The organism is Nitrobacter sp. (genome assembly GCF_051535235.1).
Taxonomy (GTDB): domain Bacteria; phylum Pseudomonadota; class Alphaproteobacteria; order Rhizobiales; family Xanthobacteraceae; genus Nitrobacter.
This window is the reverse complement of the sequence record NZ_JBPPLZ010000004.1, coordinates 224025-337910: the sequence shown is the minus strand read 5'-3', so window position 1 is coordinate 337910 and position 113886 is coordinate 224025. Positions and strand designations below refer to the sequence as shown.

107 protein-coding genes and 1 pseudogene (1 of these 108 cut by a window edge) are annotated in these 113886 nt (G+C 62.2%); 23 read left to right on the top strand and 85 right to left on the bottom strand.

The annotated features are described in order from the left end of the window. Positions 1 to 7 precede the first annotated feature (7 nt). The 11 genes from ACS3WA_RS07985 to ACS3WA_RS07935 form a co-directional block, all read right to left on the bottom strand. The gene (locus tag ACS3WA_RS07985; protein WP_438277983.1) at positions 8 to 652 is read right to left on the bottom strand and encodes a hypothetical protein; all 645 of its coding nucleotides are present in this window, start codon (positions 650 to 652) and stop codon (positions 8 to 10) included. Positions 653 to 1056: 404 nt separating this feature from the next. After that, a complete protein-coding gene (locus ACS3WA_RS07980; RefSeq protein WP_438277982.1) occupies positions 1057 to 2946 on the bottom strand; it encodes a primase-helicase family protein in 1890 nt (629 codons plus the stop codon). A gap of 132 nt (positions 2947 to 3078) precedes the next feature. Continuing rightward, positions 3079 to 3249, bottom strand: a complete 171-nt coding sequence (locus tag ACS3WA_RS07975; RefSeq protein ID WP_438277981.1) for a hypothetical protein — start codon at positions 3247 to 3249, stop codon at positions 3079 to 3081. Beyond that, positions 3249 to 4214, bottom strand: coding sequence for a hypothetical protein (locus ACS3WA_RS07970; protein ID WP_438277980.1), 966 nt, complete (start codon positions 4212 to 4214; stop codon positions 3249 to 3251). Before ACS3WA_RS07970 ends, ACS3WA_RS07975 begins: the two co-directional genes overlap by 1 nt. A 2-nt stretch (positions 4215 to 4216) precedes the next feature. Continuing rightward, a complete protein-coding gene (locus tag ACS3WA_RS07965) occupies positions 4217 to 4339 on the bottom strand; it encodes a hypothetical protein (protein WP_438277979.1) in 123 nt (40 codons plus the stop codon). Positions 4340 to 4379: 40 nt separating this feature from the next. Next, positions 4380 to 5177 (bottom strand): hypothetical protein, encoded by a 798-nt coding sequence (locus ACS3WA_RS07960; RefSeq protein ID WP_438277978.1) that lies wholly within the window; start codon positions 5175 to 5177, stop codon positions 4380 to 4382. Between the two features lie 106 nt (positions 5178 to 5283). Next, complete coding sequence (locus tag ACS3WA_RS07955) at positions 5284 to 5937, bottom strand: hypothetical protein (RefSeq protein ID WP_438277977.1); 654 nt, start codon at positions 5935 to 5937, stop codon at positions 5284 to 5286. Positions 5938 to 5948: 11 nt separating this feature from the next. After that, positions 5949 to 6167: a cold-shock protein gene (locus tag ACS3WA_RS07950; RefSeq protein WP_438277976.1), complete on the bottom strand. Its 219-nt coding sequence runs from the start codon at positions 6165 to 6167 to the stop codon at positions 5949 to 5951. Next, the gene (locus tag ACS3WA_RS07945) at positions 6164 to 6379 is read right to left on the bottom strand and encodes a helix-turn-helix transcriptional regulator (protein ID WP_438277975.1); all 216 of its coding nucleotides are present in this window, start codon (positions 6377 to 6379) and stop codon (positions 6164 to 6166) included. Before ACS3WA_RS07945 ends, ACS3WA_RS07950 begins: the two co-directional genes overlap by 4 nt. 76 nt (positions 6380 to 6455) lie before the next feature. Further along, positions 6456 to 6902: a hypothetical protein gene (locus ACS3WA_RS07940; RefSeq protein ID WP_438277974.1), complete on the bottom strand. Its 447-nt coding sequence runs from the start codon at positions 6900 to 6902 to the stop codon at positions 6456 to 6458. A gap of 44 nt (positions 6903 to 6946) precedes the next feature. Then, positions 6947 to 8224: a tyrosine-type recombinase/integrase gene (locus ACS3WA_RS07935; RefSeq protein ID WP_438277973.1), complete on the bottom strand. Its 1278-nt coding sequence runs from the start codon at positions 8222 to 8224 to the stop codon at positions 6947 to 6949. A gap of 380 nt (positions 8225 to 8604) precedes the next feature. Here ACS3WA_RS07935 and ACS3WA_RS07930 point away from each other — a divergent pair, with 380 nt between their 5' ends. From ACS3WA_RS07930 to ACS3WA_RS07915, 4 genes are all read left to right on the top strand, one after another. Beyond that, complete coding sequence (locus ACS3WA_RS07930) at positions 8605 to 8874, top strand: hypothetical protein (protein ID WP_438277972.1); 270 nt, start codon at positions 8605 to 8607, stop codon at positions 8872 to 8874. Positions 8875 to 9242: 368 nt separating this feature from the next. Continuing rightward, on the top strand, positions 9243 to 9485 hold the full coding sequence (locus tag ACS3WA_RS07925) for a hypothetical protein (RefSeq protein WP_438277971.1): 243 nt from the start codon (positions 9243 to 9245) through the stop codon (positions 9483 to 9485). A 160-nt stretch (positions 9486 to 9645) separates the two neighbouring features. Then, positions 9646 to 9996 (top strand): hypothetical protein, encoded by a 351-nt coding sequence (locus tag ACS3WA_RS07920; protein WP_438278039.1) that lies wholly within the window; start codon positions 9646 to 9648, stop codon positions 9994 to 9996. Positions 9997 to 10011: 15 nt separating this feature from the next. After that, entirely contained in the window at positions 10012 to 10509 is a 498-nt protein-coding gene (locus tag ACS3WA_RS07915) for a hypothetical protein (RefSeq protein WP_438277970.1), read from the top strand. A 5-nt stretch (positions 10510 to 10514) separates the two neighbouring features. Here ACS3WA_RS07915 and ACS3WA_RS07910 read toward each other — a convergent pair whose 3' ends face one another. The 3 genes from ACS3WA_RS07910 to cysK form a co-directional block, all read right to left on the bottom strand. Beyond that, positions 10515 to 10712, bottom strand: a complete 198-nt coding sequence (locus ACS3WA_RS07910; RefSeq protein WP_438277969.1) for a hypothetical protein — start codon at positions 10710 to 10712, stop codon at positions 10515 to 10517. Between the two features lie 148 nt (positions 10713 to 10860). Beyond that, positions 10861 to 11103 carry a BrnA antitoxin family protein gene (locus tag ACS3WA_RS07905; protein ID WP_438277968.1) on the bottom strand — a complete coding sequence of 81 codons (243 nt, stop codon included), beginning with the start codon at positions 11101 to 11103 and terminating at the stop codon, positions 10861 to 10863. 33 nt (positions 11104 to 11136) lie between these two features. Beyond that, the gene (gene cysK / locus ACS3WA_RS07900; RefSeq protein ID WP_438277967.1) at positions 11137 to 12114 is read right to left on the bottom strand and encodes a cysteine synthase A; all 978 of its coding nucleotides are present in this window, start codon (positions 12112 to 12114) and stop codon (positions 11137 to 11139) included. 362 nt (positions 12115 to 12476) lie between these two features. Between cysK and ACS3WA_RS07895 the strand changes: the two genes are divergently transcribed. Next, complete coding sequence (locus tag ACS3WA_RS07895; protein WP_438277966.1) at positions 12477 to 12716, top strand: hypothetical protein; 240 nt, start codon at positions 12477 to 12479, stop codon at positions 12714 to 12716. On the opposite strand, the gene tgt is transcribed toward ACS3WA_RS07895, so the two are convergent. The 6 genes from tgt to coaD all read right to left on the bottom strand — a co-directional run bounded on the left by tgt (position 12717) and on the right by coaD (position 17180). Beyond that, complete coding sequence (tgt, locus tag ACS3WA_RS07890; protein WP_438277965.1) at positions 12717 to 13850, bottom strand: tRNA guanosine(34) transglycosylase Tgt; 1134 nt, start codon at positions 13848 to 13850, stop codon at positions 12717 to 12719. Continuing rightward, complete coding sequence (queA, locus tag ACS3WA_RS07885) at positions 13847 to 14929, bottom strand: tRNA preQ1(34) S-adenosylmethionine ribosyltransferase-isomerase QueA (protein WP_438277964.1); 1083 nt, start codon at positions 14927 to 14929, stop codon at positions 13847 to 13849. The genes tgt and queA overlap by 4 nt, the downstream gene beginning before the upstream one ends. A gap of 275 nt (positions 14930 to 15204) precedes the next feature. After that, a complete protein-coding gene (locus ACS3WA_RS07880) occupies positions 15205 to 15669 on the bottom strand; it encodes a peptidylprolyl isomerase (protein WP_438277963.1) in 465 nt (154 codons plus the stop codon). Further along, on the bottom strand, positions 15645 to 15917 hold the full coding sequence (locus tag ACS3WA_RS07875) for a hypothetical protein (protein WP_438277962.1): 273 nt from the start codon (positions 15915 to 15917) through the stop codon (positions 15645 to 15647). Before ACS3WA_RS07875 ends, ACS3WA_RS07880 begins: the two co-directional genes overlap by 25 nt. Positions 15918 to 16088: 171 nt before the next feature. Continuing rightward, a complete protein-coding gene (locus ACS3WA_RS07870) occupies positions 16089 to 16649 on the bottom strand; it encodes a peptidylprolyl isomerase (RefSeq protein WP_438277961.1) in 561 nt (186 codons plus the stop codon). Positions 16650 to 16682: 33 nt separating this feature from the next. Next, the gene (gene coaD, locus ACS3WA_RS07865; RefSeq protein ID WP_438277960.1) at positions 16683 to 17180 is read right to left on the bottom strand and encodes a pantetheine-phosphate adenylyltransferase; all 498 of its coding nucleotides are present in this window, start codon (positions 17178 to 17180) and stop codon (positions 16683 to 16685) included. 474 nt (positions 17181 to 17654) lie between these two features. On the opposite strand from coaD, the gene ACS3WA_RS07860 reads away from it, so the two are divergent. After that, the gene (locus ACS3WA_RS07860) at positions 17655 to 17909 is read left to right on the top strand and encodes a hypothetical protein (RefSeq protein WP_438277959.1); all 255 of its coding nucleotides are present in this window, start codon (positions 17655 to 17657) and stop codon (positions 17907 to 17909) included. Positions 17910 to 18119: 210 nt separating this feature from the next. Here ACS3WA_RS07860 and gyrA read toward each other — a convergent pair whose 3' ends face one another. The 8 genes from gyrA to ACS3WA_RS07820 form a co-directional block, all read right to left on the bottom strand. Continuing rightward, positions 18120 to 20861, bottom strand: a complete 2742-nt coding sequence (gene gyrA / locus ACS3WA_RS07855) for a DNA gyrase subunit A (RefSeq protein WP_438277958.1) — start codon at positions 20859 to 20861, stop codon at positions 18120 to 18122. Between the two features lie 395 nt (positions 20862 to 21256). Further along, positions 21257 to 21742 (bottom strand): GNAT family N-acetyltransferase, encoded by a 486-nt coding sequence (locus tag ACS3WA_RS07850; protein ID WP_438277957.1) that lies wholly within the window; start codon positions 21740 to 21742, stop codon positions 21257 to 21259. Between the two features lie 12 nt (positions 21743 to 21754). Beyond that, positions 21755 to 22543, bottom strand: coding sequence for an SMC-Scp complex subunit ScpB (gene scpB, locus ACS3WA_RS07845; protein ID WP_438277956.1), 789 nt, complete (start codon positions 22541 to 22543; stop codon positions 21755 to 21757). Positions 22544 to 22562: 19 nt separating this feature from the next. Beyond that, positions 22563 to 23399 carry a segregation and condensation protein A gene (locus ACS3WA_RS07840; protein ID WP_438277955.1) on the bottom strand — a complete coding sequence of 279 codons (837 nt, stop codon included), beginning with the start codon at positions 23397 to 23399 and terminating at the stop codon, positions 22563 to 22565. Then, positions 23396 to 24415, bottom strand: a complete 1020-nt coding sequence (gene nagZ, locus ACS3WA_RS07835; protein ID WP_438277954.1) for a beta-N-acetylhexosaminidase — start codon at positions 24413 to 24415, stop codon at positions 23396 to 23398. Before nagZ ends, ACS3WA_RS07840 begins: the two co-directional genes overlap by 4 nt. 46 nt (positions 24416 to 24461) lie before the next feature. After that, the gene (locus tag ACS3WA_RS07830) at positions 24462 to 25925 is read right to left on the bottom strand and encodes an SPOR domain-containing protein (protein ID WP_438277953.1); all 1464 of its coding nucleotides are present in this window, start codon (positions 25923 to 25925) and stop codon (positions 24462 to 24464) included. Positions 25926 to 26028: 103 nt separating this feature from the next. Beyond that, on the bottom strand, positions 26029 to 27822 hold the full coding sequence (argS, locus tag ACS3WA_RS07825) for an arginine--tRNA ligase (protein WP_438277952.1): 1794 nt from the start codon (positions 27820 to 27822) through the stop codon (positions 26029 to 26031). 38 nt (positions 27823 to 27860) lie between these two features. Next, positions 27861 to 29075: a deoxyguanosinetriphosphate triphosphohydrolase gene (locus ACS3WA_RS07820; RefSeq protein WP_438277951.1), complete on the bottom strand. Its 1215-nt coding sequence runs from the start codon at positions 29073 to 29075 to the stop codon at positions 27861 to 27863. Positions 29076 to 29185: 110 nt separating this feature from the next. On the opposite strand from ACS3WA_RS07820, the gene erpA reads away from it, so the two are divergent. Both erpA and xth read left to right on the top strand, forming a co-directional pair. Next, positions 29186 to 29518: an iron-sulfur cluster insertion protein ErpA gene (gene erpA, locus ACS3WA_RS07815; protein WP_438277950.1), complete on the top strand. Its 333-nt coding sequence runs from the start codon at positions 29186 to 29188 to the stop codon at positions 29516 to 29518. 102 nt (positions 29519 to 29620) lie between these two features. Continuing rightward, complete coding sequence (gene xth, locus ACS3WA_RS07810) at positions 29621 to 30412, top strand: exodeoxyribonuclease III (RefSeq protein ID WP_438277949.1); 792 nt, start codon at positions 29621 to 29623, stop codon at positions 30410 to 30412. Between the two features lie 32 nt (positions 30413 to 30444). On the opposite strand, the gene ACS3WA_RS07805 is transcribed toward xth, so the two are convergent. The 10 genes from ACS3WA_RS07805 to ACS3WA_RS07760 all read right to left on the bottom strand — a co-directional run bounded on the left by ACS3WA_RS07805 (position 30445) and on the right by ACS3WA_RS07760 (position 40866). Continuing rightward, on the bottom strand, positions 30445 to 31269 hold the full coding sequence (locus ACS3WA_RS07805) for a tetratricopeptide repeat protein (protein WP_438277948.1): 825 nt from the start codon (positions 31267 to 31269) through the stop codon (positions 30445 to 30447). A 581-nt stretch (positions 31270 to 31850) separates the two neighbouring features. After that, the gene (gene lpdA, locus ACS3WA_RS07800) at positions 31851 to 33272 is read right to left on the bottom strand and encodes a dihydrolipoyl dehydrogenase (protein ID WP_438277947.1); all 1422 of its coding nucleotides are present in this window, start codon (positions 33270 to 33272) and stop codon (positions 31851 to 31853) included. After that, positions 33265 to 33909, bottom strand: coding sequence for a hypothetical protein (locus ACS3WA_RS07795; protein ID WP_438277946.1), 645 nt, complete (start codon positions 33907 to 33909; stop codon positions 33265 to 33267). The genes lpdA and ACS3WA_RS07795 overlap by 8 nt, the downstream gene beginning before the upstream one ends. Continuing rightward, the gene (locus tag ACS3WA_RS07790) at positions 33909 to 35264 is read right to left on the bottom strand and encodes a pyruvate dehydrogenase complex dihydrolipoamide acetyltransferase (RefSeq protein ID WP_438277945.1); all 1356 of its coding nucleotides are present in this window, start codon (positions 35262 to 35264) and stop codon (positions 33909 to 33911) included. The genes ACS3WA_RS07795 and ACS3WA_RS07790 overlap by 1 nt, the downstream gene beginning before the upstream one ends. A 14-nt stretch (positions 35265 to 35278) precedes the next feature. Next, positions 35279 to 36694, bottom strand: coding sequence for a pyruvate dehydrogenase complex E1 component subunit beta (locus ACS3WA_RS07785; protein ID WP_438277944.1), 1416 nt, complete (start codon positions 36692 to 36694; stop codon positions 35279 to 35281). Positions 36695 to 36720: 26 nt separating this feature from the next. Continuing rightward, positions 36721 to 37743 carry a pyruvate dehydrogenase (acetyl-transferring) E1 component subunit alpha gene (gene pdhA / locus ACS3WA_RS07780; protein ID WP_438274627.1) on the bottom strand — a complete coding sequence of 341 codons (1023 nt, stop codon included), beginning with the start codon at positions 37741 to 37743 and terminating at the stop codon, positions 36721 to 36723. Between the two features lie 199 nt (positions 37744 to 37942). Next, positions 37943 to 38260 (bottom strand): FtsB family cell division protein, encoded by a 318-nt coding sequence (locus ACS3WA_RS07775; protein WP_438277943.1) that lies wholly within the window; start codon positions 38258 to 38260, stop codon positions 37943 to 37945. 60 nt (positions 38261 to 38320) lie between these two features. Further along, positions 38321 to 38878: an NADPH-dependent FMN reductase gene (locus ACS3WA_RS07770; protein WP_438277942.1), complete on the bottom strand. Its 558-nt coding sequence runs from the start codon at positions 38876 to 38878 to the stop codon at positions 38321 to 38323. A 135-nt stretch (positions 38879 to 39013) separates the two neighbouring features. Further along, on the bottom strand, positions 39014 to 39601 hold the full coding sequence (locus ACS3WA_RS07765) for a protein-S-isoprenylcysteine O-methyltransferase (RefSeq protein ID WP_438277941.1): 588 nt from the start codon (positions 39599 to 39601) through the stop codon (positions 39014 to 39016). 14 nt (positions 39602 to 39615) lie between these two features. Then, positions 39616 to 40866, bottom strand: a complete 1251-nt coding sequence (locus ACS3WA_RS07760; RefSeq protein ID WP_438277940.1) for a hypothetical protein — start codon at positions 40864 to 40866, stop codon at positions 39616 to 39618. A gap of 234 nt (positions 40867 to 41100) precedes the next feature. On the opposite strand from ACS3WA_RS07760, the gene ACS3WA_RS07755 reads away from it, so the two are divergent. After that, on the top strand, positions 41101 to 41772 hold the full coding sequence (locus ACS3WA_RS07755; RefSeq protein WP_438277939.1) for a hypothetical protein: 672 nt from the start codon (positions 41101 to 41103) through the stop codon (positions 41770 to 41772). Positions 41773 to 41852: 80 nt separating this feature from the next. Here ACS3WA_RS07755 and eno read toward each other — a convergent pair whose 3' ends face one another. Continuing rightward, positions 41853 to 43136, bottom strand: coding sequence for a phosphopyruvate hydratase (eno, locus tag ACS3WA_RS07750; protein WP_438277938.1), 1284 nt, complete (start codon positions 43134 to 43136; stop codon positions 41853 to 41855). 236 nt (positions 43137 to 43372) lie between these two features. Here eno and queF point away from each other — a divergent pair, with 236 nt between their 5' ends. Continuing rightward, positions 43373 to 43849 carry a preQ(1) synthase gene (gene queF / locus ACS3WA_RS07745; RefSeq protein ID WP_438277937.1) on the top strand — a complete coding sequence of 159 codons (477 nt, stop codon included), beginning with the start codon at positions 43373 to 43375 and terminating at the stop codon, positions 43847 to 43849. Between the two features lie 13 nt (positions 43850 to 43862). Here the strand turns inward: queF and ACS3WA_RS07740 are convergent, their stop codons facing one another. Next, entirely contained in the window at positions 43863 to 45074 is a 1212-nt protein-coding gene (locus tag ACS3WA_RS07740) for an MFS transporter (RefSeq protein WP_438277936.1), read from the bottom strand. Continuing rightward, the gene (gene kdsA, locus ACS3WA_RS07735; RefSeq protein ID WP_438277935.1) at positions 45071 to 45934 is read right to left on the bottom strand and encodes a 3-deoxy-8-phosphooctulonate synthase; all 864 of its coding nucleotides are present in this window, start codon (positions 45932 to 45934) and stop codon (positions 45071 to 45073) included. The genes ACS3WA_RS07740 and kdsA overlap by 4 nt, the downstream gene beginning before the upstream one ends. Positions 45935 to 46457: 523 nt before the next feature. Here kdsA and nirB point away from each other — a divergent pair. The 3 genes and pseudogenes from nirB to ACS3WA_RS07720 all read left to right on the top strand — a co-directional run. Beyond that, positions 46458 to 48896, top strand: a complete 2439-nt coding sequence (gene nirB / locus ACS3WA_RS07730) for a nitrite reductase large subunit NirB (RefSeq protein WP_438277934.1) — start codon at positions 46458 to 46460, stop codon at positions 48894 to 48896. A gap of 13 nt (positions 48897 to 48909) precedes the next feature. Continuing rightward, positions 48910 to 49239, top strand: a complete 330-nt coding sequence (gene nirD, locus ACS3WA_RS07725; protein WP_438277933.1) for a nitrite reductase small subunit NirD — start codon at positions 48910 to 48912, stop codon at positions 49237 to 49239. Positions 49240 to 49290: 51 nt separating this feature from the next. After that, a pseudogene (locus ACS3WA_RS07720) lies at positions 49291 to 49428 on the top strand (hypothetical protein); the annotation flags it as partial. Here ACS3WA_RS07720 and ACS3WA_RS07715 read toward each other — a convergent pair. From ACS3WA_RS07715 to tpiA, 3 genes are all read right to left on the bottom strand, one after another. Further along, positions 49395 to 51026, bottom strand: a complete 1632-nt coding sequence (locus ACS3WA_RS07715) for a CTP synthase (RefSeq protein ID WP_438277932.1) — start codon at positions 51024 to 51026, stop codon at positions 49395 to 49397. The pseudogene ACS3WA_RS07720 and the gene ACS3WA_RS07715 sit on opposite strands and share 34 nt — an antisense overlap. A gap of 166 nt (positions 51027 to 51192) precedes the next feature. Then, on the bottom strand, positions 51193 to 51582 hold the full coding sequence (gene secG / locus ACS3WA_RS07710) for a preprotein translocase subunit SecG (RefSeq protein WP_438277931.1): 390 nt from the start codon (positions 51580 to 51582) through the stop codon (positions 51193 to 51195). A gap of 138 nt (positions 51583 to 51720) precedes the next feature. After that, complete coding sequence (tpiA, locus tag ACS3WA_RS07705; protein ID WP_438277930.1) at positions 51721 to 52473, bottom strand: triose-phosphate isomerase; 753 nt, start codon at positions 52471 to 52473, stop codon at positions 51721 to 51723. Between the two features lie 255 nt (positions 52474 to 52728). Between tpiA and ACS3WA_RS07700 the strand changes: the two genes are divergently transcribed. The 4 genes from ACS3WA_RS07700 to moaC all read left to right on the top strand — a co-directional run bounded on the left by ACS3WA_RS07700 (position 52729) and on the right by moaC (position 57145). Continuing rightward, positions 52729 to 54636: a SurA N-terminal domain-containing protein gene (locus tag ACS3WA_RS07700; RefSeq protein WP_438277929.1), complete on the top strand. Its 1908-nt coding sequence runs from the start codon at positions 52729 to 52731 to the stop codon at positions 54634 to 54636. Between the two features lie 38 nt (positions 54637 to 54674). After that, positions 54675 to 55688, top strand: coding sequence for an anthranilate phosphoribosyltransferase (trpD, locus tag ACS3WA_RS07695; protein ID WP_438277928.1), 1014 nt, complete (start codon positions 54675 to 54677; stop codon positions 55686 to 55688). A 116-nt stretch (positions 55689 to 55804) separates the two neighbouring features. After that, the gene (gene trpC, locus ACS3WA_RS07690) at positions 55805 to 56623 is read left to right on the top strand and encodes an indole-3-glycerol phosphate synthase TrpC (RefSeq protein ID WP_438277927.1); all 819 of its coding nucleotides are present in this window, start codon (positions 55805 to 55807) and stop codon (positions 56621 to 56623) included. A gap of 9 nt (positions 56624 to 56632) precedes the next feature. Beyond that, positions 56633 to 57145 carry a cyclic pyranopterin monophosphate synthase MoaC gene (moaC, locus tag ACS3WA_RS07685; protein WP_438277926.1) on the top strand — a complete coding sequence of 171 codons (513 nt, stop codon included), beginning with the start codon at positions 56633 to 56635 and terminating at the stop codon, positions 57143 to 57145. Here moaC and ACS3WA_RS07680 read toward each other — a convergent pair. After that, positions 57134 to 57526: an SPW repeat protein gene (locus ACS3WA_RS07680; RefSeq protein WP_438277925.1), complete on the bottom strand. Its 393-nt coding sequence runs from the start codon at positions 57524 to 57526 to the stop codon at positions 57134 to 57136. The two genes, moaC and ACS3WA_RS07680, sit on opposite strands and share 12 nt — an antisense overlap. Before the next feature lie 553 nt (positions 57527 to 58079). On the opposite strand from ACS3WA_RS07680, the gene ACS3WA_RS07675 reads away from it, so the two are divergent. Next, a complete protein-coding gene (locus tag ACS3WA_RS07675) occupies positions 58080 to 59294 on the top strand; it encodes a molybdopterin molybdotransferase MoeA (protein WP_438277924.1) in 1215 nt (404 codons plus the stop codon). A 156-nt stretch (positions 59295 to 59450) separates the two neighbouring features. Continuing rightward, positions 59451 to 60152, top strand: a complete 702-nt coding sequence (gene lexA / locus ACS3WA_RS07670) for a transcriptional repressor LexA (RefSeq protein ID WP_438277923.1) — start codon at positions 59451 to 59453, stop codon at positions 60150 to 60152. An 11-nt stretch (positions 60153 to 60163) separates the two neighbouring features. Here lexA and ACS3WA_RS07665 read toward each other — a convergent pair whose 3' ends face one another. Further along, the gene (locus ACS3WA_RS07665) at positions 60164 to 62446 is read right to left on the bottom strand and encodes a ComEC/Rec2 family competence protein (protein WP_438277922.1); all 2283 of its coding nucleotides are present in this window, start codon (positions 62444 to 62446) and stop codon (positions 60164 to 60166) included. A 239-nt stretch (positions 62447 to 62685) separates the two neighbouring features. Then, positions 62686 to 64365 (bottom strand): glutamine--tRNA ligase/YqeY domain fusion protein, encoded by a 1680-nt coding sequence (locus ACS3WA_RS07660; protein WP_438277921.1) that lies wholly within the window; start codon positions 64363 to 64365, stop codon positions 62686 to 62688. A 173-nt stretch (positions 64366 to 64538) separates the two neighbouring features. Between ACS3WA_RS07660 and gltX the strand changes: the two genes are divergently transcribed. From gltX to ACS3WA_RS07645, 3 genes are all read left to right on the top strand, one after another. After that, the gene (gene gltX / locus ACS3WA_RS07655; protein WP_438277920.1) at positions 64539 to 65963 is read left to right on the top strand and encodes a glutamate--tRNA ligase; all 1425 of its coding nucleotides are present in this window, start codon (positions 64539 to 64541) and stop codon (positions 65961 to 65963) included. Positions 65964 to 66111: 148 nt separating this feature from the next. Beyond that, positions 66112 to 67413 carry a citrate synthase gene (gene gltA, locus ACS3WA_RS07650; RefSeq protein ID WP_438277919.1) on the top strand — a complete coding sequence of 434 codons (1302 nt, stop codon included), beginning with the start codon at positions 66112 to 66114 and terminating at the stop codon, positions 67411 to 67413. A 96-nt stretch (positions 67414 to 67509) separates the two neighbouring features. Further along, complete coding sequence (locus tag ACS3WA_RS07645; RefSeq protein WP_438277918.1) at positions 67510 to 68733, top strand: amidohydrolase family protein; 1224 nt, start codon at positions 67510 to 67512, stop codon at positions 68731 to 68733. A 92-nt stretch (positions 68734 to 68825) separates the two neighbouring features. Here the strand turns inward: ACS3WA_RS07645 and lpxB are convergent, their stop codons facing one another. The 18 genes from lpxB to pyrF form a co-directional block, all read right to left on the bottom strand. After that, positions 68826 to 70001, bottom strand: a complete 1176-nt coding sequence (gene lpxB / locus ACS3WA_RS07640) for a lipid-A-disaccharide synthase (protein ID WP_438277917.1) — start codon at positions 69999 to 70001, stop codon at positions 68826 to 68828. Continuing rightward, complete coding sequence (locus tag ACS3WA_RS07635; RefSeq protein ID WP_438277916.1) at positions 70001 to 70858, bottom strand: LpxI family protein; 858 nt, start codon at positions 70856 to 70858, stop codon at positions 70001 to 70003. Before ACS3WA_RS07635 ends, lpxB begins: the two co-directional genes overlap by 1 nt. 36 nt (positions 70859 to 70894) lie before the next feature. Next, complete coding sequence (gene lpxA, locus ACS3WA_RS07630) at positions 70895 to 71701, bottom strand: acyl-ACP--UDP-N-acetylglucosamine O-acyltransferase (protein ID WP_438277915.1); 807 nt, start codon at positions 71699 to 71701, stop codon at positions 70895 to 70897. Beyond that, positions 71701 to 72156, bottom strand: a complete 456-nt coding sequence (gene fabZ, locus ACS3WA_RS07625) for a 3-hydroxyacyl-ACP dehydratase FabZ (protein ID WP_438277914.1) — start codon at positions 72154 to 72156, stop codon at positions 71701 to 71703. The genes lpxA and fabZ overlap by 1 nt, the downstream gene beginning before the upstream one ends. A 3-nt stretch (positions 72157 to 72159) precedes the next feature. Next, the gene (lpxD, locus tag ACS3WA_RS07620) at positions 72160 to 73245 is read right to left on the bottom strand and encodes a UDP-3-O-(3-hydroxymyristoyl)glucosamine N-acyltransferase (protein ID WP_438277913.1); all 1086 of its coding nucleotides are present in this window, start codon (positions 73243 to 73245) and stop codon (positions 72160 to 72162) included. A 32-nt stretch (positions 73246 to 73277) separates the two neighbouring features. Beyond that, a complete protein-coding gene (gene bamA, locus ACS3WA_RS07615; protein ID WP_438277912.1) occupies positions 73278 to 75806 on the bottom strand; it encodes an outer membrane protein assembly factor BamA in 2529 nt (842 codons plus the stop codon). A 285-nt stretch (positions 75807 to 76091) separates the two neighbouring features. Beyond that, positions 76092 to 77243, bottom strand: a complete 1152-nt coding sequence (locus tag ACS3WA_RS07610) for a M50 family metallopeptidase (RefSeq protein ID WP_438277911.1) — start codon at positions 77241 to 77243, stop codon at positions 76092 to 76094. A gap of 439 nt (positions 77244 to 77682) precedes the next feature. Then, positions 77683 to 78906, bottom strand: coding sequence for a 1-deoxy-D-xylulose-5-phosphate reductoisomerase (dxr, locus tag ACS3WA_RS07605; RefSeq protein ID WP_438277910.1), 1224 nt, complete (start codon positions 78904 to 78906; stop codon positions 77683 to 77685). A 3-nt stretch (positions 78907 to 78909) separates the two neighbouring features. Then, a complete protein-coding gene (locus ACS3WA_RS07600; RefSeq protein ID WP_438278038.1) occupies positions 78910 to 79752 on the bottom strand; it encodes a phosphatidate cytidylyltransferase in 843 nt (280 codons plus the stop codon). A 5-nt stretch (positions 79753 to 79757) separates the two neighbouring features. Next, entirely contained in the window at positions 79758 to 80516 is a 759-nt protein-coding gene (locus tag ACS3WA_RS07595; RefSeq protein ID WP_438277909.1) for an isoprenyl transferase, read from the bottom strand. Between the two features lie 19 nt (positions 80517 to 80535). Then, entirely contained in the window at positions 80536 to 81099 is a 564-nt protein-coding gene (gene frr / locus ACS3WA_RS07590; protein ID WP_438277908.1) for a ribosome recycling factor, read from the bottom strand. Positions 81100 to 81148: 49 nt separating this feature from the next. Further along, complete coding sequence (gene pyrH / locus ACS3WA_RS07585; protein ID WP_438277907.1) at positions 81149 to 81865, bottom strand: UMP kinase; 717 nt, start codon at positions 81863 to 81865, stop codon at positions 81149 to 81151. Between the two features lie 58 nt (positions 81866 to 81923). Continuing rightward, positions 81924 to 82847: a translation elongation factor Ts gene (gene tsf / locus ACS3WA_RS07580; protein ID WP_438277906.1), complete on the bottom strand. Its 924-nt coding sequence runs from the start codon at positions 82845 to 82847 to the stop codon at positions 81924 to 81926. A 120-nt stretch (positions 82848 to 82967) separates the two neighbouring features. Further along, the gene (locus ACS3WA_RS07575) at positions 82968 to 83966 is read right to left on the bottom strand and encodes a 30S ribosomal protein S2 (protein WP_438277905.1); all 999 of its coding nucleotides are present in this window, start codon (positions 83964 to 83966) and stop codon (positions 82968 to 82970) included. 369 nt (positions 83967 to 84335) lie between these two features. After that, positions 84336 to 86786, bottom strand: coding sequence for a caspase family protein (locus ACS3WA_RS07570; RefSeq protein ID WP_438277904.1), 2451 nt, complete (start codon positions 86784 to 86786; stop codon positions 84336 to 84338). Positions 86787 to 86955: 169 nt separating this feature from the next. Then, a complete protein-coding gene (dnaE, locus tag ACS3WA_RS07565) occupies positions 86956 to 90462 on the bottom strand; it encodes a DNA polymerase III subunit alpha (RefSeq protein WP_438277903.1) in 3507 nt (1168 codons plus the stop codon). A 369-nt stretch (positions 90463 to 90831) separates the two neighbouring features. Then, a complete protein-coding gene (locus tag ACS3WA_RS07560) occupies positions 90832 to 91059 on the bottom strand; it encodes a hypothetical protein (RefSeq protein ID WP_438277902.1) in 228 nt (75 codons plus the stop codon). Positions 91060 to 91181: 122 nt separating this feature from the next. After that, positions 91182 to 91904: an orotidine-5'-phosphate decarboxylase gene (gene pyrF, locus ACS3WA_RS07555; RefSeq protein WP_438277901.1), complete on the bottom strand. Its 723-nt coding sequence runs from the start codon at positions 91902 to 91904 to the stop codon at positions 91182 to 91184. A 267-nt stretch (positions 91905 to 92171) separates the two neighbouring features. Here pyrF and ACS3WA_RS07550 point away from each other — a divergent pair, with 267 nt between their 5' ends. After that, complete coding sequence (locus tag ACS3WA_RS07550; RefSeq protein ID WP_438277900.1) at positions 92172 to 92426, top strand: DUF3551 domain-containing protein; 255 nt, start codon at positions 92172 to 92174, stop codon at positions 92424 to 92426. A gap of 42 nt (positions 92427 to 92468) precedes the next feature. Here ACS3WA_RS07550 and ACS3WA_RS07545 read toward each other — a convergent pair whose 3' ends face one another. From ACS3WA_RS07545 to nuoG, 20 genes are all read right to left on the bottom strand, one after another. Next, entirely contained in the window at positions 92469 to 93167 is a 699-nt protein-coding gene (locus ACS3WA_RS07545) for an ABC transporter ATP-binding protein (protein WP_438277899.1), read from the bottom strand. Between the two features lie 9 nt (positions 93168 to 93176). Then, positions 93177 to 94457, bottom strand: coding sequence for a lipoprotein-releasing ABC transporter permease subunit (locus ACS3WA_RS07540; protein ID WP_438278037.1), 1281 nt, complete (start codon positions 94455 to 94457; stop codon positions 93177 to 93179). A 73-nt stretch (positions 94458 to 94530) separates the two neighbouring features. Next, positions 94531 to 95850 carry a proline--tRNA ligase gene (gene proS, locus ACS3WA_RS07535; RefSeq protein WP_438277898.1) on the bottom strand — a complete coding sequence of 440 codons (1320 nt, stop codon included), beginning with the start codon at positions 95848 to 95850 and terminating at the stop codon, positions 94531 to 94533. Between the two features lie 186 nt (positions 95851 to 96036). Then, complete coding sequence (locus ACS3WA_RS07530; RefSeq protein WP_438277897.1) at positions 96037 to 97617, bottom strand: copper resistance CopC/CopD family protein; 1581 nt, start codon at positions 97615 to 97617, stop codon at positions 96037 to 96039. Positions 97618 to 97628: 11 nt separating this feature from the next. Next, on the bottom strand, positions 97629 to 98159 hold the full coding sequence (locus ACS3WA_RS07525) for a YcnI family protein (protein ID WP_438277896.1): 531 nt from the start codon (positions 98157 to 98159) through the stop codon (positions 97629 to 97631). Then, positions 98159 to 98686: a copper chaperone PCu(A)C gene (locus ACS3WA_RS07520; protein ID WP_438277895.1), complete on the bottom strand. Its 528-nt coding sequence runs from the start codon at positions 98684 to 98686 to the stop codon at positions 98159 to 98161. Before ACS3WA_RS07520 ends, ACS3WA_RS07525 begins: the two co-directional genes overlap by 1 nt. A gap of 95 nt (positions 98687 to 98781) precedes the next feature. Next, the gene (locus tag ACS3WA_RS07515) at positions 98782 to 101001 is read right to left on the bottom strand and encodes a TonB-dependent receptor domain-containing protein (protein ID WP_438277894.1); all 2220 of its coding nucleotides are present in this window, start codon (positions 100999 to 101001) and stop codon (positions 98782 to 98784) included. A gap of 91 nt (positions 101002 to 101092) precedes the next feature. Further along, positions 101093 to 101497 carry a DUF2946 domain-containing protein gene (locus tag ACS3WA_RS07510; RefSeq protein WP_438277893.1) on the bottom strand — a complete coding sequence of 135 codons (405 nt, stop codon included), beginning with the start codon at positions 101495 to 101497 and terminating at the stop codon, positions 101093 to 101095. A gap of 55 nt (positions 101498 to 101552) precedes the next feature. Next, the gene (locus ACS3WA_RS07505; RefSeq protein ID WP_438277892.1) at positions 101553 to 101831 is read right to left on the bottom strand and encodes a DUF1467 family protein; all 279 of its coding nucleotides are present in this window, start codon (positions 101829 to 101831) and stop codon (positions 101553 to 101555) included. Next, positions 101831 to 102235, bottom strand: a complete 405-nt coding sequence (mce, locus tag ACS3WA_RS07500) for a methylmalonyl-CoA epimerase (protein WP_438278036.1) — start codon at positions 102233 to 102235, stop codon at positions 101831 to 101833. The genes ACS3WA_RS07505 and mce overlap by 1 nt, the downstream gene beginning before the upstream one ends. Positions 102236 to 102352: 117 nt before the next feature. Then, a complete protein-coding gene (locus ACS3WA_RS07495; protein ID WP_438278035.1) occupies positions 102353 to 104023 on the bottom strand; it encodes a ribonuclease J in 1671 nt (556 codons plus the stop codon). Further along, the gene (locus ACS3WA_RS07490) at positions 104023 to 104835 is read right to left on the bottom strand and encodes a biotin--[acetyl-CoA-carboxylase] ligase (RefSeq protein ID WP_438277891.1); all 813 of its coding nucleotides are present in this window, start codon (positions 104833 to 104835) and stop codon (positions 104023 to 104025) included. Before ACS3WA_RS07490 ends, ACS3WA_RS07495 begins: the two co-directional genes overlap by 1 nt. 15 nt (positions 104836 to 104850) lie before the next feature. Next, positions 104851 to 106287 carry an NADH-quinone oxidoreductase subunit NuoN gene (gene nuoN / locus ACS3WA_RS07485; protein ID WP_438277890.1) on the bottom strand — a complete coding sequence of 479 codons (1437 nt, stop codon included), beginning with the start codon at positions 106285 to 106287 and terminating at the stop codon, positions 104851 to 104853. Positions 106288 to 106312: 25 nt separating this feature from the next. Beyond that, a complete protein-coding gene (locus ACS3WA_RS07480) occupies positions 106313 to 107821 on the bottom strand; it encodes an NADH-quinone oxidoreductase subunit M (protein ID WP_438277889.1) in 1509 nt (502 codons plus the stop codon). A 1-nt stretch (position 107822) separates the two neighbouring features. Continuing rightward, complete coding sequence (nuoL, locus tag ACS3WA_RS07475) at positions 107823 to 109892, bottom strand: NADH-quinone oxidoreductase subunit L (protein ID WP_438277888.1); 2070 nt, start codon at positions 109890 to 109892, stop codon at positions 107823 to 107825. Positions 109893 to 109975: 83 nt separating this feature from the next. Then, entirely contained in the window at positions 109976 to 110284 is a 309-nt protein-coding gene (nuoK, locus tag ACS3WA_RS07470) for an NADH-quinone oxidoreductase subunit NuoK (protein WP_412772641.1), read from the bottom strand. Next, on the bottom strand, positions 110281 to 110919 hold the full coding sequence (locus ACS3WA_RS07465) for an NADH-quinone oxidoreductase subunit J (protein ID WP_438277887.1): 639 nt from the start codon (positions 110917 to 110919) through the stop codon (positions 110281 to 110283). The genes nuoK and ACS3WA_RS07465 overlap by 4 nt, the downstream gene beginning before the upstream one ends. Before the next feature lie 176 nt (positions 110920 to 111095). Beyond that, entirely contained in the window at positions 111096 to 111584 is a 489-nt protein-coding gene (gene nuoI / locus ACS3WA_RS07460; protein WP_292611435.1) for an NADH-quinone oxidoreductase subunit NuoI, read from the bottom strand. A gap of 7 nt (positions 111585 to 111591) precedes the next feature. Then, entirely contained in the window at positions 111592 to 112662 is a 1071-nt protein-coding gene (nuoH, locus tag ACS3WA_RS07455) for an NADH-quinone oxidoreductase subunit NuoH (protein ID WP_438277886.1), read from the bottom strand. Between the two features lie 5 nt (positions 112663 to 112667). Then, positions 112668 to 113886: the 3' portion of an NADH-quinone oxidoreductase subunit NuoG gene (nuoG, locus tag ACS3WA_RS07450; RefSeq protein ID WP_438277885.1), read on the bottom strand. The gene runs 857 nt beyond the window's last position; only the last 1219 of its 2076 coding nucleotides appear in the window; the start codon falls outside the window, past its right edge — the gene reads right to left on this strand; its stop codon occupies positions 112668 to 112670.

Sequence of the window (113886 nt, the reverse complement as noted above, 5' to 3'; positions counted from 1 at the left end):
CGTGGGGTCAGCATGGCGGTGGCGGCAGTACGGTGACAGGTGGGGCCTGCTCATGCTCAATCAGGACAGGCTCCGCACGGGCCCTACCCTTGCCTGCAGTCGCAGTGATGTCGGTGGCGGCATCGCTTTCCAGCCGGTGCAACGCGGCACCCACAGCCCGCGCTGCGTCAGGGAACGGCCTCAGCGCCGCAATCAGCGTCGATCGTAATCTCAAATAGTCAGGTGACACGAGCAAATTGGTGTGCCGGACGTCGTGAACCTGGACCAATTGGCCCAACATCTTAGCGACCAACGTCAAGTTCGCTGTGATAGCGTTCTCTGCGGCCACACTACCCTTGATGTCGCCGTGCTCGGCAGCGAAGTCTGCCTTGACTAGGAGCCGGGCACGCTGGGCGACGAGGCTGGCGATCAAGCCCTCGCTCTCAGTCGTTCGCAGCGCCTCCAAATCGATCGCAGCGGGTTTCTGTGCCGACAGGATGGCGGCACGCTGCGCCGGCGTCAGATGGTTCCGGGCGTGGCGGAGAATGGCGTCCTTCGATAGTTTGAAGCGATCACCAAGGACGCGGGCAGCGACGCCATGCGTCAGCCCGATCTCAATCTGATGACGATGGTCGTGGTCGCAAACCGTGCAACGGGTGCCTCTCTTACCCAAGATCAAAAACTCGCAAATTTACGGCGCAATCAATAGTCATGTGGCCCCTATGTGGCCCTAATGTACTATGAAATAGAAAATTTGTCAATTTATAGCAATTCTACGAGGATTTTTGAATGTGACCACGTGACTAATTATCACGGGTTTCGTGGTTTTAGGTGCTTTTCGGACCGGATTCAGGGGCGGTTTCGTTTTGTGCGCAGTGAATCCAAATGGTCGACATCATCGAAGGCGTGGCGGTGTTGGCGGTGTTGGCGGTGATTTCTATCCTGCCTATACGTTTTCGATTCCTGTCCTATTCACCTTGTCAACTTGTAATTTCGAGTTTTTGTAAGATGGAGGTCTGGATGTAAATCACCAATGAGCAGGATAGAAATCACCGCCAACACCGCCAACACCGCCAATCAATACGATGGTGGTGACAATGGCCTTGTGGTTAAACGTCGAGCCGCCTCAATCTGATCTTTCGGCGATAGCATCTTACGCACATAGACCGTCTGTCGACCCCAAGCGCCTCGCCACAACCCATCGCGCTTGTCGTCAGGATTGCGCACCGCGACGTAATCGCACGCTTCGAAGCGGTGCTTTATCTTGCGGGCGTTCCTGCGATCGCGCAGCCACTCGCCAAACCCATGGGCAACCCTTGGCATAATCATCGCCAGTGTCACGGCATCGGGCTTGCCGAGCGCGTCGATAGCGTCCGCCATCTCGGCATCTTCCGGTGGCCTGCCAATATCGACCATTGTCCAGAAGGCATCAGTCTTTGGCGGTGGCGCCTTAGGGTTGAAGCCGCTCAGATCGTAGCGGGCCAAGTAGCGGGCCACGATCTCGTTTCCGCCCTTGCCGAACCAACCCCATAATTCGTTCCAATATTCGGCGGCGAAATCCTCTTTGGTCAAATTCGACCAACAGACAAAATGTCGGCGATCGTCGGCAGGCAGATACAGGCCGTCCTTGTGGTTGGTCGTCATTACGACGCCCATGACGTTCTGGACCATGTGCTCTTTCAGGTTCTTCTCGTCGCACCTCAATACGTCGGGCGGCCCGGCGATATAGGTTTTCGTAGCCTCATAGAGTTCGTACTGGTCTGCCTGCTCGCCGCGGTCCCGCGCCTCGCTGATGCGCAGGATCACGCTTTTGACGAAACCATTGAACCGCCCAACGGCCGATCTCGGCGAGATTTCCGAACAGTTCCACGGACCGATCGCTTGCGCCACGGGCTGCAACAGACTGTCTTTGCCGATGCCCTGCGGACCGCCCAGCACGATGGCGTGATTGATTTTCTCTCCGGGTCGTTGCACGCGGTTCGCCAGCCACGCAACGATGTGCTGCCACTCGTTCGGATAGAGGTGCTTGACGTGGTTCAACCACGGTGACGCGTCGCCAACCTTCGGCTTGATCGTCGGCGGGCGATACAGATTGTAAACGCGACTGTCGGGTCGGTCGAACCATCCACCATCACTAATCAGCTTGTCTTTGATGATTTGCGGCATCCCAGGTGCCCATGTTACCTGGTCGACGGCGCGTTGCTGCGTCAGGATCTTGGATGCAGGCCATGGCTTTTTCGCACCCGCAAACGGAAACATCGGCGCCAGGCGTGAATCGATTGTCGCTGCCGTCCACATTTCGCCAGTCGGTGTGAAGATGAATTGATGTGTCGGCGAGTAGCACCAAAATTCATCGTACTGGACCTTGTTTGTGGTATTGTTTTTATCGAACTCCTCCATGGTCTTATTCATACGTTCGGTCGCAGACGGCTTTTCCACGGCGCTTAACTCTTCAATTAATTCATTTTCACAATCTACGAACAGCGCGGACAGAACCTTGCGGTCCGCGTCTTCCAGTTTGAGATTTTCCCAAAAATCATTTTTGGCTGGCCTGCCTGCCTGACCTGGCATCGTCCAGTACCAATGCGCGTCATCGCTGTGATAGATCGAGCAAAGGTCGTTGATGATCAGGCAATCGCTCTCACGTTCCGGCCGATCAGCAGCATCCCACATCGCGTCCCAATCGTGGTCAGGCATCCAGCTTTCCAGTGCCGGGATAATGACGTTCCATGCCTGCTCTTTATCGGGCACAAGCCTGCGAAGGTCCCAAGTGAAGTCTCGAATGTCGAAACTGTTGCAGGTAACCGGGAAGTGCTCGGCAGCATGGTCCGCCCATGCGAACAGAGTGTCGAGCGACAGCGACGTGCTTAGCTGCACGTCATGCGGTGGTAGCGTATATTGGTGCCCCTCCATGATGGCGTGGAGGCAAGGTCGTTTTAGTAGTTCGGCATAACAAGACATAGTCATTCGGGCTCCAGTGATAGGAGCCCGAACCGTAAGCACTTGCGAAAAACAGTGAAGCGTAGTACAAAATGCGTGTCAGGAATTTTGAATTCGCTTCACCGCTCGGGTCGCGCCAACGATCCGGGCGGTTTTATTTCAGACGTGGCGCGTGCGCCATTCGTCGAGCACTTCCCGCAACTCTGTGATGCGCTGGCGCTGTTGCTCAAGCGAATTGGTGATTCGTTGCTGGCTTTCTTCAAGCTCGAACAGAATGGCTGTGACAACCGCGACGTCGGTAGTGCGCAGATCGAGAGGAATATCGCTCATCAATGCACGATTTCTTCAATCGCCAGGAAGCCGAAATTAACGCCTCCCAATAGGCGCCCAACGCTGTTTCCGTTGACGTAGAGCGAACTTCCGCTACCTGTGCCCACGCGAATATGGATAGTTTGGGAAGTTGTGGCGCCCGGAACAAACTCGTGTTCCATATACATCAATTGAGAGAAGTTGGCCGCAGTAGACGAGTAACGAGCGCAGATCGCGCCAGCCCCGGAATTCAAAAACATCGCGACTATGATGTTGTCCTGCGAACCGACCGCCATCGAGATAGAGAATCTGACGCGCAAGGAATTCGTTGTGGTTTTGGGAGTGATCGAAGCCGAAATAATCTCGGTGCCTTCGGTGTTCTGCGGAATCGTGTTGTCAATCGGAATAACGGCACTTGTGGTCGAATACGTCGCAATTTCTGCATACGAAGTATCAATGATGGTGCCGCTTATGGTTAGGCCAATTGCATCCCGCGCAGCTTCTTCATCCGTCGCAGTCAACACAGCAGCACCGACCGCGGTTGCGCCAATTGCATCCTGAGCCGCATCTTCATCTGTCGCAGTAAATAGTGCCTTCCCGACAGTTGTGCCGCCGAGATTGTCCAGTGCGGTGTCAGCGTCGGCGAGGTTTGCAAGGTTGTTAACTGGAATTAAAATATCAGCCGCTGATGCGGTGAAGCCGAACCCCGCCGTCCCGCTCAGATTGATCTTGGACGTTCCAACCGTCCCGCCGATCTTTGACTTTGTGACTGTTGTGCGCTCCATCGCAGCGACACTACTCTTAATTGTCCCAATACCCTCCTCGAAATCGGTACCGTCGACGATGAAATAGCGAGTAGTATCGCCGTCAACGGCGCCAGCTTCTGCCGGCGTCAGGAACGCATTCGATGAAGCCGAACCGAACGTGACGTCTCCAGTCCCGGTCGTTGGGGTATTACCTTTAACGCGATCGAATAGCTTCAGCATCTTTAGATACCCTCTCCCGGAATGAAGCCGCATCCAGATCCAAGCGGATCAACAGGTTCATTTTGCGGTGCTGACTTCGTTTCTTTCTGCGGTTCGTCTTCGTGCTTTTTTGTTTCTTCAGTCATCCTATTCTCTTGCATCTCATCTCCAATCCGGCGCTGCCGTTTAACGAACCACGCGAAGGCCAGCCTTGCGGGCCTTCCGCTCCAGCATTTCCCGCTTGAGTCGATTTGTTTTTGGCTTCGGGTTATTGCGGTGCCACTGTTGCCAATCGATCGGTGCCGGTTTTAACGGCGCACCAGTCTGGTCCTCGGACCATCGATGCAGGATGCGCTGGCTAACCCCCTCCATGCTCACCGTCGAAAGTTGAGCAAAGCCGCCGATTGCACCCATATGGTCTGGCAATTGCGTGTGGCGCTGCATTTCCAGAACCTGCCCAATCGACCAGATAACCACGTCCGGATCCGCGTCGACGTCGATTCCTTGATAATTGGCTGGTACCGACTGATCGTTGGCGACTGCGGCGATGGCACCGGCGCCGATGGCGGCCAATCCGCCGGCGATAACCGTGGCAGGCGTGATAAACGCGCGGAACGAACCGAGCGCATCCGTGAACGCACCTTTCAACCCGCCAGGGCCGGTCGCAGCGTACGTCAAGTGATTGATCTGCGATCCGAGCACCTGGACCGGCGTCGCGCCTAGGATCATCATCTCGATCATAGAACGCATTGAATGCTGTGCCGCCATGGCCTGGGTCGAGAGGCCAACGTGGGCGCGTGTTAAATTGTTCAACTCGCCGCCGAGAAGCTGAGCGGTCAGACTATTTGATCGGCTTGCTTTATTTAGTTCGGCGGTGGCTACGGCCGCTGGTTTCGCGGCGGCTGTCATAGCATTAAGGGCCTTAGAAGCGCCGACAAGCGAAGCAGAATCTACCGCAAAACCCAAGTGTACTAGATCAGCCATGTTCTACGCTCCTATCGATCCATGTGATTGTGCGGGGAGCAGCATCGCCACTCCCCGCGTTGCGCTCAAAGGCGATGAGAAAACGCCCGTTCGCAAACTGAAACAATTAGACTCCCTCACCGTCAGACAGTGGTGCGCTGGTAGCCAACCATTTGTTGAACTCAGGCTCGCTAAGACCCATGGCTTCGCGCAGTTCTTTCCGGCTCGCATCAAGCGCCATTTCGAGAACTTGTAGCGCTTCGGTATCTTCCCGTAGTACCGCGCTCTCGGTCGGAAACTTGGATTCGACAAATGCGCTTTCAGCCTGAGCGCGCAAGCCGGCGTCGACCTCCGTCAAAAAAGAGGGCCCCTCGAAGACAGCAGCTAGGACGGTCGGGTCGGGGTCCACCGTAAGCAACGCCGTTCGCTTAGCGGGGTCGAGCGACAGGACGTATTTTCGAATTTCCTGTTTGAGCAGTGCATCGGCGACGTTGGTTGGATCCGAATTCGGTATCGTCAGCGCCCGCCGGCGGTCTGCAAGACTCTTTCGGCCAGCATCAAGCCGCTTCATCTCGTGGCGCAAGTTAGCCGCAACGTGTTTGCTCGCATATTCCCGAACGGCCTCGATGATTCCGTTCTCGTTCAGTGTGCCTTTGCTTTGCGCTGCTGCTTTTGCCTTACCCAACCCTTCGGGCAGGGATTGCAGCTTATCGAAAGCGATCCGGTGGGCGGTGAAGCGCGGTGCGTCAAGCTGCGACCGGAGAGTGTTCCATATAGCCATATTATTTGTTCCTATTTGACGACGTCGATTGCCTGCAAATGTCCCGGCTTTCGGTCGCTGTCCGCGATCGCGAATTCGACGCGCTGCCCCTGAGCGAGGGAGTCAAAAGCCTCATCAACATCGGAGATGTGCGCAAAAAAGCTTGCTCGATCGCTTGCACGCTGGATGAAGCCGAACCCACGATCCTCGTTCCAAAACGAGACGGTGCCGGTGAATTTGGTGATTATCACGCAGCGACCGGTTTCGTTGTGCGGGCAGGACGAGCGGCGATGCGAGTGGCGATGTGCCGGTCGACTTCATCCTCGACCCAAGCGACCTTGAGGTGTGAGACGCGAACCCGACGCGGAAACTTTCCGGCCTTCTCCCAACGCCACAGGGTCACCATGCTGGCGTTGATGCCTTTGTCGGCAAGATCGGCGTAGTCGATGAGCTTTTGTGACATGCGGTGCTCCTGTAAATTTCAGAAGCACATAGAGACACATGTCGCTTACTTAATCGCCAGCAGATTAATATCGGAATTAAGCGCTGCTACGAGAGCGCACACGAGAGTTAATCGAGCGCCTGCATAGGGTCGCGATAGATTCGATCACTTTTTCCGATTCGGAGTCCATGCCGAAATGTTTGGCTGCAGCTTCATAAACACCATTACCAAGTGACCTGCGGTTTTCACTTACCCATTTCCGCATCTCAAGGACAGTGGCGTCGCGTTTATCAACCCAAACGATCTTTCCGTTCGTATCCATCGCGAACGTACTTTCGGGTCGCTGCGCCGGCTTACCACGAGGCCATTTGAATTTTCCTTCCACCAAATCGGCAAGGAAATCCAGAACCTCACGCTCGCTTAACTGCTGTTCACCACGAAGCAGTGCCACCAATGATCGGCGATCGCCACGCTTTGCCCATTCAAGGGCGTCCTGCCAGGCAAACTGGACACGTGCCTCGTATGCCGCCTGGTCGTGCGCCATCTGCTCGTCATCCGATATATCTGGACCCGGAAGCGGGATCTTGCTCAGTGGACCGCTCCTGCAAATGGCACCACGTTGTCAGTCGGTGGCTTGATGATGATCGTCACAAGGTCCGCCAGCTTTTGAAAGGCGTCGCGTTTTTCCTCCAAGAATGAATAGCGGTCGTAAGTGCCGCGTACGCCGGCAATGACGTGCCCCATGGCACGCTCGGCATGATCCTCTGGCACCTTGGCGCGGCTCATTAGCGTGCGCGCGGTGCGTCTCAGGTCATGCAGCGTCCACCGCGGCATCTTCGCCCTGCCCTCTGCTTTGCGTAGTTTGGCAATCTCGGAATCAAGGCTCACCTTAGCCTTACTGAATCCGCTGAACGGCCGTCTGCCGTCCGTGGTCGAGAACACGAACCAGGTATTGCCCTTGAATCCTTTCGGCTTGGTGCCGATCAGAGCTTTCGCACCTGGTGACAATGGAATTACATGATCCAGTTTGTTCTTGTAGCGCTCGCCAGGAATTGTCCAAAGGTCGCCCTCGATCTCGGCAGCGTTCATGTCTGCGGATTCGTTGCGCCGCGTCATGGTCAACAGCAGCATGGTGACGTAGCGTGGATAGCAGGATGGCACGTCGGCCGTTTCCAGCGCCCGCCAGATATCCCGGATTTCGTCATCAGTCAGGACGCGCTGCCGCGCCCGCTCCTTCGGCTTGGTGCGCGCCATGCCGCGAACGACCGGAGACAAGAAGTCATCATCCCGCGCCGTTTGCCAATTGAACGCCTTGCGGACATGGGCCAGCACCCGATCCGCCATAACCGGCCCGGCCTTGTCCTCCACCGCGTCTAGCATCTCCACGATCTGCCGGCGCTTCAAATCATAGATGGAGGTTCCCCCGATCCAGGGCCGGACGTAGTGATCCAAGGCGGACGTGATCTGATCCTCGCTGCGTAACTTGCTGGCATGGCGCTTCACAAAATGGTCAAGGATAGCGTTGACGGTCGTGGCGTCTCGTTCAATCTGAACGTCGCGTTTCTTTGTCTCTACTTCGGCGGGATTTTTTCCCTCAGCAATTAGCTTGAGCCATCCCCGCGCCTTGTCTCTCGCGTCGGTGAGTTCGATCTCTCCAACTTTCCCGATTTCACGACGACTGGCATTTACCTCACCAGGATAGCGCGTCCGAAGCACGTAGGTTTTCGATCCCTTATCAGTCACGCGAACGCCGAAACCAGGCACAAGCAAATCTGCCACCCATAGGCGCGCTCCCGTTTCAATTGGCGCCTTCAGCTTGCTGACCATGGTGACGGTCAGTTCTTTTCGGTGTTTCTTGGCAGGCATCGTCGAAAATACCTTGGGGCCACATACGGGCCACAAGACACTGAAATAGCATGTGGCCCCGATGAATTTCACTATGTAGCATAAAAGTCATAATATGCAATACATGCAGGATATTATCGAGGCTGACCTTTTTTCATGAAAGGTTATGGAAGGCTCTGAAAGATGTGACTTTATAACTTTTAATCATGGGGTCGAGGGTTCGAGTCCCTCCGCGCTCACCAATCCAACCAATTGAAAAGAAGCTCGGTCGGGACGGCCCTGGTACGCTTTGCGCCGTCGCGGTCACGAGCGATCCCTTGATGGATCGTGGCCTGATGAGGCAAACCCGTTGAACGAAACCTGTTATCGGGCAGATCACTCCGCCGATGGAGACTTTGGAAATGGACTTCGAAATGGTTTTTGCGGCCGCCCTGCTCACCGACGACATCCTCGCCGCGATCCATGACTTGCACGCCTACTCGAATGGTGGCGGGACCTCCATCAGCCGAGACAAGGTCCGCTCAATCGTCGATAAATACGTGGCCTATGACGAAAAGGACTTTCCGTATCTTCGCAGTGATGCGGATTGGAATGCCGTCGTGGCGTATTGGCGCCAGACAGTCGCCGACATGGAAAAAGCGAGCAAGGGGGAAGTTCCCATTTACAAATAAGCCGCGCCCGGCGGTGGCGCGCGTATTCGCCCTTCCACCAGGTGGAAGGCCTCCGGCAGTCTGCCGCCTGCATCCAGAAGTCGCTACGTGGGAGGTCGAAGGCCGGGGCTGTTTGCCCACTTCTCGGCTTCCGATTCCTCGGCTGGCCGTTTCGGAAGTTTTGGCGGTGTTTTCGGAAGCTTGATTTTATCCATTTGAGCCGCCTCCTGGTGCCATGAAAGTACCACCCTTCGCGTCGGCTTGCAACATCTAAGTTATTGGAATATTTCTACATTTTACTCATTTTCAGTCTGTTGTGGCGATGGCGGAACCTGAGGCCGTAGCGCCACGTTGATGACTTACTCATTTTGAGTAATGGCGATTGCGACATGAATGGACGCGAAGAACGACTGCAAATCATGCTCTCCCTTGAGGAGCTCGCGACGGTCGACAATTTCCGTTTTGCCAACCGGATGCCGACGCGAGCGGCTGCGGTGAGAGAGCTCCTCAAGCTCGGTCTGGCCTCGGCGGGGATCACGCCCGGCGACGGCAGCCGGTCCAGGGACTACGGCGTATTCAGTCGCGGCCCCCAGGGTCACACCGACGGCGACGACGACCCGTCGCCATCGTAATACATTGACTTCATTGTTGATTTGCCAGAATCACCATCAAACTCTAAATCACGTGCAGATTAACCCTGCAGCAAGCCTTGGCGGCGGTTCGCCCCTGCCGCTCATTTTGAACACAATCTGCCGGAATAACCGGGGGATCACGAAATCGAGGAATTGGTCCATGCGCGTCGCTTGCGTTCAAGCTGTTTTGTTTTCATGCGCCCTGACTGCGGGCTTCGCGGTTCCGGCTCTTGCCGGAACGGATTACGACGGGCTTTGGAACGTCAAGATTGTCACCAAGACGGGTAGCTGCGACCCGGTCGCGCAATATCCCCTTACCGTCAGCCACGGCAAGGTTTCGGCGGCCGACGCCGACGTCACCGGCAGTGTCGGAAGCCAGGGCTATGTGAAGGTATCGATCCGCGGCGCTTTCGCCAACGGCCAGCTCAGCGGCAATGCGGGGTCCGGCAAATGGAACAGCGCATCCGCCGGGATGCCGTGCAGCGGCCGCTGGGAAGCGTCGCGTCAGTAAAATCGGGATTGGGCAATGGGATTCGGGACGGCGATGTCACGAGGATTAACGGCGACGTGCGCCGTCGGTTTTGCAATGCTGTTGTCGGTGTCCGCGACCTGCGCGGGTCCCGGTCCGTTCGAGGGTCTTGGCGGCGTCTGGACCGGACGCGGCACCATACAACTCGAGGATGGTTCGACCGAAAAAATTCGATGCAAGGCCACCTACGCGGTGAGCGGCGACGCCCAGGGCCTCAATCAGACGCTGCTGTGTGCCAGCGACAGCTACAAATTCGAACTCAAGAGCAATGTGCTTGCGCGCGGCGGAGTTCTGTCCGGCGACTGGCGGGAGACCAGCCGCAATGTTGGCGGAACGCTGGAAGGACGCGCCGGCAACGGCCAGTTCAACGTCGACGTCAGCGCCCCTGCGTTTACGGCGAAACTCAAATTGACCACCACTGGCAATCGGCAGGACGTCGTCATCCGCTCCGACGGACAGTTCAGGGGCGCCAACATCTCGCTGTCGCGCTCCTGATTTTTTCAGCCCTTCATCGGCTTCGTGTTCTTGGCGGTTGCCTTCAGCGTCTTCGCGATCAGCTCCGCATGTTCCTTTGTGATCGCGTAGTCCTTGCGGCCGTTGACGGTCGTCAAGGACAGGATGATCAGATCGGGCTTGTCCTCAGGCCAGCCGGTCGCGAACCCGGTTACAAAATCCGCCGAATGCCTTTGCTGGGTCATTTTGAAATAGCTTTTTCTTTCGAGGCTGCACGCATCAGCCTGGTCGGTTATGGCGTTTTCGAGCGAAGTGGAATCCGGTTCGCGTGAAGAAAACGCGTCCAACCAAAATCCTAGAGTCTTTCATCGGACCGTGAAACGGTGAAAGACTCTAGCGGATGCCCGCCGCTTTGCGCAAAGCGGCGTTGATACGATCCTGCCAGCCCGGACCTCCTTCCCGAAAATATTCCAGGACGTCCTGGTCGATCCGCAGCGACACAAGCTCCTTGACGCCTGGTAGCGCCGTTGTCTTCGGCGGAGCTTCGGCGACCTTCCTTGTCACCTGCTTGAACGCTGCCTCCGCCTCGGTGCGGGCATCGTTCAGCGTCCTTGGCCGTCTGGGTGGTTCTGCCATCGCCTCTTTTCCTCATCGCAAAAAGCGATTCGATCAAATCCCCTCGAACAATGCGGTCGAGAGATAGCGTTCCGAAAACGACGGGACGATGGCAAGGATTGTCCGGCCCGCACTCTCCGGCCGCTTGCCGATGGCAAGCGCAGCCGCGATCGCCGCACCGGACGAAATGCCGCCGGGAATGCCTTCGCTGCGCGCCAGCGCGCGGGCGGTTTCGAGCGCCGTGGCGCTGTCGACCTTGACGATTTCATCGATGACGGAACGATCCAGAATCTCCGGGACGAAACCCGCGCCGATCCCTTGAATCTTGTGTGGCGAATGCCGGCCGCCCGACAGGACCGCACTCTCTTCCGGCTCCACCGCAATGACGCGCAGCGTCGGCTTGCGCGGCTTCAGGGCCTGACCGATCCCCGTGATGGTCCCGCCGGTACCGACGCCCGCGACAATGTAATCGACGTTTCCGCCGGTATCGTTCCAGATCTCCTCCGCCGTGGTGCGCCGGTGAACCTCCGGATTGGCGAGGTTCTTGAACTGCTGCGGCATCACGGCATGCGGCGTGGCGCGCACCAATTCCTCGGCCATGGCGATGGATCCCCTCATGCCTTCCGCCGCCGGCGTCAGAACGATTTCCGCGCCGAGATACGCCAGCATCTTGCAACGCTCGGTCGAAACCGATTCCGGCATCACCAGCTTCAGGCGGTAGCCGCGCGAGGCTGCGACGAAGGCCAGGGCGATGCCGGTGTTGCCCGACGTCGGTTCGATCAGGACGGTATCGGCGTGAATCTTGCCGGCCTTTTCCATCGCGATGACCATCGCGGCGCCGATGCGGTCCTTCACGCTCGCAGCCGGGTTGAAGTATTCCAGTTTGGCTAAAATCGTCGCGTTCACGCCGTGCTGCTGCGGCAATCTGCGCAGCCGGACGATCGGAGTATCGCCGACCGTATCGACGATGCTGTCAAATACGCGGCCACGGCCGGCACGGTGCGACGTATCGGGACTCGACTTCGTATCCATGTCAGCATCCTTGAGTAACGGGTTGAAACAACGCGCACCCTTTCCATAAGGTCAGCCGGCGCCCGGGGGCAAGCGCTGCTCTCGGCAATATCCGTTGCACTGCAAAACCGGCGCTCGCAAAACTAGTGAGTGAATTTCATTCGCAATCCACCTGGCCGTGCACCCGGAAGCGAATGTCAGAGACTCCACTAGCAATTTGTATTTGCTAGTGGTCTTTCAATTCTAACACCCGCAGGAAGGTTTGCGGATCATTAGAATCGTAAAAGAAACGTATTTGTGTTGCGACATCGTCAAACAATGAGAGTATGAAGAGCGCGGGTTGGATCAACCCAAGAGCACCCAAGAGCAAAGAGGAGGTCACGATGCCAGCAATTGCTGAAATCCCGTCGACCGCCCTGACGCACTCCGAGCGGCGCGGAACCGATCGTCCGACCTGCCCGGTTTGTGCTGATACGATGATCGCGGCGGAAGCATCCGCATACATGTCAGACAATGTCATCGGCCACCTGTGGACCTGCGACACCTGCGGTTACGGCTTCGTGACCAAGCATGTCGTCCAGCGCATTTCCTGCAAACAGGATATCGTCCGCCACCACCCGTGATCAGCGCGCGGCAATATCGCCGCGCGCCCAGTCTGCTCGCATCCGTTCGCGCAATTGCTGAAAGCTGCCTTCGGCAATCGCGGTGCGCATGGCCTGCATCAGGCTCTGATAATAGGCGATGTTGATTCCGGACAGCAGCATCGCGCCTAGCGTTTCGCCCGATCGCACCAGATGGTGCAGATAGGCCCGCGAATACGTCCGCGATGCCGGCCATGGACTCTCCTCGTCGAGCGGACGGGGATCGTCAGCGTGACGGGCGTTGCGCAGGTTGATCTGGCCGAAGCGGGTGAACGCCATGCCGTGACGTCCGTTCCGCGTCGGCATGACGCAATCGAACATGTCGATGCCGCGCGCGACGGCTTCCACCAGATCGTCAGGCGTGCCGACACCCATCAGATAGCGCGGCCGGTCCGCGGGCATCGACGGGACCGTCTCCTCGATCATCGCGAGCATGACGGTTTGCGGTTCGCCGACCGCGAGGCCGCCGATTGCGTAGCCGTGGAAACCGATCCCGGTCAGTTCTCGCACGCTCGTGCGGCGCAACTCCGGATTGTCGCCGCCCTGAACGATCCCGAACAGCATGTGCCCATCCGCCGCTCCCTCGAAAGCGCGCTTGCTGCGCTCGGCCCAGCGCAGCGAGAGTTGCATGGCGCGCTCGATGTCGCTGCGCTCGGCCGGCAGACGAACGCATTCGTCGAGCTGCATCGCGATGTCGGAGCCGAGCAGCCGCTGCACTTCGATCGCGCGCTCCGGCGTCAGTTCAATCGCCGTGCCGTCGATATGGGAGCGAAAGGTAACGCCGTGTTCCTTCACCTTTCGCAACTGCGCCAGCGACATCACCTGGAAGCCACCGGAATCCGTCAGCATCGGCCCGTTCCAGGTGGTGAATTTCTGCAAGCCGCCGAGTTCGTCGATCCGCTCGGCACCCGGCCGCAGCATCAGGTGATAGGTGTTGCCGAGCACGATATCGGTCCCGGCGTCGCGCACCTCGCGCCATTGCAGGCCCTTCATGGCGCCCTGCGTCCCGACCGGCATGAACGCCGGCGTTCGCACCGCGCCGTGCGGCGTGGTGAGAAGTCCGGTGCGGGCCTCGCCGTCCCGGCCGAGCAGCTTGAAATGATTGGCGAGGTTCATGCGGCGGACTTGCCCGGAAACAGCAGGCAGGCATCGCCATAGGAATAGAAGCGATAGCCGCCCGCAATCGCGTGAGCATAGGCCTGTTGCATGGTGTCCAGGCCGCTGAAGGCCGACACCAGCATGAACAGCGTCGAGCGCGGCAAATGAAAGTTCGTCATCAGGATATCGGCGGCGCGAAAGCGATAGCCCGGCGTAATGAAGATCGCGGTCTCGCCGGTGAACGGAGTGATCCGGCCGTCCTCCGTCGCCGCGCTCTCCAGAAGCCGCAGCGATGTCGTTCCGACCGCGACGATCCGGCCGCCGTTCGCACGCGCTGCGTTCAGCACCTCGGCGGTCTCCGCGGAGATCGTGCCCCACTCGGAATGCATGCGATGGTCGGCGGTGTCGTCGGTTTTCACCGGCAGAAACGTGCCGGCGCCGACATGCAGGGTGAGACGGTTGATGCCAACGCCGCGGTCGTGCAGCGCTGCTTCCATCGCCGGCGTGAAATGCAGCCCCGCAGTCGGCGCGGCGACCGCGCCTTCATGAGCGGCGAACATGGTCTGATAGTCCGCCGCATCGCGATCGTCCGGTGCGCGTCTTGAGGCGATGTATGGCGGCAGCGGCGGCGAGCCCAGATCGGCGATGGCCTGATCCAGCGTCGGCCCGTGAAACGAGAAAGCGAGCGTGACTTCGCCCTCCTCGCCCTTGCTTTCGACCTCCGCATCCAGATGCCCGAGGAAACACACCCGTCCCTCGTTGCCGAAGCGGACGACGTCTCCCGCGTTGAGTTTCTTTGCCGGTCTCACCAGCGCGTTCCACCGCGAGCCGTCGAGACGCTTGATCAGCGTCGCATCGATTTTCGGCTCGGCTTCGCGGCCGATGCGGCGGCCGTGCAACTGCGCGGCAATGACGCGCGTATCGTTCACCACGAGTTGGTCGCCGGGCTGAAGCCAGTTCGGCAGTTCTCCCACGTGTTGGTCGTGCAAACCTTCTCCCGGCTGCACGACGAGCAGCCGCGCGGAATCGCGCGGGCTCGCCGGACGCAGCGCGATGCTCCCGGACGGCAGTTCGAAATCGAAGAGATCGGTTCGCATCGGATTATCAAGCTGACGGTTCTAGTGGAGTGAATTTGACATTCGCTACCCACTTTGCAGCAAACCCGTCAGGCGAATGTCAAATTCAAACTCCACTAGAAACCTGATAGTTGCCAGTGGTCCTTTAATTCTAACATTTGCATGAACTCCCTGCCGCAACGGGATGCAAATGTTAGAATCGGACCACTAGCCCGTCCCTGAACCTGCACGCCCGAAACGTCAATGGCCGGAATACATCCGGCCATTGCTTGGGTCTGGAATGTTGGAATCGGCGCTCAGGTCGCGTCCGCCGCAATTCTCGCCTTGACGATCTTGTCGGGATTCTGCACCGGCTCGCCGCGCTTGATCTTGTCGACGTTCTCCATGCCTTCGGTCACCTTGCCCCAGACGGTGTATTGCCCGTCCAGGAACGAAGCATCATCGAAGCAGATGAAAAACTGGCTGTCGCCTGAATCGGGGCTTTGCGCCCGTGCCATGGATGCCGTGCCGCGCACGTGGGGCTCCCGGTTGAATTCGGCTTTCAGCTTCTGGCCGGAGCCGCCCATTCCGGTTCCCTGAGGGCATCCGGTTTGCGCCATGAAGCCGTCGATGACGCGATGGAAAACGATGCCGTCGTAGAAGCCTTCACGAACCAGCTCCTTGATCCGCGCAACGTGATTGGGTGCGAGATCGGGACGCATCTCGATCGTGACGGGTCCCTGCGTGGTTTCGAGGATCAAAGTGTTGTCGTTGTCAGCCATACTCTCTTCTCTTTCGGTTTGGGATGGATTCGTCGATCGTCAAATCGGATGGTCAGCGGCCGGCCCGCAATGGCGCCGCCCATGCCCGGGGTAAATGGCATCGGAACACAACGCTGCAATGCTTCCATCACGGCCGTCCGGTAGATGATGCGCTCGTCGTCCGTCGCCTCGCGTGTTTCGTAGGTGATCCGGGGACGCCCCAGCAGATTGCCGTCGCGCTTGAATGTGAACTGCACGGTGATCTCCATGCCGGGATTTCCGCGCGGCAACGCTGGCGGCTGCCAGCATTGCTTCAACCGCGCGGACAAGGCGGCCAGGTTGGGAATTCCATCTTCCTGCGCGACCGCTTGTCCCGATCCGGAGCTTCCGGCGAGGACAAGCAGGATCGCAACGGGGATGGAGCACCGCACGTTACGCCTTCACTTGATGTCGGAGGCGACCTGAACCTTCAGCATCTTGTCCGGATCAGTGACGGTGCCGCTGGCTGAGTTGGCGGGCGCCTTCTTCAGCTTGTCCACCACGTCCATGCCGGACACCACATCGCCGACCACGGTGTATTTGCCGTTGAGAAAAGATGCATCGGCAAAGCAGATGAAGAACTGCGAGTTCGCCGAGTCCGGACTTCCCGCCCGCGCCATGCCGACAACGCCGCGCTTGAACGGCACGTTGGAGAACTCGGCCTTGAGGTCCGGATATTTCGATCCGCCGGTGCCGTTGAAATTCTTGCCGTCGCCGGTCTGCGCCATGAAGCCGTCCATGACGCGATGGAAGGGAACGTTGTTATAGAAGCCGTCACGGGCCAGCTGCTTGATGCGCTCGGCGTGCTTTGGCGCGATGTCGGTCCGCAACGCGATGACGATGCGACCCTTCGTGGTGTCGATTACGATCGCGTTCTGCTTATCGAGGTTGGCAGGCAGCGGTTGGGCGAAAGCGGGGATCGCGAACATCAGCGCGGCAACGAGGCCAAGGATTCTAATCATGACAACTCCGGATCAAAGGAAGGGCTGGTTGATTCAGCCGGCAAATTTGGTCTTGAGACTCGATGCGACTGATTGCGGAACGAAAGCCGACACATCGCCCCCCATGGCCGCGATCTGACGCACCAGTGTGGCGCTGATCGGGCGAACGCCGGGCGAAGCCGGGACGAATACCGTATGCACGCCGCCCGCCATGGCGCCGTTCATGCCGGCGATCTGCATCTCATAATCGAGATCGGTGCCGTCGCGCAGCCCGCGGACCAGGATCGCGGCGCCGGCCTTTTGCGCGGCGGCGACCGTGAGACCCTCGTAAGTGGTGCAGTCGAACGCGCAGCCGGCTTCGGAGGCGACCGGCGCGAAGACCGTACGCGCCATCGCAAGACGCTCCTGCGCCGAGAACAGCGGCGTCTTTCCCGGATGAACGCCGACGGCGACGATCAGCCGGTCGCACAGGACGACAGCGTGCCTGACGACATCGAGATGGCCGTTGGTGACGGGGTCGAACGATCCGGGATAGAGCGCGACGCGGGGCATGGTCTCGTCTGGCGTGGGTGGAGCTGACGTGAAGTGTTCAAAGTGTCACGGCCGGGCACAGGCATGAAGAACGGCGTCGCTTCGCTCGCCTGCGCCGACCATCCACGTCTTTGACCGCCTTCATGCCGCATGATTGATCGAACCTTCGTTTCGCTTTAGCGCGCCTGTTCAGACGCCGCAAGCGAAGCAGGTTCCGCAAATATCGCGGCGAGAGCCGATATTTATTTCCAAAGACCGAGCGAACCAATTCGGGGGCTGGCGCGTCTTATCGTCGTGACAGCAAGATCACTGAAATTGTTGCGATTTTCCGGGGCTCTGTTTCATCCCACCCTCAGGGACGAAACAATTCTTCGACCGATGAAACCACTTTCCCGAGACAGCGAAGACATCGCGAAACAGGAACTGGCTATCAATCCGTCAACCAAACGGGGTCGACAAGCCGCAAACGGCCAGACCCGACAACAGGGGACCGTCATGATCAAGGCTCTTTCCGCCGTAGCGGTTGCAGCGTTCATCGCAGCCGCCCTCACCATTCTCCCGGGTTTCGCTCCGCAGGTTTCGGCAAGCACGCCGAGCGCGCTCGCCAAAGGCGACCGCCTCGACATCCACCCGGCGGCGACGGCCTGCTCGGAGCAGACCTGGCCGAATTTCGCGGCGTCCTGCCTTCGTGCCGCCGATTCCAGGACGACCGTTCGTGAAGCCCGTCTGGTGACGGCAAACAATCGCTGATCCGGATTTTTCCGGATCTTCGAACCTCCAAGGCAAAGCCGCCCGTATGCCCACGGGCGGCTTTTGCGTTGCGGCACAAACGCGGGGGTGGTGTCTGTTTCAACGACGTTGAATCAGCTCGTCGTTTATCTTTTGTTTGAGCATGATCTCTTCCGAAAACCGGTTTCCATCCCGGATCAAGTCCGGAGCAGGCTTGTTCGGGATCATGCTCTAGCCGCCATTGCCGTTCTCGTTTTCCTCGCGGATGTGCTCGACCGACACCACGTGCTCGTCATCGGCCGTATTGAAGACGCGAACGCCCTTGGATGCGCGGCTGGTGATGCGGATGCCCTCCACCGGCACCCGGATCAACTGGCCGCCATCGCTGACCAGCATGATCTGGTCCGACATCTCGACCGGGAACCCGGCCACGAGGTGACCGATCTCGCCGAGCTTGGTCGGATCGGTGGCGCGGATGCCCTTGCCGCCGCGACCCGACACCCTGAACTCGAACGAAGACGACCGCTTGCCATAGCCCTGCGCCGTCACCGTGAGCACGAACTGCTCGGCCGCGCCCATCTCCACATAGCGCCCCTCGGGCAGCGAAAGGTCGGTATGCGCGGCCTCGTCGGCCTCCGGCGTTGCTTCTTCGGGCTCGATATCCTCGCCGGTCGCTGCGCGGCGGATCGCGCCGGACTGCTTGAGGTAGGCGGCGCGTTCGGCCGGCGTCGCCTCGAAGTGGTGCAGGATCGACAGCGAAATCACCCGATCGCCCTTGGCCAGCGCGATACCCCGCACGCCCATCGAGGTCCGCCCCGAAAACACGCGCACGTCGCTCACCGGAAAACGGATGCACTGGCCGCCGGCGGCGGTCAGCAGCACGTCGTCGCGCTCGGTGCAAATCTGCACGTCGACGATCGCCTCGCCCTCGCCGAGCTTCATCGCGATGATGCCCGAGCGGCGGACGTCGACAAAATCGGACAGCTTGTTGCGCCGGACCGTGCCGCTGGTGGTGGCGAACATCACATCCAGATTGGCCCAGGACGATTCGTCCTCCGGCAGCGGCATGATGGTGGTGATGCGCTCGCCCTGTTCGAGCGGCAGGATGTTGATCATCGCCTTGCCGCGCGCGTTCGGCGCCGCCATCGGCAGGCGCCAGACCTTTTCCTTGTAGACCTGGCCGCGCGAGGAGAAGAACAGCACCGGCGTATGCGTGGACGCCACGAACAGGCGGCTGACGAAATCCTCCTCGCGCGTCTGCATTCCGGAGCGGCCCTTGCCGCCGCGCTTCTGCGCGCGATAGGTCGACAGCGGCACCCGCTTGACGTAACCGGCGTGCGAGACGGTCACGACCATGTCCTCGCGCTGGATCAGGTCCTCGTCCTCGACCTCACCTTCCTGCTCGACGATGACGGTCTTGCGCGGGGTGGCGAATTCGGCCTTCACCGCCGAAAGCTCGGTCTTGACGATCGCCTGCACGCGCGCGCGCGAGCGCAGGATGTCCAGATAATCGGCGATCTCGACGGCGAGCTTGTCGAGTTCCTCGGAGATTTCCTCACGGCCGAGCGCGGTCAGGCGCTGCAGGCGCAGATCGAGAATGGCCCTCGCCTGCTCCATCGACAGCCGCGCCGTGCCGTCCGGCGACATGCGGTGGCGCGGATCGTCGATCAGCGTGATCATCGCAGCCACGTCCTTGGCCGGCCAGTCGCGCGACATCAAGGTCTCGCGCGCGGCATTGGGATCCGGCGACTCCCGGATCACGCGGATGATCTCGTCGATGTTGGCGACGGCGATGGCGAGGCCGACCAAAATATGGGCGCGGTCGCGCGCCTTGTTCAGCAGGAACTTGGTGCGGCGGGTGACCACCTGCTCGCGGAACGCGATGAACAGCGTCAGCAGGTCTTTCAGGTTCATGAGTTGCGGACGCCCCGCGTCCAGCGCCACCATGTTGGCGCCGAAGTTGGTTTGCAGCGGCGTGAACCTGTAGAGCTGGTTGAGCACGACCTCGGGGACGGCGTCGCGCTTCAGTTCGACGACGACGCGGAAACCCTCGCGGTCGGACTCGTCGCGCAGGTCGGAAATGCCGTCGATCTTTTTCTCGCGCACCAGGTCGGCGATGCGTTCGACCATGCTGGCCTTGTTGACCTGATACGGGATCTCCGAGACCACGATCGCCTCTCGGTCCTTGCGGATGGTGTCGATCGAGACCTTGCCGCGCATCACGATCGAGCCACGGCCGAGATGGTAGGCCGAACGGACGCCCTGCCGCCCCAGGATGATGCCGCCGGTCGGAAAATCCGGACCGGGAATGATGTTGATGAGGTCGTCGATCCCGAGCGCCGGATTGTCGATCAGCGCCACGCAGGCGTCGATGACTTCGCCGAGATTATGCGGCGGGATGTTGGTGGCCATGCCGACGGCGATGCCGCCGGCGCCGTTGACCAGAAGATTCGGAAATTTCGCCGGAAGAACCGACGGCTCTCTCTCGCTGCTGTCATAGTTCGGCTGAAAATCGACGGTGTCCTTGTCGATGTCGTCGAGCAGCGATTGCGCGATCTTGGTGAGGCGGGATTCGGTGTAGCGCATGGCCGCCGCCATGTCGCCGTCGACCGAGCCGAAATTGCCCTGCCCGTCGATCAGCGGCACGCGCATGGAGAAATCCTGCGCCATGCGCACCAGCGCATCGTAAACCGACTGATCGCCGTGAGGATGATACTTACCGATGACGTCGCCGACGGTGCGCGCCGACTTGCGATAGGGCTTGTTCCACTCGAAACCGTTCTCGTACATCGCGTAGAGAATGCGGCGGTGAACCGGCTTCAGACCGTCGCGCGCATCCGGCAACGCGCGCGCCACGATCACGCTCATGGCGTAATCGAGATAGCTGCGCTTCATCTCCTCGAGAATGGAAACGGGACGAACGCCCGAGGGCGCCGGCGGCTCTCCGGGCTTCGTATCTTCGGTATCTGACAAGAGAGGATTCCGGTCGGTTTCTGTTCGGAATCATATAGCGCATCGGGGCCCTGCAAACCACCCCCGACACCGCCCCAAGCAACGTTTTTCCTGTTGTTTATCCAGATACTTAGAGCCATTCCCGACTTGCCGGAATCAAGGCCGGCTCGAGCCTGTCGTGTTGTTGAGTTCGCTTGCCGCAAACCAGGTCAGGCCGCGCGGATAACGCGCTTTCTTGAAGCAAAATCTGCATCCACCCTGAGAGCGTTTTCAAGCGAAGTGGCTACCGGTTCGCGTAAAGAAAACGCGTCAAATCAAAATGTAGAGCCTTTTCCGCTTCTGATTCCATCAGAAGCGGAAAAGGCTCTGGGGTCAAACAGAGGACAGGATGCGCTCGAAAACGCGACAGTACTTGCTCAGGTCAGATTGCCGAACGCCGGGGCGTAATCGAGCCGTCCCTCAGTTGCGGAAAGCCCGTCAGTCAGCGGCAACACCATGAAATGGACTCCTGCGAAAGCCGATTCAAAGCCGGCGGCAAGATCGCCGCGAAAGCCGAAGCGCCCGTAATAGGCCGGATCACCCAGCACGAAGACGGCATCCCACCCCTCGCGCCGGGCCTGCGTGTTGGCCGCCTTTATCAGCGCCGCGCCGACGCCCTGCTTTTGCCGCTCAGGTGCCACTGCAAGAGGCGCAAGCGCAAGAGCGCGAAACGGCGCCGCCATCGGAGACAACAAGATGTGGCCGATCACCGCCCCGCCCTCGACCGCAACCAGCGAAATCGCCACGTCGCCCGCCTCGCGCAACTGCGCGACCAGCCGCGCTTCGTCGGGCCGGCCAAAGGCCCGGACGATCACATCGCCGATGTCCGCCGCGTCGTCGGCCCGCTCGGGCCGGATGTCCACATCAGGGCCCGTTTACGAGAGATTCTCGTCGACTTCGGTATTCCTGCCATCGTCCGAGGCATCGCTCGCGCCCTCATCGCCGCTGCCTGAGCCGTCGCTGTCCGGCTCCAGCGTCGAGACCAGCGCCAGTTCGAGATCGCCGGCTTCGAGCGGATCCTCATCGTCGCGCAAAGCGGGATCGTCCGATGGCGTTGGAACGCTGAACCCGCCGGGCAGACGGGAGTCCAGCAATCCCGTTCCCTTCAGTTCTTCCAGACCCGGCAGGTCGCCGAGGTTTTCGAGACTGAACTGGGACAGGAACGCCTCCGTGGTTCCAAAGGTGAGCGGGCGCCCCGGCGTCTTGCGACGGCCGCGCGGCTTGATCCAGCCGGTCTCCAGCAACACGTCGAGCGTACCCTTGGAGGTCACGACGCCACGGATTTCCTCGATCTCCGCGCGGGTCACCGGCTGATGATAGGCGATGATCGCCAGCATCTCGATCGCCGCGCGCGACAGGCGCCGCGTCTCGGTGCTCTCGCGCGTCATCAGCCAGGCCAGATCGCCGGCAGTGCGGAACGTCCATTTGTTGGCGACCCGCACCAGATTGACACCGCGCGAGGCATAGTCCGCCTGCAGTTGCGCGAGCGCAGCCTTGATGTCGACGCCGTCGGGCATCCGCTTGGCCAGCGCCGCCTGATCCAGCGGCTCGGACGAGGCGAACAGCAGCGCCTCCAGCAATCGCAGTTCCTCTGGACGCGCCATCGGTAGTTCCGACTCCGGTTCCTCGACATGCGCCACGCGCATTTCCGCCAGGCTTGCCATCGCTCGGTCTCCTTCTTCCCTATTGGGCCGGCGCGTCGGGCACCGTCACCGGAGCGGATGCCGGCGGCACGCGCTTGCGAAAATAGAGCGGCGCGAACGCCTCTTTCTGGTTCAGATCCATGACGCCCTCGCGCACCAGTTCGAGCGCGGCGGCGAAACTCGACGCGAACACGGTGGCCCGCTGCGAGGGATCGACGACATAGGTCATCAGGTATTCATCGAGGCATCCCCAGTCCTCGTCGGCCAGCCCGACAAGACGCTCGAGCGAGGCGCGCGCTTCGCTCAGCGACCAGACCGTGCGCTTGGCGAAATGAACCGTGGTCAGAACACGCTGCTGCCGCTGCGTGGCATAAGCGGTGAGCAGGTCGAACAGCGTCGCGGTGAATCGCGGATGGCGGATTTCTGCGATCGCTTCCGGATTGCCGCGCGGAAAGATGTCGCGCTGGAACTGCGGCCTGTTCATCAGGCGGTTGGCGGCCTCGCGGATCGCCTCGAGGCGGCGCAGGCGGTTGGCGAGCGCCGTGGCCATCTCGCCCGCGCTCGGTCCGTCCGGGGTCGCCGGCTCCGGCAGCAGCAACCGCGATTTCAGGAACGCCAGCCATGCCGCCATCACCAGATAATCGGCAGCCAGTTCGAGACGAATCTTGCGCGCCGCCTCAATGAAAACGAGGTACTGGTCGGCAAGCGCCAGAATGGAGATTTTCGACAGGTCGACCTTCTGTTGTCGGGCCAGCGCCAGCAACAGATCGAGCGGGCCTTCATAACCCTCGACATCGACGACGAGCGCCAGCGCATCGTCGTTACCAATGCGCTCGGCCGGCCTTCCGGTTTCAAACGACAGAATTTCCGCGCTCATGCGCCTACCGCTCCGGTCAACGCATCAAGTTCCGCCCGCGCCGCCTCGCGGTCGAACGGCTCGGGCGGCTTGCGCGAGGCCAAGGCGCGTTGCGCACGCTGCAGCGCCATACCGGACAGTTCCGGCGCTTCGGCGGCCACCTGCCGCATCTCCGCCAGGTCGCCGTTGCAATGCAGAACCATGTCGCAGCCGGCGGAAACGATCGCGCGCGTCCGCTCCGCAATCGATCCCGTCAACGCATTCATGGACACGTCATCACTCATCAACAAACCCTGGAATCCGATACCGCCGCGAATCACCTGTTCAACGATTGTCGCAGAAGTCGTAGCCGGTTGGGTGGCATCAATTGCGCTGAACACAACATGCGCGGTCATCGCCATCGGCAGATCGGCAAGCGCCTTGAATGTAGCGAAATCAACGGCTTCCAGATCGTTCTTCAAGGCATCCACGACCGGAAGCTTGAAATGGGTATCGGCGGTTGCCCGCCCGTGCCCCGGAATGTGCTTGAGAACCGGCAAAACGCCGCCCAGTTCCAGCCCCTCGGTGATCGCGCGCGCGATTGCCACGACCTTGTTCGGCTCAGTACCGTAGGCGCGATCGCCAATGATGGCGTCAGCGCCGGGCGCCGGAACGTCCGCGAGCGGCAGGCAATCGACCGTGATGCCAAGGTCGGCAAGATCGTTTGCGATCAGTTGCGCGCTCAGCCGCGCGGCTTTCAGCCCCAAAGCGCGATCGCAATCATAGAGAGCGCCGAACACCGCGCCCGGCGGATAGACCGGCCAGTGCGGCGGACTCAGACGTTGCACCCGGCCGCCTTCCTGATCGATCAGGACCGGCGCATCGGCATCGCCGACAGTTTCTCTAAAATCTTGAACCAGACGAGCGACCTGCAGGGGATTGTCGACATTCCTCTTGAACAGGATGTAGCCCCAGGGCCGTTCGTCGCGCAGGAACTCGCGCTCCTGCGCCGTCAGGGTCAGCCCCGACGTACCGGTAATAAATGCGCGCACAGCCATGGCGCCGATTAGCTTGCGTCAACGGCGAGCGTCAAGGAAACCGCCGTTAATTCCTTTGGATGACGCACTGTCCGCCGGCCGATTTGAGGCTGCCGCAGAAGCGCGAGGCCTCTTCGGACGAGCCGAACGGCCCGACCATGGCGCGGTAATAGACACCCTTGGCGCCAAGGTCGGCGCGTTTGACCAGTGCACTCCGCGAACCCAGCACCGAGGGGAATTTGTGCTGCAGCGCCCGGAAAGAGGCCTGCGCATCGGCCTCGTTCCGTTGCGAGGAGATCTGGACGAGATAGCCGCCGGTACCGGCTGCGGCCGGAGCGTGCTGGCCCGGATTGGTCGAAGCCACCTGCATCCGCGGTTCGGCCTGCGGCGACAGCGCCAGCGGCACGTTTCCAGCAGGTGCAGTGGTGGCAGGAGGCGCATGTCGGGCGGGCGGCGCGACAGGCGCTGCCGGAGTTTCGGGCCGGGCGACGGCCGCGGCTGCGAGGTCGGACTGATCGCCGCGCACCGTCAACGTCCTGACCCTGCGGGGTTCATCGCCGGCGACAGTCCCGTTCGCAACCGTTGCGGGAGGCCTGACATTCGGCGTCACGCTCGCCGCCGGCGGCGGATTGGTGTTCTGGTTCAGCGGCGGAAAGACCACGCGTGGACCAGAGTTCGTGGCGTCCTTGACGTCGACGGGCTGCTCTTCACGCGACACCATCTGCTCGGTGCCGTCCTCCGTGGACATCCGGTCCTGGATCAACTTGCCGACGGCATCGCCCGAGCCGACCCTTTGCGGAAGAATCTTGTTGGGCTCGGCATCGGCCTTGATGACCGGCGGCGCACCGCTCCGGGCCGTACCGGCATAGTTGCGGTAAGCGTAGGCCGCCCCGGTGCCGATGACCGCGAGCGCCAAAACAGCGACCACCGTCGCCATCCCGCCGCGACGCCGGGGTGCAGGTTCGTCCTCCACCTCTCCGTAACCCTGATAATCGAACGGTGCTTCCGGATAACGCTCGGGAGGAAACTGGTCTTCATACGCATGCGCGTCCCGCCCGTCGGGCAGCCGACCGAACAGCACGTCGTCGTAGCGATCGGCGGCCTCATGATAGGACTCAGGCTCGTGATGCTGAACATGCGGCTCGTTGTCAGGATAGACCGCGGCGCGCCGCAAGACCGGGTGCGGAGCGGTTTCGACCGGCGGAGCAGCTTGAAGCGGCGGATCGGGTTGAACCATCCGTCTTTGAATCCATGACGGCGGGCCGGCTTCGACCGGAGGGTTCGGGTCGAAGTGATCGACCGGATCAAAGTGATCGATGGACTCGAAGTGATCGACCGGATCATCGGCCGGAGCCGGTGGCGCGCCTCGTTTGACATCGTCGAAGTGATCGGTCTGGCCGATCAGCCGGGCGAGTTCTGCAAGCGGATCGGTTTCGGGCTGGCCGCTCGCGCGGCGCTCGTCGCGTCCGTAATCGTCGCGCCCGTACTCGCCGTCGTCCCGGAAAGATCTGTCCTGGTATCGATTAGCCATCGTGATGTCGCGTCCCTTCCGGAAAGGCGCCAACTCGCTCGTTCTAAACGAAACAGCAGCCAATCAAGCCGTCACCAAAGCCCCCTCGTGTCGGCTACACCCATTATCGCATCTCGGCCGGCGCATGAACGCCGAGAACGGCAAGTCCTGATGCGAGAACAGAGACAACGCCCTGAACCAGCGCCAGCCGCGCCATGGTTATTTCTGCATCATTATTGATAATGAAGCGTAAATGAGGCAAATCGCGCCCTTTCGTCCAAAGCGCGTGAAATTCGCTCGCGAGATCATAGAGATAGAACGCGATCCGGTGCGGCTCGTGCGCCACCGCGGCCGCTTCGACAGTCCGGGGATAAAGCGCGAGCCGCCGCAGCAGGCCAAGCTCCGCCGGATCGGTCAGCCGCTCAACGGCGGCATCGCCAAGGAAATTCCTGCGCGCCGCGTCGTCCTCCGGCAAATCGGGGAACGCCTCGCGCGCGTTGCGGAAGATCGAAAAGCCGCGGGCGTGGCCGTACTGGACATAGAACACCGGGTTGTCCTTCGACTGCTCGATCACTTTGGCAAGATCGAAATCCAGCACCGCGTCGTTCTTGCGGAACAGCATCATGAAGCGCACGGCATCTGAGCCGACTTCATCCACCACGTCGCGCAATGTGACGAAATCACCGGCGCGTTTGGACATCTTCACCGGCTCGCCGTTGCGCAACAGCCGCACCAGCTGCACGATCTTGACGTCGAGGCTGGCCCTGCCTGCCGTCACAGCCTTGATCGCGGCCTGCACGCGCTTGATGTAGCCGCCGTGATCGGCGCCCCAGACATCGACCATGTTGAGGAAGCCGCGGTCGAACTTTGTCTTGTGATAGGCGATATCGGACGCGAAATAAGTGTAGCCGCCGTCCGATTTCTTCAGCGGGCGGTCGACATCGTCGCCGTAAGCCGTGGCGCGGAACAAGGTCTGTTCGCGATCTTCATAGTCCTCGACCGGCGCCCCTTTCGGCGGCGGCAACCGTCCCTCATAGACGTCGCCCTTCGCGCGCAGGAAATCGATGGTGGCGGCGACCTGATCGCTGCCACCCTCGATCAGCGAGCGCTCCGAGAAGAACACCTCATGCGTGATGTTGAGAGCGGCAAGGTCGCCCCGGATCATCTCCATCATCATGGCGATGGCCCTGGCGCGCACGACCGGCAGCCATTCGGCTTCAGGAGCGCTCAACAGCCTGTCGCCGAATTGGGCGGCGAGCGCATGCCCAACCGGCTTCAGATAGTCGCCGGGATAAAGCCCTTCCGGAATCTCGCCGATGTCCTCACCCAACGCCTCGCGATAGCGCAGGAACGCCGAGCGCGCGAGCACATCGACCTGCGCGCCCGCGTCGTTGATGTAGTATTCGCGCGTCACCTCGTAGCCCGCGAACGAGAGCAAGCTCGCGAGCGCGTCGCCGAACACCGCGCCGCGGCCATGGCCGACATGCATGGGTCCGGTCGGATTGGCGGAGACGTATTCGACGTTGACCTTCTCGCCCGCGCCGGCTGCGCTGCGGCCATAGCCCTCGCCCTCTCGCAGCACGGCGCGCAGGGCATCCGACCAGGCCTGTGGCTTCAGGGTCAGGTTGATGAAGCCGGGACCGGCGATCTCGGCCTTGTCGATCAGGCCGTCGGCGCGCAGCTGCGTTGCAATCCGGTCCGCGAGATCGCGGGGCTTCGACTTTGCATCCTTCGCCAGCACCATCGCGGCGTTGGTCGCCATGTCGCCGTGCGAGGCATCCCGCGGCGGCTCGACCACGATCCGCGACAGGTCCAGTCCCGCCGGCAGCGCGCCTTCTTCCGCGAGCGCGGCGCATGCCGTATGCACCCGCGCCAGCACGTCTGCGAAAAGGTGCCGGGATGGACTGGAATTGGTCATGATATCTGCGATTTGCGTGGAGACGGACTACGCGCCGCCTAACGCAAATCCGGGGTCGAGTCAAAAAGCCTGCGATGCTCGGTGATGGCGAAGCGATCGGTCATCCCCGCGATGAAATTGCCGATCCTGCGCGCCGTTTCGGCATCGAGCGCGCCGCTGTCGTCGCCCTCCGGCATCCATTGAGGGGGAAGCGCCGCCGGATCGTCGCGGTAGCGCGCGAACAGGTTCCGGACGACGGTTTCAGCCTCGTCCATCACCCGCTTGACGCGAGGATGACGATACATCCGTTGTTTCAGGAATGCCTTGATGAGCGCCTCCGCCTCGGCCATTTCCGGCGGAAAGGCGATCAACGCACGGTCGTGGCGGCGCACCTCCGCAGCCGATTGCGGCTGCGCGTCGGCAAGCCGCCGCTCCGTCTCCGACACGACAGCCGTAATCAGGCAGGAGATCAGTTCGCGCACCAGCGCGGCCCCTCGCCGGTCGTCGTCCAGCAACGGGTGGCCGCGCGCAATATCGGAGACCATCGCCGCGGTCAGCGGCATCGCCTTCAGGTCGTCCACAGCGAACAGCCCGGCCCGCAGGCCGTCGTCGATGTCGTGGGCATCGTAGGCGATGTCGTCGGCGAGCGCCGCGACCTGGGCCTCGAGCGAGGCGAAACTCCATAGCTCCAGATCGCAGGTCCGGTTGAAATCGGCGATGCCGACCGGGATGCCGCGGCGCTGATAGCGCCCGACGGCGTTTCCCTCGCGATCGGTCAGCGGACCGTTGTGCTTGACGACCCCCTCCAGCGTTTCCCAGGTCAGGTTGAGGCCGTCGAAATCCGGATAACGGTGTTCCAGCAGGGTCACGACCCGCAGCGTCTGCGCATTGTGGTCGAAACCGCCGAACGCATCGAGGCAGACGTCCAGCGCCCGCTCGCCAGCGTGGCCGAACGGCGGATGGCCAAGATCGTGCGCCAGCGCCAACGCCTCCGTCAGGTCCTCGTCGAGCCCGAGCTGCCGGGCCAGCGCGCGGGCGATCTGGGCCACCTCGAGGGTATGGGTGAGACGGGTCCGGTAGTGGTCGCCTTCGTGATAGACGAACACCTGGGTCTTGTGCTTCAGCCGCCGGAACGCGGTCGAATGGATCACCCGGTCGCAGTCGCGCCGGAACGCGCTGCGGGTCCTGCTCGGCGGCTCGTCGAACAGGCGGCCGCGGCTGGCGTCCGGATCGCTGGCATAGGGCGCGCGGGGAGCTGCCATTGCGACTGACACGGCGATTTGCCCCTTCCGATCGTTTGATTCTCACGCCCGGGGCACTTAACTATGGCTTGCGGGCATTGCAAAATATTGGAGAATGCCCGCAACCCACACGGAGTCGCCCGATGACCGAACCCAACATCACCGTCAGCGAACGCGCGGCGCGCCGGATCGGGGAAATCCTCAAGTCCGAGGGCGAAGGCGCCATGTTGCGGATCAGCGTCGAAGGCGGCGGCTGCTCGGGGTTCCAGTACAAGTTCGACATCGAACGCGCGAAGGCCGAAGACGATCTGGTGATCGCGCGCGACACCGCCGTGGTTCTCGTCGATCCTGCCTCGGTCCCGTTCCTGACTGGTTCCGAAGTCGATTTCGTCGACGACCTGATCGGCGCCTCGTTCAGGGTGGTCAATCCGAACGCCACCGCGTCCTGCGGCTGCGGCACCAGCTTCTCGATCTAAGTGTTTGATCCCGACAATTGATGGTGCGCGGGCCATCGATAGAAAAGCTTTTGAAGGATGGATTGCCGGATCAGGTCCGGCAATGACGCCCCGGGAACCCTCATGCGCATAGCCACCTGGAACGTCAATTCGATCCGGCAGCGGCTGGATCACCTTCTTGCCTGGCTTGGGGAAACCGCGCCGGATGTCGTCTGCCTTCAGGAGACCAAATGCGTCGATGAGCAGTTTCCGCGCGAGGCCATCGAGGCGCTTGGCTACAACGTGGTGACGCACGGCCAGAAGACCTTCAACGGCGTGGCGCTGCTGTCGAAATTCCCGTTCGACGAGACCCGGCCGCGGCTGGCCGGCGACGAGGACGACGTGCAGTCGCGATTCCTCGAAGGCGTGGTCTCGCTCAAGCATGGCGTGGTGCGGATCGCCTGCCTTTATCTGCCCAACGGCAATCCGCCGAATACCGAGAAGTATCCTTATAAGCTCAGTTGGATATCGCGGCTTATTGAATATTCACGCGAGCGGCTGAAAAGCGAGGAAGCCTTCGTGCTTGCCGGCGACTTCAACGTCATCCCCGCGCCGCGCGACGTCTACAATCCGGCCTCGTGGGTTGACGATGCGTTGTTTCGGCCGCAGACGCGGCAAGCCTTTCAGACACTGCTCGGGCTCGGCCTGACCGATGCGCTGCGCGCGGCCTCTGACGCCGCCGGGGAATATACTTTCTGGGATTATCAGGCCGGCGCCTGGCAGAAGAACAACGGGCTGCGGATCGACCACTTGCTGTTATCGCCGCAGGCCAGCGACCGGCTCAGCGCGGTCGGAATCGATCGCCACGTCCGCGGTTGGGAAAAGGCGTCAGACCATGTCCCGGTCTGGATCGACCTGGATCTGGACGCGGCCTGAACATCAAGCCGCGGGTCTAAAGCGAGAGGGGGTTAATCCCGCCGCCCCTGCACCCAATGCTCCAGCATCTGCAGGGCCATGGCGCGGTCGTCTTCCGAGGCCTTCGCGATCGCCTTGTTGTAGCTTTCGGTGATCCAGGTCTCGTCCGGCTGGGCTGCATCCCGGGCAAGCGTCAGCCACATCAGCCCACGCGCTGCCTGGCGAGGCAACTGATCGCCGTTGAACAGCATCTTGCCCAGCATCGCCTGGGCCTCATGCTGGCCTTTCTGCGCCGCGAGGCCGAGCCAGCGGGCGCCGTACTTGACGTCGTGGGGAGCGCCGATCCCCTTCAGGTAAAGCCGCGCCAGATCGTATTGCGCGTCGGCATCGCCGAAATAGGAGGCCGCATAGGAGAACATCTCGCGGGCGCGCTCGGCGTCGCGCTTGATCGTCGAATTCGGGATACCCTGGAGGTAATAGCGTCCCAGCGCGACGAACGCGTTGGCGACAACAGCAGCCTGCGGCGCCGAAGGGCTGTCCTCGGCATGGGCATTGGCGATGCGGCTGAAGTACTCGAAGGCGCGCTGATCGTCCTGGGTGACGCCGTCGCCATTCGCGTACATTCGCCCCAGCCGCCACTGGGCAATCGGATGCCCGCCTTCGGCGGCATATTGCAGCGCCGTCAGCGAGGTGCTCGGGGGCACCGCCTTCTTCAGCGCCTGACCGCCGGTGAGAGGCGCGGCGGCCACGGGGAGCGCCGCCGCCGTGGTGGAATCCGGCTGCCCGGCTACGGTTCCGTCAAAGGCAGATGCCGGAACGCTGGCGCAAACCGCGCCCAACGCCAACACAACAAGAACTCTGCTCCTAGACGTCCACATGACGCGATTTCTCGTATGCCCCGCCACCGCCGGTTGCCGGTCCGATCCGCTGGGCATTTTTCCTGAGCAAGATGGATGTAGGGTTGGTCGCGCGGCGGTGCCAATTGGTCTTTCGTTCGGTGCGTCCGCCGCCGGTCAAATTTACGTCAAGTGTCCCCGCGATCGCGAAGCCACGGAGTTCGACGGGCCGTCGGAGTTGCCGCCCGCTCGATCCCGCTACATGAAACCAGCGATGGGACGCGCGATCCCGACCTGCCGTCGCATGACGGTTCGCCAGCCTGCTCCTGATCCCCGTCTCGACCATCGCCTACCTGTTTCCCCGGCGGCTTCTTTTTTGATCGGATCGCTCCAGACGAGGGGATTTCCCCAAGCAGGATGAGCGTCCGCCTTCAGCCGACATTGGAATAATTCACGAAGTGGTGTGGCTAAATAGCGGCGTCTGCAAGAGCCACCTGTTGACAGGGTTAAATGTCCCATCGGTGTTGCGCGCTGGCAACAAGGGTTGCCGCCCGGCAACCATCGTCCGGTCGGCCCTTCGATCGCAAACAGGTACCGCCTGACTACGGCACCACCTCCGCCTCTTACATATTGAGCACGCGGCCGTAAGCGTCGAGCACGGCTTCCTTCATCATTTCCGACAGCGTCGGATGCGGGAAGATGGTGTGCATCAGTTCTTCCTCGGTGGTTTCGAGGTTCATCGCCACCACATAGCCCTGGATCAACTCGGTGACTTCCGCGCCGATCATATGCGCGCCCAGAAGCTGGCCGGTTGACTTGTCGAAGATCACCTTCACCAGCCCCTGATCCTCGCCGAGCGCAATCGCCTTGCCGTTGCCGGCGAACGGGAAGCGGCCGACGCGGATGTCCCTACCCGCTTCCTTCGCCTTGGCTTCGGTCAGGCCGACGGATGCGATCTGCGGGTGGCAATAGGTGCAGCCGGGGATCAGCAGCTTGTCCATCGGGTGCGGCTTCAGCCCCTTGATCGCCTCGATGCAGACGACCCCCTCGTGCTCGGCCTTATGCGCCAGCATCGGCGGTCCAGCGACGTCCCCGATCGCGTAAATGCCGGGCACGTTGGTCCTGCCGTAGCCGTCGATCACGATGCAGCCGCGGTCGGTTTTCACGCCTAGCTTCTCAAGCCCAAGGTTCTCGATATTGCCGACCACGCCGACCGCCGAGATCACCCGCTCGAACTCGGCACTGACCGGCTTGCCCTTGCCATCGTCGATGGTGGCGACGACGCTGTCGGCCTTCTTCTCCAGCTTGGTGACCTTGGTTGAGGTCATGATCCTGATGCCCTGCTTCTCGAACTGCTTGCGGGCAAGGCCGGCGATCTCGGCATCCTCGACGGGGAGGATCTGCGGCAGCACCTCCACCACGGTGACCTCCGCTCCCATGGCGCGGAAGAACGAGGCGAATTCGATGCCGATCGCGCCGGAGCCGACGACCAGCAGCGACTTCGGAATGTTCGGCGCGACCATCGCCTCGAAGTAGGTCCAGACCAGCTTCTTGTCGCCCTCCAGCCCCGGCAGCGCGCGCGGTCGCGCGCCGGTCGCGACGATGATGTGCCTGGCCTGATAGCTGCCTGCCCCCAGCACGCCTTTCGGCGCATCGGCGCTGCCCGCCTTCACCGTGATCTTTCCGGGCGCGTCGATCGACGCCTCGCCCCAGATCACGGCGATCTTGTTCTTCTTCATCAGGAAGCCGACGCCCTCGTTGAGGCGCTTCGAAACGCCGCGCGAGCGCTGCACCACGGCCTTCGGGTCGTAGCTCACCTTCTCGGCCGACAGGCCGTAATCCTTGGCGTGCTGCATGTAATGATAGATTTCCGCCGAGCGCAGCAGCGCCTTGGTCGGAATGCAGCCCCAGTTCAGACAGATGCCGCCGAGATGCTGCTTCTCGACGATCGCTGTCTTGAAACCGAGCTGCGCCGCACGGATCGCGGTAACATAGCCGCCCGGGCCGGAGCCGATGATGATAATGTCGAAGGAGGTGTCAGGCATTAATTACCAGTTCGCATTCTTGATCAACGAAATGGGCTTCGGGCACCATGCGCCTGAAGATAGCTTGAAAATTCTCGCCAGCTTCTTTCCGCTTACTCCACGATAAGAAGAATTCATTGGCCCATGGATGCAAGTGCACCAGAATGTCTTTGAGCAGATCGTCTTTTAAAACGAACACCACGGATTGAAATCGCACCGGTATATTTTGTACTGCGCAATCGTTGTTGCCGATTTGAGTTTTTTTCGATTTCAGCCACTCCTCCTGGCAATAAAGACCTAGACGATTTTCTGCAACGTAGCGCGACCGCTTGTCACAGAAATTAGCAAAGGACGAACATGCCTCAATCGCAATGACATCTACGAATTCAATTTCCTGAATGTGATCTGGATTTCTCTCCCGGTCTTTGTTGTCCAGTCCGAAGTGAGCATAAAGTCCGTCGGATATAGCGGGTTGTTTTCGAGATCCGGGGACATAAAGATACGGCATAGCTTTGTCCGAACTTGGTCTGACACGCAGCCATTCTTTCTCAGCGATGAAGAACGATTGTGGCCACTGACCAAAAACCTCTTTGGCCAGCGCATCAGTCATTGCCTTCAGTTCCGGATCATTAGCTTGGCTTGGGGTTATACCAGTCATCACACCATCATCATCACGGGGTTCTCGATCAGCGTCTTGAACGCGCCGATCAGTTCCGCGCCGAGCGCGCCATCGACCGCGCGGTGATCGCAACTCAACGTCACGCTCATGATGTGGGCCGCCTCGATCTTGCCGCCCCGCACGACCGCGCGTTCCTCGCTGGCGCCGACCGCCAGGATCGTGGCGTGCGGCGGATTGATGACGGCGGTGAAATCCTTGATGCCGTACATGCCGAGGTTCGACACGGCCGTGGTGCCGCCCTGATATTCCTCGGGCTTGAGTTTCCGCGCCCGCGCGCGGGCGGCGAAGTCCTTCATCTCTGATGATATCGTCGATAGCGATTTCGTTTCGGCCTTGCGGATGATCGGGGTAATCAAGCCACCCGGCATCGCCACCGCGACCCCGATGTCGGAATGCTTATGTTTAAGCATGCCGCTTTCGGTCCAGCTCACATTGGCATTCGGCACGCGCTGCAACGCAATCGCCATCGCCTTGATGACGAAGTCGTTGACCGACAATTTGTAGAGCGGCTTCTTCTCCTTGTCCTTCGGCGCGGACGCGTTGATGTCCTCGCGCGCGGCAAGCAACCTGCCGATATCGCAGTCCATCGTCAGGTAGAAGTGCGGAATGGTCTGTATCGAGGCGGTCAGGCGCTGCGCGATGGTGCGGCGCATGTTGTCATGCGGCACGATCTCGTAGGAGCCGTCCTCGAACAGCGACAGGATCTGCTTGTCGGACATCGCGGGAGCAATGGTGGACGCGCCTGCGGGCGCAGCCGCCGGAGCCTTCAGTCCCTTGCCGGATTTCGCCTGCTCCACGTCGCGCGCGACGATGCGACCATGCGGGCCGCTGCCATCGATGCGGGCAAGCTCGATGCCAGCTTCCTTCGCCAGCCGCCGCGCCAGCGGAGACGAGAAGATGCGGTCGTGACCGTTGGCCTGAGGCGCTGGCGATTTTCCAGTCGCCTGTGCAGCAGTGCTGCCTGTTCCCTCCCCCCTGTGGGGTCGAGACGAGCCAGGCTCGCTCTTGGAGGGTTGGGAAGAGGGGGTGCTTTTCGCTTCGGCCTTTGGTGGCGATGTCCCGCCGCCGCTCGCCGCCGCCTTCACGTCCTCGCCGTCGCCGGCGAGCACCGCGATCACATTGTTGACCGGCACGTCCTGCGTGCCTTCCGGCACCAGAATCTTCGCGATGGTGCCCTCGTCCACCGCCTCGACCTCCATGGTCGCCTTGTCGGTTTCGATCTCGGCGATGACGTCGCCGGACCTGACCTTGTCGCCCTCCTTCTTGAGCCACTTGGCGAGGTTGCCCTTTTCCATCGTCGGCGACAAAGCAGGCATCAGGATATTGATCGGCATGATGTCAGTCCCGCTCAGCGATAGCAGACGGCCTTCGCCGCCTCGACGACTTCGGCAATCGACGGCAGCGCCAGCTTTTCGAGATTGGCCGCGTACGGCATCGGCACGTCCTTGCCGGAGACGCGCATGACCGGCGCATCGAGATAATCGAACGCATGCTCCATGATGCGCGCGACGATCTCGGCACCCACGCCGGACTGCTGCCAGCCCTCCTCCACGGTCACCGCGCGACCGGTCTTCCGCACCGAGGCCACGATGGTGTCGGTATCCATCGGGCGCAGCGTGCGCAGGTCGATGACCTCGGCCTCGATACCCTCCTTCGCGAGTTCATCGGCCGCCTTCAGCGCATAGGTCATGCCGTTCGACCAAGAGACCAGCGTGACGTGTTGGCCGGCGCGCGCGATCCGCGCCTTGCCGATCGGCAGCACATAGTTGTCGAGCTTCGGCACCGGACCGGTGTGCCCGTAAAGAATTTCGTTCTCGAGGAAGATCACCGGATTGGGATCGCGGATCGCGGCTTTCAAAAGCCCTTTGTAGTCCGCGGCGGAATACGGCGCGATCACTTTCAGCCCCGGAATTTGCGAATACCACGCCGAATAGTCCTGACTGTGTTGGGCGGCGACGCGCGCGGCCGCGCCGTTCGGTCCCCGGAATACAATCGAACAGCCCATCTGCCCGCCGGACATGTAAAGCGTCTTGGCGGCGGAGTTGATGATCTGGTCGATCGCCTGCATCGCGAAGTTGAAGGTCATGAACTCGACGATCGGCTTCAGGCCGGCAAACGCCGCGCCGACGCCGACGCCGGCAAAGCCGTGCTCGGTGATCGGGGTATCGATCACGCGCCGTGCGCCGAACTCCTCCAAAAGGCCCTGCGAGACCTTGTAGGCGCCCTGATATTCGGCCACTTCCTCGCCCATCAGGAAAACGTCGCCGTCGCGGCGCATTTCCTCGGCCATGGCGTCGCGCAATGCCTCGCGGATGGTCATCGTCACCATTTCGGTACCGGCGGGAATGTCGGGATCCTCGGGAATCTCCGCCGCGGTGCCGGCAGGTCGCTTGGGATCCGAGATCATCGGCTTGCCCTCGCCGACCGGCGCGCGGGATTCCGCGACCTCGCTGGACACATCTTGAGCGAGCATCCTGGCGGCCTTGGGCGCCTCCGCCTTGCCGAGATCGGCGGCGCTCTCCCCATCCGCAAGAATGGTCGCTATCGGCGTGTTCACCGCGACATCGTTGGTGCCTTCCGGAATCAGGATCTTGCCGAGCGTGCCCTCGTCGGTCGCCTCGACCTCCATGGTGGCCTTGTCGGTCTCGATCTCGGCGATGACGTCGCCGGACCTCACCGCCTCGCCCTCTTTCTTCAGCCACTTGGCGAGGTTGCCCTTTTCCATCGTCGGCGAAAGCGCGGGCATCAGAACTTGGATTGGCATGATCGCTCCGAAAAAAGCTTGCGCGCTTAGCGGTAAATGTCGGTGTAAAGTTCGGATGCGTCAGGCTCGGGATCGTTCTGCGCGAAGTCCGCAGCCATATTGACGATCTCGCGCACCTTGGCGTCGATCTTCTTCAGCTCGTCCTCGGCGACCTTGTCCGCCAGCAGCCGGTTGCGGACCTGTTCAATCGGGTCCTGATCGTGCCGCACCTTGTCGACTTCCTCGCGCGTGCGGTACTTGGCAGGATCAGACATCGAGTGGCCGCGATAGCGGTAGGTCTGCATCTCCAGGATATAGGGGCCGTTGCCCTCGCGACACCACTTCACCGCCCTGTCGCCCGCCGCCTTCACGGCGCGGACGTCCATGCCGTCGACCTGCTCGCCGGGAATGTTGAAGGACACGCCGCGCTTGGAGAAATCCGTCTGCGCAGACGAGCGCGTCACCGAGGTGCCCATGGCGTAGCGATTGTTCTCGATGATGTAGACCACCGGAAGCTTCCACAGCTCGGCCATGTTGAAGCTCTCATAGACCTGGCCCTGATTGGCCGCCCCGTCTCCGAAGTAAGCGAGGCTGACGCGGTCGTTGCCGCGGTAGCGGTTGGCGAAGGCAAGGCCGGTTCCGAGCGACACCTGCGCGCCAACGATGCCGTGGCCGCCGTAGAAGTGCTTCTCCTTGCTGAACATGTGCATGGAGCCGCCCTTGCCCTTGGAATAGCCGCCGCGACGCCCGGTCAGTTCGGCCATCACGCCCTTGGCATCCATGCCGCAGGCCAGCATGTGGCCATGGTCGCGGTACCCGGTGATGACCTGATCGCCCTTTCCGAGCGTCATCTGCATCCCGACCACGATCGCTTCCTGACCGATGTAGAGATGGCAGAAGCCGCCGATCGCACCCATTCCGTAGAGCTGGCCGGCCTTTTCCTCGAAACGACGGATCAGCAGCATGTCGCGCAAGGCTTGAAGGTCCTGCTCGCGCGTGAACGCGGGGGGCGACCCGCTCTCCGAGCCGTTGTCTGCTGTCTGCGCGACGCTTTTCTTGGATGCGGCCATGTCAAATCCGGATGCGGGAAGGATCACCTTCTCTAGCTCAACTCGCACAACCTTGAAAGCGCGTGATCAAATTGATGCGCGCGGCTTCCGCATTGCAGCGTCAGCGAAATTCCGTGACCGAAAAAGGAACGTTTTTGAAATTAGACGACAGGTTTTCGCGGTTGCACGCAATCACGCGCAAGGGCTTCCCGCTCCCGGGTTATTTCGGGCGGATGACGTGAACGAGATCGCGCGGGTTGGCGTAGTCGAGCTGAAAGCGGACGCGCTCGTCGAGCATGTCGGGGTCGATTCCGCTCGAGCGCAGGAGCGCGACCCGCTTCTCGCCCTCGGCACGCTCTGCCTTCAGCCGCGCCAGTTCTGAGGTCAGCGCGACGATCTCCTGGTCAAGCTCCTGCCGGGCATTCAATCCGTACTTGCCGGTATAGGCGTTGACGCCGAAATAGCCGACGATCATCGCCGCCATCGCATAGAGGGCAAGCCCGGTGAGCAGCGATTTGAGTCGTGAACGCGAGACCATGGCCGGACGATGCGGCCGCCCGGTTAAGGCTTCGCTAACGGCCAGTCCTCGCGCAGGCTCCTATTTCTTCTGCTGGGCGACCCACGCGGCGAAGGCCTTGATGTAGGCTTCGAGAAACTCGCGCAAGGACGCCTTGACCAGTTCGCCGTTCTCGTCGAACGCATCGCCAATGCCGCCGACATAGGCCTCCGGCTGCTGCAACACCGGCACGTTGAGGAATACCAGCGACTGGCGCAGATGATGGTTGGCGCCGAACCCGCCGATGGCGCCCGGCGAATTGCTGATGACGCCGCCGGGCTTGCCGTCGAAGACGCTCTGTCCGTAGGGGCGCGATCCCACATCGATGGCGTTTTTCAGAACGCCGGGAACGGACCGATTGTATTCGGGCGTCACGAACAGGACGGCATCGGCCTTCTTCACGCGCTCGCGAAAACTCACCCAATCGGCTGGCGGCGTGGCCTCGAGATCCTGGTTATAGAACGACAATCCGTTGAGCGTGATGACGTCGAGCTGAAGCGAGGATGGCGCAAGCTTCGTCAAAGCCTTGGCGATTTTCAGGGAAAACGCCTCCTTGCGAAGGCTGCCGACGATAACGGCGACGCTGAATTGAGATGCCATGATCGATCCTGTGGTTGTGCCGATTCAAACCGGGCGGACGCTGAACAATGCAAATGCATCTATTTATCGGAACCCTCATTGCAAGTCGCAAGATTGGATTCGCGCTTCATCTTGACGATGCCAGGCTTGCGCGGATCAATACACGCCGGGAATAATCCGTTTTGTTTCCTGCATGTAGCGACGATAGTCCTCACCGAACATCTCGATCATCATCCGTTCCTCGAAATTCACGCGCGCGAAGAACAACAGCGCCACAGCAACGAGCCCACTCAGCGCGGCGACGAGGTTCGGCAGCAGGCAGGCCTGCGCCGCCCCCCACAGCCAGAACGAGGCATACATCGGATGGCGGATCGATCGGTACACGCCGTTGCGGACGACCCGATGCCCCTCGCGCACCTCCAGCGCCGCCGACCATTGGCGGCCGAGATCCTTGTGCGAACGGCGGAACAGCCAGAGCGAAAACGCGAACAATGCGGCGCCCGCGACGACAAGCCCGTAACCCGGATCATAGGCGAACGCGCGCGGCCATCCCGTCGCAAGATTGAGAGCGGGGATGGCAAACAGGCCAAGAAACGCGACAGCCAGAAGCGCGCGCTCGCGCCAGGCGCCGTCGCGCCGCAAGGTCGCGGTGCGCCGCGCCCGCCGGGCATAGGGATAGCGGATAATGAACCAGGCGACGATGCCGACGATCCAGATCGTCTGTCCGAGCGCGATCGATGACATGACCAACGCTGCGCCTAAACCGCATCGGCGGCGGCATCCGCCGGAATGGCCGCTGCGGTCGTCACAGGCCGGTCTTTCGCAAGAAGAGTGCCGTCCTCTCCGAAACGCTCGACCCCGCCGCGCGGCGCGGTGATCTCGTCGAACGGCAGCGGGCCACAGATGATGAGGCAATGATCGTAATTGGCGCGCACGCTGTTTCCCATCAAGAACTTGTAGTGCATCAGCATGAAGTTGAAGCGGTGTCGCCGGAAGCTGGCCTTGTCCATCATGTCATGCAACTGCACGCGCCGGATGTTCGGCCGCCCGTCGGAGCGCTCGCGGCTGAAGCGCTTCAACGTCACCGGATCGAAGCGGTAGAAACTGATGGCGTCGTCGCGGGCGTGATATTCGGTCCAGCGGATTTGAAGCTCGCCGGCAACCCTTTGCGTGGCCTGACGAATGCGCTCGCCCTGCGAATGCAGCGAGAATTTCGGTATGGTGGCGCCGACGGTCAGGATGCAAAGCGGAGGGCCGCACCTCGCAAGCTCCGGTTCGCGCTCGAGCGCGCGCGCAACCGCATCCATCACCAGCGCCGCGCCGAGACAATGGCCGACAATGACGATCTCGTCGACATCGGCGTTGCGAACCCTGTCGAGGATTCGCTCCGCGAACTGGTCGATCCGCGCGTCCATGCGCGGCCGCTGGCCGTAGACGAACTCACGCGAGAAGATCCAGTCGTCGAATACGTGATTGATCGGCCATCGCCAGCCCAACAGGGACAGCAAACCTGCCGTCACGACGACGGTCGCCACCACGATTAGCAGGATTGCCGCGAACCCGGTGACGCCGGCGAGCCGGACCAGACCGTATCCGATGCCAGCCCCGCAGGCGGCAAAGCCTGCGAGATACAGATACGGAAACAGAAAGAAGCCGGCATATTTCCAGCTCGAATACATGAAGCGAAACAGCGTGCCGGTCAGGACGAAATCAACCAGCGTGACGAAGGCCTCCCGCAGACGCGACCACATGCCACGAGCGTGATCCTCCCGAATCAGGTCATCCCACCGCAGCATTTCGTAGGACGTGCGGGTGTTCCAGTTGGAACCCGAGGCCTCCATCTCCCATGAGGCGCTGACCGGCGTCGCGTCGATTCCGCTCACGATGGCCGCCTTCACGCCCCAGGTTCGCTGAAACAGCGACAGCGACCGGCGGAACCGCTCAAGCTGCTGCTCGGGCGAGATCGGATCGTATCCGCCGATATGAAAGACATGCCGCCGTGCGATCATGCGATCCCGTCACTTCCCTCGCTGTTATCGAATCATGTTTTGCGGGCGGAGACGGCTGAATTCTCTCCGGCCACGATCAGGATACTACAGAATCCGGCTGCGAATACGTGTCCGGAAACAGGAGCAGTTGTGACGTTTCAATCACAACCCACAGGATTTATGGCGGCGCGATTGACGGGAGAACGTGGAGGCGAAATATAGTGCGGTCCCATGTCATTTGAACTGGAACCTTTGATGCTGACCATTTTCCAGCCTGCGCGCCGCGGCCTGCATGCCGCAATGGTAAGTCTGTTCCTGATCGGCGGGATGCTGACGAGTTCGGCCCACGCACAGGCCACCGCGCCGCACCGGCCCGGCCAAGTCTACCTGATGCGCGGCCTTTTTAACGTCTTTTCGCTCGGCATGGATGAGTTGGCTGCGAAACTCGAGAAAGTCGGCGTCAGGGCCGAGGCCGTATCCTATACATCCTGGTCGTCGCTCGGCGACAGCATCACGGCCCAATATCGCGCGGGCAATCGTGAGCCCATCATCCTGATGGGCCATTCCTACGGCGCGGATACGACGATTTCCCTGGCGCGCAAGCTGAACGATAACAGAATTCCTGTGGCGCTGATCGTGAACTTCGATCCAACCGCGCCGGACCGGGTTCCACCCAACGTACGGCGAATCATCAATTTCTACGTGCCCACCGCATGGGGCCGTCCTGTGGAGCCCGGCAAACAGTTCCGCGGCAGCCTCTCCAACCTCAATGAAAGCGGCGCCTACAACCATTTCGTGATCGACAAGGCCGATGCCCTCCATCGCCAGGCGATCGCGGCGGTGCTGCAGGCGGTCGGCGGGGGCACCCATCGTGTCAAACGGCCCGCCAAACACCATGAGGTCTCGGCCGCGCCTGCGGCGCAGTAAGCAAGACACGATCGGCGCTCGGAAGCACGCCGGCACGCGCCTCGCGCACCGGCGACTGTTTTATCCGATTGATAGGAGCGTTACGCCAGCGCCTTCAGCGCCGCGCGTCCACCATACTTCGCCTGAGCGCCAAGCTGCTGCTCGATGCGCAGCAACTGGTTGTATTTGGCGGCGCGGTCCGATCGCGACAGCGAGCCGGTCTTGATCTGCCCGCAATTGGTGGCGACTGCGAGGTCAGCGATGGTGGAATCCTCGGTCTCGCCCGAGCGATGCGACATCACGACGGTGTAGCCGGCCTTGTAGGCCATTTCGACGGCCGCCAGCGTTTCCGTCAACGTGCCGATCTGGTTGACCTTGATAAGGATGGAATTGGCGCGGCCGTTCCTGATGCCGTCCGCGAGCCGCGCCACGTTGGTGACGAACAGGTCGTCGCCAACAAGCTGGCAGGTTTTGCCAATGAGATCGGTGAGGAGCTTCCAGCCGTCGAAGTCGTCCTCGGCCATCCCGTCCTCGATCGAGACGATCGGATAGTCCGCCGCCAGCTTGGCAAGGTATCTCGCCTGCTCCTCGACCGAGCGGGTCTTCCCCTCGCCTGAATAGACATACTTGCCGTCCTTGAAGAACTCGCTCGCGGCCGGATCGAGCGCCAGCACCACGTCGTCGCCTGGCTTGTAACCGGCCTTGACGATCGCGCTCATGATGAAATCGAGCGCCGCGCTGGCTGACGGCAGGTTTGGTGCGAAACCGCCCTCGTCGCCGACGTTGGTATTGTGGCCGGCCTTCTTCAATTCGGCTCTCAGGGTGTGAAAGATTTCCGAGCCGCAGCGCAGGCCTTCCGAGAAGGTTGGAGCGCCGACCGGCATGATCATGAATTCCTGAAAGTCGATCGGGTTGTCGGCGTGCACACCGCCGTTGACGATATTCATCATCGGCACCGGAAGCGTCCGCGCCGAGACGCCGCCGACGTAGCGATACAGCGGCATATCGAGCGAGTCCGCCGCCGCCCTGGCGAGCGCCAGCGACACGCCGAGAATCGCGTTGGCGCCGAGCCGGCTCTTGTTCGCGGTCCCGTCCAGTTCGATCAGGATATCGTCGATCTGCGTTTGCTGCTCGGCGTCCATGCCCCCGATGGCATCGAATATCTCGCCATTTACCGCGTCGACCGCCTTTCGCACACCCTTGCCGAAATAGCGGGTTTCGTCGCCGTCGCGCAGTTCGACCGCCTCATGCGCTCCGGTGGAAGCGCCCGAGGGCACCGCGGCGCGGCCCATCGCGCCGTCTTCGAGCGCCACGTCGACCTCCACGGTCGGATTGCCGCGGCTGTCGAGAATTTCGCGGCCGATGATGTCGACGATGGCGGTCATTAAGAACCTCTTGAATCACTTGAACACTGGATTTTGCGGTGCTTCTACAGCAATGCTCGGGCGCGGGAAAGGCCGTGAATCGTGACGTATTCGTTACGATTGGCTACAGAAGCGCGTGATCCGCCAAAGTGTGAGCGGTTTGGCGAAAAGATCATGCGCGGTTCAAATCAATTCAGAGCGTGACCGGACGCAAACCGGCTTCCGTTGCTGCAGATCGCGCTCCGATGGAGATAATCATGCCACGAAAACTTCCATCCTCGCCAAAATCACCCACGCTGCAGCTTGGCCGCGCGGTGACGTGGCCAGATTCGCCGGAGGCCGCGAAACTGGACCACGTGCCCAATCCGCAGAAGGACACCAATTATGTCGCGCGGTTCACGGCGCCGGAGTTCACCGCGCTGTGCCCGGTCACCGGCCAGCCGGACTTCGCGCATCTCGTGATCGACTATGTGCCGGGGTCGTGGCTGCTGGAGTCGAAATCGCTCAAACTTTATCTGGCGAGTTTCCGCAACCATGGCGCTTTTCACGAGGATTGCACCGTTGCGATCGGCAAGCGCATCGCGGCCGCAGTGAGACCGAAATGGCTGCGCATCGGCGGCTACTGGTATCCGCGTGGCGGCATTCCCATCGACGTGTTCTGGCAGACCGGACGGCTTCCGAAGGGCGTCTGGATTCCCGATCAGGACGTACCGTCGTACCGGGGACGGGGCTGAAGCCGCGGCTGCTCTACCCCTCGCGCATTCCAGCCTTCCCGGCCAGCAGGCGCGCGCAGACCAATCCGAGAATCGCGATGACGATTGCGTTTGCGGCGAGGGTTGGAAACTTCCCCGCCCAGGCAAGGCTCGCGCCATAGGCGATCGGACCGGCCGTCTGTCCCATGTAGAAGAAGAACGAATGCAGCGACAACGCGGTCGCCCGCGCCTGCTCGGACAATTCGCTGGCGAACACCTGCAGGCAGCCGTGCAGCATGTAGAAACCCCAGCCCATCAGGATGAAGCTGAGTGTCTGGATGCGCCAGTCCGGACCGAGAGCGACGGCGACGATCTGCGCCGCCGCCAGCATTGCGCCCGATATCATCATGCCGCGGATGCCGAGCGCCGACAGCAAGCGCGACACCGTCATCGTGTAGAACAGGCCGCCGACGGCAAATCCGGCGATGACGATGCCGGCGACCGAAAGCCGCGTTTCGCCGAGTTCGAACAGAAACGCCGCGACGTAAGGAAATAGTCCAAACACGCAGCAGCCTTCGATGAAGACCGCGGAGTAGCAGACCCTGGCGTTGGGATTGGCGAAGATCTGCCGGTAGCCATGGCGCAGATCCCTGAACTTCATCTGCCGCGAGGCAGCTATCGCATTGCCGCGGCGGAATCCAACGCCGACGGCGGTCGAGGCGGCCAGAACCAGCACGCCGAGGACGACAAGCACACCGCGCCAGCCGACGAGATCGCCGATCACGCCGGAAAAGGACGCGCCGAGCAGATTGCCGCTCACGGTGCCCGCGATCGTCCTGCCGATCGCCACCTGCCGCTGGGAGACCGGCACGAGGTCGCTTGCCATGCCGAGCGCGACCGGAAAAACGCCGCCCGATGCGATGCCTGCGAAGATGCGCGTCACGAACAGCGCGCTGTAGGATGTGCACAGCGCACCAGCGACGTTCGCGATGCCGAGCAGCACCAGGCAAACCAGCATCAGCCGCGCCTTGCCGAACACGTCGGCGGCCGCGCCGATCAGCGGCTGCACGAGCGCGAACGAGAAGGCCGTTATCGCCGACAGGCCGGCGGCGGTCGCAACCGTCACCGACATGTCGTCGGCGACATGCGGCAGCACCGGGTCCAGCGCGCGCGTCGACAGGCTCGCCGCGAAGGTGGCGAGCGCGACAATATTCAGGAGCGGCGGCAATTTGTGCTGTCCGGCCGCGGCCGGGGCGGCCGATGTCATTTCGCAGGGGCCGGATCGGCCGCCTTCGCCAACGCATCGAACGCCATCAACCGCCGCACCAGCGCCTCGAACTCGCGCAGCGGCACCATGTTGGGACCGTCCGAGGGGGCATGATCGGGATCGGGATGGGTCTCGATGAACACGCCGGCGACGCCGACCGCCACGGCCGCACGAGCCAGCACCGGCACGAATTCGCGCTCGCCGCCGGAGGATGTCCCATTGCCACCCGGCTGCTGCACCGAATGGGTGGCATCGAAGATGACAGGCGCGCCGGTGGTGCGCGCGAGGATCGGCAGCGCGCGCATGTCCGAGACCAGCGTGTTGTAGCCGAAGGACGCCCCGCGCTCGGTCACCAGCACGTTGCGGTTGCCGCCGCCCACAATCTTGGCAACCACGTTCGCCATGTCCCAGGGCGCCAGGAATTGCCCCTTCTTGACGTTGATGACCTTGCCGGTCGCCGCCGCCGCCAGCAAAAGGTCGGTCTGCCGGCACAGGAACGCGGGGATCTGCAGCACGTCAACCGCTTGCGCGACCTCGAGGCATTGCACGGCCTCGTGCACGTCGGTCAGCACCGGCAATCCGAGCGAGGCACGGATCTCGGCGAAAACCGGCAGCGCCTGCTTCAGCCCGATCCCCCGCGCGCCCGAGGCGCTGGTGCGGTTGGCCTTGTCGAACGAGGATTTGAAGACGAGGCCGATGTTCAATCGCGCGGCGATTTCCTTCAGCGCGCCGGCGACCTCAAGCGCATGGGCCCGACTTTCCATCTGGCACGGGCCGGCGATGACCGCCAGCGGCCGGTCCTGACCGAAAGTGACTGGGCCAGCGACGACGACGGGTGCGGCGGAGATGGACTGGTTCAAAATGATTCCTTTGCTGGCCGACCTTGTCCGGTGGCCGTGGCTAGATCAACTAACGGCGGCTGACCGTCGAGACGTTCGTGAGCCCTTCGCTATAGCTGTCGCCGTTGCATTGCACAAATTTTTGGCGCGTCTGCTTCTGTAGCAAGCAATCCTTCAGTGCCTTTTGCCATCCGGTCGAGCTCGGCAGCGTTTCGGACGGACATGTATCGCATTTTCAGGGCTGGCACGGGCCTTGCTTGAAATCATCTGCGACGGTTTGCGAGCCATCGATCATGAAACGCGCCTTTCTCTCCTCGGAGCATCTGCCTGTTCTCGCATGTTTCGATGCGAGTTTCGCAGTAAGGGTCTTGCCCGGCCCCCGCAAGACGATTGCCTACCACGCGCCGTGCGGCGAAGGCGACGCCTGGTGGCTGATGGTCTTTTACGGCGCCAGCTTCGGGATTGCCGCTGTACGAATGCTCCGGTGTCAGGACTCTGCATTGCGTTCCGCCGTGCGCATCCGAGGATATGGAGCAACCCGAATATGAAGGAGAAGCTCGTTATCGTCGGTGCCGGCATGGCTTCCGGAAGGATGCTGGAGCATCTGTTCGAGGCCGATCAAGATCGTTTCGACATCACCCTTTTCGGAGCGGAACCGCGCGTCAATTACAACCGCATCATGTTGTCGCCAGTGCTGGCCGGCGAGAAATCGTTTGATCAGATCGTCACGCATGATGCGGCTTGGTATGGCGACCATCGGGTCAAATGCCGGTTCGGCGAAACGGTTACGCGCATCGATCGGGCGGCGAAGACGGTGCGCTCGGTGGGAGGCGAAACTCCTTACGACAGGCTTGTGATTGCGACCGGATCCGCTCCCTTCATGATCCCCATTGCCGGGCGGGACTTGCCGGGGGTCATGGCTTTTCGCGACTACGACGACGTCCAGGCGATGATAACAGCAGCCGAAAAAAAGGACGCCAAGGCTGTCGTCATCGGCGGCGGCTTACTCGGATTGGAGGCTGCAGCGGCGCTCAGGCTGCGCGGCATGGAGGTGGTGGTCCTGCATCTGATGGGCCACCTGATGGAGCGCCAGTTGGACGCGGCGGCCAGCTATCTGTTGCAGAAGGAGCTGGAGGGCCGCGGAATCAAAATCCACTGCAAGGCGCAGACCAGCGCGATCCTCGGCCACGGACGCACCGAAGCGGTGCTGCTCGACGACGGCACCATTTATCCGGCCGACATCGTGGTGATGGCGGTCGGCATCCGCCCGGAGGTGCGGATCGCAACCGATGCAGGCATCCATGTCGAGCGCGGCATCGTCGTGGACGACCGAATGCTGACCTCTGATACGAATATCCTCGCCATCGGCGAATGCTGTGAGCACAACAACATCTGCTACGGCCTCGTCGCGCCGCTCTATGACATGGCCAAGGTCGCCGCGAAGACTCTGATGGGTGTTGAAGCGACGTTCCGTGCCGTTGAAACAGCAACCCAGTTGAAGGTGACCGGCGTGAGCCTTTACTCGGCTGGCGACTTCGCCGACGCGCCTGATCGAGAGGAGATCGTGCTGCGGGATGCCGGCTCGGGAATCTACAAGCGGCTCGTGCTGAAGGACAACCGCATTCTCGGAGCGGTCCTTTATGGCGAGACCGCAGATGGCGCCTGGTACTTCGATATGCTGCGCAGGGGGACGGATGTCTCGGAGATGCGCGAGACGCTGATCTTCGGTCAGTCCTGTCAGGGGAGCACGCCCCTCGACCCTATGGCAGCCGTTGCAGCCTTGCCGGATGATGCGGAGATCTGCGGCTGCAACGGCGTCTGCAAGGGTACGATCATCTCGACCATCATCGCCAGGGATCTGAGATCGCTCGACGACGTGCGTGCCCACACCAAGGCTTCCTCCTCCTGCGGATCCTGTACAGGACTCGTCGAACAACTCATGACACTGACGCTCGGGGACAGATACAATCCCGGCACCGTACAGCCGATGTGTGGCTGCACCACGCTCGGTCATGACGACGTCCGTCGGCTGATCAGGGCCAAGAATTTAAAGACCATTCCCTCGGTCATGCAGGAACTGGAATGGAAGACATCGTGCGGCTGCGCAAAGTGCCGGCCGGCGCTCAACTACTATCTCGTCTGCGATTGGCCGGACGAATATGCCGATGACTACCAGTCACGTTTCGTCAACGAGCGCATCCATGCCAACATTCAGAAGGACGGCACCTACTCGGTCGTGCCGCGCATGTGGGGCGGCGTCACCAGCGCGAAGGAACTGCGCGCCATTGCCGACGTGGTCGATAAATTTCACATTCCGACCGTGAAGGTCACGGGCGGCCAGCGTATCGACATGTTGGGTGTCAGGAAGGAAGACCTGCCTGCGGTGTGGGCCGATCTCGGCAGAGCCGGCTTCGTCTCGGGTCATGCCTATGCCAAAGGCCTGCGCACGGTAAAGACCTGCGTCGGCACCGACTGGTGCCGCTTCGGCACGCAGGATTCGACCGGACTCGGCATCCGTATCGAGAAATTCATGTGGGGCTCGTGGACGCCGGCCAAGGTCAAGATGGCGGTCTCGGGTTGTCCGCGCAACTGCGCCGAGGCGACTTGCAAGGATGTCGGCGTGATTTGCGTCGACTCGGGCTATGAGATCCATTTCGCCGGCGCTGCGGGCCTCGACATCAAGGGCACGGAGGTTCTCGGCCTGGTCAAGACCGAGGACGATGCGCTCGAGCATATCGTGGCGCTCGTCCAGATGTACCGCGAGCAGGCGCGCTATCTTGAGCGTATCTACAAATGGGCCAAGCGCGTTGGCCTCGACGAAGTTCGCCGCCAGATTCTGGAGGATCACCAGAAGCGCAAGGCTTATTTCGAGCGATTCATATTCAGCCAGAGGTTCGCGCAGATCGATCCTTGGTCCGAACGCGTGTCGGGGAAGGACAGACATGAGTTCCAGCCGTTGGCGACTATCGGTTCCCGGTCGTAGCGGAGTGAGCATCATGAACTGGATAGCTATTGGACTGACGGCAGACATCCCTCTTCGCGGGGCACGCTGTGTGGCGACGCCTCAGGGGCAGATCGCGGTGTTTCGCACTATCGAGAATCGCTTCTTCGCTATCGAGGATCGCTGTCCGCACAAGGGCGGCCCGCTTAGCCAGGGGATCGTGCATGGCGCTGAAGTCACCTGCCCGCTGCACAACTGGGTTATCTCGCTCAAGACAGGCATGGCTCTCGGCGCCGATGAGGGCTCGGTACGCACTTTTGCGCTGAAGGTAGAGGGCGGAAAGCTCTTCATCTCCTCGGAAGCGCTCGTCGGCCGCACCGCATGATGTGAAACGACTTGCCGAGCGGCGTCAGGTCCGCAGGACTGTCCCTTATTCCGGGTGGGCTGTAGCTTGGTGGCGGAGGTTGGAACGGCCGGGAAAATCAGCGTGCACGGCGATCCGGGTCATCCATCGAATTTCGGGCGGCTCTGCTCTTACAGTTACACCAGCCGGCTCTGCACCACCGCCGCCTGAATGAACGAGGCGAACAGCGGATGCGGCTCGAACGGGCGCGATTTCAGTTCGGGATGGTACTGCACCCCGATGAACCATGGATGATCCTCGTATTCGACGATCTCCGGCAAGACACCGTCGGGCGACAGGCCCGAAAAGCGCAGGCCGTGCTGCTCCAGCCGATCCTTGTAGGCTGTATTGACCTCATAACGGTGGCGATGCCGCTCCGAAATCTCGAGCGCGCCGCCGTAGATTTCGGAAACGCGGCTGCCGCGCGTGAGCATCGCCGGATAAGCGCCGAGCCGCATGGTGCCGCCGAGATCGCCGGCCCTGGAGCGCTTCTCCAGTTCGTTGCCGCGCAGCCACTCCGTCATCAGGCCGACCAGCGGTTCGCTGGTCGGACCGAATTCAGTCGAGTTGGCGTTCTCGATTCCGACCAGATTGCGGGCCGCCTCGATCACTGCCATCTGCATCCCGAAGCAGATGCCAAAATAAGGCACGTGCCGCTCGCGGGCGAACCGCGCTGCCTTGATCTTGCCTTCGGCGCCGCGCTGACCGAACCCGCCCGGCACCAGAATGCCATCGACATGTTCGAGGAACGGCGCGGCGTCCTCGTTCTCGAACACCTCGCTCTCGATCCAGTCGAGATTGACCTTCACCTTGTTGGCGATGCCGCCATGGGACAATGCCTCGATCAGCGACTTGTAGGCGTCCTTCATGCCGGTGTACTTGCCGACGATCGCAATCGTTACCGCGCCTTCGGGATTGCGGACACGCTCGTTGACCTCGTGCCAGCCTTGCAGCGCCGGCGGCTTCCGCGGTTCGATTCCGAACGCCGCCAGCACCTCGTCGTCGAGGCCCGCGGCGTGATAGACTTCCGGCACGGCATAGATGTTGTCGGCGTCGCGCGCCTCGATCACGGCGCTTTCGCGGACATTGCAGAACAGCCCGAGCTTGCGTCGCTCCTCTTTCGGGATTTCCCGGTCGGTGCGGCATAACAGGATGTCGGGCTGAATGCCGATCGAACGCAGTTCCTTCACCGAATGCTGGGTGGGCTTGGTCTTCAGCTCGCCCGCGCTCGGGATGAACGGAAGCAGCGTGAGGTGGATGTAAACGACGTCGCCGCGCGGCAGGTCGTTCTTGAGCTGGCGGATCGCCTCGAAGAACGGCAGTCCCTCGATGTCGCCCACCGTGCCGCCGATCTCGCACAGCACGAAGTCGTAGCCGTCGTTGCCGTCGAGGATGAACTCCTTGATGGCGTTGGTGACGTGGGGAATCACCTGAATTGTCGCGCCGAGATAGTCGCCGCGGCGCTCCCTGGTCAGGATGTCCTGATAGATGCGGCCGGTGGTAATGTTGTCCTGCCTGGTCGCGGGACGCCCGGTGAAGCGCTCGTAATGACCGAGATCGAGATCGGTCTCGGCGCCGTCGTCGGTGACGAAGACCTCGCCGTGCTGATAGGGCGACATCGTGCCGGGATCGAGGTTGAGGTAGGGGTCGAGCTTGCGCAGGCGGACCTTGTAGCCGCGCGCCTGCAACAGCGCGCCGAGCGCCGCCGATGCCAGACCTTTTCCGAGCGAGGAAACCACGCCGCCGGTAATGAAAATATAGCGCGCCATGGGACTCAACCTTTAAGGCTCCCGTGTCGATTCGCCAAAACCAATCGCAGCCGTCCAGCCGAAACGCGGATGGGCTGTGGGTGACTTCAAAGTTCTAGCGATTGCAGTTTCTTAGGTGAGGCTGCTGATGCAGGACGGCAACCCCGGTCCCGCATGGCGCCCTGCTTTATTGCGAGCGAGGCGCCTGCGGGCCCGCGGGCGCCGGCGCGGCCGGTTGCTCGGATTGTTTCAGCGAATCAAGAAGGCCGCCGCTCGCAGGCGGAGCGACCGGTGTCGCGCCTCCCGCCGGCTGCGACTGCGATGCCGGCGCCGTGTCCAAAATCGAACCCGGTTTGTGCTCGTAGCCGGCAAGCCAGGACAGGAACAGGCTCGTCAGGAAGAAGCCGGCCGCGAGGAAACCGGTGGTGCGCGTCAACAGGTTCGCGGTGCCGCGACTCGACATGAAGCCCGCGCCGCCGCCCATGCCGAGGCCGCCGCCTTCGGACTTCTGCAGCAGAACGACGACGGTCAGCGCCGAAACGATCATCAGGTGGAGAACGATAACTACGGTCTGCATCGAATACCGTCCGTCACAAGCAATCGCGCCGGGTAGGCCGGTCGGGCACGCCTGTGGGGGTTGAAGTTGGCCGCTGTCTACACGATCGCCGGCGGGATTGCCACCCCCGCAATCCTGCGCGGGGCCGCGATTTGACCGTCAGGCAACAGCCTGGGCGATTCCAAGGAAATCCGCCGCCTTGAGGCTCGCGCCACCGATCAGTGCCCCGTTCACATTCGGAACGGCCATTAACTCCGCAGCATTCGACGGCTTCACCGAGCCGCCATAAAGGATGCGGACCTTGTTCCCCTCTCCGCTGAAGCGCTGGTTGAGCTGATCGCGAATAAATCCATGAACCTCCTGCACATCCTGCGGCGTCGGAGTGCGGCCGGTGCCAATGGCCCAGACCGGCTCGTAGGCGACGACGAGATTGGCGGCCGTCGCGCCGTCCGGCAATGAGCCGGCAAGCTGCCGTCCGACCACCTCGAGCGTCTGGCCGGCATCCCGCTGGTCCTGGGTTTCGCCGACGCAGACGATGGCGATCAACGCCGCCCGCCACGCGGCCTCGGCCTTTTGCCGCACCAGCGCATCGGTCTCTCCGTGATCAGCGCGGCGCTCGGAATGACCGACGATGATGGCGGTCGCGCCGGCATCGGCGATCATCTCGGCGGAAATATCGCCGGTGTGGGCCCCGGAGGGCTTGGGGTGACAGTCCTGCGCACCGATCCGCAGCGGCGATCCCTGAACCGCCCCGGCAAAGGCCAACACCAGCGTCGCCGGCGGACAGATCAGCAGATCGGCCTTTTGCGCCGGGCCGTCCGCGCCTGCAATCATCTGGCCGAGTTCGCTGGCCGAAGCCTTGAGGCCGTTCATCTTCCAGTTTCCAGCAATCAGCGGTCGCAGCCCGGTCATGGATCTCTCATGGGTGATTTCGACGGTTCGTCCCTCGGCACGCGCGGTCCCCCGCATCGAAGGTTCGAAAGGTCTTGCTAGCAGAGGTTATCCACCGGGACCAGTCTCCACTATCCGCTGCAACGCGCGACGGTTCGTCCCGTCGAGGTTGCGAGTGCTGGATTGCCACTTTATGATGCGTTATCAAGTCGGTGACGCCCCGCGCGGCTTTTCCGCCGAGGTGCGAACCGCCTCCCTCCTGCAAAAGACGGACTCATGCTTCGAGGAATACGTAACGCCTCATCAAACTGGCTCGGCAAAACCCTCATGACCATCGTGATGGGCCTGCTGATCGTGGCTTTCGGCATCTGGGGCATCGCGGACATCTTTCACGGCTTCGGCCAGTCGACCCTGGCCACGATCGGCGGCACCCAGATTTCGACCGAGCAGTTCCGCGAGATCTACAATGACCGGCTGCAGCAGATTGGGCGCCAGTTCGGGCGTTCGCTGTCTCCCGACCAGGTCAGGGCCCTCGGCCTCGATCGTCAGGTGTTGCAGCAGGTGATTGCGGAAGCCGCGCTCGACGAGGACGCGCGGCGCAAGGGCCTCAACGCGTCGGACGAGGAGATCAAGCGCCAGATCATGAGCGATCCCAACTTCAAGGGCGCCAACAATGCATTCGACCCGGCGCGCTTCGCCGGTCTGATCCGCCAGATGGGATACAGCGAGCAACGTTACGTCGCCGAGCAGCGGCATACGACGCTGCGCCGCGAAATCGCCAACACGGTGGCGGCTGGCGTCGAGCCCTCGAAGACGCTTCTCGATATGCTGAACCGCTTCCAGAACGAGCAGCGCACCATCGATTATGTCAAGCTCGGCGCCGCGCAGGCCGGAAACATCGATCCGCCGACACCGGAGCAGCTTGCGAGCTATTTCGACGCCCACAAGGTGCAGTTCCGCGCGCCTGAATTCCGCAAGATCGCTTTTGTCGTGATGACGCCGGAGTCCATCGCGAAATCGATAACGGTGTCCGACGAGGACGCCAAAAAGGCCTATGAGGAACAGAAGGACAAGCTGTCCACGCCCGAAAAGCGGCAGCTCTGGCAGATGGTGTTCCCGAACCTGGCGGAGGCGCAGGCGGCGCGGAGCAAGATTCAAGCCGGCGCTTCCTTCGACGACATCGCCAAGGAGCGCGGTCTCGCGGCCTCCGACCTCGACCTCGGCACGGTCACCAGGTCGGAGATCATCGACCCGGTCACCGCCGAGGCCGCCTTCTCGCTCAAGACCGACGAGGTCAGCCAGCCGATCCAGGGCAAATTCGGCATCGCGCTCGTCAAGGTCGGCAAGATCGAACCCGGCAACCAGCCGACCTACGACAGTGTCGCCGCGAAACTGAAACACGATATCGCGGTCGATCGCGCGCGCGCCGAGGTCAACGACCTCCACAACAAGATGGAGGACGAGCGCGGCGGCGGCGCGAGCGTTGTCGAGGCAGCCAAGAAACTCGGCCTCACCGCGGTCACCATCGATGCCGTCGACCGTTCCGGACGCGCGCCGGACGGCAAACCGGTCACGGGGCTTCCGCCGGGTGTCGAACTGATCGCGCAGGCGTTCGCCAGCGACGTCGGCGTCGACAACGAGACGCTGCAGATCGGCAATAACGGTTTCGTCTGGTTCGACGTGCTCGGCGTCACGCCCTCGCGCGAGCGCACCCTCGACGAGGTCAAGGACAAGGTCGAGGCCGGATGGCGGGACGAACAGATCGGCAGCCGGCTGATGACCAAGGCGACGGACATGGTCCGCAAGCTCGATCAGGGCGGCAAGCTCGCCGACGAGGCGGCGGGTCTCGGTCTCAAGGTCGAGAGCGCGAGCGGCATCAAGCGCGACGGCACCGCGGCCGGCCTGCCCGGCGCCGTGATCGCCGGCGTCTTCCGCACGGCCAGGGACGGAGCCGGACAGGCGCCGGGCGCGGGGCCCGACGACTGGGTCGTTTTCCGTGTCACCGACGTGAAGGTGCCCCCGCTCGATCTTGCCTCCGATGAGACGAAGAAACTGAAGGACAGCCTGCAGCGCGCCCTGGCCGACGAGGACGTCGGCCAGTACATCGTCAGGCTCGAAACCGAGATCGGCACCACGATCAATCAGGCAGCGGTGGCGCAGATCACCGGCGCCAACGCCAACTGACGGGATCGACGGCGTCCCATAATTCCCGAAAGCATTCGATGGACGATCTCAAGGCCCTGATCGGAAAAGTCGCCACCGGCGCGACGCTGACGCGCGAGGAGGCAGCGTCGGCATTCGACAGCATGATGTCCGGCGAGGCGACGCCTTCGCAGATGGGCGGGCTTCTGATGGCGCTGCGCGTGCGCGGCGAAACCGTCGACGAGATCACCGGCGCGGTCTCGGCGATGCGTGCCAAGATGCTTCGGGTCACCGCCCCTGCCGATGCCGTCGATGTCGTCGGCACCGGCGGCGACGGATCGGGTTCGGTGAATGTCTCGACCTGCGCCTCGTTCATCGTCGCCGGCGCTGGCGTTCCCGTCGCCAAGCACGGCAACCGCGCGCTGTCCTCGAAATCCGGCGCCGCCGATTGCCTCGCCGCGCTCGGCATCAGGATCGACCTCACGCCCGAACAGGTCGGCCGCTGCGTCGGCGAGGCCGGCATTGGCTTCATGTTCGCGCCGGCGCACCATCCGGCGATGAAGAACGTCGGCCCGACCCGCGTCGAACTCGCGACCCGCACCATCTTCAATCTGCTCGGCCCGCTGTCCAATCCCGCCGGCGTCAGGCGGCAGATGGTCGGCGTGTTCTCGCGGAAATGGGTCGAGCCGCTGGCGCAGGTGCTCAAGAACCTCGGCTCGGATTCGGTGTGGGTGGTGCACGGCTCCGACGGGCTCGACGAGATTACCCTCACCGGCCCGACATTCGTGGCCGCGCTCGAAAACGGCAACATCCGCACCTTCGAAGTTTCGCCCGATGATGCCGGTCTGCCGCGCACCGCTGGCGACGCGCTGAAGGGCGGCGACGCCGAGGCGAACGCGGCGTCCTTGTGCGGCGTGCTCGAAGGCAAGCCTGGCGCTTTTCGCGACGTCGCGCTGCTCAATGCGGCCGCGGCCCTGATCGTCGCGGGCAAGGCGAAGAACCTGAAGGACGGCGTCGCGCTCGGCGCGAAATCGCTCGACAGCGGCGCGGCGATGAACAAACTGAAGCAGTTGATTGCGGTTTCGAACCAATGATGTTTTGCGTTTCGTCATTGCGAGCGCAGCGAAGCAATCCAGACAGGTTCCACGGGAAACTGGATTGCTTCGTCGCTTCGCTCCTCGCAATGACAAGGCTTTGAGGACGGAATGGCGTGGCCGACATCCTGACCAAGATCGAAGCCTACAAGCGCGAGGAAATCGCTGCCGCCAAGCGCGCGAGCCCGCTTTCCGAGGTCATGGCCGCCGCCAAAACAGCGTCGCCGCCACGTGGCTTCGTCCAGGCCATCCGCGCAAAACACGCCCGCGGCGAGTATGCGCTGATCGCCGAGATCAAGAAGGCCTCACCCTCGAAAGGGCTGATCCGCGGCGACTTCGATCCGCCGGCACTGGCGCGCGCCTACGAGGCCGGCGGCGCGGCCTGTCTTTCCGTCCTGACAGATACGCCCTCCTTTCAGGGCCGGCTCGATTTCATGACCGCCGCCCGCGCCGCGACCGCGCTGCCGGTGCTGCGCAAGGACTTCATGTTCGACACCTATCAGGTGGCCGAGGCTCGCGCGCATGGAGCCGACTGCATCCTGATCATCATGGCCGCGCTCGACGATGCGACGGCGAAGGACATCGAGGCGGCGGCGTTCGATCTCGGCATGGACGTGCTGCTCGAGGTTCACGACCGCGCCGAACTCGATCGCGCGCTGAAACTCGATTCGCCGATGATCGGCATCAACAACCGCAACCTGCGCACGTTCGAGACGACGCTCGCGACCAGCGAAGCGCTGGCGCCGCTCGTTCCGAAAGACCGCCTGCTGGTCGGCGAAAGCGGCATCTTCGCGCCGGGCGACCTCGCACGGCTCGATCGGGTCGGCATCTCCACCTTCCTCGTCGGCGAAAGCCTGATGCGGCAGGCCGACGTCACCGCCGCGACCCGCACGCTGCTGGCGCGGGAGCGCGCGAATTCCTTAAAGGAAGGGTAAAGGACGCATATGGCCAGCAAGAAAGACGAACCCGCCCTCACCCACATCGACGCCAAAGGCGAAGCGCGGATGGTCGACGTCTCGGCCAAACCCGCCACCGAACGCGTCGCCGTCGCGGAAGGCGTGGTGGTCATGACGAAAGCCACGCTGGCGCTGATCGAAAGCGGCAACGCCAAGAAAGGCGACGTGCTCGGCACCGCCCGCATCGCCGGCATCATGGCGGCCAAGCGAACCTCGGACCTGATTCCACTGTGCCATCCGCTGGCGCTGGCGAAGGTCACGCTCGACATTGAGACCGACAAAAAGATTCCGGGCTGCCGGGTGCAGGCCAGCGTCAAGGTCTCCGGCCCGACCGGCGTGGAGATGGAAGCCTTGACCGCGGTCTCCGTGGCCTGCCTGACGATCTACGACATGATCAAGGCCGTCGAACGCGGGGTGCGCATCGAGGGCATTCACCTCGTCGAGAAGAAGGGCGGCAAATCCGGCCACTATCTCGTGACGGAGGCCCCGTCAGTGAAATAGCGGCCGATCCTGCTCCGTCTGCGCAAGGTGGCGAGTTTCGTCCTCCTTGTCGTAGACCAGCCATATTTCCAGCGCCGACAGGAACGCCACCACGACGCCGATGCCGATGCTGAAGTGCATGGCGCGGGTATGGGCGAAGCCCAGAACCCAGGGCGACGCGATCAGCCAGAATCCGAGCAGCAGGTTGACCCATTCTGTCCACCAGGAAAACGCCAGCAGCGCGATCACGGAGATCGCACCGATCGCGGCGGCGCTGGCCCAGAGATCGAGGTCTGTCGTGGCGGTGGCCCGCGCGAGAAACCACGGCGTCACGAACAGGACCAGAGCCAGCACGAGATTGTAGACATCGAGGATCGATTCCCGTCGCCATTTCCACTTCATGGATGCCTCCTTGGTCTGTGCCCTTGTTCGGCTTGTGCCCTTGGACAATTGTCGTCGCCCGGATCGCTCCTCCCCCTTTCCGGACAACCGGTCCGGGCACCGGGCGGTTCCGTCGTTGCTCCGATTCCGAAAGGTTTGTTTGCCCTCGTTTGTCTGCCCTCGATGTCCGTTTTGGTCTGGAATCAGGAGACGCGGACAACCCGATGATCTCCGGTAGGATTTGGATTCTGGGTTCATCAGACGGTTGAACTCCCGCCTGGGGAGCGGCCACCCGATGCCGCTGGAGCCCTAAGGCCGGCCGAACCGGCCTCCCCAATGTTTCGGCGGACGTTGTCTGCGGATCGCAAGTTCTGTAGATGAGGTCCTGCGCCGGCGAAGTGCACTCCGTTTCTTCGACGATCCAGCCGAACCGGCGGCAGCCTCGCGAGGCGGACGCCAAATCTGAAAAACTCTCTGGCTATCGATGTTTGCCAGTAGTCCTTTGATCGTAACGTTCGCACAGCCTCCCGCCGATGCCGGAAATCGGATCGGTGGGAACCTGGGAGAGAATGTCATGCCCTTGATGGCGGTCGCCGACGCTTTAGCGGCTGTTCTGGCCGGAGTCGAACCGCTGCCGGAAGAAATGGTCGGCCTTGACGACGCTCATCGCCGGGTGCTGGCGCGGGACCTTCCCTCGCTGCGAACCCAGCCGCCGGTTGCGATGTCCGCGATGGACGGCTATGCGGTGCGTGCCGCCGACATCGCGACGATTCCGGCGCGGCTGCATGTGATCGGAGAGATCGCCGCAGGACGGCCTCTCGCGCGGGCGCTACAGACCGGCGAGGCCTTGAGAATTTTCACCGGCGGCGTGGTGCCGGACAGCGCCGACACCGTCGTGATCCAGGAAGACACCGAACGCGACGGCGACCACGTCATCGTCAAGGAAGCCACCGCCGCCGGAAAAAACATCCGCGCCGCCGGCGTCGATTTTCGCGAGGGCGACGTGCTGCTGCGCGCCCATAGCCATCTCACCGACCGCCATCTCTCCCTCGCCGCCGGCATGAACTATCCGGACCTGCCGGTGCATCGCCGTCCGAAAGTCGCCGTGCTCGCCACCGGCGACGAACTGGTTCTGCCGGGCACGACGCCGGGTCCCGGACAGATCATCCTGTCCAACGGCTATGCGCTTCGCGCGCTCGCCCGCAGCGAAGGCGCCGAGGCGCTCGACCTCGGCGTCGTCGCCGACACCATGGACGCGACGAGGACCGCCATCCGCCGCGCCCGCGACAGCGGCGCCGACATTCTCGTCACCACGGGCGGTGCGTCGGTCGGCGACCATGACTTCGTCAAGCGGGCGCTCGAGGCCGAAGGCGTGGAGATCGCGTTCTGGCGGATCGCGCTGCGGCCCGGCAAGCCGATGATGCACGGGCGGCTCGGCCCGATGCGCGTGATCGGCCTGCCCGGCAATCCCGTCTCGTCCTATATCTGCGCGTTCCTGTTCATGGTGCCGTTGATCCGCGCGCTGTCCGGGCGCAAGGACGTCGGCCATCGCGTTGAACGCGCGCTGCTGGGCAAGGACCTGCCTTCCAATCAGGCACGGCAGGATTATCTGCGCGCGCGCCTGGCGCACTCGGCCGAGGGGCTGCCGACCGCGATGCCGGTCGGTCATCAGGACAGTTCGCTGCTGGGCAATCTCGCCGCGGCGGAGGCGCTCGTGGTGCGCGCGCCGTTCGCGCCCGCCGCCCAAAAGGGCGAGCCGTGCGACGTCATCAAACTCGCGCTGTCGTAAAACCTCACGCGTTGACGCTAAATTAAACACTTGCGGAACACATATCGAACATATAGTGTTCGTTCATGATTTGTTTCGAGCGCTCGAGGCGTTGAACGCCGCGAGGCATTTTCGGAATCGGACGGCGGGCACCATCAACCGGGGACTAAAGTCGGCATGCTCACGCGCAAACAGTACGAACTTCTGCGATTCATCAATGAACGGCTAAAGGAATCCGGCGTTCCGCCCTCGTTCGATGAAATGAAGGACGCACTCGATCTGCGCTCCAAGTCGGGCATCCATCGTCTGATTACGGCGCTGGAGGAACGTGGCTTCATCCGCCGCCTGCCCAATCGCGCACGCGCCATCGAGGTCATCAAGCTGCCGGAGCTCGCCGCCGGCGGCGGCGGTGGCCGGCGCGGTTTCACGCCGAGCGTCATCGAAGGCAATCTCGGCAAGGTCCGCCGGCCCAGCGGCAACGACGATGCCGCGGATCGCCCGGTTGCCGTTCCGGTGATGGGACGCATTGCGGCCGGCACACCGATCGAGGCATTGCAGACCTGCAGCCATACCATCAGCGTTCCGCCGGACATGCTCGGCAATGGCGAGCACTATGCGCTTGAAGTGCGCGGCGACTCGATGGTCGAGGCCGGAATCCTCGACGGCGACCTGGCGCTGATCCGGCGCAACGAGTCGGCGGAAACCGGCGACATCGTCGTTGCGCTGATCGACGAAGAAGAAGCGACGTTGAAGCGCTTCCGCCGCCGCGGGGCCTCGATCGCGCTCGAACCCGCGAACACGGCTTACGAGGTTCGTATCCTTCCGCCGAACCGCGTGCAGATCCAGGGCAAGCTGATCGGCATCTACCGCAAGTATTGATCGCAACCTGGTCAATCGTCCATCTGGAGATCGTCGGCCGCGGGCGTGGCATCGATCGGTCGCCCGGACTCCGGTCGATCGCCGATAGGCGGCGGCTTTTTATCCGCGGCGGCTGGCGACCATGGCCGATCGACATGATCGGGCCTGACCGCATCGACGACAAAGTGTTTTGCGCTCCCCGGGGCACGCCGCAACGCCAGGGCGCCTTCCCGGCGCAGCCGCTCCTGATCGACGACCTGCGCGAGACAACCCTCCGGAGCCTGCCATGCCGTCACCATCACCGCTGCCCGCAGGCAGTCGTCCTCCATCGCATCCGGCCGTCGCGCCAGCGCGACGATTCCACCGCCGCTTGCCTTGACCACGCAGCCCGCGTCGTCACAGGAAACGCCCTCCGCGAGCGAAGGATCGGCAGGCCCGCGTCTGTCGGCGTCGGCAGCCAGCCATTCCCTCACCGTGAAGGCGTCCTTGCCCGCGCTGATCACATGCAGCCGGCCGTCCCCGCCCCGAACGCCGACATTGCGGCCGTCGGCGGAGATCAGAATGTCCGGCTGCGCCACGGCAAGCGACCATGCGATCGCCAGTCCGATGATGGCCGCGCCGCTCCAGCGCAGCGGCGTCCTGAGCAGTCCGAGCAAAATGATGCCCGCGGTCGCCGCGATCAGCGGCCCCGTGCCGAACGCCGCCATGCGGCCGATGGCGCCGGGAAGCGCCGCGACCCATTGGGCAACGGCGATCATCCATTCGATGCCGAAGTCCATCAACCGCCAGAACATGCCATCAAAACCAAACGGCATGGCCGCAAGGCCAAGAAGCCCCGCCGGCATCACCAGCGCGGAGACCACCGGCATCGCCAGCAGGTTCGCGACCACGCCATAAGGCGTCACGCGATGGAAGTGGAACGCGGCATACGGCGTTGTCGCAAGCCCGGCGACCAGAGAGGCCAGCGCCAGCGTGACGATTTCCCTTCCGCCCCATAGCGCCGCGCGCGCGGTCGGCGAGTGATCGGGCGTTGCAAACAGTTTCGGCATCCCGACCTGAACCAGCGCCACCAGGCCGAGCGTTGCCGCGAACGACATCTGAAAGCTCGGATGCACCAGCGCCTGCGGCGCAATCGCGAGCACGATCATCGCCGCGACCGCGAGCGTGCGAAACGTGATGGCGCGCCGGTCGACCATGACTGCGATCAGCACCACCGCCGTCATGAAGAACGAGCGCTGGGTCGCGACCTCGGCGCCCGACAGCAGCAGATAAAACGCCGCGGCTGCGAGCGCCGCGGCCGCCGACCATTTCTTGATCGGGAAAGCCGCCGTCAGCGCCGGGATCAGCGCCAGCAGCGCGCGCACCGCGAAGAACACCACGCCGGCGACCACGGCCATGTGATAGCCGGAAATCGAGAGCACATGGCCGAGCCCCGAAATGAACATGGCATCGTTGACCGGCGTCGTGATGGCGTCACGCCGTCCGGTCAGGAGCGCGGTGGCGATTGCCCGTGAATCGCCGTCGAGGACAACGTGGATGCGGGCGTCGATGGCGTCACGAAGCTCCTGCATCAGCGCGGCGTAACGCAGGGCGACCCCGCCGCCGGACGGCGTATCCACGATTTTGATCGCGCCCATGACGAACCCGGAGGCGCCGATGCCCTGGAAATACATGTCGCGGGCGAAATCGTAGCTTCCGGGCCGCACGGGCATAAGCGGCGGCTGCAGCCGCGCTTTCAGTTCCACGAAGCTGCCGACGGCCGGCGCAGCGCCCTTCCTGACCGACAGCCGCACGCGATCCAGTTTGACGTGCCGCCGGTAATCGTCCATCCGCACGACACGCAGAACAAATCTGTCGGTGCGCTCGCGCACCTCGCGGGTTTCGACGAAGCCCTTGAGCATGGGCGAATACATCGACCGCTTCAGGACGACATGCGTCATCCGCGCCGTGTTCATCGTGGCAACGGCAAAACCCGCAGCCATCGCTGCGATCATGACGGCCACAGGAAACAGCCGATGCCGACGCAACAGCAGCGCGGCAAGACAGAGAAAGCCGGCAGTCGGGACAACGACCCAGGCTATCGGTTCATGGTCGGCCGCAAAATAGATCGCGATGCCTACGCCAAACGCCACCGGCACCCAGGGCAACAGCCGTCCCGGTCCGGCTTCGGCGCGCACCCAGTCTCGCAGCCGGGCGGCAAGCGCCGGCAAGGTGCCCGAAGAGACTTGCGAAGGACTGGCAGCGGCAGCCTTCCGCGGCGGCCACGTCCCCGCGTATCCGCCTGTCCGTTCCCGAGCCCCACCCCGCTCCGGCATCCGGTCACCACCCCCTCGCGCCCTTGGAGCAATGCTAGAGCAGGATGCGTTGACGATGAAGCGTTTCAACGCGTCATGGCCGGGCTTGTCCCGGCCATCCACCTCTTTGAACCGGTTCACACTTCAAGACGTGCATGCCCGGCATAAAGCCGGGCATGACAATTCAATCAAACCTCATCACGCTCCAGCCGAAGAGAGCGCGCAGAGAACAGTGGAACGGATACGGAATACCGGTGAATTCAGGAGCCGGCCGCTGCGACCTTGGCCCAAGTGTCGCGCAGGCCGACCGTCCGGTTGAACACGAGACGGCCGGGTGACGAATCCCGGTCGCGACAGAAATAGCCCTGCCGCTCGAACTGCACCGCGCCCTCCGCATTGTCGCCGGCCAGCGCCGGCTCGACCATGCAGCCGGACAGCATCTCAAGCGATTGCGGATTGAGTTCGGAGGCGAAGTTCGCGGCATCCGGCTGCGCAGCCGCGAACAAATGACCGTAGAGTCGGATCTCGGCCGGCACCGCATCGGCTGCACTCACCCAATGCATGGTGGCCTTTACCTTGCGGCCGTCAGGCGCGTTGCCGCCCTTGGTCGCGGGGTCGTAGGTGCAGCGGAGTTCGACGACTTCGCCCGCTACATTCTTGACCACCTCGCGGCAGGTGACGAAATAAGCATAGCGCAGCCGTACCTCGTTGCCAGGCGACAGGCGGAAGAACTTCTTCGGCGGATTTTCCATGAAATCGTCCCGCTCGATATAAAGCTCGCGCCCGAACTTGATCCGCCGCGTTCCCTGCGATGGATCGTCCGGATGATTGACCGCCTCAAGCTCCTCGCTTTCGCCTTCCGGATAGTTCTCGATGACCACCTTGAGCGGACGCAGAACGGCCATGCGGCGCGGCGCGCTCCTGTTCAGCGTCTCGCGGACCGCGAACTCGAACATCCCGATGTCGACGGTGCTGTTGGCCTTGGCGACGCCGATCCGTTTGATGAACTCGCGCAGCGCCTCGGCCGGCACGCCGCGCCGCCGCAGGCCCGCAAGCGTCGGCATGCGGGGATCATCCCAGCCGGAGACATGTCCGCCGCGAACAAGCTCCGTCAGCACGCGCTTGGACAGAAGAGTATGCGTGACGTTGAGCCGGGCGAATTCGTACTGGTGCGGTCGCGATGGCACCGGCAGATTGTCGAGGAACCAGTCATAGAGCGGACGGTGATCCTCGAACTCCAGCGTGCAGATCGAATGCGTAATGTGCTCGATCGAGTCCGATTGCCCGTGAGCGAAATCGTAGCTCGGATAGATGTTCCACGCCGTTCCGGTGCGTGGATGGGAGGCGTGCAGGATGCGATAGAGCACCGGATCGCGCAGGTTGATGTTGCCCGCTGCCATGTCGATCCTGGCGCGCAGAACCCGCGCGCCGTTGGGAAATTCACCGGCCCGCATTCGCGCGAACAAGTCGAGGTTTTCATCGACCGGCCTGTCGCGGAACGGACTGTTCCGACCCGGCTCGGTCAGCGTACCGCGCGCCAGGCGGATTTCCTCCTGCGACTGGTCGTCGACATAGGCCTTGCCCGCGCGAATGAGGTGCTGCGCCCAGGCGTAGAGCTGCTCGAAATAGTCCGAGGCGTAGTGCAAGCCGTCGCCCCAATCGAAGCCCAGCCAGCGCACGTCGCGCTGGATCGCATCGATGTATTCCTGCTCCTCTTTGGCCGGATTGGTGTCGTCGAAGCGAAGATTGCAGCGGCCGCCGAACTCCTCGGCAATACCGAAATTCAGGCAGATGGATTTGGCGTGCCCCAGATGCAGGTAGCCGTTCGGCTCCGGCGGGAACCGGGTGACGATGCTCTTGTGCTTTCCGGACGCGAGGTCGGCCGCCACGATATCGCGTATGAAATCCCGGCCAGCTTCCGCAGTCGATTCGTCGGTCATTGTGTGCCTTTCAAGCTGCGCTTATGTGCCAAATCCGCAAGCGCCCGCCAAGGGCCGAGATGCAGGCAGTTTTGCGGGACCGGCGCGCCCGTATCTGCTCGCAGCCTTTCATGCGATTCCCGGGTGTGATAAAGGCCGCCGATACTGTCTCCCCAAGCCTCAGATCCGTGAAAATGACCGCACCCGTCGTTACCCGCTTCGCTCCGTCGCCGACCGGCTTTCTTCATATCGGAGGCGCCCGAACCGCGCTGTTCAACTGGCTCTATGCGCGCAAGCACGGCGGCAAGATGCTGCTGCGGATCGAGGACACCGATCGCGCGCGCTCCACCACGGCTGCGATCGAGGCTATTCTCGACGGACTCAAATGGCTGGGTATCGCGTGGGACGACGATGTCGTGTACCAGTTTTCCCGTGCCGCACGGCATCGCGATATCGCCGAGCAACTGCTCGCCGCGGGCAAGGCCTACCGATGCTATGCGACGCCGGAGGAACTGACCGAGATGCGGGAGAAGGCGCGCGCCGAGGGTCGCGCCAAGCTTTACGACGGCCGCTGGCGTGACCGCGATCCATCGGAAGCTCCGCCAAAGATCAAGCCGACCATTCGCCTGAAGGCGCCTTTGACCGGCGAAACCGTGATCGAAGACCAGGTTCAAGGACGTGTCGCCTGGCAGAACGAGAACCTCGACGATCTCGTGCTGCTGCGGGGCGACGGCACTCCGACCTACATGCTCGCGGTCGTGGTCGACGATCACGACATGGGAGTGACGCACGTCATTCGCGGCGACGATCACCTTATCAACGCTGCCCGCCAGAAGCAGATCTACGACACGCTTGGATGGGCTCTCCCGGTGATGGCCCATATTCCCCTCATCCACGGTCCTGACGGATCGAAGCTCTCCAAGCGTCATGGTGCGCTGGGCGTGGATGCCTATCGCGCCATGGGCTACCTGCCGGCGGCGCTGCGCAACTACCTGGTCAGACTCGGCTGGAGCCATGGCGATCAGGAGATTTTCTCCACGCAGGAGATGATCGACGCGTTCGACCTCTCCGCGATCGGGCGTTCTGCGGCGCGTTTCGATTTTGCCAAACTTGAAAATCTCAACGGCCACTATATTCGCAATTGCGACGATCGCGTTCTCGTCACCCTGTTCGAAGAAACGCTCGATTACGTTCCCCAGGGAGCCGACATCAAACCGAAACTCAACGATGTCACGCGCGATCAATTGCTGCGCGCGATGCCCGGCCTCAAGGAACGAGCCAAAACTCTCATCGAACTGATCGACAGCGCCGGCTTTATCTTCGCTGACCGTCCGTTGACGCTGGACGCAAAAGCCGTGGCGCTGCTGACACCGGAGACCCGCACGCTGATCGGCAAGCTTCGCGCCACACTGGAGGCGGTGACGTCGTGGAGCGCGGAAACCACCGAAGCCGCGATGCGGCGTTTTGCCGAACAGAACAACCTCAAGCTGGGCGCCATCGCGCAACCGCTTCGCATAGCCTTGACAGGACGAACGACATCTCCCGGCATCTTCGACGTGCTGGCTGTGCTCGGAAGGGAGACCTGCCTGGCTCGGCTCGGCGATCAAAGCTCTCCGTAATGCCGAATCATCCGCTGTTTCCGCGATCTTGCGGTGCACAGTGCAATACGATACCCATTGCGCGGCGCTTTTGGAATGACCGACTAGTCTCACTGTCTCGTCGAGAGAACTAGGCGGCCCGCAACGATCTCATCGGGGGGGCTTCGCGATGAACGCAACAAGCACAAAAACCGCAACTCTGAAGGTCGATGACAAGACCTACGAGCTTCCCGTTCTGAGCGGCACGATTGGACCTGATGTCATCGACATTGCCAAGCTTTACGCGCAGGCAGGTCTGTTCACTTACGATCCGGGATTTACGTCCACCGCCAGTTGCCAATCCAAGATCACCTATATCGATGGCGATGCAGGCGTCCTTGAATACCGCGGCTATCCGATCGAGCAACTCGCTGAAAAAGGCGATTTCCTCGAGACCTGCTATCTTCTGCTTTACGGCGAATTGCCGACCGCGGCGCAGAAGAAGGATTTCAGCAGGCGCGTCACCCACCATACCATGGTGCACGAGCAGATGGCGCGCTTCTTCCAGAGCTTCCGCCGCGACGCTCACCCGATGGCGGTGATGGTAGCCGCGGTCGGTGCGCTCGCCGCGTTCTATCACGACTCGACAGACATCAACGATCCGCAACAGCGCGTGATCGCATCGATGCGCATGATCGCGAAGATTCCGACACTCGCTGCGATGGCCTACAAGTACAATATCGGCCAGCCGTTCATGTATCCGAAAAACTCGCTGAGTTTTGCCGGGAACTTCCTCTACATGTGCTTCGCCGTGCCTTGCGAGGACTACACGATCAATCCCGTTCTGGCGGATGCACTCGACAAGATCTTCATCTTGCATGCCGACCATGAGCAGAACGCCTCGACATCGACGGTGCGTATCGCGGGTTCGTCAGGCGCAAATCCGTTCGCGTGTATCGCCGCCGGCATCGCCTGCCTGTGGGGACCAGCGCACGGCGGCGCCAACGAAGCGGCACTCGCCATGCTGGCCGACATCGGAACTGTGGACAAGATTCCCGATTTCATCAAACGGGTGAAAGACAAGAACAGCGACGTGCGCCTGATGGGCTTTGGCCATCGCGTCTACAAGAATTACGATCCGCGCGCGAAGATCATGCAGAAGATGTGCCACGCGGTTCTCAACGAGACCGGTCACGGCGACGATCCTTTGCTCAAGGTGGCCATCGAGCTCGAGAAGATCGCTCTGAACGACCAGTATTTCATCGATCGCAAGCTCTATCCGAACGTCGATTTCTATTCCGGCATCACGCTGAAGGCGATGGGTTTCCCGACGTCGATGTTCACGGTTTTGTTCGCCGTCGCACGAACCGTCGGCTGGATCAGCCAGTGGAGTGAAATGATCGAGGACCCGCACCAGAAAATCGGGCGCCCACGCCAGCTCTATACCGGCGCCACGCGCCGCGATTACATCGACATGGCCGATCGCAAGTAGCGAGCGGCAGGAACGAGTTATGCGAAACAGCGATGAGGTCTGAATCCGGCTTTTCGCCTGCGGCGCGCAAGACTATTGCAACAAGAGGGGCCGGTTATGTCCCAGAGACCGACGCCAGATATCTTGTTTCGCAACCTCCGGCTGGGTGACGGCACCCCGTCTGCGATCGCTGTTTTCGATGGCCGCATCACGGCAATCGGCGCTGGCGCGGAGGCGTCGCCGGCAACGAACGTGATCGATCTCGGGGGTGCGCTGGCACTGCCCGGTTTCGTGGAAGGTCACATTCATCTCGATACCAGTTTTTATGGAGATGCCTGGCAGCCGCACGTACCCTGCACGGCCGGTTTCGACGTGCGCGAGCGCGTGGCTATTCAGCATCGCAACATGGCCGTCGCTGCGCCGATGGAGCAGCGTGCGCGCAACCAGCTCGAATTGTGCATCACCAACGGCTCCGCTGAAATGCGCAGCCATGTCATGGTCGACGCCAGCGTCGGCCTGAAATCGCTCGATACGATCGCAGCCGTGCGAGAGCAATATCGCGATTTCATCAATATCCAGCTCGTCGCCTTCCCGCAGAGCGGAATTCTAACCTGTCCGGGAACGATGGAACTGCTCGACGCGGCGTTCGATCACGGCGCGGACGTGATCGGCGGTCTCGATCCCGCGTCGTTCGACCGTGATGTGAAGGGCCATCTCGACGTCGTATTCAGGATCGCCGAAAAGCGCGGCGTACCCGTCGATTTTCATCTTCATGAACCCGACATGATGGGCGTTTTCTCGATCGAGGAAATCGCTGCGCGCACCCGCGCTCTCGGCATGCAGGGCAAGGTCGCGATCAGCCATGCCTACAGTCTCGGCGATATTCCCGCCGACACCGTCCGACGCGCCGCCGACATTCTCGCCGAAGCCGGCGTCGCGATCATGACCAACGCACCCGGCGCCCGCGCCTTCCCGCCGGTGCTGGCGCTGCGCGAGGCCGGTGTTACGGTGTTCTCCGGCAGCGACAACATCCGGGATAGCTGGTGGCCCTATGGGGACGGCGACATGCTCGGGCGCGCCACGATGATCGGATACCGTTCCGGTTTGCTCACCGACGATGAGCTGGAAGCAGCGTTCGACATCGTAACGGCCAACGGCGCCAGGGCGCTAGGCGTTACAGATTACGGCCTTGAAATCGGCGCACCCGCCAATTTCGTGGTCGTGAAGGCCGCACACATTCCTGAAGCAGTGGTCGCGGTGCCGAAACCACGGACGGTATACCGCAATGGCAAATGCATCGTACGTGACGGCATATTGCAGCGAGGACCATTGAACCCATAGCGTTTTCGAGCAAAGTGGAATCCGGTTCGCATGAAAACGCGTCGATCGGGAAGCTAGAATCTTTCACCGTTTCCGTGGAAAAGTGACGGACTCTACCGCCGTAGCATCGCCAGCGCCACGTCAGCGGCTCGCGAACTCGGCGGTTGACTATCTGTCGCCATGATCGCATCGAGCCTGGCGAAAGCATCGAGCTGACGATGCCGCAGTGGTGTCTCACCCAAAACCTCACGCAACCCCGCGGCAAGCCTCTCCGGCACGCAATCCTTCTGAAGAAATTCGGAGATGACGTTTTCACCGATCACGAGATTTGCAAGAATGACCGAGGAGACGCGGATCACGCGCTGCGCGATCCAGGCCTCCACCGCGCCTGCCTTGTAGGCGGCGATCATCGGGACGCCGGCAAGCGCCAGTTCCAGCGTGACCGTGCCTGATTTGGCAAGCGCGGCGCGAGCGATGCGGAAAGCGGCGCGCTTGTCATCCTCGCCGACCACGATTTGAGACTGAAGCGGCCAGCCCGCGACGGCTTTTGTTATCTCATCAACGAGATGCGGCATCGTCGGCAAAATCACATCGACGTCGGGAATGCTCTGCTGCAAAATCCGGAGAGTCTCTCCGAAGACGGACATGTGATGGCGGATTTCGCTGCGCCGGCTTCCGGGCAATACAAGAAGCACCGGAGGCGCCGCATCGCGTCGCTCGCGTTCCTGAGCGCCCGGCCGCAGCAGTCCGACCTGTTCGATCAGCGGATGCCCGACATAGGTGCATGGCGGACCTCCGAGCCTGCGATATTCATCGGGCTCGAACGGCAGCAGCGCCAGCACGTGATCGACGTAACTGCGCATCGCCCGCGCGCGGCCCGGCCGCCACGCCCATACCGAAGGCGAGACGTAGTCCACGATCGGCAAGACCGCATTGCGCGCACGCACGCGACGCGCGACGCGATGGGTGAAGTCGGGACTGTCGATGATCACGAGCATGTCGGGCGCGGCTGCGATCACGGCATCGGCGGTTTCGCGAATGCGGCGCAGGATCATGGGAAGCTGTTTGAGCACTGCAGCGAATCCCATGATCGAGAGTTCTTCAATCGGAAACAGCGACGTCAGGCCCTCGCGCGTCATCGTCTGACCGCCGACGCCCTCGAACCGCACGGAGTCACCGAGCCGCTGCCGCAACGCTTTCATCAGGCTGGAGCCGAGGCGATCGCCGGATTCCTCCGTCGCGATCAGAAATATCCTTCGGGAATTATTTGCGGCTGTCTGGTCAGGCATTACGCGGACAGCCCGACAACAAACACGCCGGCCGCATCGGCCGCGCCGACCAGCGCCTGCGGTTCGGCGACGAGCGTATCGCCGGCGACGACGGCGACGCCCGCGAGTCCGGCAGCGGCCGCATTCTCGACGGTGCGCGGACCCAGCGTCGGCAAATCGTAGCGCAGATCCTGCCCTGCCTTCGGCATTTTCACCAGAACGCCGCGTGCGGTTTTGCCACGGATGCGGCCTTCCGCGCGAAGCTGGGCAATGCGAGCCAGCAGCGCGTCCGTTCCCTCGATGCCTTCGACGCCGACCACATGACCATCGATCACCACGACGGCCTGCCCGATATCAAAGGGACTCAACGCGCGCAGCACCTCCTGACCTTTCGCGATATCGGCCAGCGCCGATTGATCCGGCGTTTTTCCGGTGAGGCATCCCGCAGGCATCAGCAAATCCGGCGCGATATCCTTGATGCCGACCATTCGAAAACCGTCACGCTCGAGGATGCGACCGATCCCCGACAGCAAATGATCGTCGCCGCCGCGGAACGCCGCCAGAACATGAGCCAGCACGCGAACGGTGCCCCAGTCCATGCGTATTTCGGAAAGCGCAGGACGAACCAGCGTTCCGATGAAAACCAGATCGCGGCAGTTTTCCGCGCGCAGCAGACGTTCGGCGTTGCCGATCTGGCCGACCGCGATCCAGTGATGCCGGAACCGCGACACTTTCTCCGGATCGCAAATACCCTTCAATGCGAAGAAAACCGGTTCGATGCCTTGCGTCAAAAGTGAATCCGCAACCGCGAACGGCAGCACTCCGCCGCCGGCAATCAAGCCGATCGGCGAGGAGACATCCGGAACGCGATCAATCATGGCTCGATCAGTTTATGGCTCGTCCGACGGCTTCCGCTATGCGGACCTGGTTGCACCATCCTGCGGCAAGCATAGAGGACGGTGCTTGTCCTCGCCAATAAAGGTCAGGATTTCCGCGATCGCGGGATCGTCCGACGCTCGGGACTGAACGCCCTTGAGGCGGTCCGCAAACAGACCCGGTCCGTAGAACAGGTCCTGATAGAAGGATCTGACCCTGGCGAGACGCTCGCGAGTGAACTTGCGCCGCCTCATGCCGACGACGTTGAGACCTTCAAGGTGCCCATGCTGGCCGTTGACGAAGCCATAAGGAATGACATCGCCGCGAATGCCGGTGAGGCCGCCGATCATGGCCTGCCTGCCGATCCGCGCGAACTGGTGCACCGCCGAGAGCCCGCCGATATAGACGAAATCTCCGATCCTGCAGTGGCCGCCCAATGTCGCCGAGTTGGCGAAGATCACGTCATTGCCGATCTGGCAGTCGTGGCCGACATGACTGTAACTCATGAAGAACCCGCGCGCGCCGACGCGGGTCACGCCGACATCCTTGGGGGTGCCGACGTTCATCGTTACGCTCTCGCGGATCGTGCAGTCCTCGCCGATCTCAAGGCGCGTCGGCTCGTTGCGATAGCCGAGGTCTTGCGGCGGCCCGCCGAGCGCCGCGAACGGATAAATCGTGCAGTTCGCTCCGATGGTCGTGTGTCCCGCGATGGACACATGCGAAAGCAGACGGCAGTTCGAGCCGAGAACGACATGAGGACCGACCGCGCAGAAGGGCCCGATCTCGGTCCCCTCCCCTATCACGGCACCATCTTCAATTCGTGCGGTAGGATCGATCTTGCCCATCAGTCGGTCAGCATCGCGCCGACGTCGGCTTCGGCGACGGTGATGCCGTCCACTTTCGCGTCGCCGTGAAACCACCACATCGTTTTGCGCCGCCCAATGCTGCGCATGTGATATTCGACGATATCGCCAGGCATGACGGGCTTGCGGAACTTGCACTTGTCGATCGTCAGAAAGTAAACCGCGCGGGGTTTTTCGGTGCCCTCTACCGACGTGATGCCGATGACACCAGCCGTCTGCGCCATCCCCTCGATCATCAGCACACCCGGATAGACCGGCCGTTCCGGGAAGTGGCCCTGGAATGCAGGCTCATTGATCGTGACGTTCTTCACGCCGATACCGCTGTAGTCGGCGCGAATGTTGATGACACGGTCAATCAGCAGGAATGGATAACGATGAGGGAGGGTTTTGAGGATGGTGGCAATGTCCACCTCCTCGAACTTGATCGGCGACTCCATTACTCATGCACCTCGATCCTTCGGATCGGACGTGGCCGATCCCGCGTTCGGCGCACCATCGCGCACCAGACGTTCCACCGCAATGATCTCGCGGAACCACTGCTTGGTCGGTTTTGCGAAATAACCGCCCCAGCGGCCGTTCGGAGGAATATCGTCCTTGACCGCGCTCATGGCGGTGACCTGCGCGCCATCGCCGATGTGGAGATGGTTATTGATCCCGCATTTGGCGCCTAGCGCGACGTTATCGCCGATGGTCAGGCTGCCCGCCAGGCCGATCTGGGCCGCCAGCAGGCAGCGCCGACCGATTGTCACATTGTGGCCGATCTGGACCTGATTGTCGATTTTCGTCCCTTCCCCGATGACGGTGTCGCGCAGGCTTCCGCGATCGATGGTCGTGCCGGCGCCGATCTCGACGTCGTTCTGGATCAACACACGCCCGGTCTGCGGGACTTTGACATGCCCCTCGGAACTGAAGAAAATGAACCCGTAGCCATCCTGCCCGATGTGACAGCCGGGATGGATCAGCACATTGTTGCCGATGAGAGCGGCCTGGATTGTCGTACCGGCGCCGACGTTGCAATTCCGACCGATCCGCACACCGGGGCCGATCACCGCACCTGAACCGATCACCGAACCGGTTCCGATTTCTGCTCCGGGGCCGATCACCGCCAACGGGTCGACAACGACTGCATCTTCAAGATGCGCGGACGGGTGAATGACGGCGGAGGCGGCGATCGCCTCGTTGTCGAACCACGACTGGGGCCGCAGCGTATCGGCGTGAAATTCGCGCGCGATCTTCACGAACGCACGAAACGGCGACGCCGAGCGCAGGACAGCCACGTGGGTCGGAACGTCGGCCTCGAATCGGGAATTGACGAGACAGGCACCCGCCTTCGTTACCGCCAGTTGCGCGGCATACTTGTGATTGTCGAAGAACGTGAGATGCGCCGGCCCGGCCTGGTCAAGCGAGGCGAGGCCGGCAATCCGCTGGGCACCCCGGGAGGCGTCGATCAACTGCGCTCCCGTCGACGCCGCGATCTCCGCCAGCGTCAACGACGGCGGCGGCTTAAAGAACGCCGGTTGTGCCATTCCATCCGTCGCGGTGCGCGCCGTGATCACCTTCAGAATGTCGTGCCGCCGCCAAACCTGAACTCCTGCACCCGGTCGTACTTGCCCTTCGTGATCGGCACCGCGTAGTCGAAGCGAAGCGGGCCGAACGGAGATTGCCAGATCAGGCCGACACCTGCTGAGGTCCGGATCACGTTGGTGTCGTCATATTGCAGACCGGCGCAAGTGCCGGGATCAGTGCGCGACGTACTTGGCACGCAGCCCGGCGCGTTGAATTCATTGGTCAGCGCGTAAGAGGTCGGCCCCTTGTAATCCCAGAGCGAACCGGCATCCGCATAAACCGCGCCCTTCAACCCGACTTCCTTGGGAAGGAACCAGAACGGCATCTGCAGTTCAACCGAGGCTCCCCAGTACTTTGTGCCGCCCAAAGCGTCCATCGTGCTCAGATAATTGATATCGCGGGGGCCGATACCATTCGGCGCGAAGCCGCGAACCAGATTGGGACCCATCTGGAAATTATCCAGCATGCGAATTCCGTTCTGCCCGGCATAGTTGCCGATGTTGTTCAGAATACCGCCCTGCAGATGGACCAGACCGACGATGTCCGAAACCAGCGGCTGGTAGTACTTCGCATCGATCGCGGTCTTCAGGTATTTGACGTCGCCGCCGACGCCGGCGAAGTCCTGTCTGAAGTCGATCAGCAGACCCTCGGTCGGGTTCTTGTTGTTGTCGAGGGTATTGTAGGTCAGCGTGTAGCCGAGCATCGAGGTCAGCGTGCGACCGCGCTCCAACTCCTGGCGAATAGGCAGAGAAGCCTCGCCATCGGAGTAGCAACCAAGGCTCGAACCATCCCATGTCCCGTTGAGGTTCATAAAGGCCGGCGACGGGTTGTAATTCGGGTCGCCGATGTTGTTGTTACAATTCCGCAGAACATCCGGCAGCCCGATTTCCTGCTGGTAGATCGAATAACGCAGTTGCAGCGTCAGATCTTCACGCAGGCCGAAACCCAGCCTTGGGCTGAATCCAAGCGTCTTGACGTTATAGGAAATGTACTGGTTGGCGAGCTGCTCGCGCTGATAGAGATCGAGCCCGAGCGCGACACGATAGTCCAGCAGGTACGGCTCGACGAACGACAGCGAGTATCCTCGCGCGTACTGGCCGTACTGGACCGAGGCTTTTGCGAACAGGCCGCGGCCAAGCAGATTGCGTTCGGAGACACTGACCTCCGCGAGCGCGCCCTGGGTGGTCGAGTAGCCGCCCGAAACCGAGAAGTCGCCGGTCGACTTGTCTTCGACGTCGACATCGAGGATCACGCGATCGCTGGACGATCCAGGCTCGGTCGTGATCTTGACCGTCTTGAAGAAATCGAGGTTCTTCAGGCGGCGCTCGGCACGATCCACCAGGGATCGATTGTAGGCATCGCCTTCCGAGATATCGAACTCGCGGCGGATCACATAGTCCCGGGTCCGCGTATTGCCCCGGATGTTGATGCGCTCGATGTAGGTTCTCGGACCTTCGTCGATCGCGAATACGATCGAGACGGTATGGGCGTCGAAGTTGCGATCACCTCGGGGGCGCACCACCGCGAATGCAAATCCGCGACGCGACGCTTCGACCTGCATCTCCTCGACGGACTTCTCAAGCGCTTCGGCGTTATAGAGCGCTCCGACGTTGACCCGCGAAAAGCTGCGCAGCGAATTTCCATCGAGCGACGGAATCGACGACTCGAACGTCACCGACCCGACGCGGTATTGCTGGCCCTCGTCGATCTTGAAGGTGACGAGGAACCCGTGGCGCGCAGGGTCGTATTCGGTCAGCGCCGCAACGATCTGAACGTCGGCAAAGCCGTGCTTAAGATAATAGCGGCGCAGCAGGTCGCGATCGGCCTCGACGCGGTCGGGATCATAAACGTCGCCTCCGCCGAGAAAGCTCAGGAAGTTCGACTCGTGCGTCTTGATCACGTCCTTCAGGCGATACGACGAAAAAGCATGATTGCCGATGAATTCGATCGACTTGATACCGGTCTTGCCGCCCTCGTTAATCGTAAAGATCAGATCGACGCGGTTGTTCGGCTGCTCGACGATTTCGGGAGTGACGCGCACATCATAGCGGCCGGAATGGCGATAGATTTCGACGATTCGCTGAACGTCGGACTGGACCATCGGCCGGGAAAACGTGCCGCGCGGCTTGGACTGGATTTCCGCCGTCAGTTGATCGTCCTTGACCTTCTTGTTGCCCTCGAACGCGACCCGGTTGATGACCGGATTTTCCACGACCGAGACCACCAGCCTGCCCCCGACCCGGTTGATCCTGACATCCTGGAACAGACCGGTTTCGATCAGCGCCTTCAACCCGTCATCGATGCTCGCCTGGTCAAGACGCCCGCTGGCATCCGGCTTGAAATACGAACGGATCGTCTCCAGTTCGACCCGACGGTTTCCCTCGACCGAAATCGACGAAAGGGTCTGGGCCGCAGCGGGCGACGACACGAGCGGGACAGCCACGACAGCGGCAACCGGCACGGTCGCGACTACCAGGGCGGCGAGCAGTGTCCCCCGTAACACTCGCATTCCAACATTCATGCGCAATGCGCCCTTATCAATTCTGATGCCGACCCGTTCCCCGCGGGTGCGGCAGATTCCCATTCGCGCTGCTTGTAGCCAATTTTTCGGTAGCGGCAAACGGCCTTTCGCAGTGCAATTCCAATTTAACTCCAAGACGTTGCCCAATAGTCACGCCCGGATCGCGATGATTGTGGATCGAATCGATACAAAATCACGAACGTGATCGATTCCCATATTTGAGAAGCGGGACGCGAAACGAAAACCGCTAGGGCTTTTCCTCTTCCCCCGCTCCCGGCGCGCGACTCACGAGCCGGCCAGATGCAGTATGTCATTGTAGGTCGCGAAGACCATCAACATCAGCACCAGGCCGAGACCGATTCGGAAGCCCATTTCCTGGGCACGCTCGGACATCGGGCGGCCTCGCGCAGCTTCCACCGCATAGAACAAAAGATGCCCGCCATCCAGCAAGGGAACCGGAAACAGGTTCAGCAATCCGATGGACACGGAAAGAATGGCGGCAAGATGGATCAGCGGGCCGAGGCCAATCGTGGCGACCTGCCCGGATATCTGCGCGATGCGAAGCGGGCCGCCCACCTGATCGGCAGCCTCGCGTCCGGTGAATATTCCGCCGATATAAGCCAGCGTGCGGTCGACCACGAACCAGGTCTCCTTCACTCCCAGCCATAGCCCCTCCGCCGGGTTGACCCTTTCGGTGGTGACGTCGCCGGGCGAAGTCGCGCGCGAAATCCCGAGCACGCCGATCCGGTGTTCGTTACCGAACCGGTCCTTGATTTCCCTCAGTTCCGGAGTTCCCCGCAGATCGATGACCGCATCGCCGCGCTTCACCGTGAATGTCAGCGTCTCGCCGGCACTGGTTCCGACGATGCGCTGCATATCCGAAAAGCTGTCGATCGTGCTGCCGTTGATCGCGGTCACGATGTCGCCGAGCTTGAAGCCGGCGGCTTCGGCTGCGCTGCCGGCCAGCACTCCGTCGACGCGCGGCGTCGTGCTGGGCTTGCCCAAAAAGGTGAACAGGCCTGCGAAAATGAAGATCGCGAGGATGAAGTTGGCGATAGGGCCGGCAGCAACGATTGCGGCACGCCGGCCAACATTCTTGTGGTGGAAGCTGCCGGCGCGCTCCTCCGCGGTCATGGATGCAAGGGTCGCGCTGGACGGCGTGCTTGCTTCGGAATCATCGCCCAAAAACTTGACATAGCCCCCGAGCGGGATGGCCGAGACCTTCCAGCGCGTCCCGTGCCTGTCGTTGAAGCCCGCCAGTTCGGGGCCAAAGCCTATCGAGAACGTGAGGATTTTCACGCCGGCCCAGCGCGCAACCAGAAAGTGGCCCAGTTCGTGAAAGAAAACGACGATCGTGAGAACAAACAGGAACGGAACGACGTAGCCTATGACACCTGTGCTTAATGTATGGAAACTATTAAGAAAAAACTCTGCCATTCCGTTTCCCTCGTCCAGCGCCCGGAGGCCCTGGTCCCGAACGCCCTAGAGCCTTTCGGCTTCTGACGGAATCAGAAGCGAACCTCTAAGGTTTGATTGACGCGCTCTCTCCACACGCAGCGTTGTCCCGTACCCTGCTCGGGTCAGGCCGGAGACGCGTCGTCGTTTGATTTCTACCATCCGCATCCGGCTTTAGCGAGCATTCCCGCGAAGATTGGACTCGAAGGAACACTAGCAAATATAAGTTACCAGTGAAGTTTTGAATTTGACATTTGCGTGTAAACCCTCAAGCCGAGCGAAAGGCGCGACGTCAATTCATCACTGGAATATTTCCGCTTCCGATGATTCAGAAGCGAGACTCTATGATCTTGATTTGACTCGTTTTTTAAGAAGCCTGACGGACGCGGGAAAGCGCAGCAAACTTTTCCCCATCCGCTCCCTAGGACGCTTTTGCGGCAATTTGCGGCAAGAGCGAAGCCGCCATGTTTCGCGCGTTATGGTCAACGGCGATGGCGTCGTCAGCGGACGCCAGAGGTGCAAGATTCCCCGCCCGGATCCAGCCGTTCAGGGTCGCTTCGACGAGGCGCGCGATGGCCCCGAACCTGATCTTCTCGGCGATGAACGCCGCAACGGCGATCTCGTTGGCGGCATTGTAGACGGTGGTTGCGCCGTTGCCTGTTCTCAGCGCGTCATAGGCCAGCCGCAACGCCGGAAATCGGGCGAAATCCGGCGCCTCGAACGTCAGTTGCCCGATTTTGGCGAGATCGAGCTTCATCGCCGGGCCGGCGATGCGCTCCGGCCAGCCGAGGCAATGCGCGATCGGAGTCCGCATGTCGGGCGTCCCGAGTTGAGCGACGACGGACCGGTCGGAAAACTCGACCATGCCGTGGACGATCGATTGCGGGTGGACCAGCACGTCGATCTCGTCCGGCGCCAGCGCAAACAGGCAGGCGGCCTCGATCACTTCGAGTCCCTTGTTCATCATCGACGCCGAGTCGATGGTGATCTTTCGACCCATGCTCCAGTTCGGATGTTTCAGCGCCTGCGCCAGCGTCGCGTTCTCGATGTCGGCAGGCGCCCAGGTGCGAAACGGCCCCCCCGACGCGGTAATGATCACGCGCGTAAGTTCGTCGCGGTTTCCCGAACTCAGGGCCTGAAACAGCGCATTGTGTTCGGAGTCGGCCGGCAGGATGCAGGCCCCGGCCTTGGCGGCGCGCTGCATGAAGAAATCGCCGGCGCAGACCAGACACTCCTTGTTCGCAAGCGCGATCGTCGTCCCGCGATCGACGGCGGCAAGCGCGGGCTTCAGCCCGGCCGCCCCGCTCACAGCAGCCATCAGCCAGTCGGTCGGACGCGAGGCTGCCTCGATGATCGCGCTTTCTCCGACGCCACACTCGATGCCGCTGCCGGCGAGCGCTTCCTTCAACTCGCCAAAACACGAGGTATCGGCCACCGCGACAAACCGCGCGTCGAATTCTCGCGCGAGCTTGGCAAGCATCTTGGCGTTGGAATTCGCCGTCAGCGCTTCGACGCGATAACGGCCGCGCGCGCTTCGCAACAAATCCATCGTGCTGTCGCCGATCGAACCGGTGGCTCCCAGAACCGTTACGGTCCTGACGCCCGCCTGAACCGGCTTGTCATTTTTCAACGGAACAGCACTCATACCTCACCAAACCATAAGAGCATGACCGATGCCATTCGCATCGCCCCGCAGAAATCCGAAAAGCGCGGCAGCAATAATCGCCGCAACAAAGCCGTCGAGGCGGTCGAGCAGACCGCCATGCCCGGGAATGATCTGACTGGAGTCCTTGACCCCGAAACGTCTCTTGACCGCCGATTCAAACAGGTCGCCCGATTGCGACACGACGGACAGGAAAGCGGCGAGCAAAAGCAGCGGTGTCAGTTTTCCAAGACCGAAGGCGGCAAATCCCGCCGCAACAGCGAGCCCGCCTGCGAACCCGCCGATCGCGCCGGCCCACGTTTTCTTCGGGCTGACGCGAGGCCACAATTTGGGTCCGCCGATGCCGCGGCCGGCGAAATATCCTCCGATATCGGCCGCCCACACCACCAGCATGACGAATATCAACGCGGCGAACCCGTAGGCATCGTCGAGGCGAACCTGAGCCGACGCAAATGCGGCCGCCGCCGCGTAACAGAATCCGGCCACCGACCAAAGCTGCAACCGCCGCGACACCGCTGCGACCGCTGCAATGCCGATCACGAGAACAACCAGCGAGAACGCGCCGTATCCAAGCGCCAGACTCAGACCGGACAGGACGAGCGCCGCGATCCCTGCGGCGACGGTCTGTTTTTCCCGCGCGGCGCCGACGATCGTCAGCCATTCGACGTACATGCCGATGGCCGCGAGCGTTACAAGTCCGATCCATAGCGGCCCGCCGGCCCATGCGATCCCGATCGCAGCAGGGGCGAGCACAAGCGCGGCAAGGATGCGCGTGCGGAGATTCCGCGATTCTCCTGCAGCGGCCGGCGCTACCTGTTCCTGATTCACGCCCGTCACGACCCGGTCTTCGCAGCCAGCCCGCCGAAACGGCGCTCGCGTCTGGCATATTCGGCGATGGCGCCTTCGAGCGCGGTCTTGTCGAAGTCCGGCCAGTGAATCGGGACGAACACAAACTCGCTATAGGCCGCCTGCCACATCAGGAAATTCGACAGCCGCTGCTCGCCGCTGGTGCGGATGATCAGATCGGGGTCGGGAATATCCGGCGCATCCAGATATCGACCAAGCATGTCGGCGTCGATCGTGGCCGGATCGCGCTTGCCGTCCGCAACCTCACGCGCAAGCCGCTGTGCGGCGTTCGCGATTTCCTGCCGCGAACCGTAGTTGAACGCGACCACGAGATTGAGGCGGGTGTTGTCCTTGGTCAGCTCCTCCGCCTCGCTCAGCAGCGCGCTGATATCCGGCTCCAACCCTGCACGTTCGCCGATAACCCGCACGCGCACCCCGTCGCGGTGCAACGTCGCGAGGTCGTTGCGGACGAACCTTCGCAGCAAGCCGAAGAGATCGTTGATCTCGCTCGGAGGCCGCGACCAGTTCTCGGAGCTGAAAGAAAAAATCGTCAGATAAAGAATGTTCAGTTCGCTTGCGGCACGAACCACGCGTCTCAGCGCCTCGACCCCGCGACGATGACCTTCCGCACGCGGCAGCCCTCTTGCGGCCGCCCATCGGCCGTTGCCATCCATGATGATCGCAACGTGCAGCGGCGCATCGGCTTGGTCCGATCCCTCGATTGCAGGCGCTACAGCGTTCGACATCAGGTCAGTCCAGTCCCGGCTAAACGGTGAGGATTTCCTTTTCCTTGCCCGCCAGCAATTGATCGATTTCGGAGATTACCCCGTCCGTCGCCTTCTGAACATCGTTCGCCAGGCGCTTCTCATCATCCTCGGAAATCTCGTGATTCTTCTCGAGCTTCTTGATCGCATCGAGTCCGTCGCGCCGGACGTGGCGAACCGCCACCTTGGCCGCCTCGGCATATTTATGCGCGATCTTCACCAGTTCCTTGCGGCGCTCTTCGTTGAGTTCGGGGATGCGCAGGCGAAGCACCTGTCCTTCGGTGGCCGGGCTCAACCCGAGGTTGGAGTCGACGATCGCCTTCTCCACCGCCTTGACCATCGATTTATCCCAGACCTGCACCGACAGAAGGCGCGGCTCGGGAACGCTGACCGTCGCCACCTGGTTCAACGGCATGTGGCTGCCATAGGCCTCGACCTGCACCGGATCGAGCATCGACGATGCCGCCCGCCCGGTCCGCAAACTGCCCAGCTCATGCTTGAGGGACTGTGTCGCTCCCTGCATCCGGCGTTTCAGCTCGCCGATATCGAAATTCCCCGACGCCATGCCGCTCTCCAATACCAAACCTGACCCACATCCAACCTGACGACACCGATCAACTGGCGACGATCGTCCCGCGCCCGGCGCCTCTCAGGATGGCGCCGATCGAGCCCGCTTCCGCGATCGAGAACACGATGATAGGCAGCGACGTCTCGCGGGCAAGCGCGAAAGCGGTCGCATCCATGACCTTATAGCCGCCTTCGAGCGCCTGCGAGTGGCTTAACCGCTCGAACCGTCTGGCAGACGGGTCCTTCTTCGGGTCCGAACTGTAGACGCCATCCACGTTCGTCGCCTTGAGCACGGCCTGCGCGCCGATCTCAGCGGCGCGAAGCACCGCGGTGGTGTCGGTCGTGAAAAAGGGATTGCCGGTGCCGCCGGCGAGCAGAACGATGCGGCCCTCGGCGAGATATTTGTGCGCCGCGCCGCGGGTGAAGAGTTCGCAGACTTCGGGCATCACGAAGGCGGATAGCGCGCGGGCCGGCTGCCCGCGGCGTTCGAGGGCGGCCTCGAGCGCAAGGCAGTTCATGACGGTCGCAAGCATTCCCATCGTGTCGCCGGTGGGCCGCGAGACGCCGCGGGACGATACCTCGACACCCCGGAAGATGTTGCCGCCCCCAACCACAACCGCGATTTCGGTTCCCAGTTCGCGCGCCGCGGTCAGATCGCCGGCGATACGGTCGATGGTCGGCTGGTCGATGCCGAAGGGTTGCGAGCCCGCCAGATATTCCCCGGACAGTTTAACGACAACGCGACGATAGGCTGGCTCATCCATGATGCGTTAGCTCCGCCGTGAGTCTGGTTGTCCTGTCCCCGCCCGTTCGGGCCCGGCGTCACCCCTGTCCGGCAGCCGCGGCCACCTCGGCCGCGAAATCGGATTCGGTTTTCTCGATGCCCTCGCCGAGAGCGTAGCGCACAAAACCCGTCAGCTTCACCGGCGCGCCGACCTTTGCCTCGGCCTCCTTGAGTGCCTGGCCGACGCTTTTCTTGTCGTCGAAGATAAACGGCTGTTCCAGCAGGGTCTGTTCCTTGAAGAAAGTCTTCAGGCCGGACTCGGTGATCTTCTCGATCATGGCCTCGGGCTTGCCCTGTTGGCGGAACTTGTCTGCGAGGATGTCCTTCTCGCGCTTGACGACGGCGGGATCGACTCCCGACGGATCGATGGCAAGCGGGTTCGAGGACGCGACATGCATCGCGATCTGGCGGCCGAGCGCGGCCAGTTCGTCGGTGTTGCCCGCCGACTCAAGTGCGACGATCACGCCCATTTTTCCGGCGCCATCGATGACAGCATTGTGGACATAGCTTGCGACAATTCCCTTGCTGACTTCGAGCAGGGCCGCGCGACGCAACGTCATATTCTCGCCGATGGTGGCGATCGCATCCGAAATGGCCGTCTCCACCGTGGCGCTGCCGACCTTGGCGGCCTTGATCACCTCGACGTCGGCGCCGACGCTGAGGGCGACCTGCGCCACCATCTTGACCAGCCCCTGGAACTGGTCGTTGCGCGCGACGAAATCCGTTTCCGAATTGACTTCGACGACGACGCCCTTGTTGCCGCTGGTGACGGTGCCGATCAGGCCCTCTGCCGCGACGCGGCCGGCCTTCTTGGCGGCCTTCGACAGCCCCTTCTTGCGTAGCCAGTCGATCGCAGCCTGCATGTCACCGTTGTTTTCCGTCAGCGCCTGCTTGCAATCCATCATGCCGACGCCAGTGGTTTCGCGCAGGTCCTTGACCATCGCTGCGGTGATTGTCGCCATTGCTGTGTGCCCTTTGCCTGTCAGGAGACTGCGGCGCAACTCGCCGGCCGCTGTCTCTACTCAGGAAACAAGTCAGAAAATTATGAAAGAGGGGTGGCCGCGAAACCGCCACCCGTCACGTCATTCCGCTTCGGCCGTCAGCGTCTTGGCCTGAGCGACCCAGCCGTCGGCCCGGCTCGGAAGCCCGACCTCCTCGCCGATCTTGTGCGCGGTGCCGTGATCGAGCTCGGCGAGCTGCCAGTAGTGGAAGATGCCGAGGTCGTTGAACTTCTTCTCGATCGCACCGGACACGCCCGTGAGCTTCTTGAGATCGTCGGCGACGCCCCGCGGACCCGCAAGGCCCTGGAAGCCGGATGGCTGCGCGGCGGCCGGCAGCTCCTCCTGGACCGGCTGAACCGAAGCGCCGATATCGATGCCGGATTCGCCCTGGGCGCGCGAAATGCCATCGATTGCCGCACGCGCGATGAGGTCGCAATAAAGGCTGATGGCGCGTCCCGCATCGTCATTACCCGGAACGATGTAGGTGATGCCCTTGGGATCGCAATTGGTGTCGACGATCGCCGCGACCGGGATATTCAGCCGCTGCGCCTCCTGGATCGCGATGTCTTCCTTGTTGGTATCGATCACGAAGATCATGTCGGGCAGACCGCCCATGTCCTTGATGCCGCCGAGCGAACGATCGAGCTTGTCGCGCTCGCGCTGCAGCGTCAGGCGCTCCTTCTTGGTGTAGGCGTGGGCGTCGCCGGAGCCGAGCACCTCATCGAGATGGCGCAGCCGCTTGATCGAGCCGGAAATCGTTTTCCAGTTGGTCAGCGTGCCGCCAAGCCAGCGCGAATTCACGAAGTACTGCGCCGACCGCTTCGCGGCCTCTGCAACGCCGTCCTGCGCCTGGCGCTTGGTGCCGACGAACAGGATGCGGCCGCCCTTGGCGACGGTATCGCTGACGGCCTGCAGCGCGCGATGCAGCAGCGGCACGGTCTGTGCGAGATCGATGATATGGATGTTGTTGCGCGCACCGAAAATGTAATCCGCCATTTTCGGATTCCAGCGGTGCGATTGGTGGCCGAAATGAACGCCAGCCTCAAGCAGCTGGCGCATGGAAAATTCAGGAAGCGCCATGGTTCAATTCTCCGGTTGGTTCCTCCGGAAACGTGTGAGCAGCGCAAGGCATCAAACCAAAAGGCATCAAACCAAAAGGAATGCGGCCGGCTGCCACCGGACGGCTGTTTAGGCCATGTTTCCGTGTGAGATGGCGGGCTTATAACCGCCACCCTGCCCTGACGCAAGGATTTCCGGCCGTTATAGCGCTTTCGAGCGAAGCATATCCTCGGGCCTGACCCGAGGATGGATACCGGCTCGCGTGAGGAAAACGCGTCAAAACAATAATCTGGAGCTTCGCTACTGATTCAATCAGCAGCGAGGCTCTAAGACAGTATCCGGTAACGGGAACAATGCCGGTCAGGGACGAATCCGAACCGGCACTGCTGGCTAGCATTTGTCGACGTGCGGCGGGCACTTTTTGCCACGTCCGCCACGAGGTGGCGGCGCCGGATGGGCGGCAGGCGCCGCCCGTGGTGGCGCGACAGCCCTTGGCGGAGGTGCGGCGCGTGGCGGCGCTGCCATTCGCGGCGGCGGTGCCGCATGCGGTACTGACCGCGGCGGCGCAGATCTCGGAGGCGCCGCCATCCGCCGCATCGGCGGTGCTGCATGCGGGGCGGAACGCGGCGGCGAGGCGACGCGTGGCGGTGCTGCATGTGATCGCGGCGAAGCGGACCTGGGAGCAGCCCGTGGCGGCGTCGCGCGTGGCGGCGCGACAGCCATTGGAGCCGTTCGGGATGGCGACATCGACCTTCGGACTTGGGGCTCAGCTTGCGGCCCTCGTGACAGTGGCCTTGCAGCGCCGGATTGTGGCGCGGCCGGACCGGATGCGCCACCGCCCGGCCCGGTGGTCGGCGGCCGTCGAACACCGGAAGCCGGTCCCGTCTCCGGAACGGTTGCGCCATGTCTTGGCGTCAACCCATCAGGCGCTGGTGGCGTGCCCTTGCTGCCCGGCACCGGCAGTGCGTTGATCTTCGGGAACTGCCTGCCGGTCGAATCCGGGCCCCGCGCTGGCTCGCCGGGCTGCGCCGCCGTCGCGGGCGGGTGCTCGGTAGCGGCCGGGGCAGGAGGAGTTGTAGCCGGTTGCGGCGTAGCGGGCTGAGCCTGTGTGCCGCCAGCCGCAGGTAGAGCGCGACGCGGTCCGGGCGGCCTGTCTGTCGACCTTCTGAACGATCCGGCTTTCGCAGCCGGATTAATCGACGCGCTCGGCGGGACCGGCGCCTTCCCTTCCTGAATCAGGGTTGCCTTCCGCATCACCGCGGCAGGTAGCGCGGGTCCTGGATGTACAGCGGGCTGACTGACCTGATCCCGCGCGGCCGGGGTTCGCCCCGGAGCTGTTCTGGCGCCCGGCGCAGCCGGGTTCACGAAAGGCGCTGCCGGATTTGCCGCGCGCGGCGGACGGTTGATGACATTATTGATCACCGTCGTGTTGTGAATGTTGGTGAAGATGATGTTGTTCGGCGGCGGCTGGACGTAAGCCGGGGCGCTGACATAGGCCGGTATCGGCACGAACAACGGGCTCGGCAGATAAAACAATCCGATCGGTGGCGGAGGCGGCTCCAGCACCACGAAGTCCGGCGGCGGCGGCGGCAGGAAAAACACCGGCGGCGGTGGTGGCGGCGCGAAGTCGAAATCCGGATCGCTGAACATCAGCACTGGCCGATCGACATAGACGATCTCATCCGGCGGCGGCGGCGGAATATCGTAGTCGATCATGGCAAACGTCGGCGGCGGCTCAAGCGCGGCCGATAGGATCGCAAGCCTGCGCCGCGCATCGGCTGCGTGAGGCCCGCGCGGATAGCGTCGCAGGTACGACCAGTAGGCGTCCGGCGTGTCGGCCCGATAACTGCGCCGCCAGGTGATCGCCTCGCGGCGCGCTGCGATAATCGCCCTGACCCGCTTCGCCATCGGGTCGCGGGGATAGGCAGCGATGAAATCCTCATAGCCCTGCAAGGTGTCGCGATCGAGCGCGGCCAGATAGGCGTCCGACGCGCCGAGATCACCGATCGGTTTGTCACGCACCGCCGCCGCCTGATCAGGCGGCGCGACCGCTGGCGCATCCGCTGCACGATCGAAGAACATGAATTGCGCATCATCAACCTTCTGCGTGTCCCACGGCACCTGCGCGCCCTTGGTGTTCTCGTTGACGCGCAGGCGCACGCGGTTGAACAATTCGGGAAGCGGCAGGCCGCCGGTGCGGATCATTTCAGCCACCGCCTGCGCGTAGGCGCCGTATGGCCCCGACTCTTCCGGCGCGACCGTGCCCGGCGCGGCATTGAATGCAATCAGCATCCGCGGATTGGGTTCGACGAGCGCCAGACCGCTTGCAATCGATCCGTCTTCGATGAACGGCTGCTCGCGCGCGATGTCCAGCATGACGATGCTGAGCTTCAGGGGCAACGCCGTGAGCTGGCGCATGTAATCGCCGATGCGCAGGCCTTCGGTTGGAATATCGGTGTCATGCGCGATCGTCGAATCCACCGGGATGAAATAGTTCTCGCCAGAAAACTGGAGGCCATAACCTGCAAGATAAACCACCGCGACGGTGTCCGGGCCGGATGTTTCCGCCTTCTTCATGAAATCGCGGAACGCACCGCGCAACGTGTCGCCATCGAGGTCGCGGGCGCCGGTGACGTCAAAGCCCGCCGCCTGCAAGGTCTGCGCGATCAACCCGCCATCGTTGGCCGCCGTTGCGAGCGGCACCTTGGTATAAGCACCGTTTCCGATCACAAGCGCGATACGCTTTTCCTGTTGCTGGGCAATGGCCGCGCTCGGGATCACCGAGAACGCACCGAGCAGCAGACATGACACAAAGATTGCGAAGCTTCTGTTCAGGCACATGATCGTTCTGCCCTGCCAACAACCAAATACGAGTCCGAGGCATTCAGCGCGCTGGTATCTGAACATTATTTGAACGAAAAGCGGTCCGAACAAGGCACTTCTCAAAAGAGGTTATCTCTGTAAGGCCACTCTCGCGCGCGAGCAGTGAATCCAGGCAGTCGAGATTGGCTTAGAGCGCTTGGACGTCCACGACGCCCGAAACCGCCTTGATCGCGCCTGCGACCTGCGGCGAGACCCGAAAACGGCCGGGCAGCTTGATTTCCACCTCGGTTTCGAGATCCAGCAGCATCACCAGCGACACGTCGCCGTCGCCGGACGGCCTGGGTGCGGAAACCCTGGTGAGTCCGGGCGTATCGTCATTCTCGGGTACCTGAAGGCGCTTCACGATCGAATCCAGCGGCCGGGTATCGCGCAGGAAAATTCGAAGACCCTTCTGGGTCTTCGCCGCCGCATCATCCAGTGGTTCCGCGTGCAAGATCCGGGCACGCACCTCGTCGCCCTGCAATTCCGCGCCGAGTTGCAACAGCACCGCCGCCCCCGGTTCGAGCACCTCGCGAAATTGCGCCAGCCCTTCCGAGAACAGCACAGCCTCGAAGTGGCCGGTCGGATCGGAGAGCCCGAGGATTCCCATCTTGTTGCCCGTTTTGGTCCGCCGCTCCATTCGCGAGACGACCGTGGCGGCGACCTTGCCGGCGGTCGCGCCGGTCTTCACGGCGCGGGAGAATTCGGCCCATGACTGGACGCGCAGCCGTTTCAATGCGGTCGCGTAGTCGTCGAGCGGATGCCCGGACAGGAAGAACCCGACGGCCTCGTATTCGCGCCTCAGCCGATCGGCAGGCAGCCACGGCTCCGCCTGAGGCAGCATGATGGTCGGCGCATCCGCCATGCCGCCGAACATGTCGTTCTGACCGAGCATCGCGGCTTCGTGGCTGCGCTGGCATGCCGCGAGGATCGCCTCGGCGCCGGCAAACACACGCGCGCGGTCGGGCTCGAGCGCATCGAACGCGCCGGCAGCCGCAAGACTTTCGATCACGCGCTTGTTGACGGCGCGCGGCGGCACCCGGGCGGCGAAATCGGCCAGCGAGGTGAACAACCCGCTTTTGCGCGCTTCGACGATCTGTTCGACCGCCTGCGCGCCGACGCCTTTCAGCGCTGCCAGCGCATAACAGATGACACCGTCGCTGACTTCGAATGTCGCGCCCGAGCGGTTGATCGAGGGCGCTTCGACCTTGATGCCGAGGCGGTGGGCCTCACTGCGAAACTCCGAAAGCTTGTCGGTGTTGCTCATGTCGAGCGTCATCGACGCCGCCAGAAACTCGACCGGGTGATGCGCTTTCATGTACGCCGTCTGGTAGGACACGAGCGCGTAGGCAGCGGCGTGGCTTTTGTTGAAGCCATAATCGGCAAACTTCGCCAGCAGTTCGAAGATCGTTTCCGACTGCCCCTTTGGCACGCCGTTCTTGACGGAGCCGGCGACAAAAACCGCGCGCTGCTTTTCCATTTCCGCGCGGATCTTCTTGCCCATCGCGCGGCGCAGCAGGTCGGCGTCGCCGAGCGAATAGCCGGCCATGACCTGCGCGATCTGCATCACCTGTTCCTGATAGATGATGACGCCGAAGGTCTCCTTCAGGATCGGCTCCAGCATGGGGTGCAGGTATTCCGGCTCCTCCTCGCCATGCTTGCGCGCGCAGTAGGTCGGAATGTTCGCCATCGGTCCCGGCCGATACAGCGCGACCAGCGCGATGATGTCCTCGAAACGGTCCGGGCGCATGTCCACCAGCGCCCGCCGCATGCCCTGACTTTCAACCTGGAACACGCCGACCACGTCGCCCCGCGTCAGCATCTGGTAGCTCGCCGCATCGTCGAGCGGCAATGTGGCCAGATCGATATCGATATCACGCTGTTTCAAAAGCTTCACGGCAACGTCGAGAACGGTCAGCGTCTTCAGGCCGAGAAAGTCGAACTTCACGAGTCCCGCGGGCTCGACCCACTTCATGTTGAACTGGGTCACCGGCATGTCCGATTTCGGATCGCGATACATCGGCACCAGTTCGCTGAGGGGACGGTCGCCGATCACGATGCCCGCGGCATGGGTCGAGGCATGACGCGTCAGCCCCTCGAGGCGTTGGGCGATGTCGAACGCGCGCGCCACCACCGGGTCTTCGTCGCGAAACGCCTGCAGCTTCGGCTCGCTCGCGATCGCCGCTGCCAGGGTAACAGGCGCCGCAGGATTTTGCGGAACCAATTTGGTCAACTTGTCGACCTGCCCGTAAGGCATCTGCAGCACACGGCCGACGTCACGGAGCACACCGCGCGCCTGGAGCGTTCCAAAGGTGATGATCTGCGCGACCTGATCGCGGCCGTAGCGCTGCTGCACGTATTCGATGACCTCGCCTCGCCGCTCCTGGCAGAAATCGATATCGAAGTCCGGCATCGACACGCGTTCGGGATTGAGGAAGCGCTCGAACAGCAGACCGAACCGGATCGGATCCAGATCGGTAATGGTGAGCGCATAGGCCACCAGCGAGCCGGCGCCGGAGCCACGGCCCGGTCCGACCGGAATGCCCTTGGACTTGGCGTGCTTGATGAAGTCCGCAACGATCAGGAAGTAGCCCGCATAATTCATGCGGGTGATGACGTCGAGTTCAAAACTCAGACGGGCGCGATAATCCTCCTCCGTCATTCCCTGCGAAAGACCGTGAACCGCCAGACGGTTGGCGAGCCCCTCCTCCGCCTGGCGCCGCAGTTCGGTGGCCTCGTCGTTTTTCGCATCAACCATGTCCGCGGCGGCGCCGACCGTGAAATTCGGCAGGATCGGCTTGCGCGTGAGAGGCCGGAATGCGCAGCGTTCCGCAATTTCAATCGTGGATGACAGCGCCTCGGGAATGTCGGCAAACAGCACGGCCATTTCCGCGCGGCTCTTGAAGCGATGATCCGGCGTCAGTTGATCGCGATCGGTTTCCGCAACCAGGCGGCCGCCGGCGATGCACAGCAGGGCATCGTGGGCTTCGTAATCTTCGGAAGTGGCGAAATACGGCTCGTTGGTTGCGACCAGCGGCAGACCCTTGGCATAAGCGAGATCGATCAACGCGCCTTCGACGCGCCGTTCCTTGTCAAGGCCATGGCGCTGCAGTTCGACATAGAGCCGGTCGCCGAAAATCCCGGCAAGTTGATCGCAGCGCGCCGCCGCGAGAGCGGACAGATCGGCATTGAACGCCAGCGCCACCGGTCCCTCGGGGCCGCCGGTCAAGGCAATCAACCCTTCGTTTTCGTCCCGAAGCCACTCCGCCCTGATATGCGGCGTCTGATGCACCGGGGTTTCGAGGAACGCTCGGGAATTCAACCGCATCAGGTTGCGATAACCAGCCTCGCGCGCTGCCAGTAGCACAATCCGGGAAAAGGGAAGCGCGTTGCGCGCCGAAGGATCCTGATCGCCGAAATCGACCGCGAGTTCACACCCGACGATCGGTTGGATCCCGTAACCTGCAACCTTATCGGAGAACTCCAGCGCACCGAACATATTGTCGGTGTCGGTGAGCGCCAGCGCCGGCTGACGGTCGGCCTTGGCGAGTTCGGCCAGCTTCTGGATCTTGATCGAGCCCTTCAGCAGGGAATAGGCCGAATGGACATGCAGGTGGACGAAACCGGCGTTGGCGGTTGCGGGCTTCTGGATCATGGGCGTTCATCGGATGCAGGTTGTAGGCAGACGGCCCAAGCCGACTCGCCAGCGGATGGTGGTGGCTTGCACCCGGCATGTCCATGCGAAACCCCGGCGCACCCGTAAGGTATACCGGCTTTCCCCAGAGCGTCCGGGAATGACGGCGCTCGCTCACGAGAGCTGCGGAATGAGTTGCGCCCAGATGGCGACCATTCCAACGAACAATACGATCGAGGCCAGTGCCGCCGCCTCCTCCACGAACATTCTCAGCATGATGTCCTCCCATGACGAAAACATAACAAGAACATTGTTTATGTTTTGTTCTCAAAGTCAAGGGCGGGTAGCGGGGGTCAGTCCGGCGAATGACCCCGATGGTTAACGACAGGGCTAGGAAGGTGGATTTTGGCTCTGGAGAATATGTTTTTCTGCGACGTCCAAGTCCTTCCGAAACCGGGCAATGCCAAGAAGGCTGACCTCGAACACGATTGACTCTTCTTCCTCAGTCTCCTGGTCCAGCAACAACAACCTTATACCGGCCCGCCCATCCGGACGAACCAGCGTCTCCGACTCAATCACCGCCACGGTCCGACGATCGCGCTTTTTTTGTTCGCTCATTCGCTTCCTCAAGATGCCTGGTTTGGCCATCACCTTACGTCATCTCGGCAAGGGAATAGCCTTTATTTTCAGGTAGCCAAACTGCGATTTGTTTTGATCAGGTTCAAGCAGCCGGCACAATCTCAATCCGGCCTCAGCGCGTCTGCCATCTCCCGGATGGTTGTCCGGGCGGCGGCTTTCGGGTCCGATGCCGCGTAAATGGGTCTGCCCAGCACCAGATAATCGGCTCCCGCGCGGATGGCCTCGGACGGTGTCGCCACCCGCTTCTGATCGTGCCGGTCGCCGCCGCTAGGACGGATACCGGGCGACACGATCATCAGCTTGTTGCGCGTATGCTTGCGAAGCTCGGCGGCTTCGAGGGCGGACGCGATGACGCCATCGACCCCGACCTCGAGCGCCTTCTTCGCGCGGGCGACGACGAGGTCTTCAACATTGCAGTCGAAACCCATCTCCTTGATGTCGTCGGCATCCATGCTCGTCAATACGGTAACGCCGAAGACTTTCATGTCGGAGTCGCCGCGGCCGGCGACTGCGGCTTTCATGATGCTCGCAACGCCGTGGACGGTCAGGAAGGTGATATTCAGCTTGGCTGCTTGTGCGACCGCGCGCTGAACGGTCTCCGCGATGTCGTAATATTTGTAATCCAGGAATACCCGCTTGCCCTGCGCGATAAGCTCCCTGGCGAACTCGTTTCCGCCGACAAGCTGGAGACCTAAACCGATCTTGTAGAAAGACACCTCCTCGCCCAGATCGCGAACGAGCTTCCTTGCGTCCTCGACGTTCCAGTAGTCGAGAGCAACGATCAACTTCTCGCGGGCGAGATCGACAGAACGCGAATCGGTCATGCCTCAAACTGCCTCAGCAATTGCCATGGGGGATTTCCGGGAAATTTTGAGGATCGACACAACAGTCGGCACCGAATGTTCAAGATGGCAGTCGGACTTTAGAGCGCGGCGTCGCCGTTTTGCTACACGAAGCTGCTCCACACAAGGATATATCGCGGCGGAGAAGGCGCCGTTATAATCCCTGCACAGCCTTTTCAAACGATCCGACAGGCCCGAAAGCTCGCTGAAAGCATTGTCGGTGAACATCCATTGCCCGGATTTCAATCCATGCGCGCAGCACTCCTGATTGCTACAGCCCTCATGTGCTCGTGCACGAACGCTCATGCACAGGCCTGGGACAGCCGTTATCCGGTCTGCATGGTGATTTACGGGCCCTTCTCGTACAACGACTGCCGGTATACCACCCTCCAGCAATGCAGGCCGTTGGCGTCGGGACGCACCGCCCAATGCGTGGAGAATCCGTTTTTCGCCGGTCCGAAAGGCGGCTCGACGCGGCGGCCAAGCCGGCGACATAGCCATTGATCGAAGCACAATAGTCCGGCTTGGTGGATGGCGCCGCCCGCCTCAATCCAGTTCGACAACCTGACCGTTCTCGAGCGAGACCCGCCGGTCCATCCGGTCCGCGAGCTCCATGTTGTGCGTCGCGATCAGCATGGCCACGCGCGTCGCTTTCACGAGCTGCATCAGCGCATTGAAAACATGATCCGCGGTGTGTGGATCCAGATTGCCGGTGGGTTCATCCGCAAACAGCACGCGCGGCGCGTTGGCGACGGCGCGCGCGATGGCGACGCGCTGCTGCTCGCCGCCCGACAATTCCGCCGGCCGATGGGTGACGCGGTCGTCGAGACCGAGATAGGCGAGAATTTCGCGCGCGCGTTTGATCGTTTCCGAACGTTTGAGGCCGCGGATCATCTGCGGCAGCATGACGTTTTCGAGCGCCGTGAATTCCGGAAGAAGGCAGTGAGATTGGTAGACGAACCCGACATCGGTGCGCCGAATCTGCGTGCGCTCCACGTCCGACAGACCCGAGGTTGCGATTCCCCCGACGTAAACCTCGCCCGCATCCGGACTTTCGAGCAGCCCGGCAATATGCAGCAGAGTCGATTTTCCGGATCCGGAGGGAGCCACCAGCGCGACGGACTGCCCCGGCCACAAAGCAAGCTTCGCGCCGTCCAGGATGATCAGTTTCGTTTCGCCCTGCGTGTATTGTCGTTTGATATCGTGAAGATAAACGACCGGTATCTCCTTTTCCCCCTGCTCCATGTCCGCCGCTCACTCGTACCGCAGCGCTTCGACGGGATCGAGGCGCGCGGCACGCCACGACGGATAAAGGGTCGCGAGAAACGACAGCGTCAATGCCATGATCACCACGGCGCTGGTCTCGCGAAAATCGATTTCAGCCGGCAGTTTGGACAGGAAATAAAGCTCCGGCGAGAACAGCTCCGTGCTGGTCAGCCACGACAGGAATTCCCGGATCGACTCGATGTTGAGACAGATCACAAGCCCCACGATAAAACCGGTGAGCGTGCCGACAACGCCGATCGCCGCTCCGGTGATCAGGAAAATGCGCATGATCGATCCCTGCGACGCGCCCATGGTGCGCAGGATCGCGATATCGCTGCCCTTGTCCTTGACCAGCATGATCAGGCCCGAAACGATATTCAGCGCCGCGACGAGGACGATCAGCGTCAGGATCAGAAACATCACGTTGCGCTCGACCTGCAGCGCGTTGAAAAACGTCGAGTTGCGCTGCCGCCAGTCGACCAGAAACACTGGCCGGCCCGCGGCTTCCGTCACCGACTTGCGGTATTCGTCGATCTTGTCCGGATTGTCCGTATAGACCTCGATCGCGGTGACGTCGTTGGCGCGATTGAAATAGGCCTGCGCCTCGGCAAGCGGCATGAACACGAAGGTGGAATCGTATTCGGACATCCCGATCTCGAACACCGCCGCGATCTTGTACGGCTTGATGCGCGGCGTCGTGCCCATCGGGGTCACCGCCCCGCGCGGCGCGACCAGCGTGACGCTGTCGCCTGCATGCAGGGAGAGCTGATCGGCAAGACGGCGCCCGATGGCGACCCCCTGCCCGTCGTCGAAGCCCTCGAGCGTGCCCTGTTTGATGTTCCTGGCGATGGAGGTGAGGTTGCTGAGGTCGTTAGCCCTGATGCCCCGGACGAAAACGCCGGCGGCATTGAACGGCGAAGACGCGAGCGCCTGACCGTCGACGACCGGCGCGGCGAGCCGAATTCCCGGCACCTCGCTGATGCGGTCGGCGACGTCCTTCCAGTCGGTGAGCGGCGACTCCAGCGGCTGAACCAGCAAATGCCCGTTGAGGCCGAGGATCTTGCTGAGCAGTTCCGTGCGGAATCCGTTCATGACCGCCATCACGATGATCAGCGTGGCGACGCCGAGCATGATGCCCAGGAAGGAAAAGCCGGCAATGACCGAGATGAAGCCTTCCTTCCGCCGCGCCCGCAGATAGCGTCCGGACAACATCCACTCGAAAGCGGCAAACGGCTTGGTCCGGAGCGGCTGGTTCATGGTCTCATCCATCATTCGATAATCCCATGATTCGCGGCCAATTGTGGCCGGAATGGCATTGAACGCCGCGCGCGGTGGATAATCGCTAAGCTGTCAACCGCGCAACGGCATCCTCCAGCGCGACATTCTCCCGTGTGCCGTCCGCGCGCCGCTTGATCTCGACCTTGCCCTCGGCGAGCCCCTTGGGTCCCACCATCACCTGCCAGGGAACACCGATCAGGTCGGCGGTCGCGAACTTCGCGCCTGCCCGCTGGTCGGTGTCGTCGTAAAGCACGTCGACCCCTTTGGCCGTAAGCTCGCGATACAGCCGCTCGCACGCGGCGTCGGTATCGCTGGCGCCCTGTTTCAGATTGAGAATCGCAACCGTGAACGGCGCCACCGCGTCCGGCCACTTGATGCCGGCCTCGTCGTGACAGGCTTCGATGATCGCACCGACCAGGCGGGAGACTCCCACGCCGTAGGAACCGCCATGGATCGGCTGCTCGACGCCGTCGGGACCCGCCACCAGCGCCTTCATCGATTCGGAATACTTGGTGCCGAAATAGAAGATCTGCCCGACCTCGATGCCGCGGGTGTGAATGCGCTTCGCCTCCGGAACCTCGCGCTCGTAGCGCGACGCGTCGTGCACGTCCTCGGTGGCGGCATAGGCCGTGGTCCACTGCTTGACGATGGGCGTCAGATCGCCGTCGTAATCCACTTCGGTGCCGGGCACCGGAAGATCGAGGACGTCCCTGTCGATATAGACGCCGGACTCTCCGGTCTCGGCGAGAACGATGAATTCATGGCTGAGGTCGCCGCCGATCGGACCGGTCTCCGCGCGCATCGGGATCGCCTTCAGTCCCATCCGGGCGAACGTGCGCAAGTACGCGACGAACATCCTGTTGTAGGAGCGCCGCGCGCCGGCCTCGTCGAGATCGAACGAATAGGCATCCTTCATGAGAAATTCGCGGCCGCGCATGACGCCGAAGCGGGGGCGCTGCTCGTCGCGGAATTTCCACTGGATATGATAGAGATTGAGCGGCAGGTTTTTGTAGGACCGCACGTAGCTGCGGAAAATCTCCGTGATCATCTCCTCGTTGGTCGGCCCGTACAGCAATTCGCGTTTGTGGCGGTCCTGAATCCGCAGCATCTCCGGCCCATAGGCGTCGTAACGCCCACTCTCGCGCCAAAGGTCGGCGAGTTGCAGCGTCGGCATCAGTACCTCGATCGCGCCGGCGCGATTCTGCTCCTCGCGCACGATCGCCTCGATCTTCTTGAGCACACGAAGACCCAGCGGCAGCCACGCATAAATGCCGGCCGCCTCCTGGCGTATCATCCCCGCCCGCAGCATCAGCCGGTGCGAGACGATCTCGGCTTCCTTTGGAGTTTCCTTCAGGATCGGCAAAAAGAACCGCGACAAACGCATGGGCAGGCCTGAGAATCGCTTCGGGATGGGAACGCTCGCAGTGAAACCGGATCGGCTGACAAAATACAAGGGCTTGGGGGAGGACAAGCCGCGCGAAAGCGGCGGAATTCCGCTCGCCGGAGACAATTATCTATACTTATTTGTGCGTCCGGATACGGGCCGCTCCCCGAGCGGCGAAGACTCTGTTTATTTGATCTGAATTTCCGTCTCGGCATGGACCTGGTCGAAATCCGAGATCAGAACATCGAGCGCGAGAGTCCACCGACCGGCAACCGGGGCGGCCATCGATGCCTGCCACTGTCCATCACCCAGCGATCGTGCTTCCGCGCTCGATGGCTCGATGCCGTTGTCGGGGCTGGACAGCGTGACGGACACGCCCTTGGCGGAGAGCAGTTCCTCGTCCGGCGTCCGTAACTGAATTGCGATGCTGACAGGTCCGGCGCGGCCCGGCGACAGCGTAACATCCGCCATCATTCGTCCGGTATGAATGTGCGTGAAGAAGGGCTGAGCCGCGACCGTTAGCGTCCGAGGCGGCGGGGTAAAGCGCCAGAGCCCGACGACGCCGAGAATGCCGGCCACCAGCACCAGTTCGGCCACGATCGTCCGTCGCATGTGACGGCGAGAGTTGGGGCTGCCCTGCCCGATCCGCGGCGTCAGATACAGGCGATTCCAGAGCGCGATCGCCAGCAGCAGAGCCACCAGCACCAGCTTGATCGTGAGGACGCGGCCATAATTTGTCGTCCACAGCGCATCCACCCGCTCGAGTTGCACGACGGCGAGCAGCAGGCCGCTCGCCAGCAGCGCGGCGACGGCGAACGGGATGACGCGCGAAAACCGTGTCAGAACATCGACGGCGGTCTGGCGGGGTTCGCGCATCGCCAGCGCGAGCGGCATCAGCGAGCCGATCCAGAACGCCAGGGCGGCGCCGTGCATGAACACCGCGGGCGCGGTGAGCCATCGCGGCGGGGCGTTGGCGGCGTGGCCGGTCGCCGCCAGCGCGAGGCCAACGCCGGCCAGAGCGCCGAGAGACATGATCTTTGCGGCAGCGGCACCGAAACGATGCGACAGCAGAGCCAGAAGCAAGGCCGCGGACGCGATCGCAGCCGACAATCCGAACGAGCCGCGAGCGCCGACCGCCCAGACCTCCGCGTCAGGCAACGACGACAGCGACAGGCCAAGGGCGTCCAGTCCCTGTAGTCCTATCGAAAGCGCCAGCGCGGCCAACGCGATCAACTCGACGCTGCTTCCGATCACGCGCATCGCCGGCGCAGACGCCCCCCGCATCCAGGCAACGAAGAACGCTCCGCCGGCGCCAACGAACAGACCGACATAGATCGCCAGCCGCGCCAGCCAGATCGCGCCGCGCAACAGCGCATCGTTCGAGCGTACCGCCTGTGGCGCATCCACGTCGCGCCGGCCAATCCAGAACGTTATGGAACCGCCCACCGGATGACCGTCCGCCGAAGCCACCCGCCAACTGATGACGTGCGCGCCATCGCCCGAGATCGGCGGCGGCGTGAGAATGAGTTGCGCGCCGTCGCGACGAATCTCGGTGACGCTTGCGCCCGACCCGCTGTGATCGACGATCCGGATCGTCAGCGGTTCGACGGGTTCGTTGAAGGTCAGCGTCAGCGTCGCGGGCGCGTGCGCCAGCAAGGCACCGTCTGCGGGACTGCTGGCGATCAGGCTGGCGTGGGCGAAGGCTGCCGAAGGCAGCATCACCGCAGCCAGCAGCAAGCACCATACCGCCTGCGCCAGACGCCTCACGGACGCGATCCTCAGTGGCTGGCCTTCAGACGAACCACAGGCGCTGGCGTACGCAGCTTGTCGGCGTCCTGCCCGGCGGACGGGATTTCAATCCAGCGCTCGACGCCGTGCTCGCACTCCTGCACGGCCGGAAAATAGAGGCTCTGTCCAGCCTTGTCCGGAAGCCGCACGATCAGGCCAAACGTGTCGTAGAGGTTATCCGGCAACGGGCCGCCGTGCCACGCCACCTCGTCGACGACATCGGTGACGGATTTGCCATGCGGCCCCTGCACCGGCGCATCGAGCTTTCTGCTCTTGATTTCGACTTTCCAGCCCGGCTTCATCTGCGGTTTCGCCGACAGGATTCCGTCCGGCAGTTTGATCCGCAGCGCCGTCGTCGCACTGCCGTCGCAGCCGTGCGGCACGGTGAAGGCGAGATGGGCATAACTGTCCGCGGGCGCGTCCGCCGGCTGCACCGTAACGTGGGCCAGCGCCGCGTTGCACGAGGCCATCGCGGCAGCCGCCGCGATGGCCGAACCGATCCACAATCTTGCCGGGCGCATCACTTCATGTGCCCGTCATGATGATGGTCCATCATCGCCCCGCTGGCCGTGCTCGGCGCCCTCGCGCCGATGCCTTGCACATCGAGCGTGACATCGACCTTGCCTGCTTTTTCGAAATCAAGCGTCACCGGCACCTTCTCGCCCTGTTTGAATGGATGCTTGAGATCGACCAGCATCAGGTGATAGCCGCCCGGCGCCAGCTTGATGGTCTTGCCGGGCTCGATTGTAAGGCCACCTTCAACCTGATGCATTTTCATTACGCCATTGCTCATGCTCATCTGATGAACCTCGAGCTTGGCGGCAGCATCCGTCGAGCCGCCGACAAGCTTGTCGGCGGTCGTGCCCTTGTTCTCGATGGTGAGATACCCGCCGCCGACCTTCGCGCCGCCGGCCGTGGCACGGGTCCAGGGCTGCGAGATGACCAGGTCGCCGGCCTTGACGGACTCGGCGTGAACCGGCGCTGCCAGCCCAAGCGCGGCGATCGCGAACGCACCCAGCATGCCGCGAAGCATCAACGATGATCTCATGACATTCTCCATTTTTGGTTCTGTCGCCGTAGAAATGGTCCGCCGTACACGCCAGACGGGATCATGACAGCGAGCGAGCGCAGTGACTGACATGCTCACCATCGGACTTTGAATCCAGCATAGACCGCTCGCCCGGTGCCGGGTTCAAACAATGGTGAATTGGCGTTGGCGCGGTCGATGATCGCGCTGGACGCGATATACGCTTTGTTGGCGAGGTTGCGGGCCTCGATATAGCCGGAATATCTGCCACCATCGTCGAAGCCCGCCTTCAGCCCGTAGATCGCATAGGCATCGGTGCTCAGCGTATTGGCGCTGTCGGCGTAGTAGCCCTGCGGGACCCATTCGAGGTTCGGGCCAACGTAGAATCCGTTTGGATGCTTGTAGAGCAGCTCGGCGCGGACGAAGTGGCGCGGCGCGCCCGGCAGCAGGTTGTTGCCGAATAATGCGTCGTTGTCGAAACGGAAGTCGTTGAACGTGTAGGCGACGTTGAGCCAGAGCTTGTCGGGTTTGTCGCCACGCACGAACAGATTGCGGAAGATCGCAGCGCCCGCGCCGGCCTCGATGCCCTGATGCATGGTGCGATCGGCGTTGGTGACGTTGCAGTTGCCGAACGCGCTGTAGAGGCAGAGCAGTTCGTTCCGGATCTGCGCCCGATAGTAGGTCAACTCCCATGTGGCATTCGGCCTGTGGCCGCGGGTACCGATCTCATAGGTCGTTGCGGTTTGCGCGCGAATGCTGGTGAACGGAATCGTGGGAATACCGGGGCCATTCGCACTCTCGCCGAAGCTCGGCACCTCGGCGCTGCGCGAAACGTTGGCATAAGCTTGCCAGGTCGGGTCGATCTGCCACAGCAACCCGCCCTTCGGGCTCCACAGGTTGAACTCGGTTCGGCCCGATTGATCGCCGTCGCTCAGGAAGCGGTCCCGCCGGTCGCGCGTGGCGTAGAGGAACTGCGTGCCGGCGACCGCGGCGACGTTCGGCAGGAAATAGAACGAATCCTCGACATAGACCGAGGTGTTCTGCGAACGATCGATCGACGACGACAGCAGCGCACCCTTCTGGCCTGCGAGGTTGGCGAACTGTTGATTGTCGATGCTGCCGTCCAGCAGATTGACGCCCGCCACCAGGCGGTTACGGAAGCCGCCGATGTTTCTGTCGTCGGTCACCCGCGCGAACCCGCCATAGTCCAAATAGTGATAATCCAGCCATTGGAAGATCGGGTGCATCAGATGCCGGTCGACCCCGAACGCGCCGAACTCGATGGTCGTATCTTCGAACCGCACCGTGGTCTTGTTGCCTAAACGCACGGTGTCGATGTTGCGCTGCTGATCGAGCGCGATGTTGCCAGCGGCAGCGGTCTGGGGCGACGTCAGCGCCGAATCCTTGCTGACGGTGCCGGGAATGCGTTGCCGCACGTCATTGGCGTTGATGTAAAATCGCGTTTCGAAATCCGGCGAGAACTGATAGCCGACATTGCCGCTCACACGCGTCGAGTGGCCGAAACTGTGATCGCGGAAGCCGTCGCTCGCCTGGGTCGATGCCGTAACGAACCCGTCCCACGGGCCGTTGCTGCCGCCCGCATTGGCCTGCAGCCGCCAGAAGCCGAACGCGCCGGCGTCGACGCTGACGCCGTTGACGAACGGATCGCGGCCGGACGGCGTCACGAAATTGATCGCACCGCCGAGCGAATTGGCGCCGAAGCGCAGCGCGTTGCCGCCCTTGAACACCTCGACGTATTTGTAGGCGGTCGGATCGATTTCCTGAAAATCGCCGTAGCCGTCGGCGGTGTTGATCGGGATTCCGTCCATATAGAGCTGCACGCCGCGCAGGTGGAAGTTGCGCGACAGACTCGAACCGCGGATCGACAGCCGGGTGTCGTCGCCCCATTTCGGCTGGGCGAAGACGCCGGGCACATAGTCCAGAATATCCTTGATGGTGTTGGCGACCGTCGAGTTCTTGTAGGCGTCTGCCGTCACCAGCGCGACGCCGCCTGGCGTCTGCTGGATTTCCCGCAGCGCCTGCTGCGCGGTCGCGACCGTCAAGGATGCGGGGACGGTCGCCGGGACGGCGGCCTGCGACGGCACCGGGGCATTGCGCGCAGCTACACGGCGCGGCGCCTGATTTGACCGGGCCGCACTGCGCATCGCGCGTTTCGGCGCGGGGCGGTTGGCCTGGGGCGCCGTGACCGTCACGGCGGGCAACATGGCGCCGGAACTGGACTGCGCGAGAGCGGGTGAAGGTGATGCAATCGCAACGATCGTCGCGAGCGCGCCGCAAAGCGCGCTACCTCCGCCGGCGGCGAGGTGGTTGAACATGACATATTCCTGATACCGGACAATCGCCGGAGCGTTCGAACAGATCGGATCACTGCAATGTCATCGCAGCAATCATTCAAAATTTACTAAATCAGGAAAGTCCGGGAGGGCCGCGGGCCTGGGCGTTGGAGCCTGCCGCGGAGGACGGCAGCAAGAAGCTCAGTTCGCGCCAGATGACCGCGTTGGCCTCGCGCTCAACCGTAACGACGGAGCCTTGCGGGTCAGCGGTCGGAGTTGCGGAATGAACCGCGCCGCATAACGTGCAGCAGTTGGCTTGCCCCTGCTGCGGGTCAGTCTGACCGTCTTGCGAGGCGGCCGCATCGGCCGCATGCGAACAGATCGCCCCCGCCAGAGGATCGGCTGCCGCGTTGCTGAACGCGAGACAAGCCGCGACCGGTGCGAAAACCTGCACCAGCATCGCAATCAGGACGATTGGAAGAAATTTTCCCAGCCGCCGTCGCATGATCCCCCAGCCTTTCAAGCCGAGAGCTATCATGCCCCGATCAGGGTGTCGAGCCGGGATTCCCGACCGCTGGATCGGGTCGGCCAGCCTAATCCGGGAAGCCGCCCATCAGCCGCGAGAGCCGCGCGACATTGAGCAAACCTGAATAATACGCCCACGCCGCCGCCCCATAGAAGATCATCGAAACGATCGTGGTCCAGATTATTTTGCGGCGCATCAACGCCATCACTGGGGCTCCGGGATCCGTCCCCGGAGCGTGGGCACCGTCTTCATGCTGGCTTCGGACGCCGAACGGCAGCATCAGAAACAGCGTGATCCACCAGAACACGAAGTAGATAGCAAAACCGGAGAAAATTGCAGAAGCCATCAGGACTGCTCGATCTCGACAAGCGCGCCGGAAAAATCTTTCGGATGGAAGAAAAGCACCGGTTTGCCGTGCGCACCGATCTTCGGCTCACCGTCGCCGAGAACGCGTGCGCCTTCCGATACCAGAAGATCACGCGTCGCGACGATATCGGGTACCTCATAGCATATATGGTGAATACCGCCATCAGCGTTGCGTTCAACAAATTTCGCGATCGGAGAAGCATCGCCAAGCGGCTGGATGAATTCGATCTTGGTGTTTGGCAGCGCCGCAAACACGGTGATCACTCCATGTTCCGGCTGCGGCACCGCAGCGGAAATCTCCGCGCCGAAGGCCGCGCCATAGATCTTCGCCGCCTTTTCAGCATCCCTGACCGCGATCGCTACATGATTGAGCCGGCCCAGCATCACGTCCCGCAATGTTCGATCATTGGATTTCAACTCGCGACGCCTGCACAGGCAGGATGGACATCCACGTCCGACGTCCAACGTCCGCCGTCAAGAGGCGCATTGAGACTCACCGGATTAACTCACCAGAACGTGAACGTAGCAGAGCGGCTTCTTCCCCCACTCTTCCGCAATCGTTGCCCGCACGGCGCGGCGCAATGACTCGGCCATGGCATCCGGATCGCGCCGCTGCGTTCGCGGCAACGACTTCACCGTCGAGATCACGGTTTCGAAAACAATATCGTCGAGCAATTCGCCCGCGGGATTTTTTTCCGGAATGCCGACGAGATCGATCTCGGGATCGTCAATCAGTTCGCCCTTGTCGGTAACAACCAGCGCCACGAACGCGCAGCCGGCAAACGCCATGCGTCGACGCTCGACGACCGCGCGCGATTTTGAATCTTCCAGAATGGAGCCGTCCTTGTAGAACCGTCCCGATGGCAATTCATCGATGATGCCAGGCTCTCCCGGTCCAAGCCGGACCAGATCGCCGTTTTTGCAAATCAGGACTTTGGGAACGCCCGCGGCGCGCGCCAGCCGCGCGTGTTCGGAAAGGTGCAAGGCCTCGCCGTGCACGGGGATCAGCACCTGCGGACGAACCCACGCGATCATGTCCCGCATCTCGTCGCGGCGCGGGTGGCCGGAGACATGAACCAGTTCGGTGCGGTCGGTAATGACTTCGATGCCCTGGGTCACGAGACCATTGATGATCGCGCCGACGGCTTTCTCGTTGCCGGGAATGGTGCGCGAGGAAAAGATCACGGTATCGCCGCGGTTCAGCGTCACCTGCGGATGATCGTCCCTGGCGATGCGCGAGAGAGCCGCGCGAGGCTCGCCCTGGCTGCCCGTGCACACCGCCAGCACCTTGTCCGGCGGAAGATGGCCATACACATCGACGCTGCGGAAATCCTGCATCCCGTCCAGATGTCCGGTCTCGCGTGCGACCTGCACCACGCGTTCCATGGCGCGGCCGACCACCACGACCTCCCGGCCCGCTTGGCGCGCGGCATCGGCCACGGCGCGCAGCCGCCCGACATTGGATGCGAACGTCGTCACCGCGACGCGGCCTTTGGCTGCCTTCACCAATTTTGCGATCGTGCTGGCGACTTCGGTTTCGGAGGGCGAGCGCCCGTCGCGCACCGCATTGGTGGAATCGCCGACCAGCGCCAGCACGCCCTCGTCGCCGAGTTCGCGAAGCCGCCGCTCGTCGGTCGGCAGACCCACGAGCGGCGTCGGATCGATTTTCCAGTCGCCGGTATGCAAGACGATTCCCGACGCCGTATGAATCGCAAGCGCATGGGATTCCGGAATCGAATGCGCCACGGGAATGAATTCGACGCCAAAGGGGCCGATATCGACGCGGCTGCCGGAAGGCACTACCGTCACCGGAATCTCCGGCGGATTGCGCTCCGCCACGCATTTGGCCTCGAACAGCGCCGCGCTGAATTTCGTGGCGTAGATCGGACATTTCAGGCGCGGCCACAAGTCGATGATCGCGCCGAAGTGATCCTCATGGGCGTGAGTCAGCACGAGTCCCACGAGGTTCTTCCGCTCGCTTTCGAGAAAGCGAATGTCCGGCATGATGAGATCGATGCCCGGCAGATGTTCCTCGTCGCCGAAGGACACACCGAGGTCGACCGCGAGCCAGCTTCGCTGATGGCGGTTGCCGAGCCCGTAGATCGACAGATTCATGCCGATCTCGCCCACGCCGCCGAGCGGCGCGAACATCAGTTCATCGGGCCGCGCTATCATGTTGCCCCGATCGATGCCGCCGCGCCGAAATACACGTCGCCGGCGGAGACAGCCACGCGTCTGCCATCAGACGTCGCAACAATCAGGCAGCCGTCGTCATCGAGCGTATCGAAGCGGCCCGATATCGTGGACGCGCCGGACTGAACCGAGACAGGCTGGCCGACCCCGGCCGCCCGATCAAGCCACAGACGCCTGAGACTGCGAAAGCCACGTCCTTGATCCCAGACGCCGCGAAACTCCAACCAGGCCTCGCTCAGCGCGCGAAACACATCCTCGGCGCCGATGTCGATACCGAGGTCGCGCAGCGAGACTGCCGGGTTCGGCATTCCCGCCGGTGCAGCGGCGACATTGACGCCGATGCCGACGACAACGGCCAGACGGCCTTCGGCGACGGTCTCGGCCTCCAGCAGGATTCCGGCAAGTTTCTTGCCGCCTGCCAGCACATCGTTCGGCCACTTCAACTGAAACGTCGCGTGGTCGCACCCCGGAGATCTCATGCGCGCCTCGAGGCTGACGGTTTTCAGCGCAGATTCGAGCGCGAGTCCCGCGGCAAAGCTCAGGGTCGCCGCAACGCCGGGCGAGGTGTCGATGACTTCGAGAATGCTGCTGGCCAGATTGCCATGGGGGGCGACCCAGGCACGCTGCCTGCGCCCCCGTCCCGCTGTCTGCGCTTTCGTCACCAGCCAGATCGGGCCGGTCTCTCCGGTCCGCGCACGCATCAGTGCTTCGGCGTTGGTTGAGCCGATACTGTCGAAGGCCGCGAGCCGATAGCCTGACGATGTGGCTCGTGGGCCCAGCGAAAATGTCATTTAATACGATGCCATTCAGAATAATGACTTTGCAGCCGCCGTGGCGGCGCTGACCAACGGCGCCGGATATGCGAAGAACAGCATGTTGAAGAGCGCCGTCGCTGCTACCACCGACCGCAATTCGATATGTACGCCATCCGTCGCTTCGGCGTGTTCGTCGAAATACATCACCTTGATGACGTTAAGATAGTAGAACGCACCGACCACGCTGGTGACGACGCCGATCACCGAAAGCGTAAACAGTCCCGCCTTGATCGCGGCGGTGAAGACGTAGAACTTGGCGAAGAAGCCCGCCAGCGGCGGAATGCCGGCCAGCGAAAACAACAGCATCGCGAAGAAGAACGCCATCAGCGGATTGGTGCGCGACAGTCCCGCGAAATCGCTGATCTGCTCAAGGGGCTGACCGTTGCGGCTCATGGCGAGAATAACGGTGAACGCCCCGAACGTCATCACGGCGTAGATGACCAGATACAGCAGGACGCCCTGCGCGCCCTCGACGGTGCCGGCGGCGAGACCGACCAGCGCGAAACCCATGTGGCCGATCGACGAATAAGCCATCATGCGCTTGATGTTGCGTTGCCCGATCGCGCCGAACGAACCGAGCGCCATGGATGCGATCGCAACGAAAACCACGATCTGCTGCCACTCCGAGGCGATGCCGGAAAACGCGGTGAGCACCACGCGGGTGAACACCGCCATCGCCGCGATCTTCGGCGCCGAGGCGAAGAACGCCGTGACCGGCGTCGGCGCGCCTTCGTAAACGTCGGGCGTCCACATATGGAACGGCACCACCGACACCTTGAAGCACAGGCCCGCCAGCAGGAAGACGAGGCCGAAGATAATGCCGATGCTGCCGGTCTTCGCAGCGGCTGCGATACCGGCGAAGCTGACGGTGCCCGTGAAACCATAGATCAGCGACGCGCCGTATAGCAGCATCCCCGACGCCAATGCGCCGAGGACGAAATACTTCAGGCCCGCTTCGGTCGACTTGACGTCGTCACGGTTGCTCGCCGCCACGACGTAAAGCGCGAGGCTCATCAATTCGAGCCCGAGATACAGCATGATCAGGTCGGTCGCCGAAATCAGCACCATCATGCCGACCGTCGAGAGCATCACCAGAATAGCGAACTCGAACATCCGCCGGGAGTCGTCTTCGATGAACTCGCGGGAGAGAACCAGCGTCGCCGCCGAACCAGCCAGCGCGGCGATCTTGAGAAACCGCGCGAACTCGTCGACGACAAAGCTGCCGCCGAACGTGACCAGCCTCCCCGTCGGCAGCAGATACTCGATCACGCCGGCGGCGCCGAGCAGGCATATCGCCAGGACCGTAATCAGCGCCGCGGCGCGCGGGCCGCACCAGGCCCCGATCATCAGCGACACCATCGCACCGATCGCCAGCACGATTTCCGGCAATACGGGCAGCAGTTGATATCCGGCGGCCTCAAACATCATAGCTGGCGTCCCTGACCTGCCGTCATCATGGCAACGCCGCCGCCTTGATGGCGGCGGTCGCGCTTGCGTAGTTGTTGACGAGATTTTGTACGGAAGCCGCCGACAGATCGAGCACCGGCTTCGGATAAACGCCGAACAGGATCGTCAGCGCCACCAGCGGCGCCAGCGTCAACCCTTCCCGCAGGGTGAGATCCTTGATGGTCGCCAGCGTCGGCTTGACCAGCGCCCCGAACACGATCTTCCGGTACAGCCACAAGGCGTAGGCCGCCGACAGGATCACGCCGAGCGTTGCCGCCACCGCCGTGGGAATGCTGACCTTGAAGGTGCCGATCAGCGACAGGAATTCGCCCACGAATCCGGACGTTCCGGGCAATCCCACATTGGCCATCGTGAAGACGAGGAACACCAGCGCATAAAGCGGCATCCGGTTGACGAGCCCGCCATAGGCCGCGATCTCCCGGGTATGCATGCGGTCGTAGACGACGCCGACGCAGAGAAACAGGGCGCCCGACACAATGCCGTGCGACACCATCTGGAACACACCGCCGTGGATACCCTGCATGGTGCCGGCAAAGATTCCCATGGTCACGAAGCCCATGTGGGCGACCGACGAATAGGCGATCAGCTTCTTCATGTCCTCCTGCATCAGCGCGACCAGCGATGTATAGACGATCGCGATGGCCGAAAGCGCAAAGACCAGCGGCGCGAAATCATGCGATGCGAGCGGGAACATCGGCAGAGAGAAACGCAGGAAGCCGTAGCCGCCCATCTTCAGCAGGATCGCGGCCAGAATGACCGATCCCGCCGTCGGCGCTTCGACATGCGCATCAGGAAGCCAGGTATGCACGGGCCACATCGGCATCTTCACTGCGAACGAGGCAAAGAAGGCGAGCCACGCCCACTTCTGCAGATTGTAGGGGACAGCCGTATGCATCAGCGTCGGAATGTCGGTCGTGCCGGCATTCCAGTACAGCGCCATGATGGCCAGCAGCATCAGCACCGAGCCGAGCAGCGTGTAGAGGAAGAACTTGAAGGTGGCATAGACGCGGCGCGGGCCACCCCAGATCCCGATGATCAGGAACATCGGGATCAGGCCGCCTTCAAAGAAGACGTAGAACAGCAGCAGATCAAGCGCCGAGAACGTGCCGACCATCAGCGTTTCCAGAATCAGAAACGCCATCATGTAGGCAGGCACACGGCTTGTGATCGATTTCCAGCTCGCAATAATGCACAGCGGCATCAGCGCCGTCGTCAGGATGACGAATGGCAGCGAAATGCCATCGACTCCCATGTGATAGCGAATTCCGGTGCCAAGCCAGGTCGCCTGCTCGACGAACTGGAAGTCGGTATTGCCGGGATCGAAGCGCGCGATCAGGATCAGCGACACCGCAAACGTTACGACAGTGGTCCACAGCGCGATCCAGCGCGCATTCCGGTTGGCGGCCTCGTCGCCGCCACGTGCCATCACGTAAATCAGCAGCGCGCCAACCAACGGCAAAAACGTCGTGACCGACAGAACAGGCCAGGTCGTCATTTCACTGGCCTCCCGCGCCGAACATGAACCAGGTGATCAGGCCGGCGACGCCGATCAGCATTGCGAACGCATAGTGATAGAGATAGCCGCTCTGCAGCCTGACCACGTTCCGGGTGACGTCGAGCACGCCGGCGGAGACGCCATCGGGACCGAAGCCATCGATGACGAAGCCGTCGCCCTTCTTCCACAGGAAGCGGCCCAGCCATTTCGCCGGACGCACGAAGATCACTTCATACAGCTCGTCGAAGTACCATTTGTTGAGCAGAAACTGGTAGAGCATCGGGTGTTCGCGGGCGAGTCGAACCGGAATATGGGGTTGGCGGATATAGAACACCCATGCCACCACAAACCCCAAAATCATCATCGCGGTGGGCAGGAAGGCGACTGTCTCCGGAATATGATGCATCGCCTCGATGATGTGCGGGCGCATCTTCACGGAGTCCCCGAAGAACTCTCCGACCCCATGGCCCGTGAACAACTCCTTGAACGGATAGCCCGCGAGAATCGAGGCAGCCGCAAGAATGCCAATCGGGATCAGCATCCAGATCGGGCTTTCGTGCGCGGCCTTATAGCGGGCCTGATCGTGCGGCTCGCCGTGGAAGGTCTTGAAGAGCAACCGCCACGTATAGAAAGAGGTCAAGCCAGCCGCAATCACGGTCATCAAGAACCCGTAGTAGGCGAATGGATTGTGGGCTGCGTAAGCGGATTCGATAATCGCATCCTTCGAAAAATAACCGGCCGTCAGCGGAAATCCCGTCAGCGCCAGCGTGCCGATCAACATAACGAAATACGTGAAGGGGATGCGATCCTTCAGACCGCCCATATAGCGGATGTCCTGCTCGTGATGCATCGCGTAGATCACCGATCCCGAGCCCAGGAACATCAGCGCCTTGAAGAAGGCGTGGGTGAACAGGTGGAACATGCCGACGGAATAGGCCCCTGCTCCCATCGCCACGAACATGTAGCCGAGCTGCGAACAGGTCGAATAGGCTATGATCCGCTTAATGTCGTTCTGAACGAGACCGATCGACGCTCCGAAAAATGCCGTGGTCGCGCCGATGAACATCATGAAAGCCTGCGCATCCGACGACAGTTCGAACAACGGCGACAGCCGCGCCACCATGAACACTCCGGCGGTCACCATGGTCGCCGCGTGGATCAGCGCCGACACCGGCGTCGGACCTTCCATGGCGTCGGGCAGCCAGGTGTGCAACAGGAACTGGGCCGACTTGCCCATCGCGCCCATGAACAGCAGCAGGCAGATCAACGTCAGCGCGTTGACGTCCCAAGCGAGGAAATGGACCGTCTTTCCGGCCAGGCCCGGTGCCGCCGCGAAAATGGTATCGAAATCGGTCGAACCGACCAGCATGAACACCGCAAAGATGCCGAGCGAAAAGCCGAAGTCGCCGACGCGGTTGACCACGAACGCCTTGATCGCCGCCGCATTGGCCGAGGGCTTCCGGTACCAGAAACCGATCAGCAGATAGCTGGCAAGACCGACGCCTTCCCAACCGAAGAACAACTGGACCAGGTTGTCCGACGTCACCAGCATCAGCATCGCGAAGGTGAAGAGCGACAGATAGCCGAAGAAGCGCGGACGGTTCGGATCCTCGTCCATGTAGCCGATGGAATAGAAGTGCACCAGCGACGACACCGTGGTGACGACCACCAGCATCACCGCCGTCAGCGTATCCACCCGCAACGACCATCCGACCTGGAGATCGCCGGAGGATATCCACGAGAACAGCGCAATCCGCGCATCATGATGCATGAAGCCGACATCGACCAGCACCATCCATGACAGGGCCGCGGAAGCGATCAGCAGGCCCGTCGTGATCAGTTCGGCTAGGCGCGATCCCGCCGCCGGTGGTTCGCTGACGTGATGATCGTCGTGACCGTGGTCATCGCCGTGACCGTGATCATCATGCGCCGTCGCCGCGTGAGCATGACCGTGATCGCCGTGATGGTCGACCGTATCGCCGCTCGGGTTGCGTCCATGCGCGCCCACCAGTGAAATCAGCCCGGCGAGGATCGCGCCGATCAGCGGCAAAAAGACGATTGCCTCGATCATGCACCCACCTCGTGCAGCATGACCCCGCGGCCAATGGCTTCATTGGTCGGAAAGAGCCGGTCCTCGCTTTTCCGGATCATGCTTCAGCCCTTCATCAGATTGACGTCCTCAACCGCGATCGAACCGCGGTTGCGGAAATAGACAACGAGAACAGCAAGACCGATCGCGGCTTCCGCGGCGGCGACCGTGAGCACCAACAGCGTAAACACCTGTCCGACGATGTCGCCCAGGAACACCGAAAACGCCACCAGATTGATGTTGACCGCCAGCAGGATCAGTTCCACCGACATCAGAATGACGATGATGTTCTTGCGGTTGAGGAAGATGCCGAGAATCCCGAGCGTAAACAGGATCGCGGCAACCGCCAGGTAGTGACCGAGCCCGATCGTCATTTCACCCACTCCGACGCGTCGGCGTCCTGCAGTCCCTGACCGGAGGCAACCTGGCGCACGCGCATCGCCATCTCGGGAGTCCGCGCGTTCTGGACATTGATGTCCTGCCGCTTGACGCTTTCCCTGTGCCGCAGCGTCAGCACGATGGCGCCGATCATCGCCACCAGCAGCACCATGCCGGCAAGCTGGAAATAATGGATGTACTTCGTATAGAGCACGAGGCCGAGCGCCTCGGTATTGCTCACCTCGCCCGGAATGGCCGCCGTGATCGATTTCGTCACCGTCGGCGTGAGGGTCCAGCCGCCGACAACGAGCAACAGCTCCAGCAGGAAGATGGCCGCGATCACCATGCCGAACGGCAGGTATTCGAGAAAGCCCTCGCGCAATTCGGCGAAATCCACGTCCAGCATCATGATGACGAACAGGAACAACACCGCGACCGCGCCGACATAGACCACGATGAGGATCATCGCGAGAAATTCCGCGCCCAGCAGGATGAACAGCCCGGCGGCGTTGACGAACGCCAGAATGAGAAACAGCACCGAATGCACTGGATTGCGCGAGGTGATGACCATCGCGGCGGATGCGACGCACACGCCGGCGAACAGATAGAAGAACAGCGCGGGAAGGATCATGCGCGCACTCCCGAGCTATTGATCGCAAAGACCGTCGCGCATGCAGGGCTGTTTCCTCCCCCCTTGTGGGGATGGGCTAGGGAGGCGGGTATGCCGCGGATGCCCACCTCTCTCCCAAAAGGGGGGAAAGAGACGGCCATGCCGGAGGGTGCTCCGTTCATCAACATGCCCTCACCTCACCGGTACGGCGCGTCGAGTTCGATCGCTTTCGCGATCTCGCGTTCCCAGCGGTCGCCGTTGGCGAGCAGCTTGGCCTTGTCATAATAGAGTTCCTCGCGGGTCTCCGTCGCGAATTCGAAGTTCGGTCCCTCGACGATGGCGTCGACCGGGCAGGCCTCCTGGCACAATCCGCAATAGATGCATTTCACCATGTCGATGTCGTAGCGCACGGTGCGCCGCGTGCCGTCGTTGCGGCGCGGGCCGGCCTCGATGGTGATGGCCTGCGCCGGACAGATCGCCTCGCACAGCTTGCAGGCGATGCAACGCTCCTCGCCGTTGGGATAGCGGCGCAACGCATGCTCGCCGCGGAAGCGCGGCGAGATCGGATTCTTCTCGAAGGGGTAGTTGATCGTCGGCTTCGGCTTGAAGAAATACCGCATGGTGAGGAAGAAGGCCGATACGAATTCGGTCAGCAGAAGCGAACGGGCTGTTGCATTGATACTCATGGCAACCTCACTTCGGCGCGATGCCGGCGAACTGCAACACGCCCGCCACGATCACCACCATCGCCAGCGACAGCGGCAAGAACACTTTCCAGCCGAGCCGCATCAGTTGGTCGTAGCGGTAGCGCGGCACGATCGCCTTCGCCATCGCGAACATGAAGAACATGAACAGCAGTTTCAGCGAAAACCAGACGACACCGGGCACCCAGGTGAACGGCGGCAGGTCGACCGGCGGCAGCCAGCCGCCCATGAACAGGATCGCGCCCATCGCGCACATCGTGGCGATCGCGACATATTCGCCGAGCATGAACAACAGGTATGGCGTCGAGCCGTACTCGACCATGAAGCCCGCGACGAGTTCGGATTCGGCCTCGACCAGGTCGAACGGCGGGCGGTTGGTTTCGGCCAGGGCCGAAACATAGAACACCACGAACATCGGCAGCAGAGGCAGCCAGTACCAGTTCAGGAAGGTCAGCCACGGCAACCCGATCATGCTGGCCAGACCGCGGGCATGCTGGGCCTCGACGATAGCCGTGAGGTTCAGCGAGCCGGCGCAGAGCAACACGGTAATGATGACGAAGCCGATCGAGACTTCGTACGAGACCATCTGCGCCGCCGAACGCAATGCCGCGAGGAACGGATATTTCGAATTCGACGACCAGCCGCCCATGATGATGCCGTAGATCGACAGCGACGAGATCGCGAAGATGTAGAGAATCCCGACATTGATGTCGGAGATCACCCAGTTCAGATTGACCGGAATCACCGCCCACGCCGCCAGCGCCAGCACGCAGGAGACCAGCGGCGCCAGCAGGAACACGCCCTTGTTGGCGCCGGAGGGAATGATCGGTTCCTTCAGCACGAACTTCAGAAGATCGGCGAACGACTGAAACAGGCCCCACGGCCCGACGACGTTGGGTCCGCGCCGGATCTGCACCGCCGCCCAGATCTTGCGGTCGGCGAGCAGGATGTAGGCGATCGCGATCAGCAGAACGACAAGCAGCAGCACGCTCTGCGCGACCATCACGATCAGCGGCCAGAGAAAGTCCGTCCATAACGGCATTGCGAAAAATTCGGCCATCGCGCTCACTCCGCCGCCGTCAGCATGCGACCGGACGCGAGCCGCGAGCATTCCGCCATCACGGCCGAAGCCCGCGCGATCGGGTTGGTCAGATAATAGTCGTCAATCGCAGCCGTGAACGGCGACTTCTCGATAGTGCCGCCCTTGCCCGCAAGATTCTTGACCGCGCGGGAATCGCCGGCCTCGATCCGGTCGATCCGCATCAGGTGCGGCACCGCCTTGAACATCGCCTGCCGCAGCGCCGCCAGCGAGTCATAGCCCAGCGTCCTGCCCAGCACGTCGGACAACGCGCGGATGATGGCCCAGTCCTCCCGCGCTTCTCCGGGCGGGAAGCCGGCGCGGTCGGCCATCTGCACCCGGCCCTCCGTATTGACGTAGATGCCGATCTTCTCGGTGTAGGCGGCGCCCGGCAAGATCACGTCGGCACGGTGTGCACCGGCATCACCGTGAGTTCCGATATAGACCACGAACGCCCCGTCCGGCACCGTGATCTCGTCGGCCCCGAGCAAAAACAAGACATCGAGCTCATCCGGTGCGGTCATTTGCGTGACGGTCAGTCCGGCTTTTCCGGGCGCGAAGCCGAGGTCCAGCGCGCCGACCCGCGACGCCGCATCGTGAAGCACCGCGAATCCGTTCCAGCCGTCCTTCAGCGCTCCGACGTCGACGGCGAGCTTCGCCGCCGCCGCGAGAACGGCCCTGCCATCGCGCCGCGATGTCGCGCCCGCACCGACCAGCACGATCGGATTTTTTGCGCCTTTCAACACGCCGAGAAACTTGTTCTTGCCGGCCGCGAGGTCGGCGAGCGATTCCGGACCGGCGCCGAGATAATCGTGATCGTAAGCCAGGTCGGCGCTTTCGCCGATCACGCCGATCTTGAGCTGACCGGTTCGCCAGCGCTTGCGGATGCGTGCGTTGAGGATCGCCGCTTCCTTGCGCGGGTTCGATCCCACGATCAAAAGCGCGTCGGCCTGCTCGATGCCGACGATCGTCGGGTTGAAGATGTAGGACGCCCGCCCCGCCGCCGGATCGAACGCGTCGCCGCCCTGCACCGCGACGTTGGCCGAGCCGAGTTTCGACAGCAGCTCCTTCAGCGCGAACATCTCCTCGACAGCGGCAAGATCGCCGGCGATCGCACCGATCCGCTTGCCGTCGGCCTGCGCGACTTTCGCAGCAATCGCTGCGAAGGCTTCCCGCCACGAGGCCTCGCGCAGCACGCCGTCTTCA

Bases quoted from the DNA above. Each gene is read 5' to 3' on its own strand.
- ACS3WA_RS07980 (WP_438277982.1), bottom strand. From the start codon at position 2,946: ATGACTATGTCTTGTTATGCCGAACTACTAAAACGACCTTGCCTCCAC.
- ACS3WA_RS07975 (WP_438277981.1), bottom strand. From the start codon at position 3,249: ATGAGCGATATTCCTCTCGATCTGCGCACTACCGACGTCGCGGTTGTC.
- ACS3WA_RS07970 (WP_438277980.1), bottom strand. From the start codon at position 4,214: ATGCTGAAGCTATTCGATCGCGTTAAAGGTAATACCCCAACGACCGGG.
- ACS3WA_RS07965 (WP_438277979.1), bottom strand. From the start codon at position 4,339: ATGACTGAAGAAACAAAAAAGCACGAAGACGAACCGCAGAAAGAAACG.
- ACS3WA_RS07960 (WP_438277978.1), bottom strand. From the start codon at position 5,177: ATGGCTGATCTAGTACACTTGGGTTTTGCGGTAGATTCTGCTTCGCTT.
- ACS3WA_RS07955 (WP_438277977.1), bottom strand. From the start codon at position 5,937: ATGGCTATATGGAACACTCTCCGGTCGCAGCTTGACGCACCGCGCTTC.
- ACS3WA_RS07945 (WP_438277975.1), bottom strand. From the start codon at position 6,379: ATGTCACAAAAGCTCATCGACTACGCCGATCTTGCCGACAAAGGCATC.
- ACS3WA_RS07940 (WP_438277974.1), bottom strand. From the start codon at position 6,902: ATGGCGCACGACCAGGCGGCATACGAGGCACGTGTCCAGTTTGCCTGG.
- ACS3WA_RS07935 (WP_438277973.1), bottom strand. From the start codon at position 8,224: ATGCCTGCCAAGAAACACCGAAAAGAACTGACCGTCACCATGGTCAGC.
- ACS3WA_RS07930 (WP_438277972.1), top strand. From the start codon at position 8,605: ATGGACTTCGAAATGGTTTTTGCGGCCGCCCTGCTCACCGACGACATC.
- ACS3WA_RS07925 (WP_438277971.1), top strand. From the start codon at position 9,243: ATGAATGGACGCGAAGAACGACTGCAAATCATGCTCTCCCTTGAGGAG.
- ACS3WA_RS07920 (WP_438278039.1), top strand. From the start codon at position 9,646: ATGCGCGTCGCTTGCGTTCAAGCTGTTTTGTTTTCATGCGCCCTGACT.
- ACS3WA_RS07915 (WP_438277970.1), top strand. From the start codon at position 10,012: ATGGGATTCGGGACGGCGATGTCACGAGGATTAACGGCGACGTGCGCC.
- ACS3WA_RS07910 (WP_438277969.1), bottom strand. From the start codon at position 10,712: ATGACCCAGCAAAGGCATTCGGCGGATTTTGTAACCGGGTTCGCGACC.
- ACS3WA_RS07905 (WP_438277968.1), bottom strand. From the start codon at position 11,103: ATGGCAGAACCACCCAGACGGCCAAGGACGCTGAACGATGCCCGCACC.
- cysK (WP_438277967.1), bottom strand. From the start codon at position 12,114: ATGGATACGAAGTCGAGTCCCGATACGTCGCACCGTGCCGGCCGTGGC.
- ACS3WA_RS07895 (WP_438277966.1), top strand. From the start codon at position 12,477: ATGCCAGCAATTGCTGAAATCCCGTCGACCGCCCTGACGCACTCCGAG.
- tgt (WP_438277965.1), bottom strand. From the start codon at position 13,850: ATGAACCTCGCCAATCATTTCAAGCTGCTCGGCCGGGACGGCGAGGCC.
- queA (WP_438277964.1), bottom strand. From the start codon at position 14,929: ATGCGAACCGATCTCTTCGATTTCGAACTGCCGTCCGGGAGCATCGCG.
- ACS3WA_RS07880 (WP_438277963.1), bottom strand. From the start codon at position 15,669: ATGGCTGACAACGACAACACTTTGATCCTCGAAACCACGCAGGGACCC.
- ACS3WA_RS07875 (WP_438277962.1), bottom strand. From the start codon at position 15,917: ATGGAGATCACCGTGCAGTTCACATTCAAGCGCGACGGCAATCTGCTG.
- ACS3WA_RS07870 (WP_438277961.1), bottom strand. From the start codon at position 16,649: ATGATTAGAATCCTTGGCCTCGTTGCCGCGCTGATGTTCGCGATCCCC.
- coaD (WP_438277960.1), bottom strand. From the start codon at position 17,180: ATGCCCCGCGTCGCGCTCTATCCCGGATCGTTCGACCCCGTCACCAAC.
- ACS3WA_RS07860 (WP_438277959.1), top strand. From the start codon at position 17,655: ATGATCAAGGCTCTTTCCGCCGTAGCGGTTGCAGCGTTCATCGCAGCC.
- scpB (WP_438277956.1), bottom strand. From the start codon at position 22,543: ATGGCAAGCCTGGCGGAAATGCGCGTGGCGCATGTCGAGGAACCGGAG.
- ACS3WA_RS07840 (WP_438277955.1), bottom strand. From the start codon at position 23,399: ATGAGCGCGGAAATTCTGTCGTTTGAAACCGGAAGGCCGGCCGAGCGC.
- nagZ (WP_438277954.1), bottom strand. From the start codon at position 24,415: ATGGCTGTGCGCGCATTTATTACCGGTACGTCGGGGCTGACCCTGACG.
- ACS3WA_RS07830 (WP_438277953.1), bottom strand. From the start codon at position 25,925: ATGGCTAATCGATACCAGGACAGATCTTTCCGGGACGACGGCGAGTAC.
- argS (WP_438277952.1), bottom strand. From the start codon at position 27,822: ATGACCAATTCCAGTCCATCCCGGCACCTTTTCGCAGACGTGCTGGCG.
- erpA (WP_438277950.1), top strand. From the start codon at position 29,186: ATGACCGAACCCAACATCACCGTCAGCGAACGCGCGGCGCGCCGGATC.
- xth (WP_438277949.1), top strand. From the start codon at position 29,621: ATGCGCATAGCCACCTGGAACGTCAATTCGATCCGGCAGCGGCTGGAT.
- ACS3WA_RS07805 (WP_438277948.1), bottom strand. From the start codon at position 31,269: ATGTGGACGTCTAGGAGCAGAGTTCTTGTTGTGTTGGCGTTGGGCGCG.
- lpdA (WP_438277947.1), bottom strand. From the start codon at position 33,272: ATGCCTGACACCTCCTTCGACATTATCATCATCGGCTCCGGCCCGGGC.
- ACS3WA_RS07795 (WP_438277946.1), bottom strand. From the start codon at position 33,909: ATGACTGGTATAACCCCAAGCCAAGCTAATGATCCGGAACTGAAGGCA.
- ACS3WA_RS07790 (WP_438277945.1), bottom strand. From the start codon at position 35,264: ATGCCGATCAATATCCTGATGCCTGCTTTGTCGCCGACGATGGAAAAG.
- ACS3WA_RS07785 (WP_438277944.1), bottom strand. From the start codon at position 36,694: ATGCCAATCCAAGTTCTGATGCCCGCGCTTTCGCCGACGATGGAAAAG.
- pdhA (WP_438274627.1), bottom strand. From the start codon at position 37,743: ATGGCCGCATCCAAGAAAAGCGTCGCGCAGACAGCAGACAACGGCTCG.
- ACS3WA_RS07775 (WP_438277943.1), bottom strand. From the start codon at position 38,260: ATGGTCTCGCGTTCACGACTCAAATCGCTGCTCACCGGGCTTGCCCTC.
- ACS3WA_RS07770 (WP_438277942.1), bottom strand. From the start codon at position 38,878: ATGGCATCTCAATTCAGCGTCGCCGTTATCGTCGGCAGCCTTCGCAAG.
- ACS3WA_RS07765 (WP_438277941.1), bottom strand. From the start codon at position 39,601: ATGTCATCGATCGCGCTCGGACAGACGATCTGGATCGTCGGCATCGTC.
- ACS3WA_RS07760 (WP_438277940.1), bottom strand. From the start codon at position 40,866: ATGATCGCACGGCGGCATGTCTTTCATATCGGCGGATACGATCCGATC.
- ACS3WA_RS07755 (WP_438277939.1), top strand. From the start codon at position 41,101: ATGCTGACCATTTTCCAGCCTGCGCGCCGCGGCCTGCATGCCGCAATG.
- eno (WP_438277938.1), bottom strand. From the start codon at position 43,136: ATGACCGCCATCGTCGACATCATCGGCCGCGAAATTCTCGACAGCCGC.
- queF (WP_438277937.1), top strand. From the start codon at position 43,373: ATGCCACGAAAACTTCCATCCTCGCCAAAATCACCCACGCTGCAGCTT.
- ACS3WA_RS07740 (WP_438277936.1), bottom strand. From the start codon at position 45,074: ATGACATCGGCCGCCCCGGCCGCGGCCGGACAGCACAAATTGCCGCCG.
- nirB (WP_438277934.1), top strand. From the start codon at position 46,458: ATGAAGGAGAAGCTCGTTATCGTCGGTGCCGGCATGGCTTCCGGAAGG.
- nirD (WP_438277933.1), top strand. From the start codon at position 48,910: ATGAACTGGATAGCTATTGGACTGACGGCAGACATCCCTCTTCGCGGG.
- ACS3WA_RS07715 (WP_438277932.1), bottom strand. From the start codon at position 51,026: ATGGCGCGCTATATTTTCATTACCGGCGGCGTGGTTTCCTCGCTCGGA.
- secG (WP_438277931.1), bottom strand. From the start codon at position 51,582: ATGCAGACCGTAGTTATCGTTCTCCACCTGATGATCGTTTCGGCGCTG.
- tpiA (WP_438277930.1), bottom strand. From the start codon at position 52,473: ATGACCGGGCTGCGACCGCTGATTGCTGGAAACTGGAAGATGAACGGC.
- ACS3WA_RS07700 (WP_438277929.1), top strand. From the start codon at position 52,729: ATGCTTCGAGGAATACGTAACGCCTCATCAAACTGGCTCGGCAAAACC.
- trpD (WP_438277928.1), top strand. From the start codon at position 54,675: ATGGACGATCTCAAGGCCCTGATCGGAAAAGTCGCCACCGGCGCGACG.
- moaC (WP_438277926.1), top strand. From the start codon at position 56,633: ATGGCCAGCAAGAAAGACGAACCCGCCCTCACCCACATCGACGCCAAA.
- ACS3WA_RS07680 (WP_438277925.1), bottom strand. From the start codon at position 57,526: ATGAAGTGGAAATGGCGACGGGAATCGATCCTCGATGTCTACAATCTC.
- ACS3WA_RS07675 (WP_438277924.1), top strand. From the start codon at position 58,080: ATGCCCTTGATGGCGGTCGCCGACGCTTTAGCGGCTGTTCTGGCCGGA.
- lexA (WP_438277923.1), top strand. From the start codon at position 59,451: ATGCTCACGCGCAAACAGTACGAACTTCTGCGATTCATCAATGAACGG.
- ACS3WA_RS07665 (WP_438277922.1), bottom strand. From the start codon at position 62,446: ATGCCGGAGCGGGGTGGGGCTCGGGAACGGACAGGCGGATACGCGGGG.
- ACS3WA_RS07660 (WP_438277921.1), bottom strand. From the start codon at position 64,365: ATGACCGACGAATCGACTGCGGAAGCTGGCCGGGATTTCATACGCGAT.
- gltX (WP_438277920.1), top strand. From the start codon at position 64,539: ATGACCGCACCCGTCGTTACCCGCTTCGCTCCGTCGCCGACCGGCTTT.
- gltA (WP_438277919.1), top strand. From the start codon at position 66,112: ATGAACGCAACAAGCACAAAAACCGCAACTCTGAAGGTCGATGACAAG.
- ACS3WA_RS07645 (WP_438277918.1), top strand. From the start codon at position 67,510: ATGTCCCAGAGACCGACGCCAGATATCTTGTTTCGCAACCTCCGGCTG.
- lpxB (WP_438277917.1), bottom strand. From the start codon at position 70,001: ATGCCTGACCAGACAGCCGCAAATAATTCCCGAAGGATATTTCTGATC.
- ACS3WA_RS07635 (WP_438277916.1), bottom strand. From the start codon at position 70,858: ATGATTGATCGCGTTCCGGATGTCTCCTCGCCGATCGGCTTGATTGCC.
- lpxA (WP_438277915.1), bottom strand. From the start codon at position 71,701: ATGGGCAAGATCGATCCTACCGCACGAATTGAAGATGGTGCCGTGATA.
- fabZ (WP_438277914.1), bottom strand. From the start codon at position 72,156: ATGGAGTCGCCGATCAAGTTCGAGGAGGTGGACATTGCCACCATCCTC.
- lpxD (WP_438277913.1), bottom strand. From the start codon at position 73,245: ATGGCACAACCGGCGTTCTTTAAGCCGCCGCCGTCGTTGACGCTGGCG.
- bamA (WP_438277912.1), bottom strand. From the start codon at position 75,806: ATGAATGTTGGAATGCGAGTGTTACGGGGGACACTGCTCGCCGCCCTG.
- ACS3WA_RS07610 (WP_438277911.1), bottom strand. From the start codon at position 77,243: ATGGCAGAGTTTTTTCTTAATAGTTTCCATACATTAAGCACAGGTGTC.
- dxr (WP_438277910.1), bottom strand. From the start codon at position 78,906: ATGAGTGCTGTTCCGTTGAAAAATGACAAGCCGGTTCAGGCGGGCGTC.
- ACS3WA_RS07595 (WP_438277909.1), bottom strand. From the start codon at position 80,516: ATGTCGAACGCTGTAGCGCCTGCAATCGAGGGATCGGACCAAGCCGAT.
- frr (WP_438277908.1), bottom strand. From the start codon at position 81,099: ATGGCGTCGGGGAATTTCGATATCGGCGAGCTGAAACGCCGGATGCAG.
- pyrH (WP_438277907.1), bottom strand. From the start codon at position 81,865: ATGGATGAGCCAGCCTATCGTCGCGTTGTCGTTAAACTGTCCGGGGAA.
- tsf (WP_438277906.1), bottom strand. From the start codon at position 82,847: ATGGCGACAATCACCGCAGCGATGGTCAAGGACCTGCGCGAAACCACT.
- ACS3WA_RS07575 (WP_438277905.1), bottom strand. From the start codon at position 83,966: ATGGCGCTTCCTGAATTTTCCATGCGCCAGCTGCTTGAGGCTGGCGTT.
- ACS3WA_RS07570 (WP_438277904.1), bottom strand. From the start codon at position 86,786: ATGTGCCTGAACAGAAGCTTCGCAATCTTTGTGTCATGTCTGCTGCTC.
- dnaE (WP_438277903.1), bottom strand. From the start codon at position 90,462: ATGATCCAGAAGCCCGCAACCGCCAACGCCGGTTTCGTCCACCTGCAT.
- ACS3WA_RS07560 (WP_438277902.1), bottom strand. From the start codon at position 91,059: ATGAGCGAACAAAAAAAGCGCGATCGTCGGACCGTGGCGGTGATTGAG.
- pyrF (WP_438277901.1), bottom strand. From the start codon at position 91,904: ATGACCGATTCGCGTTCTGTCGATCTCGCCCGCGAGAAGTTGATCGTT.
- ACS3WA_RS07550 (WP_438277900.1), top strand. From the start codon at position 92,172: ATGCGCGCAGCACTCCTGATTGCTACAGCCCTCATGTGCTCGTGCACG.
- ACS3WA_RS07545 (WP_438277899.1), bottom strand. From the start codon at position 93,167: ATGGAGCAGGGGGAAAAGGAGATACCGGTCGTTTATCTTCACGATATC.
- ACS3WA_RS07540 (WP_438278037.1), bottom strand. From the start codon at position 94,457: ATGGATGAGACCATGAACCAGCCGCTCCGGACCAAGCCGTTTGCCGCT.
- proS (WP_438277898.1), bottom strand. From the start codon at position 95,850: ATGCGTTTGTCGCGGTTCTTTTTGCCGATCCTGAAGGAAACTCCAAAG.
- ACS3WA_RS07525 (WP_438277896.1), bottom strand. From the start codon at position 98,159: ATGCGCCCGGCAAGATTGTGGATCGGTTCGGCCATCGCGGCGGCTGCC.
- ACS3WA_RS07520 (WP_438277895.1), bottom strand. From the start codon at position 98,686: ATGAGATCATCGTTGATGCTTCGCGGCATGCTGGGTGCGTTCGCGATC.
- ACS3WA_RS07515 (WP_438277894.1), bottom strand. From the start codon at position 101,001: ATGTTCAACCACCTCGCCGCCGGCGGAGGTAGCGCGCTTTGCGGCGCG.
- ACS3WA_RS07510 (WP_438277893.1), bottom strand. From the start codon at position 101,497: ATGATAGCTCTCGGCTTGAAAGGCTGGGGGATCATGCGACGGCGGCTG.
- ACS3WA_RS07505 (WP_438277892.1), bottom strand. From the start codon at position 101,831: ATGGCTTCTGCAATTTTCTCCGGTTTTGCTATCTACTTCGTGTTCTGG.
- mce (WP_438278036.1), bottom strand. From the start codon at position 102,235: ATGCTGGGCCGGCTCAATCATGTAGCGATCGCGGTCAGGGATGCTGAA.
- ACS3WA_RS07490 (WP_438277891.1), bottom strand. From the start codon at position 104,835: ATGACATTTTCGCTGGGCCCACGAGCCACATCGTCAGGCTATCGGCTC.
- nuoN (WP_438277890.1), bottom strand. From the start codon at position 106,287: ATGATGTTTGAGGCCGCCGGATATCAACTGCTGCCCGTATTGCCGGAA.
- ACS3WA_RS07480 (WP_438277889.1), bottom strand. From the start codon at position 107,821: ATGACGACCTGGCCTGTTCTGTCGGTCACGACGTTTTTGCCGTTGGTT.
- nuoL (WP_438277888.1), bottom strand. From the start codon at position 109,892: ATGATCGAGGCAATCGTCTTTTTGCCGCTGATCGGCGCGATCCTCGCC.
- nuoK (WP_412772641.1), bottom strand. From the start codon at position 110,284: ATGACGATCGGGCTCGGTCACTACCTGGCGGTTGCCGCGATCCTGTTT.
- ACS3WA_RS07465 (WP_438277887.1), bottom strand. From the start codon at position 110,919: ATGATCCTTCCCGCGCTGTTCTTCTATCTGTTCGCCGGCGTGTGCGTC.
- nuoI (WP_292611435.1), bottom strand. From the start codon at position 111,584: ATGAGTATCAATGCAACAGCCCGTTCGCTTCTGCTGACCGAATTCGTA.
- nuoH (WP_438277886.1), bottom strand. From the start codon at position 112,662: ATGGCCGAATTTTTCGCAATGCCGTTATGGACGGACTTTCTCTGGCCG.